Origin of the sequence: Nitratireductor sp. CH_MIT9313-5, assembly GCF_037029545.1 — a bacterium.
Taxonomy (GTDB): domain Bacteria; phylum Pseudomonadota; class Alphaproteobacteria; order Rhizobiales; family Rhizobiaceae; genus Chelativorans.
In genome coordinates this window covers 57672-172272 of record NZ_JAYMER010000011.1, presented here as the reverse complement: position 1 = coordinate 172272, position 114601 = coordinate 57672, and the positions used below count along the sequence as shown (strand labels likewise).

107 protein-coding genes and 1 other RNA gene (2 of these 108 only partly in view) are annotated in these 114601 nt (G+C 60.6%); 55 read left to right on the top strand and 53 right to left on the bottom strand.

Annotation, left to right across the window (positions count from 1 at the left end; all coding sequences use genetic code 11):
• From rbfA to WA367_RS04870, 6 genes are all read left to right on the top strand, one after another.
• Window positions 1-195, top strand: partial view of a 30S ribosome-binding factor RbfA gene (gene rbfA / locus WA367_RS04895; protein ID WP_336055676.1) — the 3' end only. 213 nt of this gene lie to the left of the window's left edge; 195 of the gene's 408 nt are visible here — the last part of the coding sequence; its start codon lies beyond the left edge, outside the window; the stop codon is at window positions 193-195.
• Window positions 195-1133 carry a tRNA pseudouridine(55) synthase TruB gene (truB, locus tag WA367_RS04890; RefSeq protein WP_336055675.1) on the top strand — a complete coding sequence of 313 codons (939 nt, stop codon included), beginning with the start codon at window positions 195-197 and terminating at the stop codon, window positions 1131-1133. The genes rbfA and truB overlap by 1 nt, the downstream gene beginning before the upstream one ends.
• Window positions 1134-1230: 97 nt before the next feature.
• Window positions 1231-2952: a sensor histidine kinase gene (locus WA367_RS04885; RefSeq protein ID WP_336055674.1), complete on the top strand. Its 1722-nt coding sequence runs from the start codon at window positions 1231-1233 to the stop codon at window positions 2950-2952.
• A gap of 131 nt (window positions 2953-3083) precedes the next feature.
• Window positions 3084-3353: a 30S ribosomal protein S15 gene (rpsO, locus tag WA367_RS04880; protein WP_036483134.1), complete on the top strand. Its 270-nt coding sequence runs from the start codon at window positions 3084-3086 to the stop codon at window positions 3351-3353.
• 266 nt (window positions 3354-3619) lie between these two features.
• Window positions 3620-5767 carry a polyribonucleotide nucleotidyltransferase gene (pnp, locus tag WA367_RS04875; RefSeq protein WP_336055673.1) on the top strand — a complete coding sequence of 716 codons (2148 nt, stop codon included), beginning with the start codon at window positions 3620-3622 and terminating at the stop codon, window positions 5765-5767.
• Between the two features lie 115 nt (window positions 5768-5882).
• Complete coding sequence (locus WA367_RS04870; RefSeq protein WP_336055672.1) at window positions 5883-6884, top strand: class I SAM-dependent methyltransferase; 1002 nt, start codon at window positions 5883-5885, stop codon at window positions 6882-6884.
• A 52-nt stretch (window positions 6885-6936) separates the two neighbouring features.
• Here the strand turns inward: WA367_RS04870 and fabI are convergent, their stop codons facing one another.
• Genes fabI through fabA form a run of 3 tightly spaced genes read right to left on the bottom strand, consistent with a single transcriptional unit; the run spans window position 6937 to window position 9555 of the window.
• Window positions 6937-7770, bottom strand: coding sequence for an enoyl-ACP reductase FabI (gene fabI, locus WA367_RS04865; protein ID WP_336055671.1), 834 nt, complete (start codon window positions 7768-7770; stop codon window positions 6937-6939).
• A gap of 6 nt (window positions 7771-7776) precedes the next feature.
• On the bottom strand, window positions 7777-8997 hold the full coding sequence (gene fabB, locus WA367_RS04860; RefSeq protein WP_336055670.1) for a beta-ketoacyl-ACP synthase I: 1221 nt from the start codon (window positions 8995-8997) through the stop codon (window positions 7777-7779).
• A 42-nt stretch (window positions 8998-9039) separates the two neighbouring features.
• Window positions 9040-9555, bottom strand: coding sequence for a 3-hydroxyacyl-[acyl-carrier-protein] dehydratase FabA (gene fabA, locus WA367_RS04855; RefSeq protein WP_336055669.1), 516 nt, complete (start codon window positions 9553-9555; stop codon window positions 9040-9042).
• 241 nt (window positions 9556-9796) lie between these two features.
• Here fabA and irrA point away from each other — a divergent pair, with 241 nt between their 5' ends.
• Window positions 9797-10228 (top strand): iron response transcriptional regulator IrrA, encoded by a 432-nt coding sequence (gene irrA, locus WA367_RS04850; protein ID WP_336055668.1) that lies wholly within the window; start codon window positions 9797-9799, stop codon window positions 10226-10228.
• A 62-nt stretch (window positions 10229-10290) separates the two neighbouring features.
• Here irrA and WA367_RS04845 read toward each other — a convergent pair whose 3' ends face one another.
• Window positions 10291-10845, bottom strand: coding sequence for an SH3 domain-containing protein (locus tag WA367_RS04845; protein ID WP_336055667.1), 555 nt, complete (start codon window positions 10843-10845; stop codon window positions 10291-10293).
• 215 nt (window positions 10846-11060) lie between these two features.
• Between WA367_RS04845 and WA367_RS04840 the strand changes: the two genes are divergently transcribed.
• A complete protein-coding gene (locus WA367_RS04840) occupies window positions 11061-12062 on the top strand; it encodes a 2-hydroxyacid dehydrogenase (RefSeq protein WP_336055666.1) in 1002 nt (333 codons plus the stop codon).
• 26 nt (window positions 12063-12088) lie between these two features.
• Here the strand turns inward: WA367_RS04840 and WA367_RS04835 are convergent, their stop codons facing one another.
• On the bottom strand, window positions 12089-13492 hold the full coding sequence (locus tag WA367_RS04835) for an aminotransferase-like domain-containing protein (RefSeq protein WP_336055665.1): 1404 nt from the start codon (window positions 13490-13492) through the stop codon (window positions 12089-12091).
• Between the two features lie 96 nt (window positions 13493-13588).
• Between WA367_RS04835 and WA367_RS04830 the strand changes: the two genes are divergently transcribed.
• Window positions 13589-14509, top strand: a complete 921-nt coding sequence (locus WA367_RS04830; RefSeq protein ID WP_336055664.1) for a DMT family transporter — start codon at window positions 13589-13591, stop codon at window positions 14507-14509.
• Here WA367_RS04830 and WA367_RS04825 read toward each other — a convergent pair.
• The 8 genes from WA367_RS04825 to WA367_RS04790 form a co-directional block, all read right to left on the bottom strand.
• Window positions 14497-15249, bottom strand: a complete 753-nt coding sequence (locus tag WA367_RS04825; protein WP_336055663.1) for a molybdopterin-synthase adenylyltransferase MoeB — start codon at window positions 15247-15249, stop codon at window positions 14497-14499. The two genes, WA367_RS04830 and WA367_RS04825, sit on opposite strands and share 13 nt — an antisense overlap.
• Window positions 15246-16421, bottom strand: a complete 1176-nt coding sequence (gene recF, locus WA367_RS04820) for a DNA replication/repair protein RecF (protein WP_336055662.1) — start codon at window positions 16419-16421, stop codon at window positions 15246-15248. Before recF ends, WA367_RS04825 begins: the two co-directional genes overlap by 4 nt.
• Window positions 16418-17536, bottom strand: coding sequence for a DNA polymerase III subunit beta (dnaN, locus tag WA367_RS04815; protein WP_336055661.1), 1119 nt, complete (start codon window positions 17534-17536; stop codon window positions 16418-16420). Before dnaN ends, recF begins: the two co-directional genes overlap by 4 nt.
• Window positions 17537-17739: 203 nt before the next feature.
• Window positions 17740-19281 carry a chromosomal replication initiator protein DnaA gene (gene dnaA, locus WA367_RS04810; RefSeq protein ID WP_442935540.1) on the bottom strand — a complete coding sequence of 514 codons (1542 nt, stop codon included), beginning with the start codon at window positions 19279-19281 and terminating at the stop codon, window positions 17740-17742.
• A 774-nt stretch (window positions 19282-20055) separates the two neighbouring features.
• Window positions 20056-20322 carry a 30S ribosomal protein S20 gene (gene rpsT / locus WA367_RS04805; RefSeq protein WP_336055659.1) on the bottom strand — a complete coding sequence of 89 codons (267 nt, stop codon included), beginning with the start codon at window positions 20320-20322 and terminating at the stop codon, window positions 20056-20058.
• Between the two features lie 143 nt (window positions 20323-20465).
• Window positions 20466-21239 (bottom strand): enoyl-CoA hydratase, encoded by a 774-nt coding sequence (locus tag WA367_RS04800; RefSeq protein WP_336055658.1) that lies wholly within the window; start codon window positions 21237-21239, stop codon window positions 20466-20468.
• 35 nt (window positions 21240-21274) lie between these two features.
• Window positions 21275-22168 (bottom strand): bifunctional DNA-formamidopyrimidine glycosylase/DNA-(apurinic or apyrimidinic site) lyase, encoded by an 894-nt coding sequence (mutM, locus tag WA367_RS04795; RefSeq protein WP_336055657.1) that lies wholly within the window; start codon window positions 22166-22168, stop codon window positions 21275-21277.
• A complete protein-coding gene (locus tag WA367_RS04790) occupies window positions 22161-23387 on the bottom strand; it encodes a phosphopentomutase (protein WP_336055656.1) in 1227 nt (408 codons plus the stop codon). Before WA367_RS04790 ends, mutM begins: the two co-directional genes overlap by 8 nt.
• Window positions 23388-23562: 175 nt before the next feature.
• On the opposite strand from WA367_RS04790, the gene WA367_RS04785 reads away from it, so the two are divergent.
• Window positions 23563-24465 (top strand): phosphate/phosphite/phosphonate ABC transporter substrate-binding protein, encoded by a 903-nt coding sequence (locus WA367_RS04785; protein ID WP_336055655.1) that lies wholly within the window; start codon window positions 23563-23565, stop codon window positions 24463-24465.
• Window positions 24466-24475: 10 nt separating this feature from the next.
• On the opposite strand, the gene WA367_RS04780 is transcribed toward WA367_RS04785, so the two are convergent.
• The 3 genes from WA367_RS04780 to WA367_RS04770 form a co-directional block, all read right to left on the bottom strand.
• Window positions 24476-25075, bottom strand: a complete 600-nt coding sequence (locus WA367_RS04780) for a TadE/TadG family type IV pilus assembly protein (protein ID WP_336055654.1) — start codon at window positions 25073-25075, stop codon at window positions 24476-24478.
• Between the two features lie 53 nt (window positions 25076-25128).
• A complete protein-coding gene (locus WA367_RS04775) occupies window positions 25129-25701 on the bottom strand; it encodes a TadE/TadG family type IV pilus assembly protein (protein ID WP_336055653.1) in 573 nt (190 codons plus the stop codon).
• A 121-nt stretch (window positions 25702-25822) separates the two neighbouring features.
• The gene (locus tag WA367_RS04770; protein WP_336055652.1) at window positions 25823-26242 is read right to left on the bottom strand and encodes a pilus assembly protein N-terminal domain-containing protein; all 420 of its coding nucleotides are present in this window, start codon (window positions 26240-26242) and stop codon (window positions 25823-25825) included.
• Between the two features lie 309 nt (window positions 26243-26551).
• Between WA367_RS04770 and WA367_RS04765 the strand changes: the two genes are divergently transcribed.
• Window positions 26552-26722: a Flp family type IVb pilin gene (locus WA367_RS04765; RefSeq protein ID WP_336055651.1), complete on the top strand. Its 171-nt coding sequence runs from the start codon at window positions 26552-26554 to the stop codon at window positions 26720-26722.
• Window positions 26723-26814: 92 nt separating this feature from the next.
• Window positions 26815-27333, top strand: coding sequence for an A24 family peptidase (locus WA367_RS04760; protein ID WP_336055650.1), 519 nt, complete (start codon window positions 26815-26817; stop codon window positions 27331-27333).
• A 75-nt stretch (window positions 27334-27408) separates the two neighbouring features.
• Here WA367_RS04760 and WA367_RS04755 read toward each other — a convergent pair whose 3' ends face one another.
• The 6 genes from WA367_RS04755 to ffs form a co-directional block, all read right to left on the bottom strand.
• Window positions 27409-27813, bottom strand: coding sequence for a Kazal-type serine protease inhibitor domain-containing protein (locus WA367_RS04755; RefSeq protein WP_336055649.1), 405 nt, complete (start codon window positions 27811-27813; stop codon window positions 27409-27411).
• A gap of 62 nt (window positions 27814-27875) precedes the next feature.
• Window positions 27876-29120 carry a lytic murein transglycosylase gene (locus WA367_RS04750; RefSeq protein WP_336055648.1) on the bottom strand — a complete coding sequence of 415 codons (1245 nt, stop codon included), beginning with the start codon at window positions 29118-29120 and terminating at the stop codon, window positions 27876-27878.
• A 15-nt stretch (window positions 29121-29135) separates the two neighbouring features.
• Window positions 29136-29744 (bottom strand): recombination mediator RecR, encoded by a 609-nt coding sequence (gene recR, locus WA367_RS04745; RefSeq protein WP_036483176.1) that lies wholly within the window; start codon window positions 29742-29744, stop codon window positions 29136-29138.
• A gap of 125 nt (window positions 29745-29869) precedes the next feature.
• Window positions 29870-30193: a YbaB/EbfC family nucleoid-associated protein gene (locus tag WA367_RS04740; RefSeq protein ID WP_336055647.1), complete on the bottom strand. Its 324-nt coding sequence runs from the start codon at window positions 30191-30193 to the stop codon at window positions 29870-29872.
• Window positions 30194-30218: 25 nt separating this feature from the next.
• The gene (locus WA367_RS04735) at window positions 30219-32039 is read right to left on the bottom strand and encodes a DNA polymerase III subunit gamma/tau (RefSeq protein ID WP_336055646.1); all 1821 of its coding nucleotides are present in this window, start codon (window positions 32037-32039) and stop codon (window positions 30219-30221) included.
• A 109-nt stretch (window positions 32040-32148) separates the two neighbouring features.
• Window positions 32149-32246, bottom strand: an RNA gene (gene ffs, locus WA367_RS04730) — signal recognition particle sRNA small type.
• A gap of 272 nt (window positions 32247-32518) precedes the next feature.
• On the opposite strand from ffs, the gene WA367_RS04725 reads away from it, so the two are divergent.
• From WA367_RS04725 to nudC, 3 genes are all read left to right on the top strand, one after another.
• A complete protein-coding gene (locus tag WA367_RS04725; protein ID WP_336055645.1) occupies window positions 32519-32848 on the top strand; it encodes a hypothetical protein in 330 nt (109 codons plus the stop codon).
• Between the two features lie 39 nt (window positions 32849-32887).
• The gene (locus tag WA367_RS04720; protein WP_336055644.1) at window positions 32888-33301 is read left to right on the top strand and encodes an HIT family protein; all 414 of its coding nucleotides are present in this window, start codon (window positions 32888-32890) and stop codon (window positions 33299-33301) included.
• A 61-nt stretch (window positions 33302-33362) separates the two neighbouring features.
• Window positions 33363-34298 carry an NAD(+) diphosphatase gene (nudC, locus tag WA367_RS04715; RefSeq protein WP_336055643.1) on the top strand — a complete coding sequence of 312 codons (936 nt, stop codon included), beginning with the start codon at window positions 33363-33365 and terminating at the stop codon, window positions 34296-34298.
• Between the two features lie 3 nt (window positions 34299-34301).
• Here nudC and WA367_RS04710 read toward each other — a convergent pair whose 3' ends face one another.
• Window positions 34302-35180, bottom strand: coding sequence for a prephenate dehydratase (locus tag WA367_RS04710; protein ID WP_336055642.1), 879 nt, complete (start codon window positions 35178-35180; stop codon window positions 34302-34304).
• A 7-nt stretch (window positions 35181-35187) separates the two neighbouring features.
• A complete protein-coding gene (locus tag WA367_RS04705; RefSeq protein WP_336055641.1) occupies window positions 35188-35922 on the bottom strand; it encodes a 3-deoxy-manno-octulosonate cytidylyltransferase in 735 nt (244 codons plus the stop codon).
• Window positions 35923-36113: 191 nt separating this feature from the next.
• Between WA367_RS04705 and WA367_RS04700 the strand changes: the two genes are divergently transcribed.
• The 7 genes from WA367_RS04700 to WA367_RS04670 all read left to right on the top strand — a co-directional run bounded on the left by WA367_RS04700 (window position 36114) and on the right by WA367_RS04670 (window position 45769).
• A complete protein-coding gene (locus WA367_RS04700; protein ID WP_336055640.1) occupies window positions 36114-36932 on the top strand; it encodes a c-type cytochrome in 819 nt (272 codons plus the stop codon).
• Window positions 36933-37059: 127 nt separating this feature from the next.
• Complete coding sequence (locus WA367_RS04695) at window positions 37060-38952, top strand: extracellular solute-binding protein (protein WP_336055639.1); 1893 nt, start codon at window positions 37060-37062, stop codon at window positions 38950-38952.
• Between the two features lie 18 nt (window positions 38953-38970).
• Window positions 38971-40848 carry an extracellular solute-binding protein gene (locus WA367_RS04690; RefSeq protein ID WP_336055638.1) on the top strand — a complete coding sequence of 626 codons (1878 nt, stop codon included), beginning with the start codon at window positions 38971-38973 and terminating at the stop codon, window positions 40846-40848.
• A gap of 51 nt (window positions 40849-40899) precedes the next feature.
• A complete protein-coding gene (locus WA367_RS04685) occupies window positions 40900-42006 on the top strand; it encodes a microcin C ABC transporter permease YejB (protein ID WP_336055637.1) in 1107 nt (368 codons plus the stop codon).
• Window positions 42006-43157, top strand: a complete 1152-nt coding sequence (locus WA367_RS04680; RefSeq protein WP_336055636.1) for an ABC transporter permease — start codon at window positions 42006-42008, stop codon at window positions 43155-43157. Before WA367_RS04685 ends, WA367_RS04680 begins: the two co-directional genes overlap by 1 nt.
• Entirely contained in the window at window positions 43154-44797 is a 1644-nt protein-coding gene (locus WA367_RS04675) for an ABC transporter ATP-binding protein (protein ID WP_442935539.1), read from the top strand. The genes WA367_RS04680 and WA367_RS04675 overlap by 4 nt, the downstream gene beginning before the upstream one ends.
• A gap of 24 nt (window positions 44798-44821) precedes the next feature.
• On the top strand, window positions 44822-45769 hold the full coding sequence (locus WA367_RS04670; RefSeq protein ID WP_336055634.1) for a 2-hydroxyacid dehydrogenase: 948 nt from the start codon (window positions 44822-44824) through the stop codon (window positions 45767-45769).
• A gap of 1528 nt (window positions 45770-47297) precedes the next feature.
• Here the strand turns inward: WA367_RS04670 and lepA are convergent.
• The 3 genes from lepA to WA367_RS04655 form a co-directional block, all read right to left on the bottom strand.
• A complete protein-coding gene (lepA, locus tag WA367_RS04665; protein WP_336055633.1) occupies window positions 47298-49106 on the bottom strand; it encodes a translation elongation factor 4 in 1809 nt (602 codons plus the stop codon).
• Window positions 49107-49189: 83 nt separating this feature from the next.
• Window positions 49190-50194 carry a cytochrome d ubiquinol oxidase subunit II gene (locus tag WA367_RS04660; protein WP_336055632.1) on the bottom strand — a complete coding sequence of 335 codons (1005 nt, stop codon included), beginning with the start codon at window positions 50192-50194 and terminating at the stop codon, window positions 49190-49192.
• Window positions 50191-51555, bottom strand: coding sequence for a cytochrome ubiquinol oxidase subunit I (locus tag WA367_RS04655; RefSeq protein WP_336055631.1), 1365 nt, complete (start codon window positions 51553-51555; stop codon window positions 50191-50193). The genes WA367_RS04660 and WA367_RS04655 overlap by 4 nt, the downstream gene beginning before the upstream one ends.
• Window positions 51556-51756: 201 nt before the next feature.
• Between WA367_RS04655 and WA367_RS04650 the strand changes: the two genes are divergently transcribed.
• Window positions 51757-54186, top strand: coding sequence for a response regulator (locus WA367_RS04650; RefSeq protein ID WP_336055630.1), 2430 nt, complete (start codon window positions 51757-51759; stop codon window positions 54184-54186).
• Here the strand turns inward: WA367_RS04650 and WA367_RS04645 are convergent.
• From WA367_RS04645 to WA367_RS04630, 4 genes are read right to left on the bottom strand one after another with little or no spacing between them, the layout of a single operon-like run.
• Complete coding sequence (locus WA367_RS04645) at window positions 54154-55392, bottom strand: cation:proton antiporter (RefSeq protein ID WP_336055629.1); 1239 nt, start codon at window positions 55390-55392, stop codon at window positions 54154-54156. The genes WA367_RS04650 and WA367_RS04645 overlap by 33 nt on opposite strands.
• The gene (locus WA367_RS04640; RefSeq protein ID WP_336056038.1) at window positions 55393-56214 is read right to left on the bottom strand and encodes a YiiX/YebB-like N1pC/P60 family cysteine hydrolase; all 822 of its coding nucleotides are present in this window, start codon (window positions 56212-56214) and stop codon (window positions 55393-55395) included.
• 32 nt (window positions 56215-56246) lie between these two features.
• Window positions 56247-57158: a CHAD domain-containing protein gene (locus WA367_RS04635; protein ID WP_336055628.1), complete on the bottom strand. Its 912-nt coding sequence runs from the start codon at window positions 57156-57158 to the stop codon at window positions 56247-56249.
• Window positions 57155-57628, bottom strand: a complete 474-nt coding sequence (locus tag WA367_RS04630; protein WP_336055627.1) for a CYTH domain-containing protein — start codon at window positions 57626-57628, stop codon at window positions 57155-57157. The genes WA367_RS04635 and WA367_RS04630 overlap by 4 nt, the downstream gene beginning before the upstream one ends.
• Before the next feature lie 141 nt (window positions 57629-57769).
• Here WA367_RS04630 and mbfA point away from each other — a divergent pair, with 141 nt between their 5' ends.
• The 3 genes from mbfA (at window position 57770) to WA367_RS04615 (ending at window position 59607) form a co-directional block, all read left to right on the top strand.
• Window positions 57770-58753, top strand: a complete 984-nt coding sequence (gene mbfA, locus WA367_RS04625) for an iron exporter MbfA (RefSeq protein WP_336055626.1) — start codon at window positions 57770-57772, stop codon at window positions 58751-58753.
• A 120-nt stretch (window positions 58754-58873) separates the two neighbouring features.
• A complete protein-coding gene (locus WA367_RS04620) occupies window positions 58874-59251 on the top strand; it encodes a type II toxin-antitoxin system RelE/ParE family toxin (RefSeq protein ID WP_336055625.1) in 378 nt (125 codons plus the stop codon).
• Window positions 59248-59607, top strand: a complete 360-nt coding sequence (locus tag WA367_RS04615; RefSeq protein WP_336055624.1) for a helix-turn-helix domain-containing protein — start codon at window positions 59248-59250, stop codon at window positions 59605-59607. The genes WA367_RS04620 and WA367_RS04615 overlap by 4 nt, the downstream gene beginning before the upstream one ends.
• An 81-nt stretch (window positions 59608-59688) precedes the next feature.
• On the opposite strand, the gene WA367_RS04610 is transcribed toward WA367_RS04615, so the two are convergent.
• Entirely contained in the window at window positions 59689-60195 is a 507-nt protein-coding gene (locus WA367_RS04610; protein ID WP_336055623.1) for a YciE/YciF ferroxidase family protein, read from the bottom strand.
• Between the two features lie 350 nt (window positions 60196-60545).
• On the opposite strand from WA367_RS04610, the gene WA367_RS04605 reads away from it, so the two are divergent.
• A complete protein-coding gene (locus tag WA367_RS04605; protein ID WP_336055622.1) occupies window positions 60546-60698 on the top strand; it encodes a hypothetical protein in 153 nt (50 codons plus the stop codon).
• A gap of 4 nt (window positions 60699-60702) precedes the next feature.
• On the opposite strand, the gene WA367_RS04600 is transcribed toward WA367_RS04605, so the two are convergent.
• The 5 genes from WA367_RS04600 to dut form a co-directional block, all read right to left on the bottom strand.
• Window positions 60703-61083 carry a DUF1850 domain-containing protein gene (locus WA367_RS04600; protein ID WP_336055621.1) on the bottom strand — a complete coding sequence of 127 codons (381 nt, stop codon included), beginning with the start codon at window positions 61081-61083 and terminating at the stop codon, window positions 60703-60705.
• A complete protein-coding gene (locus tag WA367_RS04595; RefSeq protein WP_336055620.1) occupies window positions 61080-63191 on the bottom strand; it encodes a TRAP transporter permease in 2112 nt (703 codons plus the stop codon). Before WA367_RS04595 ends, WA367_RS04600 begins: the two co-directional genes overlap by 4 nt.
• A gap of 156 nt (window positions 63192-63347) precedes the next feature.
• Entirely contained in the window at window positions 63348-64283 is a 936-nt protein-coding gene (locus tag WA367_RS04590) for a TAXI family TRAP transporter solute-binding subunit (protein ID WP_442935549.1), read from the bottom strand.
• Window positions 64284-64476: 193 nt separating this feature from the next.
• Window positions 64477-65040, bottom strand: coding sequence for a type 1 glutamine amidotransferase domain-containing protein (locus WA367_RS04585; RefSeq protein ID WP_336055618.1), 564 nt, complete (start codon window positions 65038-65040; stop codon window positions 64477-64479).
• 94 nt (window positions 65041-65134) lie between these two features.
• On the bottom strand, window positions 65135-65617 hold the full coding sequence (gene dut / locus WA367_RS04580; RefSeq protein ID WP_336055617.1) for a dUTP diphosphatase: 483 nt from the start codon (window positions 65615-65617) through the stop codon (window positions 65135-65137).
• A 182-nt stretch (window positions 65618-65799) separates the two neighbouring features.
• On the opposite strand from dut, the gene WA367_RS04575 reads away from it, so the two are divergent.
• The 8 genes from WA367_RS04575 (at window position 65800) to WA367_RS04540 (ending at window position 77122) form a co-directional block, all read left to right on the top strand.
• Entirely contained in the window at window positions 65800-67389 is a 1590-nt protein-coding gene (locus WA367_RS04575; RefSeq protein WP_336055616.1) for a peptide chain release factor 3, read from the top strand.
• Window positions 67390-67689: 300 nt separating this feature from the next.
• A complete protein-coding gene (locus WA367_RS04570) occupies window positions 67690-71586 on the top strand; it encodes an Ig-like domain-containing protein (RefSeq protein ID WP_336055615.1) in 3897 nt (1298 codons plus the stop codon).
• A 180-nt stretch (window positions 71587-71766) separates the two neighbouring features.
• On the top strand, window positions 71767-72426 hold the full coding sequence (locus tag WA367_RS04565) for a peroxiredoxin (RefSeq protein WP_336055614.1): 660 nt from the start codon (window positions 71767-71769) through the stop codon (window positions 72424-72426).
• Between the two features lie 74 nt (window positions 72427-72500).
• Window positions 72501-72815 (top strand): hypothetical protein, encoded by a 315-nt coding sequence (locus WA367_RS04560; RefSeq protein ID WP_336055613.1) that lies wholly within the window; start codon window positions 72501-72503, stop codon window positions 72813-72815.
• Between the two features lie 103 nt (window positions 72816-72918).
• Window positions 72919-73695: a bifunctional demethylmenaquinone methyltransferase/2-methoxy-6-polyprenyl-1,4-benzoquinol methylase UbiE gene (ubiE, locus tag WA367_RS04555; RefSeq protein ID WP_336055612.1), complete on the top strand. Its 777-nt coding sequence runs from the start codon at window positions 72919-72921 to the stop codon at window positions 73693-73695.
• Between the two features lie 10 nt (window positions 73696-73705).
• A complete protein-coding gene (ubiB, locus tag WA367_RS04550) occupies window positions 73706-75280 on the top strand; it encodes a 2-polyprenylphenol 6-hydroxylase (protein ID WP_336055611.1) in 1575 nt (524 codons plus the stop codon).
• Between the two features lie 88 nt (window positions 75281-75368).
• Window positions 75369-76592, top strand: a complete 1224-nt coding sequence (coaBC, locus tag WA367_RS04545; RefSeq protein ID WP_336055610.1) for a bifunctional phosphopantothenoylcysteine decarboxylase/phosphopantothenate--cysteine ligase CoaBC — start codon at window positions 75369-75371, stop codon at window positions 76590-76592.
• Complete coding sequence (locus WA367_RS04540; protein ID WP_336055609.1) at window positions 76589-77122, top strand: GNAT family N-acetyltransferase; 534 nt, start codon at window positions 76589-76591, stop codon at window positions 77120-77122. The genes coaBC and WA367_RS04540 overlap by 4 nt, the downstream gene beginning before the upstream one ends.
• A gap of 1 nt (window position 77123) precedes the next feature.
• Here WA367_RS04540 and WA367_RS04535 read toward each other — a convergent pair whose 3' ends face one another.
• The 11 genes from WA367_RS04535 to phnG all read right to left on the bottom strand — a co-directional run bounded on the left by WA367_RS04535 (window position 77124) and on the right by phnG (window position 84354).
• Window positions 77124-77477 carry a hypothetical protein gene (locus tag WA367_RS04535; protein ID WP_336055608.1) on the bottom strand — a complete coding sequence of 118 codons (354 nt, stop codon included), beginning with the start codon at window positions 77475-77477 and terminating at the stop codon, window positions 77124-77126.
• Between the two features lie 54 nt (window positions 77478-77531).
• The gene (gene bfr / locus WA367_RS04530; RefSeq protein ID WP_336055607.1) at window positions 77532-78020 is read right to left on the bottom strand and encodes a bacterioferritin; all 489 of its coding nucleotides are present in this window, start codon (window positions 78018-78020) and stop codon (window positions 77532-77534) included.
• Window positions 77986-78297 carry a (2Fe-2S)-binding protein gene (locus WA367_RS04525; protein ID WP_036483279.1) on the bottom strand — a complete coding sequence of 104 codons (312 nt, stop codon included), beginning with the start codon at window positions 78295-78297 and terminating at the stop codon, window positions 77986-77988. The genes bfr and WA367_RS04525 overlap by 35 nt, the downstream gene beginning before the upstream one ends.
• A 227-nt stretch (window positions 78298-78524) precedes the next feature.
• A complete protein-coding gene (locus tag WA367_RS04520) occupies window positions 78525-79142 on the bottom strand; it encodes a DapH/DapD/GlmU-related protein (RefSeq protein ID WP_336055606.1) in 618 nt (205 codons plus the stop codon).
• A complete protein-coding gene (gene phnL, locus WA367_RS04515; RefSeq protein ID WP_336055605.1) occupies window positions 79139-79843 on the bottom strand; it encodes a phosphonate C-P lyase system protein PhnL in 705 nt (234 codons plus the stop codon). Before phnL ends, WA367_RS04520 begins: the two co-directional genes overlap by 4 nt.
• Before the next feature lie 4 nt (window positions 79844-79847).
• Window positions 79848-80624 (bottom strand): phosphonate C-P lyase system protein PhnK, encoded by a 777-nt coding sequence (gene phnK / locus WA367_RS04510; RefSeq protein WP_336055604.1) that lies wholly within the window; start codon window positions 80622-80624, stop codon window positions 79848-79850.
• A 289-nt stretch (window positions 80625-80913) separates the two neighbouring features.
• Window positions 80914-81771, bottom strand: a complete 858-nt coding sequence (locus tag WA367_RS04505) for an alpha-D-ribose 1-methylphosphonate 5-phosphate C-P-lyase PhnJ (protein ID WP_336055603.1) — start codon at window positions 81769-81771, stop codon at window positions 80914-80916.
• Complete coding sequence (gene fosX / locus WA367_RS04500) at window positions 81768-82187, bottom strand: FosX/FosE/FosI family fosfomycin resistance hydrolase (protein WP_336055602.1); 420 nt, start codon at window positions 82185-82187, stop codon at window positions 81768-81770. Before fosX ends, WA367_RS04505 begins: the two co-directional genes overlap by 4 nt.
• A complete protein-coding gene (locus tag WA367_RS04495; protein WP_336055601.1) occupies window positions 82184-83287 on the bottom strand; it encodes a carbon-phosphorus lyase complex subunit PhnI in 1104 nt (367 codons plus the stop codon). Before WA367_RS04495 ends, fosX begins: the two co-directional genes overlap by 4 nt.
• Window positions 83288-83290: 3 nt before the next feature.
• Window positions 83291-83902 carry a phosphonate C-P lyase system protein PhnH gene (gene phnH, locus WA367_RS04490; RefSeq protein ID WP_336055600.1) on the bottom strand — a complete coding sequence of 204 codons (612 nt, stop codon included), beginning with the start codon at window positions 83900-83902 and terminating at the stop codon, window positions 83291-83293.
• Window positions 83902-84354, bottom strand: a complete 453-nt coding sequence (gene phnG / locus WA367_RS04485) for a phosphonate C-P lyase system protein PhnG (RefSeq protein WP_336056037.1) — start codon at window positions 84352-84354, stop codon at window positions 83902-83904. Before phnG ends, phnH begins: the two co-directional genes overlap by 1 nt.
• Before the next feature lie 117 nt (window positions 84355-84471).
• Here phnG and phnF point away from each other — a divergent pair, with 117 nt between their 5' ends.
• The 7 genes from phnF to WA367_RS04450 are packed head-to-tail and all read left to right on the top strand — an operon-like array spanning window position 84472 to window position 93304.
• Window positions 84472-85200: a phosphonate metabolism transcriptional regulator PhnF gene (gene phnF / locus WA367_RS04480; protein ID WP_336056036.1), complete on the top strand. Its 729-nt coding sequence runs from the start codon at window positions 84472-84474 to the stop codon at window positions 85198-85200.
• A 50-nt stretch (window positions 85201-85250) separates the two neighbouring features.
• Complete coding sequence (locus WA367_RS04475) at window positions 85251-86522, top strand: ABC transporter substrate-binding protein (RefSeq protein WP_336055599.1); 1272 nt, start codon at window positions 85251-85253, stop codon at window positions 86520-86522.
• Between the two features lie 25 nt (window positions 86523-86547).
• Window positions 86548-88233: an ABC transporter permease gene (locus WA367_RS04470; protein ID WP_336055598.1), complete on the top strand. Its 1686-nt coding sequence runs from the start codon at window positions 86548-86550 to the stop codon at window positions 88231-88233.
• Window positions 88230-88886 carry an ATP-binding cassette domain-containing protein gene (locus WA367_RS04465; RefSeq protein ID WP_442935538.1) on the top strand — a complete coding sequence of 219 codons (657 nt, stop codon included), beginning with the start codon at window positions 88230-88232 and terminating at the stop codon, window positions 88884-88886. The genes WA367_RS04470 and WA367_RS04465 overlap by 4 nt, the downstream gene beginning before the upstream one ends.
• Entirely contained in the window at window positions 88883-91339 is a 2457-nt protein-coding gene (hrpB, locus tag WA367_RS04460; protein ID WP_336055597.1) for an ATP-dependent helicase HrpB, read from the top strand. The genes WA367_RS04465 and hrpB overlap by 4 nt, the downstream gene beginning before the upstream one ends.
• Window positions 91340-91379: 40 nt before the next feature.
• A complete protein-coding gene (locus tag WA367_RS04455; protein WP_336055596.1) occupies window positions 91380-92747 on the top strand; it encodes an ActS/PrrB/RegB family redox-sensitive histidine kinase in 1368 nt (455 codons plus the stop codon).
• On the top strand, window positions 92744-93304 hold the full coding sequence (locus WA367_RS04450) for an ActR/PrrA/RegA family redox response regulator transcription factor (RefSeq protein ID WP_336055595.1): 561 nt from the start codon (window positions 92744-92746) through the stop codon (window positions 93302-93304). The genes WA367_RS04455 and WA367_RS04450 overlap by 4 nt, the downstream gene beginning before the upstream one ends.
• A gap of 7 nt (window positions 93305-93311) precedes the next feature.
• Here the strand turns inward: WA367_RS04450 and WA367_RS04445 are convergent, their stop codons facing one another.
• The 4 genes from WA367_RS04445 to lptC all read right to left on the bottom strand — a co-directional run bounded on the left by WA367_RS04445 (window position 93312) and on the right by lptC (window position 95933).
• Window positions 93312-93815, bottom strand: a complete 504-nt coding sequence (locus WA367_RS04445; protein WP_336055594.1) for an MmcB family DNA repair protein — start codon at window positions 93813-93815, stop codon at window positions 93312-93314.
• Window positions 93816-93889: 74 nt separating this feature from the next.
• Window positions 93890-94681: an LPS export ABC transporter ATP-binding protein gene (gene lptB / locus WA367_RS04440; protein WP_336055593.1), complete on the bottom strand. Its 792-nt coding sequence runs from the start codon at window positions 94679-94681 to the stop codon at window positions 93890-93892.
• Between the two features lie 14 nt (window positions 94682-94695).
• The gene (locus tag WA367_RS04435; protein ID WP_336056034.1) at window positions 94696-95217 is read right to left on the bottom strand and encodes an LptA/OstA family protein; all 522 of its coding nucleotides are present in this window, start codon (window positions 95215-95217) and stop codon (window positions 94696-94698) included.
• Window positions 95218-95249: 32 nt separating this feature from the next.
• Entirely contained in the window at window positions 95250-95933 is a 684-nt protein-coding gene (gene lptC / locus WA367_RS04430) for an LPS export ABC transporter periplasmic protein LptC (protein WP_336055592.1), read from the bottom strand.
• A gap of 222 nt (window positions 95934-96155) precedes the next feature.
• On the opposite strand from lptC, the gene sppA reads away from it, so the two are divergent.
• The 9 genes from sppA to WA367_RS04385 all read left to right on the top strand — a co-directional run bounded on the left by sppA (window position 96156) and on the right by WA367_RS04385 (window position 104693).
• Window positions 96156-97127, top strand: a complete 972-nt coding sequence (gene sppA / locus WA367_RS04425; protein WP_336055591.1) for a signal peptide peptidase SppA — start codon at window positions 96156-96158, stop codon at window positions 97125-97127.
• 57 nt (window positions 97128-97184) lie between these two features.
• Entirely contained in the window at window positions 97185-97472 is a 288-nt protein-coding gene (locus WA367_RS04420; protein ID WP_036483315.1) for an integration host factor subunit beta, read from the top strand.
• 36 nt (window positions 97473-97508) lie between these two features.
• The gene (locus WA367_RS04415) at window positions 97509-97844 is read left to right on the top strand and encodes a lipopolysaccharide assembly protein LapA domain-containing protein (protein WP_336055590.1); all 336 of its coding nucleotides are present in this window, start codon (window positions 97509-97511) and stop codon (window positions 97842-97844) included.
• 253 nt (window positions 97845-98097) lie between these two features.
• On the top strand, window positions 98098-99024 hold the full coding sequence (locus WA367_RS04410) for a class I SAM-dependent rRNA methyltransferase (protein WP_336056033.1): 927 nt from the start codon (window positions 98098-98100) through the stop codon (window positions 99022-99024).
• Entirely contained in the window at window positions 99021-99878 is an 858-nt protein-coding gene (locus WA367_RS04405) for a TrmH family RNA methyltransferase (protein WP_336055589.1), read from the top strand. Before WA367_RS04410 ends, WA367_RS04405 begins: the two co-directional genes overlap by 4 nt.
• Window positions 99875-100363 (top strand): signal peptidase II, encoded by a 489-nt coding sequence (gene lspA, locus WA367_RS04400; RefSeq protein ID WP_336055588.1) that lies wholly within the window; start codon window positions 99875-99877, stop codon window positions 100361-100363. Before WA367_RS04405 ends, lspA begins: the two co-directional genes overlap by 4 nt.
• Window positions 100249-101382: an acrylyl-CoA reductase (NADPH) gene (gene acuI / locus WA367_RS04395; RefSeq protein WP_442935537.1), complete on the top strand. Its 1134-nt coding sequence runs from the start codon at window positions 100249-100251 to the stop codon at window positions 101380-101382. Before lspA ends, acuI begins: the two co-directional genes overlap by 115 nt.
• 67 nt (window positions 101383-101449) lie before the next feature.
• Window positions 101450-103717: a PAS domain-containing hybrid sensor histidine kinase/response regulator gene (locus WA367_RS04390; protein WP_336056032.1), complete on the top strand. Its 2268-nt coding sequence runs from the start codon at window positions 101450-101452 to the stop codon at window positions 103715-103717.
• A gap of 100 nt (window positions 103718-103817) precedes the next feature.
• Window positions 103818-104693 (top strand): GNAT family N-acetyltransferase, encoded by an 876-nt coding sequence (locus tag WA367_RS04385; RefSeq protein ID WP_336055586.1) that lies wholly within the window; start codon window positions 103818-103820, stop codon window positions 104691-104693.
• Between the two features lie 27 nt (window positions 104694-104720).
• Here the strand turns inward: WA367_RS04385 and WA367_RS04380 are convergent, their stop codons facing one another.
• Window positions 104721-107006: an NADP-dependent malic enzyme gene (locus WA367_RS04380; protein ID WP_336055585.1), complete on the bottom strand. Its 2286-nt coding sequence runs from the start codon at window positions 107004-107006 to the stop codon at window positions 104721-104723.
• A gap of 88 nt (window positions 107007-107094) precedes the next feature.
• On the opposite strand from WA367_RS04380, the gene mutS reads away from it, so the two are divergent.
• From mutS to trpS, 4 genes are all read left to right on the top strand, one after another.
• A complete protein-coding gene (gene mutS, locus WA367_RS04375; RefSeq protein WP_442935536.1) occupies window positions 107095-109866 on the top strand; it encodes a DNA mismatch repair protein MutS in 2772 nt (923 codons plus the stop codon).
• Window positions 109867-109948: 82 nt separating this feature from the next.
• A complete protein-coding gene (locus WA367_RS04370) occupies window positions 109949-112759 on the top strand; it encodes a [protein-PII] uridylyltransferase (protein WP_336055584.1) in 2811 nt (936 codons plus the stop codon).
• A 25-nt stretch (window positions 112760-112784) separates the two neighbouring features.
• Window positions 112785-114353, top strand: coding sequence for a murein biosynthesis integral membrane protein MurJ (gene murJ, locus WA367_RS04365; RefSeq protein WP_336055583.1), 1569 nt, complete (start codon window positions 112785-112787; stop codon window positions 114351-114353).
• Window positions 114354-114425: 72 nt separating this feature from the next.
• Window positions 114426-114601 carry the start of a tryptophan--tRNA ligase gene (gene trpS / locus WA367_RS04360; protein WP_336055582.1) on the top strand. Its footprint extends 892 nt past the window's final position, so the window shows 176 of its 1068 coding nt (coding positions 1-176); its start codon is at window positions 114426-114428; its stop codon lies beyond the right edge, outside the window.

Here is a 114601-nt window from a genome sequence, read left to right as displayed (position 1 = left end):
GCGCTTAACCGCAATGCGCGCTTCATCCGCGGTCGTGTCACCCCTGCCCTGCGGCAGATGAAATACATGCCGGAATTTCGCTTCCGGCTGGATACGAGCTTCGACAATTTCTCCAAGATCGACCGCCTTCTGCGCTCGCCGGAAGTCGCGCGCGATCTTGATGCCGATGACAATGATGAGGGCCAGTCGAACTGATGGCACGACGCGGTAAGAAAAAAGGCCGGCCTGTTTCAGGCTGGATTGTGCTCGACAAGCCGGTGAAGTTCGGTTCCACCGACGCCGTTTCCAAGGTGAAGTGGCTTTTCCAGGCGCAGAAAGCTGGCCATGCCGGCACGCTGGATCCGCTCGCTTCGGGTATGCTGCCCATCGCGCTTGGCGAGGCTACCAAGACCGTGCCGTTCGTCATGGAAGGCGCGAAAGTCTACCGCTTCACCGTCGCATGGGGCGAAGAACGCACCACGGATGACCTTGAAGGTCCGGTCGTGAAAACCTCCGACAAACGCCCAAGCGTGGAAGAGATCGAGGCTGTTCTGCCGAAATATACCGGTCTCATCATGCAGGTCCCGCCGCAGTTTTCAGCCGTGAAGATCGGTGGTGAGCGCGCCTATGACCTTGCCCGTGAAGGCGAGGAAGTCGAGATTGCTGCGCGTGAAGTCGAGATTGGCCGCCTTGAGCTTATCAAGGCGGAGGCTGACCGTGCCGAGTTCGAGATCGATTGCGGCAAGGGCACTTATGTGCGCTCGCTTGCGCGTGACATAGGGCGCGACCTTGGCTGCTATGGCTATATTGCCGAGCTGCGCCGCACCGAGGTCTATCCGTTCGAGCCTGCGCAGATGGTTTCGCTTGAAACCCTCATCGAAGCGGAAGAAGCCGCAGAAGACGAGAATGCGCGTTTCGAAGCCATCGACCCTTACGTCATGGATACGGCTGCGGCCCTTGGCGGCCTGCCCGAGATCCAGCTCAGCGACGATGCCGCCCACCGTATTCGCATGGGCAACCCCGTCATCGTGCGCGGCCGCGATGCGCCTGTGGAGGCGCCGGAAGCCTGGGCGAGTGCACGCGGCAAGCTCGTCGCAATCGGCTTTGTCGAGGCCGGCATGTTCAAGCCGAAGAGAGTTTTTGCTGACACTTGATCGGATATCTCCTGATGCTTACCGAAAGTCGCTTGCAACCCATCGGCAAGTTTAGCATTCAGTTGGATATGAAGACGCGGTGACCAGCAGGGGCGACGTGACAACAGAGACAATCAGCCCCGAGGGACAGGCGGGTAGGGCAACGAGCAGCTTCTGGTCGCTTGGCGGCCCGAAGCCGATCGGCATTTTCCTGTTCCTTTTGATTATCGTTACCATCATCCCGGCCATCGCAATTTCCACGGTGCTGCTTCATCGAAACGACATGGCGCAGCGCGAGGTGGTCAACACCCTCGCAGAGGCCATGGCCGGATCGATTGCGGAAGCAGTCGATCGGGAACTGTCCGGGATGATGACCACGCTGCGTGTCCTGTCGACATCCCCTGCCCTTGCCGAAGAGGATTACGGGGATTTCTACGAGCGCGCGCGTTCCGCGCTTGCGGGAACCGGCACCTATCTCATCCTCCTCGACGAGGATCTTGGCCAGATCCTTAATACCCGCGTCCCTTTCGGGACCGAACTGGGCAAGACCTCACACCCGCAGAGTGCGCTTGAGGCGCTTCAGACGCGGACGGGAACGATCTCCGGAGTGTTCTTCGGCCAAACTTCGGGCAAATGGGTCTTCAACGTCATCCTGCCCTATATTCCGGAAGGCGATGAGGGCGAGAAAGTTCTGATCATGACCCGGAACGCGGAGTCTCTGACGGACTCCCTGTCCCAGCAGATGTTGCGTGGCGGCTGGAATGCCTCGCTGGTGGATGCTCAAGGCACGGTTCTGGCGTCTTCCTTCATGGCTTCCAATACCGGCCAGCCCTTCTTTCTCGAATTGCCCAAATCCACCGGCTCTCCCATGACAGTGTATCCGCGCAGCGAGGCCGAGCGCACGCCGCATGTGGCAATCGTCGACGAGTCGAACTATTCGGGCTGGCGCGTGGTCGTCTGGGCGCCAACAGCATCCATTGAAGAACCGGTCCGGCGCTCACTTCGCATGCTTTTCATCGCGAATTTCCTGACCATCGCGATCGGCTTCGGTGCAGCCTGGCTCCTTGGACGGCAGATCGCTGGCCCCGTGCGCCGGCTGGCGCGTGATGCACGCCGCCTTGGCGCAGGCGAATCCGTTGAGGCCGTGGCCTATCCGATCGCGGAAGTCGCGACGGTTTCCACGGCTCTGGCCGAGGCTGCGCGCGACCGCAAGAAGGCCGAAAACGACATTCGCCTCCTGATGCGCGAAGTCGCGCATCGCTCCAAGAACCAGCTTACCGTCGTCTCCTCCATGGCAAAGCAGACGGCGCGGAGCGCCCGCACACTCAAGGGCTTTCAGGACGCGTTTCAGAAACGCCTGTTTGGCCTCGCCCGTTCGACCGATCTTCTGATTGCAGGTGGTGCGGCGGGTGTGGAACTGCGTGAACTCCTGCTTGCGCAGATCGAGCCGTTCCGGCCGGAAAACGAAAAGCAGTTGTCGGTCTCCGGCCCGGCCTTCCGGCTTAGCAATCAGGCCGCACAGACCATCGGGCTGGCAGCGCATGAGCTTTCGACGAATGCCTCCAAATATGGCGCATTCGCTTCGCCCGAAGGCAAGCTGTCGCTGACCTGGACGATTGATGACGAGTATCTCACCATCAACTGGAAGGAACAGGGCCTGACCCTGCGCCGCCGCCCCACACGCCGCGGTTTCGGCACCGAAATCATCGAGCGGATGGTGGGTGGAACGCTGGATGCGGAGATCACCCGAAACTTCCGTCGAACCGGGCTGGAATGCATCTTCAAGATACCGCTTGAGCGGGTGCGTGCGGAAAGAACTGCCGGTGTTGGCCCCTTTTAACTGGCAATCTGGCGCATAATCGCTTATATGCGCGCCATCGTGGAGCACGTTCTCCAACGATTGAATGGCCCTTGCTGGACGACATCCCGGCTATGGGCGACCACCAATCCTCCCATTAGAAAGGAAACACGATGTCGATTACTGCCGAGCGCAAGCAGGAACTGCTCAAGGAATACGCAACCGCCGAAGGCGATACCGGTTCTCCGGAAGTCCAGGTCGCGATCCTTACCGAGCGCATTGTGAACCTGACCGAGCACTTCAAGGACCACAAGAAGGACAACCACTCCCGTCGTGGCCTCCTGAAGCTCGTCTCGCAGCGCCGCCGTCTTCTTGACTATGTCAAGAACAAGGACGAGCAGCGCTACCGTACGCTGATCGAGCGTCTCGGTCTGCGTCGCTAAAGGATGCTGCTGGCGGCTTTCCTCAAGGAGAGCCGCCAGCGCCCCTGCCTCGCATCATGCGGGGCAACCCGCCTTGCCGGATATGGTGTCCGTCAAGGCTTGACCGAACAGGTCATGGGGCAGGATTGCCGGATGCTTGTGCCGCCAGACGGGCGGCATCTTCTTCAAGCTTCCCGTTGTCTTGCCCGTGGCTCGTTCGAAACGGAAGCAACTGGCCTGACGGCCCCGCAGATGCTGCGAGGTGCGTTGGGCATTAAGGACAAGACATGTTCGAACATCACAAAGTAGAGATCGAGTGGGCAGGCCGCCCGCTTACGCTGGAAACCGGCAAAATCGCACGTCAGGCAGACGGTGCAGTGCTCGCCACCTATGGCGAGACGGTTGTTCTGGCCACGGTCGTATCTCAGAAGGAACCGAAGCCGGGCTTCGACTTCTTCCCGCTGACCGTCAACTACCAGGAAAAGACCTTCGCAGCCGGCAAGATCCCCGGCGGCTATTTCAAGCGTGAAGGCCGTCCGAGCGAGAAGGAAACGCTGGTTTCCCGCCTCATCGACCGCCCGATCCGCCCGCTCTTCGTCGAAGGCTACAAGAACGACACCCAAGTTGTCGCGACCGTACTTCAGCACGATCTGGAGAATGATCCGGACGTGGTGGCCATGGTTGCCGTTTCCGCAGCGCTCACGCTTTCCGGCGTTCCCTTCATGGGTCCGATCGGAGCAGCGCGCGTCGGATATATCAATGGCGACTATGTCATCAACCCGCATATCGACGAGATGGAAGAGTCCAAGCTCGACCTCGTCGTTGCCGGTACGCAGGATGCCGTTCTGATGGTGGAATCGGAAGCTCAGGAGCTTCCCGAAGACGTCATGCTCGGCGCTGTCATGGCCGGTCACAAGGCTTTCCAGCCGGTGATCGACGCCGTCATCAAGCTGGCCGAAGTTGCCGCCAAGGAGCCGCGCGAGTTCCTGCCGGCCGATCTTTCCGAGCTTGAAGGCGAGATGCTCAAGGTCGTCGAAAACGATCTGCGCGAAGCTTACAAGATCACCGACAAGCAGGACCGCTACGCAGCAGTCGACGCCGTAAAGGCCAAGGTCAAGGAAACCTTCCTTCCCGAGGGCGAAGAAGAGCCGAAGTGGTCTTCCGAGCAGATCGGCACCGTCTTCAAGGCGCTGCAGGCGAAGATCGTTCGCTGGAACATCCTCGACACCGGCACGCGCATCGATGGTCGCGACCTGAAGACCGTGCGTCCGATCGTTTCGGAAGTCGGCGTCCTGCCGCGCACCCACGGCTCTGCCGTCTTTACCCGTGGTGAGACGCAGGCACTCGTGGTCGCCACGCTGGGCACGGGTGAAGATGAGCAGTTCATCGACTCGCTCACCGGCACCTACAAGGAAAGCTTCCTGCTGCACTACAACTTCCCGCCCTACTCGGTCGGTGAGACGGGCCGCATGGGATCGCCTGGCCGCCGTGAGATCGGCCACGGAAAGCTTGCATGGCGCGCCATCCATCCGATGCTGCCGGCTGCGGACCAGTTCCCCTACACGATCCGCGTCGTCTCGGAGATCACCGAGTCCAACGGCTCGTCCTCCATGGCAACCGTCTGCGGCACCTCGCTTGCCCTGATGGATGCAGGTGTACCGCTGACCAAGCCGGTCGCCGGTATCGCCATGGGTCTCATCAAGGAAGATGACCGTTACGCTGTCCTTTCCGACATTCTCGGCGACGAGGATCACCTCGGCGACATGGACTTCAAGGTGGCCGGTACGGATGAGGGCATCACCTCGCTCCAGATGGACATCAAGATCCAGGGCATCACCGAAGAGATCATGCAGGTCGCACTCGACCAGGCCAAGGGCGGCCGTCTGCACATTCTCGACGAGATGTCCAAGGCCATTTCGGAAAGCCGTGGCGAGCTCGGCGAGTTCGCACCGCGCATCGAGGTCATGCAGATCCCGACCGACAAGATCCGCGACGTGATCGGCACCGGCGGCAAGGTGATCCGCGAGATCGTCGAGAAGACCGGCGCCAAGATCAATATCGAGGACGATGGCACGGTGAAGATCGCTTCTTCCAACGGCAAGGAAATCGAAGCCGCGAAGAAGTGGATCCACTCCATCACCGCAGAACCGGAAGTTGGCGAGATCTACGAAGGCACGGTCGTTAAGACCGCCGACTTCGGCGCATTCGTGAACTTCTTCGGCCCCAAGGACGGCCTGGTGCATATCTCGCAGCTCGCTCCCGAGCGCGTGCAGAAGACCACCGACGTCGTCAAGGAAGGCCAGAAGGTCTATGTCAAGCTCATGGGCTTTGACGAGCGCGGCAAGGTTCGCCTCTCCATGAAGGTCGTTGACCAGGAGACCGGCAAGGAACTCGAGAAAGAGAAGAAGGAAAACAAGGAAGACGCCGAAGGCTGATTCCTTCCTTCTGACCAATGATCACGGGCGTGGCCAAGGCTGCGCCCGTTTTCGTATTAGATCCATTTGCCGTGCTGCGGTGCCTGCGCCGCTGCGCCCTTGCGAGGAAAGCCTGATGAGCGACTCACCGCTGCCCACCCTTCACTTCCCCTTCGAACGCGGCCTTCTGGACGCGCCGGAAGGACGGGTTCTTGTTCTGGGCGCGCGGCAGGATTTTCGGCTGCCGGAGGGCTTTTCAGACGCCTTGGTGGTTCAGGGGTTCCGGCCGGACTTCATCGCACTGGAGCGGAACGGCTTTGATGTACACCCGCTGCCGGAGGGCGAAGACTATCCCGCAGCCCTCATCCTGCTTGGCCGCCACCGCGCCGAAAACGAGCAAATGCTGGCGCAAGCCTTGCTGCGCGTGAAGGCCGAAGGCCTGATCGTCGCGGCAGGCACGAAAAAGGATGGAGCTGCCAGCATGCGCAAGCGCGTGGAAGGGTTGCTGCCGATCGATGATCACGCATCAAAATTTCACGGCGTGGTTTTCTGGCTGCGCCGCCCGGCCGAAGTCTCCCCGACCCTTCTCGACCAGCTGAAGCCAGCAGAGGAAGCATCTGGCTATTTCACCGCCGCGGGTGGCTTTTCAGACGATGGCGTGGATCAGGCCTCCGCACTGCTTGCGGAACATCTGCCGGAAGCCATCGAAGGGCCTGTCGCCGACTTCGCTGCCGGCTGGGGCTATCTCTCCACCCGCCTTGCCGCCAGGCACCCCGAGATTGCCATCGACCTGTACGAGGCCCATCACGCCTCTCTGGAGGCGGCACGCCGCAACATGGAGCGGCACGCTCCACGCACACAGGCGCGCTTCTTCTGGCATGACCTCGTGCAGGAACCGGTGGAGGAGCGTTACGGTTTCATCGTGATGAACCCGCCCTTCCACTCCGGCAGCAAGGCCGTGCCGGACCTTGGCATCAACATGATCGAGGCGGCGGCGAAGGCGCTCATGAGTGGTGGCCGGCTCTACCTCGTTGCCAATCGCCCCCTGCCCTATGAGGACGCGCTCAAACGGCTTTTCCGCCAGTCGGGCGAGACCACCCGAGACAACAGTTTCAAGGTGCTCTGGGGCCGCAAATGAAAAAGCCCTGCCGGTGGGGCAGGGCTTGGTCAGACTTGGATGGGTCGGCCTATCAGTCGCCAGCCTTTTCCTTTTCTTCGGCAATCTCGCCGGACTGCTTCAGCTCGTCCAGGACCGGCATTGAGACGATGTTATAGCCGGAATCCACATAGTGGATTTCACCGGTCACGCCGGAAGACAGGTCTGAGAGCAGGTAGAGCGCCGAGCCGCCGATCTCGTCAATGTCCACCGTGCGGCGCAGCGGCGAATTGCGCTGCTGGTAGGTGAACATGTGACGCGCATCGGCAATACCGGCACCGGCGAGCGTGCGCACCGGACCGGCGGAGATGGCGTTTACGCGGATATTTCGCGGGCCGTAGTCGTTCGCGAGATAGCGCACGCTGGCTTCAAGCCCTGCCTTTGCGACACCCATGACGTTGTAGTTCGGCATGACACGCACCGAACCGGCATAAGTCAGCGTCAGAAGGCTGCCACCGTCATTCATCATGGCGGCGGCATGGCGCGAGACTTCCGTGAAGGAATAGCAGGAGATCACCATGGTGCGGATGAAGTTTTCCCGCGTGGTGTCCGCGTAAAGACCCTTCAGTTCGTTGCGGTCGGAGAAGCCGATTGCGTGAACGAGGAAGTCGAGCGAGCCCCATTCTTCCTTGAGCGTGGAAAAGACGTTCTCGATGGAGGCACTGTCTTCCACGTCGCAGGGAAGAAGCAGCTTCGATCCTGCCTTTTCGGCCAGCGGCTTCACGCGGCGGCCGAATGCCTCACCCTGATAGGTGAAGGCAAGTTCGGCGCCGTGCTCGGCCAGTTTCTTTGCGATACCCCAGGCGATGGAATGGTCATTGGCGACCCCCATGATGAGGCCGCGCTTTCCCTTCATGAAACCTTCCATCGAGCGTCAGTCCTGGTAGCGCTGGAAGACCAGCGTGGCATTGGTTCCGCCAAAACCGAAGGAGTTGGACAGAACCGTGTCGATCTTGGCGTTGTCGATACGCTCGCGCACGACCGGCATGCCCTCGAATTCCGAATCATAGTTCTGGATATGCGCGCTCTCGCCGATGAAGCCGGCTTGCATCATCAGAAGCGAATAGATCGATTCCTGCACGCCAGCGGCACCCAGCGAGTGGCCGGTGAGCGACTTTGTGGAGGCGATATGCGGCATCTTCTCGCCGAAGACTTCGCGGATCGCGCCCATTTCCTTCGAATCGCCAACCGGCGTCGAGGTGCCGTGGGTGTTGATATAGTCCACATCACCTTTCACGGTGGAAAGCGCCTGCTTCATGCAGCGAACAGCGCCCTCGCCGGATGGCGCGACCATGTCGAAACCGTCGGAGGTTGCGCCATAACCGACGACCTCGGCATAGATCTTCGCGCCGCGCGCCTTCGCGCGCTCAAGCTCTTCGAGCACGACCACACCGGCACCACCGGCGATGACGAACCCGTCGCGGTCAACATCATAGGCGCGGGAGGCGACTGCCGGCGTGTCGTTGAACTTGGAGGACATGGCCCCCATGGCGTCGAAAAGGTTCGACATGGTCCAGTCGAGATCCTCGTGACCACCGGCAAACATCACGTCCTGCTTGCCCATCTGGATCAGCTCGGCGGCATTGCCGATGCAGTGCGCAGAGGTCGAGCAGGCCGACGAGATCGAGTAGTTGACGCCGTGGATCTTGAACCAGGTCGCAAGGGTCGCGGATGCGGTCGAGGACATGGCTTTCGGCACGGCGAACGGCCCGATGCGCTTGGGCGAGCCCTTTTCGCGCACGATGTCGGCAGCATCCACGATCTGGCGCGTGGAGGGGCCGCCGGAGCCCATGACAATGCCGGTGCGCTCATTGGTGATGTCGTTCTGCTCGAGACCGGAATCCTTGATCGCCTGTTCCATGGCAACATGGTTCCAGGCGCCGCCCTTGGACAGGAAGCGCATGGCGCGACGGTCGACCACTTCGCTTGGGTCGAGCGTCGGCGCGCCCCAGACCTGGCAGCGGAAGCCGTGTTCGGCAAAATCTTCCGAAAAGGTGATGCCGGACTTGGCATCACGCAGCGACTGCGTCACTTCCTCGGCATTGTTGCCGATGGAGGACACGACACCGAGACCGGTGACAACGACACGTCTCATGTAAATCTCCTTGTGCGGCGCGAAACGGTTGAGGCCTGAAGATCAGGCCTTTTCCTGCTTCGACAGACCAACCTTCAGGTCACTGGCGCGGTGGATGATCTCGCCATCGACCTTGAGCCAGCCATCGGCAATACCAAGCACGAGGCGGCCGCGCATGACGCGCTTGAAGTCGACGCCATATTCGACAAGCTTGTTTTCCGGCGTAACCATGCCCTTGAACTTAACGTCGCCGGTGGAGATGGCCATGCCCTTTCCGGGTTCGCCAAGCCAGCCAAGGAAGAAGCCCGTCAACTGCCACATGGCATCAAGACCCAGACAGCCGGGCATGATCGGGTTGCCGGGGAAGTGGCAGGGGAAGAACCAGAGATCCGGCTTCAGGTCGAGTTCGGCACGCACGCAACCCTTCCCGAACTCGCCACCGCTCTCGCTGATCTCGGTGATACGATCGAACATCAGCATGGGCGGTGCAGGAAGCTGTGCATTGCCCGGTCCGAACAACTCACCACGGCTGCAGGCAAGCAGTTCTTCGTAATTGTAGCTGGATTTCTGTTCTGCCATTGATCCCATCTCGTTACGGCCCGGTTATCGCTCCGGGCGTTTTCAATGTCGGGAATCCTCTATCACAGTCTGTTTTGGAGAGGAAACCGTCGCTGGAGCCTATATAGAGCCCTTTTTCGCATAAGCAGCATCCAAGCTGCGCTATTGATCGGAAGCTTTGCGCGGAATATATGTGGTGCAGAAAAAAGGCGTGAAAGCGGTCGTCGCAAAGACAAGCCCGCTAGAAAGCAAAAGGTTTTCTTTGGTCGCTCAAAGTATTGCATATTCCGGCAGCACGGCAGAAGAACGGGTGCGGCAGGCTGGCTTGCGCCCGACGCGTCAGCGCGTGGCGCTTGCAGAACTTCTGTTTGCCGATGGTGACCGCCATATCTCCGCCGAGGAGCTTCACGAGGAAGCCCAGCGCGCGGATGTGCGCGTGTCGCTTGCGACCGTTTACAACACGCTGCACCAGTTCACCGAAGCGGGCATGCTGCGCATCCTGCCAGTGGAAGGGTCAAAGACCTATTTCGACACCAACACCTCCGACCATCACCACTTCTTCGTGGAGGGGGAAAACCGTCTGGTCGATATCGACGAAGGTCCGGTGGCGGTCAGCAACCTGCCCTGCCCGCCTGAAGGCATGGAAATCTCCCATGTCGACATCATGGTCAGGCTGCGCCCGAAGAAGCGCTGAACCACAACGAGCCGTACGATAAGAAAAGCCCGGTCAGTGCCGGGCTTTGTTCGTTTCAGAGCCTAATCGTCTATCGACTCGCCGGGATAGACACCCCAGATCGATGCTTGGCGCATCCAGCCCTTGTGGCCGTCGAAGCGCATGCGGCACCAGGTGCCGTTGCACAGCTCAACCTCGCCAATGGCACCCGGTTCGATCTGTGCGAGTGTGCGTGCGCCTTCCTGGGGCTCTGAGTACAGAGGCAAATCCGCCTGTTTGCCCTTGAACCAGGGAGCGGCGATTGCCGTGCGCTTGCCCGAAAGCAGTGCCTGGTTGATCCAACCTTCCGCACCTTCGGCATCGCGCACGCGGCGCCAGTTGTCATATTCCTGAACGATCTCCATCGGCAGGCCTGACTTCACATACATCCAGTCAACGGAATAGTTGCGGCCAGGTCCGACACGCATATTCACCCGGCTCGATTTCAGCGAGACGAATCGCGGCAGCGGGAGGCCACTTGGCCCCACCTTCACTGCCGACGTCGTTTCATTGGAGACCTGAGCATGAGCGGGAGCGGTGATCAGCAACGCCAGTCCCACCGCAACCAGCGAAAGACGAGAAAGCCCCAAAAGCGGCATCTGACACTCCTTAAACCCCGATACTGCACTGCGGGCGCATCCTGCCACGACGGCCTGCAGCGTTACGCACACATCTCCACCTGGTTTTTCTTTGTCTTCGCGCAGCCTGCTTGGTAGACATCAAGGCGCTCGGCCGGACCAGGCGGTGACGGCAAGACAGGAATTGTCGCCGATCTTGGTTAAAGAGGTCTCAACAGACGCGTTTCGAGGTATTCATGGCAGGCAGCAAGAAGCCCCTTGTCGTCATCACCCGCAAATTGCCCGACCAGGTCGAGACGCGGATGCGCGAATTGTTCGATGCGCGCCTGAACCTCGAAGACCGACCGATGACCCAGCCGGAGCTGGTGGCCGCCATCCGGGAGGCTGACGTGCTGGTGCCAACCATCACGGATCGCATCGACGCCGCTCTTATCGAGCAGGCCGGGCCAAATCTGCGCCTCATCGCCAATTACGGCAATGGTGTCGACAATATCGATGTCGCCGCGGCTGCTGCCAAGGGCATTACCGTCACCAATACGCCCAATGTCCTCAACGAGGACACGGCCGACATGACCATGGCCCTGATGCTGGCCGTGCCACGCCGCCTGACAGAAGGTGCCGAGATCCTGAAGGATGACGGAAAGTGGGCCGGTTGGTCGCCCACATGGATGCTGGGTCGGCGCATCTGGGGCAAGCGGCTTGGCATTGTCGGCATGGGTCGCATAGGCACCGCCGTTGCCCGCCGCGCCAAGGCTTTTGGCCTGTCCATCCACTATCACAACCGCCATCGCGTCGCGCCGATGATCGAGGACGAGTTGGAGGCGACCTATTGGGACAGTCTCGACCAGATGCTGGCCCGCATGGATATCATTTCGGTCAATTGTCCCTCGACGCCGGCAACCTTCCATCTCCTGTCGGCACGGCGCCTGGCGCTGCTTCAGCCGAGTGCCTTCATCGTGAATACCGCGCGCGGCGACATTGTTGATGAAGACGCGCTGATCGAGATGCTTGAACAGGGCAAGCTCGCCGGTGCGGGCCTCGACGTGTTTGAGCACGAGCCTGCCGTCAACAAGAAGCTCGTGAAGCTTGCGGCGCAGGGCAAGGTGGTCATTCTTCCTCACATGGGCTCGGCCACGATCGAAGGCCGCATCGACATGGGCGAGAAGGTCATCATCAATATCCGCACCCTCTTCGACGGCCACCGCCCGCCCGACCGCGTGATCCCCCGCAAGGTGTAGGCGGCAAGGCGCCATATGCCCGGCTTCTAGCGAAGTGTGTTGGCCAGAAACGCGTGGATGCGCTCATCATCGCAGCGCGAAACGTTGAAGCGCATATATCGCCCTGCATCGTCTGCGCATGAGAAGACCTGTCCCGGTGCCAGCACGATGTCGTGGGTCATGGCCTGCCTTGCAATCTCACCTGCATCAAAGCCCTCAGGCAAACGGCACCACAGAAACATGCCTCCATTTGGCGAATATGCGGGAGTGATGCCAATAGGGCGCAGCTTTAGCTCAGTCTCGCGCATTTTTTGCGCAAGGCGCAATCGCACATGGTCCAGATGCTTGCGATAGGAGCCATCTTCCAGCAGGCTCAACACAAGCTTTTGCGAAAAGGCATCGCTGCCAAAACTCGTGGCGATCTTCAGATCGACCAGACGCTCTATCCAATCGGCCCGTGCCGCTATGTAGCCACAGCGGATGCCTGCCGAGAGGGTCTTGGAGAAGCTTCCGATCTGAACCACGGATTCGAACCCGTCGAATGCGGCAAGACGTGGCGCCGGCGCGGTTTCGAAATCGGCGAATATGTCATCTTCAACGATCACCATGCCTGCCTCTTCCGCTGCCTTCAAAACACGATGAGCCTTGACGGGCGAAAGCGCTGCTCCCGTAGGATTATGCAGCGCAGAATTGGTGATGTAGAGGCGCGGCTTTTCACGGCGAAGCGTCGCTTCGAAAATATCCATGTCCGGCCCATCATCCAGATATGGCGCTCGAACAATCCGCACCCGATGTGCCTTCAGAAGGGTCTGGAAGTTGAAGTAGCAAGGGTCATCCAGAAGCACGCAGTCGCCCGGCTCGATCAGCAAGCGGCAAACAAGATCGATCGCCTGTGTGCCCGATCCCGTTAGCAGTATCTGGTCCGGGGCCGCTGTCACGCCGTTATCTGCAAAACGGGCGGCCAGTCTCTGCCGCAATGCCGCCTCTCCCATGGGAGAGCCATATTCGACCAATGCGTCGCCTTCCTCACGCGCCATTTTGCGAAGCGCTCGTGTAAGCGCCTTTTGCGGCATCCAATCCTTCGGCAACCAGCCGCAGCCGGGCATCAAGGTGCCGGACGCAGGTTCAAGTGACAGGCGGGACACCCAGAACGGGTCTATCTCCCGTTTTGCCGACTGGCGGGGCGAAAGTTGTAGCGGAGCGGCTCGTGCGCTGACGTAGAAACCAGACCCCTTGCGCGCGACTATCTCCCCATTGGCAACGAGTCGATCATAGGCTTCCACGACCGTGGCCTTCGAGACCTTCAATGCCGCTGCCGTCTGGCGGATGGAAGGCAGCCTTGCGCCTGGCAGCAGGGCCCTGCTGGCTATGCGCCTGCGCATGTTCTCCATCACGTCCCGCGTCAGCGTGCCATGCGTGGAGCCTCCGAACCGTACCGCTTCTTTCACCATTACAGTTTCCCCAAATTGTCCTGAAACATCTCTGTTTCTGAAGAACAGGGCAAGCCAGAAGCAGATGGTAGCCGTCTTGAATGGGAATCCTGAGAAATGAAAACAACCTGGCTGGGCTTCATCAACGGGCTGCTCGGAGTGGCGATATTCAGCGGCTCACTGCCTGCCACTCGGCTGGCGGTCGCAGGCTTCGATCCGCTTTTTCTCACTGCAGCACGTGCCCTCTTGGCCGGCATTCTTGCAGTCGGGATTATTGCAGCACTGCGCCCAGCGCGCCCGCACCGCAATGAAGTCAACTCGCTTGCCGTGATAGCAGCCGGAGTGGTCGTGGGTTTCCCGCTGCTGACAGCACTGGCGCTGGAGACGATAACCGCCGCGCGTTCCATCGTCTTTATCGGGCTGCTTCCAATCGCGACGGCCATATTCGGCGCCATGCGCGGTGGGGACAGACCGCACCCGATGTTCTGGCTCTTTTCGGTTCTCGGCAGTTCCCTTGTGGCGGGATACGCAGTCGCGAGTGGTGGAGGCCAGGCCTCCTCAGGCGATCTCTACATGTTGGCCGCAATCCTTATCTGCGGCCTTGGCTATGCGGAAGGCGCGCACCTTTCCCGCAGCCTTGGCGGATGGCAGGTCATATGCTGGGCTCTGATCTTGTCACTGCCATTCATGTTCGCAGGAAGCCTTTTCCTGCTTCCCGCCACATGGGACGGCATCAGTATATCATCCTGGGCGGGCCTGGCTTACGTCTCCGTCTTCTCAATGTTGGTCGGGTTCATATTCTGGTATCGCGGACTGGCTCAGGGAGGCACTGCAGCGGTGAGCCAGCTTCAACTGCTTCAGCCGTTCATGGGCTTGTGTCTTGCAGCGCTTATTCTGGGTGAAACCATCGATCCACTGATGGGTATTGTCACCTTCGGGGTCATATGTTCCGTGGCTTTGGCACGGCGATACGCAAAGAGATACCCGGATTCCCGCACGGCGGCGAAAGCCTGCATCCGCCAATCTCAAGAGCCATAGCTGATCGTCTCGAAACGTGCGGCAAGCGCGTCGTAGAGCAGCAACCGTCCAAGCAGCGGCTCACCGATGCCGGTCACGAGCTTGATGACTTCCATGGCCTGCAGCGAACCCATGACGCCGGTCAGCGCGCCTACGATACCCGCTTCCGCGCAGCTTGGGACGACACCCGCAGGCGGGGGCTCGGGAAAGAGTTCGCGATAGGAAGGGCGCCGGTTGCCCTTCTCATCCTTCTCGTAAGGCTTCAACACCGTCAGCGAGCCATCGAACCGGCCTACCGCGCTTGTCACGAGCGGCTTTTTCTCCGCCAAACACATATCGGCAAGGAGATAGCGTGTCGCGAAATTGTCGGAGCCATCGACCACGACGTCGTATTGGCGCACCAGCGCCGCGGCATTGGTTTCATCTAGCCTGAGGTCATGGGGCACAAGGCTCACATGTGGGTTGAGACGCTCAACCGCACCAGCTGCACTTTCCACCTTCTTTTCGCCAACCATGCCGGTTGCGTGCAGCACCTGGCGCTGAAGATTGGACAGGGAAACCACATCATCATCAACGACGCCGATCGTTCCGATACCGGCTGCTGCAAGATAGAGAATGACCGGAGCGCCAAGACCGCCTGCACCCAGCACCAGTACACGGGCGCGCTTCATCTTCTGCTGGCCCGCGCCGCCTATCTCCGGCAACACGATGTGGCGGGCATAGCGTTCAAGCTCATCGGGGCTCAAGCGGGCATCGCTCACGGCTCCATCTCCTTCACACTGCCACTGGATACGGTGAGGAACATCGCCTTGCCGCCGAGACTGTCAAAGAGGCTGGCCTCCGTTCCCGTCATGAATGCCTGGCAGTTGATCTCTTCAAGAATGGCAAACAGGGCAGCCCTTCGGTCGGCATCGAAATGCGCCGATATCTCGTCCAGCAGAAGCACAGGTGCCGTGCCCGACATTTCTGCCGTCAGCCTTGCATGGGCGAGAACAAGGCCCAGAAGCAGCGCCTTCTGCTCGCCGGTGGAGCAACGCTCGGCAGGCATGTCCTTCGGCTCGTGGCGCACGAGCAGTTCGGTACGATGCGGACCTTCAAGTGTTCGCCCTGCTGCCCGGTCACGCCAGCGGCCATCGGCCAGGCGGGCGCGAAAATCCTCTTCGACATCCACGGCCGGACGCTGCCCGATCTGCGCATCCACCGGCCCTTCAAGCGCCAGAAGCGCCTTGGGAAAAGCACCATCTGCAGGCAATCGGGCGATCATGGCCGTCAGAAGGCGAATCATCTCCGCACGTGCTGCCGCGATTGCCACGCCCGTTTCTGCCATCTGTGTCTCGATGGCTGCAAACCACCCATCGTCGCGCACCTCGTCGGCAAGCAGGCGGTTTCGCTGGCGCATGGCCTTTTCATAGTCGAGCGTGCGCCTTCCATGGGCGGGGTCTATGGCAAGAACCAACCGGTCCAGAAAGCGACGACGGTCGGCGGCCGGGCCGGTGAAGAGCGTGTCCATGGCGGGTGTGACCCACATGACGCGCAGATATTCCAGAAGCGCATCCGCATTGCGCGCGGCTTCGCCATTGATGCGCACGCGGCGCCCGCTTTCCCCCGGCGCCACGCCAACCGTCCCGGTGCCGATGGCACATTCGTCGAATGGCCCGTGCAGATTGGCGTGCACGCCGAAGCCGCCGGTCGCGCCCACGCGTGCGACCTCATCCAGCGTCGCGCGGCGCAGTCCGCGACCTGGCGAGAGAAAGGAGACCGCTTCCAGAAGATTGGTCTTGCCCGCGCCATTCTGCCCCGTCAGCACGACGGGACCGGGTTTGAGCGCGAGTGAAAGCGTCTGATAGTTTCTGAAATCGGTCAGCGCGAGGCGTGAGAGGTAAACCTGCTCAGGCCGCCTCGCCTGCTGATCCTGCGCGGGCTTGTTCGTCACACCCGCATCGGCATCAGGACATAAAGCGTCGCGGTGTCGGACGTGTCCTGGATGATCGTGGGTGAACCGGCATCAGCCAGCATGAACTTCGCGTCGGAGCCTGAAAGCTGGCCTGCAACATCGAGCAGGTAGCGCGCATTGAAACCGATCTCGATCGGATCGGACTCGTAACCTGCGGGAATTTCTTCCGTTGCGCTGCCCGAATCGGGATTGTTGACGGTGAGCGTCACCTGTCCTTCCGTGATGGAAAGCTTAACCGCGCGGCCACGCTCGGACGAGACGGTGGAGACACGATCGACCGCGGCCGAGAAGCTCTGGCGGTCGATGATCAGTTCCTTGTCATTGCCGGTCGGGATCACGCGCTGGTAATCCGGGAATGTACCGTCGATCAGTTTTGAAGTCAGAACGATTGCGCCGATGGTGAAGCGGATCTTGGTTTCAGACAGCTCGACCGTTACCGCCACATCGGGATCATCGACCAGCTTCTGCAATTCACCAACGGTCTTGCGCGGAATGATGATGCCGGGCATGCCCTCGCAACCGGCCGGCGCCTCGATTTCGGCACGCGCAAGGCGGTGGCCGTCGGTTGCGACCGAACGCAGCTTCAGCTTGCCGTCCACCTCCACGGCGTGGAAATAGATACCATTGAGATAGTAGCGCGTTTCCTCGGTCGAAATCGCGAACTGGGTCTTGTCGATCAGGTCACGCAGATCGGACGATTCCATGCGGAACATGTGCGAGAAGCCGCTTGCCGCGAGTTCGGGGAAATCCGCCTTGGGCAGGCACTGCAGGCGGAAGGAGGAGCGACCAGCGGCAACCGTCATGGAGTTGCCGCTCTCGTCGAGCTTCAGCATCACTTCCGAGCCGTCAGGCAGCTTGCGCACGATGTCGTGCAGCAGATGGGCAGGAACGGTCGTCGCGCCTGCCTGCTCGACATTTGCAGCCGTGGCTTCCGTAACCGAGAGGTCAAGGTCGGTGGCCTTCAGTTCGAGGCTTTGACCGTCAGCCGACAGCAACACATTGGACAGGATCGGGATCGTGTTGCGCCGCTCAACCACGCGGTAGACGTGGCTCAGGGATTTCAGAAGATTAGAGCGTTCCAGAATTACGCGCATGACCAGTCAATCTCGCCCTGTGAAAAATGCTCGGTCGGACCGGAACGGCCCGCTTGCAACGCACCCTTGAAGATGCGCCGAATTTCGCTGCAAACTGACAGGAAATAAGAACGAAAGGCAAGCCCGCGCAAGTCGCGCAGGCTTCAGCCTGTTGGTTTCTGGGGAAAAGCCAAGGTGCCGGTTCGACACCTCGGCGGGGAGCCTTAAGCCTGATCGCTGATCAGACGCTTCAGGAGTTCGATTTCCTGTGCCAGCTGCCCGTCATCGCTCGACAGGCCTTCGATCTTGCGTACGGCGTGCAGCACCGTGGTGTGATCGCGGCCACCAAAGCGCCGGCCGATTTCCGGCAGGGAGCGCGGGGTGAGTACCTTGGACAGATACATCGCCACCTGACGCGGCTTCACGATGGTGCGGGTGCGGCGGTTCGACAGAAGCTCCGTCTTCGACACATTGTAGTGCCGCGCGACGATCCGCTGAATGTCTTCGATGCGCACGCGCTTGGGCTCACCTGCTCGGCAAACCGGCCCGAGAATCTCGTCAATACGCTCCAGCGTGATGTTGGGCTCGAAGGAATGACGGAAGACGAGCTGGTTGAAGGCGCCTTCGAGCTCGCGTCCGCTGCCGGTCACGGTGCGTGCGACATGCTCGAGAACCTCTTCCGGGATATCCAGTGAGTTGTCTTCGGTTTTCGCCGAAGCAAGGCGCTGCTTGAGCATGGCAAGGCGCAGCTCATAGTCGGGTGCTGCAATTTCCAGCGAAACACCACCATTGAGGCGCGACTTCACACGTGGCTCCAGCGATTCCAGTTCGGAAGCCGGACGGTCGGCGGCCACCACGACCTGCTTGGCGCTGTCGAGCAGCATGTTCAAGAGGTGGCAGAACTCGTTCTGGATCGACTTGCCCTGCAGGAACTGCATGTCGTCGATGATCAGAAGATCAATGTCGCGCAGCTGTTCCTTCAGGGTCAGCGCATTATTGTCGCGGATCGCGGTGGCAAAGCGCCACATGAAATATTCAGCCGTCAGATAGACCACGCGAGCCTGCGGGCGGCGCTCCAGGGAAGCAGCGGCGATGGCCTGCAGAAGGTGAGTCTTTCCCAGCCCCACGGATGCATGGAGGAAGAGCGGGTTGAACCGGGCGGCGGCAGAGGCGGATTCGGCAACTGTGCGCGCGGCAGCACATGCCACGCGATTGGAGCCGCCTTCGATGAAGGATTCAAAGGTATAACGGCTGTCGAGGGGCGAGCCGAAGATGTTCGGACGGGCAGACTGTTCCGCACGAGCGACCGGTGCGGCAGGTGTGCGCTCGTTGCGGGTGTTGGGCAGATTGTTCGCGCCAAGTGCGGTCTGTGGCTGCGGCATGACCTTTCGCGTCGTTGCGGTCTTGGCATCGCTGCGCGGTGCAGTGTGGCGGGTTGCCGTGCGGACCACGACTTCCACCTTGAGCACGGACTTGTCTTCGCGCTGCCAGAGCTCGGTGATCAGGTCGAGATAGTGCCCGTTGATCCAGGAGCGGAGGAAAGCGGTCGGCACGGAAATGCGCACAAGCCCCTTGGAAGCCTCAGCCACTTTCATGCGACCGAACCAGCTTGAATAGACCTCGGTACCAAGACGCGCCTTGAGCTGTGCCCTTACACGCTCGAAAACTGCCTCTGCACCTGCCGCCCCGTTCATTCCGTCGCCCTGCTTTTCTGCATTGTTATAAGAGAATCCGCCCTCAGTTTCTCTTTCAGCGCCGCTTTGCATCCCTGTATCCCTGCTTTTTATAAAGTCCTGAGAAGGCTTTTCGCCATTCATCCCCGTGATCATGCCGCTTGCGGCATCACCCTACTTATCTCTTTCCTCGTATCGTCAACCTCTTTCCCCTGTCGTCAGGCACAAGAACAGCGCTTCCGGCCTCTACCAGAACGCGAACTCTCTCCAACTTTCGAGCGTATCCTATACGACCCCAACCCACATTCGTGAGCGCACAGCTTCTCCGTTACGCGGCCATAGGACCACGTCACAACCCTCGCCTTTTCTGGCTGTTTTTCAGGCCACGGGCCTGCGCTCTCGATGGGTAGACATTACCGAAAACCCTGTGGAAAGGGCAAGTATGCGGCTAAGCCTTTTTTGGCTGAATCTTCTCATTGCGTAGCTCGTCGAATGCAACTTTTGAGCGCCTGGCTCGGATAAGCCTTTTGGATTCAAGTACCTTTTCAAATGGTGACCGCTCGCCAGCCAATCTGCAAAAAAATCTTAAAAAAGAGGCTTGACTCTGAGGCAGCCTGAAGCGCTGTAGATGACTGTTCACATCCTGTGGATAACATTTCGTAAGCCGCTGGATTCACTTAACAATCCGCTCTGAAAGCCGGTTTTGGCGCGAGTCTTTAAGACAAGGTTCCTAGAGACTCAGGTTAATATGCCGACCAAACAAACACAAAAAGCGCCGCCACGCATGAGGCATGGCAACGGAAAGAAATTCGGCGGCAAAGAAAAACCCGGCACCAGGCCGGGTTGTTCGCGCGACTCTTGCGCCTATCAGGCGTTCAGGGCCTTTACACGCTGTGCGAGTCGGGAAACCTTCCGCGACGCGGTGTTCTTGTGCAGAACGCCCTTGGTCGCAGCACGCATCAGCTCCGGCTGTGCAGCCTTCAGAGCTTCCTGAGCTGCCGTCTTGTCACCAGCGACCAGCGCTTCCTCGACCTTGCGCACGAAGGTGCGCACGCGCGAGCGACGGTTCTTGTTAACCGCAGTACGGCGGGCAATCTTGCGAACCGCCTTCTTGGCCGAAGTCGTATTGGCCATTAGGACCTCTCTCGTTCATCTGTCGCAGCCGGTCGGCGTCTCAACCAGTCGGGCCGCATTATCGGGAAAACAAAAAGGGCAGCCAGCGGCCACCTCAGTCGGGCGGCTTATAGTTCACTCATGGGCGTACGTCAACGATTGTCTTAGCGGTTCTTGAACTGCGCGGAACGCTTTTCGCTGAATGCCGCCATACCTTCCTTCTGATCATCGAGTGCAAACATGGCATGGAAGACCCGACGCTCAAAACGAACGCCCTCGGAGAGCGTGGTCTCGTAAGCGCGGTTGACAGCTTCTTTCGTCATCATGACAGCCGGCATGGAGAATTCGGCGATCTTGCCCGCCACCTTCAACACCTCTTCCAGAAGCTCGCCCGCGGGCACGACGCGTGAGACCAGCCCACTGCGCTCTGCCTCCTCGGCATCCATCATGCGGCCGGTCAGGCACATTTCCATCGCCTTGGACTTGCCGACGAAGCGGGTGAGGCGCTGGGAACCGCCCATGCCCGGCATGACGCCGATGGTGATTTCAGGCTGACCGAAACGGGCATTGTCCGCAGCAATGATGAAGTCGCACATCATAGCAAGCTCGCAGCCACCACCCAGGGCATAGCCCGCCACCGCGGCGATGACAGGTTTGCGCACCCGCGTCAGAGCATCCCATCCGGAGAACATGTCCTCCATATAGGTCTCGATATAGGTCTTGGGCTGCATCTCCTTGATGTCAGCACCGGCGGCGAAGGCCTTCTCGGAACCGGTAATGACAATCGCGCCGATCTTGGCATTCTCGTCGAAAGCCTGCGCGGCACGGACGATCTCGTCCTGCACCTGGGCATTCAGCGCATTCAGCGCCTTTGGCCGGTTCAGCGTGATGAGACCGACGCGGCCGCGGGTCTCCACCAGGATGGTCTCATATGCCATGGAAGTCCTCTCTGATTGCTTGCGCTCATGGTTAGCTAACGCTGGCAGGAGGGGCAATAGAAAGTGGAGCGGCCATTCTGCACAACGCGTTTGACCGTGCCGGTGCATTGCGCACGCGGACAGGCGACGGCCTCTCGGTCGTAGACGCTGAAGCTGTGCTGGAAATAGCCAAGCGAGCCGTCGGTCTGCGCGTGATCGCGCAATGTGGAACCGCCGGATGCGATGGCTTCGGCGATCACCGCGCGGATGGCCTGCGCCAGGCGTGCTGCACGGGGCGTTGGTTGTCCCGCCCTTGTCACAAGCGTCGAGGCCTTCCGACGCGGAGAAAGCCCGGCACGCCACAGCGCTTCGCACACATATATATTTCCCAGGCCCGAGATGAGGCTCTGATCCATGAGTGCCGCCTTGAGCGAGGTTGACCTGTTGGCGAACATGGTTGCCAATGCCTCGGCTGACAGCGCATTTCCGGTCGGCTCCAGTCCAAGATGCGCCAGCAGGGGATGATCATGCAAATCCGCCCCGCTCGTTGAAAGCATGAACCCGAAACGCCGCGGATCATTATATACGACCCGCAACGGCTCCTGCCCTGCCGAGCGCAGGTGAAAAATCACATGATCATGCTTCTGGTCCCGCGAGCGTGCGATGTGAAACTGGCCAGGTGTCTCGGCGCCATCGCCATATTCCACGCGGAAGGAGCCTGACATGCCAAGATGGCAGATCAGGACCTGCCCGTTCTCCAGATGGATCAGAAGATATTTCGCCCGCCGGCCAAGGGCGGAGATCTTCTGTCCGGCGACCGATTGCGCCAAGCCTTCGGGAAAGGGGAAGCGCAAGTCCGGCCGCCGGAGCTCCAGGCGCTCGATCCGGGCACCTTGCATGGCAGGTTCGAGCCCGCGGCGAACCGTTTCGACTTCCGGCAGCTCAGGCATCCGGCGCCTTCAGAAACGATTGTCCGTGCGGGCCTGCAGCAAGGCCAAGATGCTCTGCCAGCGTTTCCCCGATATCGGCAAAGGTCCCACGCATACCGCGTGCTCCTGCCCCTATGCCCGGCCCGGTTCCGATAACGGGGACCTGCTCGCGCGTGTGATCGCTCCCAGGCCATGTGGGGTCGCAACCGTGGTCCGCGGTCAATATGAGGAGGTCGCCTTGCTGCAGACGCGCCAGCGCTTCCGGCAGACGCCGATCAAATGCCTCAAGCGCTGCAGCGTAGCCTGCAACATCGCGGCGATGGCCATAGAGGGAATCGAAATCGACGAAATTGGCGAAGACCAGATCGCCCGCGCGTGCATCCTCAATCGCCTTCAGCGCCGCATCAAAAAGCGCCTCATTGCCGGAAGCCTTGTACAGCTTGCCCACACCCTGATGCGCGAAGATATCGCCGATCTTGCCTACAGCGCGGACGGTGCCTCCGGCTTGCGTCACGCGATCCAGCAGTGTGGGCTCCGGCGGCGGCACCGCATAGTCACGCCTGTTGCCCGTGCGCTCGAAGTCCGCCGCGCTTTCGCCAACAAATGGGCGAGCGATAACCCGGCCGATCCGGTAGGGATCAACCAGCTCCCTCACCGTCTCGCAGAGTTCATAGAGGCGCTCCAGGCCGAAATGCTCTTCATGGGCGGCAATCTGGTAGACCGAATCGGCCGACGTGTAGCAGATTGGCTTTCCGCTTTTGATGTGCTCCTCGCCGAGGCGGGCGATGATCTCGGTGCCTGACGCATGGCAATCGCCAAGGATGCCGGGGATCTTGCCTTGCGCTATCACAGCCCGTGTCAGCTCTTGCGGAAAGGCGGGACTCGTATCGGGGAAATAACCCCATTCGAACGGCACCGGAACGCCAGCGATTTCCCAATGCCCCGAAGGCGTGTCCTTGCCGCTCGAAATCTCCTGCGCAGAGGCATAGAAGCCGGTTATCGCATCGTCTTCAAGCGGCGACTTTCCGGCAGCGATACCTGCTGCACCTTCAAGTCCCAATGCATTCATGTTCGGCAAGGACAGGGGACCAGCACGAAGGCCGTCACGGTCTGCTTTTCCTGCAGCGCAGGCAGTAGCAATATGGCCGTAGGTGTCGGCCCCCTCATCACCGAACTGGGCAGCATCCGGCGCGTGGCCAATTCCAAAAGAGTCCAGAACGAAAAGAAAGGCGCGCGCCATTGGTGTGGGTCCGGGAAAGGCTGTTTGTCTCGCGCTCTAAGTAGGCAGTGCGACCGGGATTGGCAAACCCGATCTCTTCCGCGTCAACCTGTCTGTTGCAGTCTCGCCGGTTAAGCCACCATAAAGTGTGGCGCCGGTAGTATCTGGCCTGACTTTCCATTTGGAGCACGAGAAGTTGAAACTCCCCCGTCTGCTTTCGCTCGCTGGTATGAGCGCTTCACTGGTACTGGCCACCGGTGCCACGTCAAAGCCGAAGGAAGAGGATTGGCGATCACAGGTTCCAACCTTTCGGATCGGGCTTGTGGAGCAGCATCCGCTTGCGCAGGATCGCGAGGCCATTGCGCGCATTGAGAAGGCCTATTCGGAAGCTTTGGGCCTGCAGGCGCGTGTCTATGTGGCGCCAGACTTCCAACGTCTCATGCAGGCGCAGGCGGACGGGAGAGTGCTTTACGGCATCTATTCGTCGACCGCCTATGCTGCTGCCAGCCTGTTCTGCAACTGCATCAAGGCCTTCGCTGCCCCCAAGAGCGCGAATGGCGCATCCGGCATCTCAAGCGTTCTGATCTTCCGCAAACCTGCACCGGAAAGCATCGATGAGATTGATGATTTCAAGATTGGCACCGGGCCTTCAGACAATCTGACCGCACATCTGCTGCCAGTGCGAAACATCGCACCGGACGGCCTGCCATTGTCAGGTGAGGAATCGTTTCTGGTGAAGGCAGAAAGCGCCAGCGCGTTGGAGGCGCTGTTTCTCAAGAAAGAGGTAGATGGGCTATTCGGCTGGGAAATGGCGACCGATGACAGCCAGGCCACCGGCACATTGGAACGACTCGTAGAGAAGGGTCTCGAACCGGACGCCAGCGAGGTCATCTGGCGCTCGGACAAGGTCCCCTTCGGCCCGCACGCGATGCGCAGCGATCTGCCCAAAGAGTTGTTCGAGATCGCACAGACATTCCTGATCGACCTGAAAGAGAAGGATATCGAACTCTACGAGATGCTCGAGCCGATCCGGCAGGGCGGTTTCGGTGCGATCTCACATGAGGATTATCAACCGGTCATGGACGTGCTTGACCAGTGACATCTGCTGCTCAACAGTCTCCACAATCAATGCTTGGCGACATTCTGGGACGCAGAAAATAGCGTTCGCTCATATTGATGCTGTCGAATGCTGCAACCAGTCCTGTCGACTTCCGTCCAGATGCGGACCAGGTGATGACCGGAGCATAATCAAGGGAAGAGATGGCACGAACCAGAAAGGTGTTGGGGATCAGCAAACTGTCCGGCACCGCAACTTCGGTGTCCTTGCTCAGACCCCTGGTGAAATTGCCGTCCTGCATTTTCCGCGACCACGTGACCAGAGCTTTCGGCTCTTTCTCGTCCGTAATCTTGATGCCTACGATCTCGACTTCCACATTGGACCGAGCATAGGGCTGCAGGATTGACTCCCCGATCTTCATGATCGCATCGAGGTCATTTCTGTCCACGGAACCGGCTTGAGTGACAAGATCAGCGACCTGGCTGGCAACGCGGCCGACCTTCTTGTTGGTGTCGATCGCCTGCGAGAATTCCATGGTCAGAAAATACAGCGCCAGCATAACCGGCACAATGAAGGCAAATTCGACGGCAGCGACGCCGGAGGTCTCGTGACGAAACCGTTTGACCACACCCTGCATGACGCCGAGTTTCATCCGAGCAAATCCAAGTAATCTATTCATCATTCACTCCCCACTCGATCAGAGCACTAATCGAAAGGCTCGTTTCTCCAAGTGTTGGCGGCGAAAAGCAGCGCCTTGCCATCCGGAAGGTTGGACATGCGCTTGCGCATGATGTCGGTGATGACTGGCCAGCGATAAAAGACACGCAACATTACCGGTGAAAGCGGACCGCCGGGATCAATGCGAAACTCGGAAGTGTCGAGGTCGCCGTTTGGTGTCCACTTGATCCGCACCCTGGAAGCCTCTTCGAAGCTTGCATATGCGCCAAGGTCAACTTCCAGACCCGGACAGCCTGCTGACACCAGGAACGAAATGCGGTCGCAAATGATCGTTTGAAGCTTTCCATCGACGAGGTCCGCCTGCTTCAGCTGCCCGGTCCGTACCTGGCGGGCTATATCGTCTGTCGCATTGGCCACGAGTTGTTGCGCCGCAAAAGCAATGCAGGATTCCAGTATGGCGAAAAGCAGCAGAAAGAACGGGAAGGCCAGCATTGCGAATTCGATCGCAGCCACGCCTTTCCGGTCGCGCATATAGCGGCGCAACAGACCCTTTGGCGTCACGCGCTTGATATTCTCGCTTCTGTCTTGCGTATTGCCCATTGCCCCGATCCTGCGATCTACCTCCAGGGCATCATAAGCGCGAGGCGTTTATGTGTGGTTCTGTCGGCACATCCAATTTGAAACGCTCTTTGAAGCCCCAGTTAACCAAAGCCCACGCAGCTTAGTTGCTGCCAAATTCCGCTTCGGACTGGCGTTCCGCATCGGTCTTGAAGGCGCCCTCACAATAAGGTGTGCAAGAGAGCGTCTGGATGTCAGAGCGTCTAAAGACACGAACGGAATTTGCCGCCTGCCGCGAGACAACGATCTGCTCGTCCACGATCGGTTGGCCGTTTTCGTCAAGAACGACCATGTTCGTCACTCCGAAGCCACGGCCCGTGAGCACAATCGTGTTCGCGTCCTGCACCGTAGCGTCGGCGATTTCCGGGTTGCCGATGATGACCGTATCCGCGGCTCGGGCCAGCTTGACGATTTTCGCCTGGTGCATGGTCACGCCGATGCCATTGGCAGATGCCGTACCCGCTGCAACGGCCAGCAGCGCAGCCAGTGCCGCACTCTTTATATAAGGAACAGTCTTCAACATTCGTGGCCACTCCCGCCAATACCAGGCGCGATCCGTCACCGCGCAAAAAGAACCCGACGACATGGTGCAGCAGAATGGTGAATCGGCAGTTAAACCCTGGCGATCGGGACAGGCGGAGGAAAACTAAAACTTTCCAGTCTTCACCGACGCTTCATTAACCACGGCAGCGGCATTGCTATAGGAAGGAAGTGTTAACCAGCTTTGTTAAGCCGGTTGCAAGAGCTCCCGCGTAGGTTGGCCTCATCCGATCGAGACGAAAGAAACTTCGACGGAAGTGCTGTTCAAAAAACCTGGATTAGGAGTTCTCAAATGTCCAAGCTCTTCGCACGTTTCATGAAAGACGAGTCCGGCGCAACCGCCATTGAATATGGCCTGATCGCCGCTCTGATCGCTGTTGGCATTATTACCGCTGCCACGACCCTTGGCGACAATATCTCGTCCACCTTCGACACCGTTTCCGACGAACTTACGGGCGGCTGATCGTTTAGCATTCAAAAAAAGGCGCTGCCGCAGAATGCTGGCGGCGCCTTCTTTTCATAGCAGATACCTTTCGTTCCGGAGGATGAACAGGAATGCTCCCAGCCGCGATCTTCGTCATCTTCCCTTTCTGCATGGCATTCGCTGCTGTCAGCGACATGCTTTCGATGACGATTGCCAATCGCGTCTCGGCCCTTCTCATCATTTCCTTCGCAGTCCTGGCACCGCTCACCGGCATGGAATGGGCGCAATACGGGATGCATTTCGCGACTTTTGCGGCCTTGCTGGCCACCACATTTGCGCTTTTTGCCTTTGGCGGAATGGGCGGTGGTGATGCGAAGCTGATCGCGGCAACCGGCCTCTGGTTCGGATTTTCTCCGGCTCTTGCCGAATATCTCATCTATTCATCGCTTGCAGGCGGTGGCTTGACGCTTGCAATCCTGAGCTTCCGCAAGTCCGGCCTCAGCGTGATTGCAGGCAACAATCTCTTCCTGCGCAACTTTGCTGACAGTTCCGTCGGCGTGCCTTACGGCATTGCGCTTGGATTTGGCGGCCTGATGGCGTTCGCGGGCTCACCGCTTGTCGTTTGGGCGCTCGCAAGCCTGGCGCATTGATCACCAACATCTTCTGCAAATGAAAAGGCCGCAGCTGATGCCGCGGCCTGATTTGTTCTGTAGCGCCGATCTGCCTTACCGGCATTCGCCGCGGTGCAGAATCCGGTAGTCCTGCGCACGTGCCGAACACGCATTGCCGAAAGTGCGAACGCTGTTGCCGCGACGGGCACAGACCGGTGCATATTCCCGCGTGCAGACGCGATCCGGCCGCTCTGACTGGGGCGGGCGGCGGCGGCACTCGCCGGGATGGATCGGACGCCAGCCTTCAGCGCGTGCGGTGCAGGCATTGCCGAAGGTGCGCTGCCGGTCCCCACGGACAGCACAAACCGGCTCATATTGCTGTGTGCAGACCTGCGGCCGATCCGGACGCGGCGGCGTCGGACGTACCGGCCCCTCTTCCACCACAACCGTACAGCTGGTGATGATGAATGCGGCTGCGGAAAGAACCGAAAGCCGGATTGTGTTAGAGATCAGTGACAATGCTCATTCCCTCCGAAAAAGCCCGATAATGCCGAACCGGCGGCAGGCTTGCAGGTTCCAAACTAGCGCAATCGACCCAGAAGTTCACGATCAGGAAAGCAGGTGGTTAACTCTTCCCTACGCTCCTGCCAGACACCGATTGAGCGCCTGGTCTTGAAGCCGACCAGCCCATCGGCTCCGCCGACATCGAATCCCTGCGCCTCCAGGCTACGCTGCATGGCTGCCACCTCTCCCCGCGTCATGGCGTCCACCTTGCGCCACGGCGTCTGGAAGGTGATGTCGCCATACATGATCCGGTCGGCCGCATGACCGACAAAGAGAGCGTACAGATCGCTCTCATTATAGTCCTTTAAGCGATAGAAGTTCGGCGTGACGAGGAAGGCCGGGCCGTATCGTCCGGCAGGCAACATCAGATAGGCTTCGCCATTCAGCTCGTGTGCGGGGAACGCCTTGCCGCCAACACGGTTGATGCCGAAAGACTGCCACTCCCGGATCGTCCTTCCGCGATCAGGTCCTTCCAGTGCACATGACACATTGTTGGGCAGCACCACCTCGAAACCCCAGTCACGCCCGCGCACCCACCCGTGAACCGCGAGATAATTGGCGATGGAAGCAAGCGTGTCGGCTTCAGAGTTCCAGATATCGGCACGCCCGTCGCCATCGCCATCCGCAGCAAATTTCAAATATGAGGTCGGCATGAACTGCGGCTGTCCCATCGCGCCAGCCCAGGACGATTTCATCTGGCGTGGATTGATGCCCGACTGTTGCACCATTCTAAGGGCTGCCAGCACTTCCGCGCGGAACATGTCCTTGCGGCGCGAGAGAAAGGCCTTCGTGCCCAGCACCTCGAAGGCGTCATGCGGGATCTTCGCGTTCCCAAAGCCCGATTCGCGTCCCCAGATCGCCAGAACGATGCCGCGCGGCACGCCATAGCGCTTCTCGATAGCGGCCAGGGTTGAAGCATGGCGCGAGGCCATGCTGCGTCCACCGGAAACAACACCGCCAATATGCTGGAAATAGGCTGAAGGGGCGCGAAACTCCGCCTGGTGCTGTTTGCCGTCCACCGGCGCCTGCTTTCCGGGGATCTCCAGATCAGGCAGGTCAAGCTTCAGCCGCGTGCCCGCAAATGCCGCATTGAAGGTCGCCTGCGACACACCTTGCGCGCGCGCAGCCGGCCACAGATCGTTGGCCAGCCACTGGCGATACTGATCTTCCAGTGAAGCGGAAGCCGGCACCATGCCGGCAAGAATCGCAATGAGGGCGAGAAGCCATGTCCTGAAGGACAGGCCAGGCAAGTTTTTCAGCATCCGGCACCCGTTTTGTCAGTCGAAGGCCGTGCGTGATTTCAGGGCAGCGGCCAGCGTTCCCTCGTCAAGATAGTCGAGTTCGCCGCCGACGGGAACGCCATGAGCCAGGCGCGTTACCTTTACTTCAAAATCGGAGAGCTGGTCGGTGATGTAATGCGCCGTCGTCTGGCCCTCGACCGTGGCATTCACGGCAAGAATGATCTCCGAAACACCACCTTCCGCCACACGGGAGACAAGGCTGCGAATGTTCAGGTCATCTGGACCCACGCCATCCAGCGGTGACAGCGTGCCGCCAAGCACGTGGTAGCGCACATTCATGGCCGAAGCCCGTTCGAGCGCCCAGAGGTCAGACACATCCTCCACCACGATCAGCGTCGCATCCTCACGTCGCGGATCGGTGCAGATGGTGCATGGATCACTGGTATCGACATTGCCGCAGCGCGTGCAAACCTTCACCTTCTCCGCTGCTTCCGCCATTGCGGCAGAAAGCGGGAAGAAGAGCTGTTCCTTCTTCTTGATCAGATGAAGTGCCGCCCGTCTGGCCGAACGCGGCCCAAGCCCCGGCACCTTGGCCAGAAGCTGGATCAGTCTTTCGATTTCGGGACCGGCGGTGGGTTTTGGCATGATTGGGTAGTGAATGGTGAATGGTCAACAGTGAACGGCAGAAGAAGTGAGCAGCTAACAGACAAGGGAGCGCTGCCGTTACAGCACCGCGCCCCATTCACCATTCACCAATTCCCAATGCACCACTAAAACGGCAACTTCATCCCCGGAGGGATCGGCAGTCCTGCTGTCATTTCCTGCGTCTTCTCCTGCATGGCCGCCTCGACCTTGGCCTTGGCGTCGTTATGCGCGGCGAGGATCAGGTCTTCGAGGATCTCGACATCGTCTTCCTTGAAGAGAGACGGGTCGATCTCCAGCTTCCTCATCTCGAATTTGCCAGAGAGGACAACTTTCACCGAACCGCCGGCCGCCTGGCCTTCAGCTTCCATCTGGGCGATTTCTTCCTGCATGGCCTGAAACTTGGCCTGCATTTCCTTCGCCTTGCCCATAAGACCCATCAGGTCGCGCATGGCTTATCTCCAGTTCTGCTTGAGTTCAGTCTTCATCCGCCTCGTCGGGATCGACAGGCACTTCGTCCTCGATCGCCGTTTCGGCTTCAACATCATCGTCGGTGGCATCGGGGATGCGCACATCCAGCACCTTTGCACCGGGAAAACTCTTCAGGATCGCAGCGACGGTCGGATCGGCCTTGGCGTCGGCAATCACGGATTCGCGCCTGCTCGCCTCCTGATCAAACAGCGTATCGCTGCCCTCTTCGCGCGACAAGGTCACGATCCAGCGTCGGCCCGTCCATTCCTTGAGCCGGTTGGTCAGATCACCAAGAAGCGTTTTCGGGGCATCCGGCGTCAGATTGACCTCAAGCTTGCCCGGCTCGATCGAGACCAGCCGCACGCACCGCTTGAACTGCACCTTGAATGCCATGTCGCGGTGCTTGTCGGCGAGGTTGGCAATGTCGGCCAGCGATTTCAGCGGGACGGCATCCTGCGCGGGCTCCGGCTCAGCCTGCGGTGCCGTGTGGAACTGCGGTGCCTGCTCGTCCTGCACCAGCCTCATGGTACGGCCGTCGGTGGAAGCCGTTTGATAGCTCTGACTTGCGACAGCCTGCGCGCCACCGCCACCCGTATGGGCGCCGCCGCCGCTGCCATTCGGCCTTGGGGCGGCTCCACCGCCTGACGGCTGATTTTCAAGCTGCTTCAATGCCTCGTCCAGCGTCGGCAGATGAGCGGCATGGGCAAGTCTTATCAGCACCATTTCAGCAGCCGCGACCGGACGGTTGGAGTGCTGGACCTCCTGAATGCCTTTCACCAGCATCTGCCATGCACGTGAAAGAACACGAACCGACAGGCCTTGTGAGAATTCCAGCCCGCGCGTGCGCTCATCAGGCGAAAGCGAGGCATCATTGGCCGCGTCCGGCACGAAGCGGATGCGCGTGACGAGATGGTTGAACTCCGCCAGATCGGTCAGCACCGTCGCCGGATCGGCACCGGCGTCATACTGGTTGCGGAACTCGCCAAGTGCAGCAGCCACGTCACCCTTCATCAGGTGCTCGAACAGATCGATCACGCGGGCGCGGTCGGCCAGGCCCAGCATGTCGCGCACGGTTTCAGCCGTCACCGCGCCGGAAGAGTGGGCAATTGCCTGATCCAGAATGGAAAGGGAATCGCGCACCGAGCCCTCGGCCGCGCGTGCCACCATCGCCAGCGCCTCGTCCTCGACGCTCACGCCTTCCTTGTCCGAGATCTTCTTCAGATGCTCGGTCAGAAGGCTGGAATCCACCCGGCGCAGATCGAAGCGCTGACAGCGTGAGAGTACCGTAATCGGAACCTTGCGGATCTCGGTGGTGGCGAAAATGAACTTCACATGGGGTGGCGGCTCCTCAAGCGTCTTCAGCAGGCCGTTGAAGGCCTGCGTGGAGAGCATGTGCACCTCATCGATGATGTAGACCTTGTAGCGCGCGGAAACCGGCGCATAGCGCACCTGGTCGATGATCTCGCGAATATCGTCGATGCCGGTATGCGAAGCGGCGTCCATCTCGACCACATCGACATGGCGGCCTTCCATGATGGCTTCGCAATGCTCGCCGGGGACGGTCAGATCAATGCTCGGCTGATCGATCGTATCGGTCTTGTAGTTAAGGGCGCGGGCGAGAATGCGGGCCGTCGTCGTCTTGCCCACACCACGCACACCGGTCAGCATCCAGGCCTGCGCAATGCGGCCAGTGGAGAACGCATTGGTGAGCGTTCGCACCATCGGCTCCTGGCCGATAAGCGTGGAGAAATCCTGCGGTCGGTATTTGCGCGCCAGAACCCGGTAGGCGGCAGTCTTGCCCTGTTCGCTCTGACCGGCGTCAGCCATGAAAAATGCGCGCTCCCGTGATCGGCGAAAAGGCTTCGCCGCTACTTGCCGCTCACAGTGTCCCTGTCGTGCGCGAACACGTCAAGACGGACCTCGAGCGAAATGGAAGGTGGGAGGCTGGCACGGTGACCCGTGCCGAGGCTCGTTAGGGCTGCTTCCTTCCGGACCTGACCCGGTTGGCGAGTGGCTCGTCCACCACCAACCTCCCGCGCTCCATATCGTCAATTAGAGAGCGGATTGCAAGGGGGCTGTCTACACGAGACGCGATGTCGCTTGCGACAACATGCCCACATTTTGCCACATAAACGAACCCATCATGGGCCTGCCCGGTGCGAACCAGCATTTCCCGCACCCAGGCTGAAGTTCATTTCAGGTGCTCCGACGTTTTTTTTCCAATGGAGCATGATGACAGGAGTATTGTAGAGCCTGTGCACTCAGCATTTTGTCCAGATATCCACACAAGCACGCCCGGCAACATCATGTTTCTTGCCATGGGTGGCCTTGTGATCGGCCTCGCTTTTTCCACTGCCGTCTGGCAGCTCATTACCCGCAAAGGGCAATTGCGCCTGTTGTGGCTGATCCCGATAGCCATGCTTCTGTTCGGCACGGCCGACATTCATTTCGACCTTACCTCCCCTGCTCCGCCAAGGGCCGATCCCGACGCGCTGCTCGTCGGGGTGCAACAGGCCTCGCTCCGCCTGGGGGTGTGGTTGCTTTATTCGGGGCTGCTTCTTGTCATCCTTGCCATGTCCACGCTGTGGCTCATTGAGCGATTGCGGGAGAGATCGCATAAAGGGCGGGAAACCTGATCGCTGCCAGATCATCGTAAACACAGGGGGACACCCGACATGGGCGAAGAAACCTCATTGCAGCTGGACGACCGACTCGCCCGCGACAGTCACCTCGTCTCAAGGCTGGATCTGTGCGAGCTGCGCCTCGCGAAGGACAGCCGCTGGCCGTGGCTCATACTCGTGCCGATGATCGCAGATGCGGTCGAAATTCATGATCTGAGCGAGGAAAACCAACTCACACTTGCTCGCGAAACCGCAAAGGTGGCGTGCCTTCTCAAACAGATCACCGGCTGCACCAAGATCAACAGCGGTGCGCTGGGCAATGTGGTGCGGCAACTTCACGTACATGTGGTGGCCCGCAATGAAGGAGATGCCGCGTGGCCGGGGCCGATCTGGGGGCACGGCGAGGCCGAACCTTATGATGAGGCCATCCGTCAGAAGCTGATTGGCGCTATCCGGGAGGGGTTGTGACACTTACCGCGCCTTTGCGCCTCTGATCTACCTTCCGCTTGAAGCAGGACGGAGTTGAACCTTGGATCACCGGCTGGGTCTGAATGAACCGAAAGCATCCCTAAAGCTCGCCTTTACAGGCAATCTCATCGATCCGCAGTCGGAAACGCGAAACGAGGAAAGCCTGCCGACGGCGCTTGCCGACCCTCGTATAAGGGTGCTCGTGATGAGCGGCGGTCATCTCTTCATGAAGCAGTCCACCGCGGGCGATGCTGCGTGGCTCACGCTGGATGATGCGCAAGCGCTGGCGGTTGACTTGGAACAGGTCATTTTCCTCGGAAATGACGCGGCTGGCCCGGTGATCGCTGCACCATCCGGCGCAGACCGGGACGATCCGCCGGACGGCTTCAAAGCCGTGCCGTTCCGCGCGCTCTTCGTTGAGGGTCTGGTTGATCCCGCGATACTTGGAGCCGTGGCTCAAGGTGCTTCACTGCTCGCCTGGAATGCCAATCACCGCTTCTGTGGGCGCTGCGGGTCCGAGACGGCTTCCCGTGCAGGCGGTTACCGCCGCTATTGCGAAGCTTGTGATCGCGAACATTTTCCCCGCACAGACCCTGTCGCCATCATGCTGGCGGCGCGGCAGGACCGTTGCATCCTCGGGCGCAGCCCGCATTTCGCGGAGGGCATGTATTCATGCCTGGCCGGCTTCATCGAGCCGGGAGAAACAATCGAATCGGCCGTGCGGCGCGAGACATTCGAGGAATCAGGCATCCGCTTGGGCACGGTCGAATATCTGGCGAGCCAGCCTTGGCCCTTCCCCTATTCGCTGATGATCGGCTGCATCGGCGAGGCGGTCAGCGAGACTGTCGATCCCGATACCAGCGAACTGGAAGATTGCCGGTGGTTTTCGCGCGAGGAGGTGCTGCAGATGCTTGAAGAGCGCCATCCGGACGGGCTGAAACTTCCACCGCCCGGCGCCATTGCCCGCTTCATCGTGGAGCACTGGGCGCGCGGATAAGTCCTATTCCTGCTCGTCTTCCTCGCTCTGCAGGTGGCGGAACTCCTGGCCTTCATAGACGCCCAGGATACGCACTTCGCGGGAGAAGAACCGCAGCTCTTCCAGCGCCAGCGCAACATTGCGGTCGTCGGGGTGTCCCTCGACATCGGCATAAAAGAGCGACGAGAAGAACTTTCCGCCAAGCTGGTAGCTTTCAAGCTTCGTCATGTTGACGCCATTGGTGGCAAAGCCGCCCATGGCCTTGTAGAGCGCGGCCGGAAGGTTGCGCACGCGGAAGATGAAGGTGGTGACCATGAGCTGATCATCATCCTTGCGAACCGCCCACTTCTTCTCCTTGGAAAGAACGACGAAGCGCGTGACGTTGTTTTCCGAGTCCTCGACATTCTCCGCGACGATGTCGAGACCATAGAGCTCGGCTGCGAGACGTGGTGCGAGAGCCGCGTTTGTTCGCACCTTCTCCTCGGCAACGATCCTGGCTGCTCCGGCCGTATCCCCGGCCACCACCGGCTTCCACCGGTTCTTGCGGATGATCTTGCGGCATTGTCCCAGCGCATGGATATGGCTGTAGACTTCCTTGATCTCGGAAACGTCAACGCCCGGCAGAACCATGAGCTGAAAATGGATCGGCAGGAAATACTCGCCCACGATATGCAGCTTGGAATGCGGAAGCAGGTAATGGATGTCGGCCACGCGACCGGCCAGCGTGTTCTCGATCGGGATCATGGCAAGATCGGCCTTGCCGCTCTCCACCGCGTTGAAGGCGTCCTCGAATGTGGCGCAAGGCAACGGCTCCATATCAGGGAACATGTTGCGGCAGGCAGTGTCAGAATTGGCTCCTGGCTCGCCCTGAAAGGAAATCCTGTTGGTCTTCTTCGCCGACATGCTCAACCTAGCTCCTGCCACTCAAAATTTGCCGTGCCCGCTCCAGATCATCCGGCGTGTCTACGCCGAGCGGTAGCGAACTCACGATGGAAACATCGATGCGCATGCCTGCTTCCAGCGCGCGCAACTGCTCAAGCTTTTCGCGCATTTCCAGTGGCGAGGGCTTGAGCGCAACGAAGCGCTCCAGCGCCGGGCGACGATAGGCGTAAATGCCGACATGGTGATAGGCCGGTCCCTCGCCCCAGGGTGCGGCGGCGCGGGTGAAATAGAGTGCGCGCAGCCGGTCTTGCCCGACCCGCGACCCGATGATCTTCACCACATTCGGGTTTTCGATCTCGTTGCGGTCGGTAATCGCGACGCCAAGAGTGGCGATATCCACTTCATCGTCAGCCAGAGGCGCGAGGCAGGTGCGGATATCGGCTGCGGGTATTGTCGGCAGATCACCCTGCAAATTGATGACCGTTTCGACTGCTCCATCCGGATCGAGCGCCTGCAAGGCCTCAAAAATGCGGTCGGAGCCCGATTCGTGCCGCCCTTGGGTGACGAAGGCTTCCGCGCCTTCCAACCGGGCCGCCTCGGCGATTTCAACCGTGTCGGTGGCAACCGCAACGCGCCCGCAATCCGCCTCCAGCGCGCGGGCGACCACCTGCGCAATCATGGGCTTGCCAGCAATGTCGGCCATGGGTTTTCCCGGCAGGCGGGTGGAGGCCATTCGGGCCGGGATCAATATGATATTGGACATAAAGATTATGACTGTGTGGAAAGTGGCAAAAGGTCTCAGTTGGAAACAGTCTTATATGTGTTGCAACATCAGAGCAAAAGACCTAGTTTCCGCGCGATTTTACCGGCAACGGGCCGAACGCGGGGGACACGAGAGTGGCATGAGGGCATGTCGCCTCGCCGCGGCGTCCGGAAAAGGGAGCCTCAGGGCGAATGGACTCGTTTGAACTCAACAAGATCATCGGCGGCTTTCTCGCTGTCGTTTTCGTAATCTTCTCCGTCAGCATCCTGTCCGACACGTTCTTCGCGGCGCATGCGCCGGAAACACCGGGCTATGCGATCGAGGTGCCTGAGCAGGCCGAAGGTGGTGGCGGCGACGAGCCGGCGCAGGAATCCATCCTGCCGCTCATGGCTTCTGCCGATGCCGGCGCGGGTGAAGGCATCTTCAAGCGCTGCCAGGCTTGCCACACGGTTGAGGAGGGCGGCGCCAACAAGGTTGGTCCGAACCTCTATGACATCGTGAACCGTCCGGTCGCTTCGCATGAAGGCTTCGGCTATTCCGCAGCGTTGCAGGAATATGCGCAGGGTGGTGAAGTGGTCTGGGACTACGAAAATCTCGACGCTTTCCTTCTCAGCCCCAAGGGCCTGGTTCCCGGCACCGCCATGGCATTTGCCGGCCTGAAGAAGATCGACGACCGCGCCAATCTGATTGCCTATCTGCGTGAACAGTCTGCAAGCCCCGCGCCGCTTCCCGAGCCGGAAGCAGCCGCCGAGGAAGAGACTGCACCTGCAGAAGGAGAAGCTGCAGCCGAAGGCGAGGCAAATGCCGAAGGTGAAGCTGCACCGGCCGAAGAGGCTGCGCCAGCTGAGGGCGAAGCCGCCCCTGCAGAAGATGCCGCACCTGCAGAAGGTGAAGGCGCTGCTGCCGAGGATGCCCCTGCTGCTCAGGAAGCCGCACCGGCTGAGGAAGCCCCTGCCGATGCAGGTACCGAGGCTCCTGCCGCAGAAACCGAAGCGCAACCGGCGCAGTAGGTTTCGGTTCAATCACACACTTCGAAAACCCGGCCATAAGCGCCGGGTTTTCTTTTTTCTGCCAAGCGTTTGCCATCAGGTCAGTTTGGACTACCTTCCATTGCTGAACAGCAAATGGAGGAGTGCCATGCGTCTGCTTTCCCTGCCTGCACTTGCGGCCCCGTTTTTGGGCGGCCTTCTGTCCCTTGGACTTGTGACAGGCACCGTGCAGGCGCAAAATCAAGAGGAGTGGCTGACATCCAGCTCTCTCATCGACCCGGATGCGGAGCGAGAGCCGTTCGACCGCTATTCCTATGTGAACCCGGACGCGCCGAAGGGCGGCACCCTAAATTCGGCTGTCACCGGCACATTCGACAGCTTCAATCCATTTGTGGTGCGCGGAACATCGGCCGCAGGGCTGACGACTTTCGGAGGGCTTCTTTGGGAGACGCTGATGCAGCAGTCTCTGGAGGAGCCAAGCACCAGCCACCCGCTGATTGCCGAGGCCTTCAAATATCCCGAGGACTACTCGTCAGCCACTTACCGGCTCAACCCGAAGGCACGCTGGCATGACGGGGAGCCGGTCACGGCCGATGATGTCGCCTGGTCCCTTGAGATTCTCAAGGAGATCAGCCCCATGCACAATCGCTATTTCGCGAATGTGGAGCGAGCAGAGATCATCTCGGACCACGAAGTGAAGTTCATCTTCGACCAGGCTGGCAACAAGGAACTTCCGCATATCATGGGCGACCTGCCCGTGCTGCCGAAACACTGGTGGGAAGGCACCGACAAGGATGGCAATCAGCGCGACGTGAAACAGCCAACTCTGGAGCCGCCACTGGGGAGCGGCCCATACAAGATTGCAAGTTTCGACCCCGGCTCACGCATTACCTGGGAACGGGTGAAGGACTATTGGGGCGAAGAGCTTGCGGTGAATATCGGCCGCAACAATTTCGACCGCCGCGTCTACACCTATTTCACCGACGCCAATGCCGCCTGGCTTGCCTTCCAGAAAGGTGGCCTGGAAGACATCCAGATCGAGAATTCCTCGCGTCGCTGGGTCACCGGCTATGATTTTCCGGCGGTGAACGAGGGCGACATCGTCAAGCAGGTCTTCGATGATGGTGGCGTTCAGCCCATGCAGGCCTATGTGCTCAATCTGCGCGAGGACCGGTTTCAGGATCGCCGCATACGCAAGGCACTCACGCTGGTCTATAATTTCGAGGAGATGAACCGCACGCAGTTCTTCGGCCAGAACACACGCACGACCAGCTTCTTCCACGGCTCGGAGCTCGCAGCCACAGGGCTTCCTGAAGGGCGCGAACTGGAGATCCTTCAGGAATTCAAGGACAAGCTTCCGCCGGAGCTTTTCACCGAAGAATACAAACTGCCGGTCTATGATGGCCCCCAGGCAGAGCGTCAATATCTGCGTGAAGCGGTGCAGCTGTTTGCCGAGGCCGGCTGGGTCATCCGCGACGGCAAGATGGTGAATGAGAAAACGGGCGAACCCTTCACCATGGAGTTTCTGGGTCGCGGTCCGACCGACGAAATCATCGCTGGAGGCTTCATCCAGTCCCTGCGCAAGATCGGCGTGGATGCCAGCCTGCGCATCGTTGACATCTCGCAATACATCAACCGCCGAAACGAGTTCAATTTCGACGTGGTGACCGGCATATTCGGGCAGACGCTGTCTCCGGGCAACGAGCAGCGGGAATATTGGGGTTCGGAAGCCGCCTCCATCTCCGGATCGCGCAATCTCGGCGGCATTCAGGACGAGGTCGTGGACGCTCTGATCGACAAGATCATCTTTGCAAGCGACCGCGAGGAGCTGGTTGCGACGACACGCGCATTGGACCGCGTGCTCTTGTGGAACTACTTCATGGTTCCTCAATATCACCGCCCGGTCGTTTGGGTCGCCTACTGGAACAAGTTCGGCATTCCTGAGGAGCAGCCGGAATATGCCGGCCTCGACCTGGACAGCTGGTGGATCGACCCTGAAAAGGAAGCAGCCCTTGCTGCCAAATATCGCAGCCAGCAATGATTTTGAGGAGATCGGCGGATGAATGACCGTTTCGAGCTGAACCGCCGCCATTTCCTCTCCGGTTGCGGAGCGGCGGTGGCTTCGACATTCCTGCCCGCACCAGCAATGGCCAAGCTGCCAACCGACAAGGCGCTGTTCGGCCTGTCAGCATTCGGTGAGCTCAAATATCAACCGGGCTTCACGCATTTCGAATATGCAGCCCCCGAAGCGCCAAGAGGCGGCATGTTCCGCTTCCAGCCTTCCTACTGGTTCTTCAATCAGTCCACGCTTACCTTCAACACGCTCAACAGCTTTGTCCTTGGTGGCGATGCGCCGCCGCGCATGGAGCTGTGTTTCGACAGCCTGATGGTGCGCGCTTTCGACGAGCCGGATGCTCTTTACGGGCTGGTGGCCGAGAGCGTTACCATTTCGCCCGACCGCAACAGCTACCATTTCAAGCTGCGGCCGGAGGCCCGTTTTCACGACGGCTCCCCTCTCACGGCCCAAGACCTTGCCTTCACCTATGATCTTCTGAAGGAGAAGGGCCATCCACAGCTGCGACTGCCGCTTGGAGTATTGAAGGAGGCGGTGGCGGAAGGAGATCACGCGTTCCGGCTCACCTTCGATGGCTCCCAAAACGATCGAGCGATACTCGATCTGGTGACCTACCCTATCCTTTCAAAGGCATTTTACAGCGAGCATCCCTTCGACAGTTCACAGCTCAATGCACCGCTTGGCTCCGGTCCGTACAAGGTCGGGCGGTACGATGCAGGAACTTTCATCATCTATGACCGCGTGGCCGACTATTGGGCAGGCGATCTGCCCGTCAACCGCGGCCTCTATCACTTCGATCAGATCCGCATCGACTTCTTCCGCGACCGCAATGCCGGTTTCGAGGCGTTCAAGAAGGGCGATGTGGAATGGCGCGAGGAGTTCACCTCCAAGGTCTGGGCAACCGGATATGATTTCCCGGCCATCAATGATGGGCGCGTGGTCAAGAATGAAGTTCCCGGCGAGAAGCGGCCGGACATGCAGGCCTGGGCCTTGAACCAGCGCCGGGAGCGGTTTCAGGACATGCGTGTGCGTCAGGCGGTCAGCCTCTGCTACGACTTCGCCTGGACGAATCGCAATTTCTTCTACGGCATCTATGAGCGCAGCGAGTCGCCTTTTCAGAAATCGGACTTCATGGCGGAAGGCACTCCCAGTCGGGAAGAGCTCGCATTGCTCGAACCCCTACGTGGTCAAATCCCGGAAGAAGCTTTCGGCCCGGCTGTGAAGCCACCTGAAAGCGATGGCTCCGGGCGGGACCGCAACAATCTCCAGCGTGCCGGAGCGCTCCTCGATGAAGCCGGCTGGAAGACGGATGGCACAGTGCGCCGAAACGCGAATGGTGAGCCGCTGACGCTTGAATATATCGTGCGGGACGAGGTTTTCGTTCGCGTGGAAACGCCCTTCATCGAGAATATGCGGCGCATCGGCATCGATGCCTCCATTCGCCTGCTGGACGCTTCACAATACCAGTCGCGCGTGGCGAGCTTCGACTTCGACATGGCGGGCCTGCGCCAATCCCTTGGCGGCACCCCCACAGTCGATGGCCTCAAGCAGCTCTTTCATTCCCAAAGTGCAGCCACCGACGGCACCCGCAACCTGCCGGGCACGCGCAGTGAAGCAGTGGATTCGCTGATTGATGTTGCGGGCGAGGCGCAAACGCGCGCCGATCTGGTCATTGCGCTGCGCGCTCTTGACCGGGTGGTTCGCGCGCGGCACGACTGGATCATGCAGTTCCACTCGGCGAATCACCGCCTTGCCTATTGGGACATCTACGGTTTCAAGGAGCAAAAGCCTGACTATTTTTTCCCCGTGGAAATGCTCTGGTGGTACGACGAGGAAAAGGCACGTGCGATTGGCAAGGCCTGACAGCGTCACTCCTCTCTCGATTGCAGCAGAATTTGACGGAGCATATTGCTGATGGGCGCCTATATTCTCCGCCGACTCCTCCTCATGATCCCGACCCTGATCGGCATCATGACCATCTCCTTCATCGTGGTGCAGTTTGCGCCGGGCGGGCCGGTCGAGCAGGTCATTGCACAGGTCACGGGCCAGGGTGGCGGTGCCGATGCGCGCATTTCAGGCGGCGGCAGCGACTTTGGTGCCGGACAGGAATTCGAGGCCTCCGGCGGCGGCGGCTCCAGCAAGTACCGAGGCGCGCAGGGGCTTGATCCCGAGTTCATCGCGTCTCTGGAGAAGCAGTTCGGATTTGATAAGCCGGCTCATGAGCGCTTCTTCATGATGCTGTGGAACTATGCGCGCTTCGATTTCGGCGAGAGCTATTTCCGCGACATTTCGGTGGTGGACCTGATCCTGGAAAAGATGCCGGTATCGATCTCGCTCGGCCTATGGATCACGCTCATCTCATACCTCATCTCCATTCCGCTTGGCATTCGCAAGGCGGTCAAGGACGGCTCGGCATTCGATGTGTGGACGAGTGGCATCGTCATTGTTGCCTATGCCATTCCGGGCTTTCTCTTTGCCATCCTTTTGATGGTGCTTTTTGCCGGCGGGTCGTTTTTCGACTGGTTCCCGCTGCGCGGGCTGACCTCGGAGAATTGGGAAAGCCTTTCCTGGCCGGCGCGCATCCTTGACTATTTCTGGCACCTGGCCCTGCCGCTGACGGCCATGGTGCTTTCCGCCTTCGCCACCACGACGCTTCTGACCAAGAACTCGTTCCTGGACGAAATCCGCAAGCAATATGTCATCACGGCCCGCGCCAAGGGTCTGTCGGAAAGCCAGGTGCTTTATGGTCACGTTTTCCGCAATGCGATGCTCATCATCATTGCGGGCTTTCCAGGCGCCTTCATCTCGGCCTTCTTCACCGGCTCGCTTCTGATCGAAAGCATCTTCTCGCTTGATGGTCTGGGGCTTCTGGGCTTCCGCTCGGTGATTGACCGCGACTATCCGGTGGTCTTTGCCAATCTCTACATTTTCTCGCTGATCGGCCTCGTCGTCAGCCTGATTTCCGACCTCACTTATACGCTGATTGACCCACGCATCGACTTCGACCGGAGGGATGTGTGATGTCGGAGTTCCAGGTCGAGGCAGAAGTCGAAAAGGTTCGCGATCAGGCGCAACGCGGCTGGCTTTCGCCAATCAACAAGCGCCGCTGGGAAAGCTTCAAGGCAAACCGGCGCGGCTACTGGTCGCTCTGGATCTTCCTTATCCTCTTCGTGCTGTCGCTGTTTGCGGAATTCATCGCCAATGACAAGCCGGTGCTTGCTTCCTACAAGGGCGAGATACTCGTTCCAGCACTCGTCGACTATCCGGAGGAGAAGTTTGGCGGCTTTCTGGCTGTCACCGATTACCGCGATCCTTTCATCCAGGAGGAGATCAACGCGAATGGCTGGATGATCTGGCCGCCGATCCGCTACTCCTATCGCACGGTCAATTCCGAGATTCCCGAAGCGGCCCCTGCCAAGCCGTCCTGGCTCTATGACGAGGAAACCCGCTGCCAGCGCTATTCCGGGGGTGTTGAAGACCCACGTTGCACAATGGGCAACTGGAACTGGCTCGGCACGGACGACCAGGCGCGCGATGTGCTGGCGCGTGTCATCTATGGTTTCCGCATCTCGGTACTGTTCGGCCTGATCCTGACGGCAGCCTCTGCCGTGATCGGTGTGACCGCGGGCGCGGTACAGGGCTATTTCGGCGGCTGGACCGATCTCCTGTTTCAGCGCTTCATCGAAATCTGGTCCTCCATCCCGGTCCTTTACCTCATCCTCATCATTGCTGCCGTCCTGCCGCCGGGTTTCTTCATCCTGCTTGGCATCATGCTGCTCTTCTCGTGGGTCGCCTTTGTCGGCGTGGTGCGCGCAGAGTTTCTGCGGGCGCGCAATTTCGAATATGTGAGTGCGGCGCGGGCGCTGGGTGTTCCCAACCGCACCATCATGTTCCGTCATCTCCTGCCCAATGCGATGGTGGCCACGCTCACCTTCCTGCCCTTCATCCTGAATGGCTCGATCACCACGCTGACCTCTCTCGACTTCCTGGGCTTCGGCCTGCCGCCCGGCTCGCCTTCGCTTGGTGAACTCCTGCGTCAGGGTCAGCGCAACCTGAACGCCCCCTGGCTCGGCATCACCGGCTTCCTGAGCCTGTCCATCATGCTCTCGCTGCTGATCTTCATCGGCGAAGCCGTCCGCGACGCCTTCGACCCACGGAAGACGTTCAAATGAGTGGTGCCGTGTCAGAAACTCCCCTCCTCTCCATTCGCGATCTTTCCGTCGCCTTCACCCAAGGGCCGCAGGAGACCTTGGCGGTGGACCGTGTTTCCTTCGACATCGCCAAGGGCGAGACAGTGGCGCTCGTGGGCGAATCCGGCTCAGGCAAATCCGTCACCGCGCTGTCAGTCCTGAAGCTTCTGCCTTATCCCGCAGCAAGCCATCCGACGGGCCAGATCATCTATGGCGGAAAGGATCTGCTTTCGGCTTCGGATGACGAATTGCGAAAGGCGCGCGGCAACGAGATCTCCATGATCTTTCAGGAGCCGATGACCTCGCTCAACCCGCTGCACACGATCGAAAAGCAGATCGGTGAGGTTTTGAAGCTGCATCGCGGCATGGGGGAAAATGCCGCCCGTGCGCGCACGCTGGAGCTCATGAACCAGGTCGGCATCCGCGATCCGGAAAAGCGGCTATCCTCCTATCCGCATCAGCTTTCCGGCGGACAGCGCCAGCGCGTGATGATCGCCATGGCGCTCGCAAACGAGCCGAACCTGCTGATTGCCGACGAGCCGACCACAGCGCTTGATGTAACGGTGCAGGCGCAGATTCTGGAGCTGCTTGCGCGGCTGCGCAAGGAGAACGGCATGTCCATGCTGTTCATCACCCATGATCTGGGTATCGTGCGCAAGGTTGCCGACCGTGTCTGCGTGATGACGGGCGGCAGAATAGTTGAAAGCGGCCCCACGAAGGAGATCTTCGAGAACCCGCAGCACGCCTATACCCGCCACCTTCTTGCAGCCGAGCCCAAGGGCGAGCCGCCTGCGCTCGACACGTCCGCCGAGACCGTGATCAAGGGCGATGATGTCAAGGTCTGGTTCCCGGTCAAGAAGGGGTTCCTGCGCCGCACCGTGGACCATGTGAAGGGTGTCGATGGCGTCGACATTACCGTACGCGCCGGGCAGACGCTGGGTGTGGTCGGCGAATCCGGCTCGGGCAAGACAACGCTTGGTCTGGCGCTGTCGCGCATGATCTCGTCCAAAGGCGAAATCCGCTATCGCGGCGAGAATATCGACACCCGCTCCTTCCGCGAGATGCGGCCCTTGCGGCGCGAGATGCAGATCGTCTTTCAGGATCCCTATGGCAGTCTCAGCCCGCGCATGTCGGTCGCCGAGATCATCCAGGAGGGGCTGAAGATCCACGAGCCGGGCCTTTCCGCCACCGAACGCGACCGGGTGGTGGTCGATGTGCTTCAGGAAGTGGGCCTGAAGCCCGAAACACGCTTCCGCTATCCGCATGAATTTTCCGGCGGCCAGCGCCAGCGTATCGCCATTGCCCGCGCCATGGTGCTTAAGCCCCGCTTCGTGATGCTGGACGAGCCGACCTCCGCGCTCGACATGAGCGTGCAAGCGCAGGTGGTCGATCTTCTGCGCGATCTGCAGAAGCGGCACAATCTGGCCTATCTCTTCATCAGCCACGACCTGAAGGTGGTTAAGGCGCTCGCCAATGAGGTGATTGTCATGCGCGCCGGAAAGGTGGTCGAGGCGGGGCCTGCCGAGCAGATCTTCAATCACCCCAAGACCGATTACACTCGCGCCCTGATGGCAGCCGCCTTCGATATCGAAGCCGTGCCGGGCGGTGTCGTCGCCGACTAGCTTTCCAACCGAACGAGGCCGATCATGAGCGAAGCCAAGGGCCGCGTGCTCCTCTCCATGACCAGCATGCACCCGAAACGCTGGTATGATCTTCTGTCAGCGGACCGCGAGGTGGTTCTGGAACCCGATGGCGAGGCGGATCCAAATATCGATTACGCAGTGGTGTGGAAGCAGCCGCATGGCGTTCTCAAGAAGCTGCCGAACCTGAAGGCCATCTTTTCGCTCGGTGCCGGTGTCGATCACATCCTGACCGATCCCGACCTGCCTGACGTGCCGATCGTGCGCGTGGTGGCCGACAATCTCACCCAATATATGCGCGAATATGTGGCCTGGCGGGTGCTCGATCATCACCGCATGGGTGCCACTTATCGCAGCCAGCAGAATGAGTGCGTCTGGCATGAGCCGCCGCAGCCGCCGGCAAACGAGGTCAATGTCGGCATCATGGGGCTTGGCGAGCTTGGCCGCGCTGCTGCGAATGCGCTTCTGGCACTGGGCTTTTCCGTCAATGGCTGGAGCCGGACGCAGAAGCAGGTGGAGGGTGTTGCAACCTTCCACGGGGAGGATGGGCTGACGCCTTTTCTGGCGAGCACCGACATTCTCGTCGTGCTCCTGCCGCTCACCCCCGCCACGCGCGGCATCGTGAATTACGATCTGTTGAACCGGCTGCGCAAGGATGGCCCGCTTGGCGGCCCCGCCCTCATCAATGCCGGTCGCGGCCAGCTTCAAAACGAGGCCGACATCCTGCGCGCGCTGCAGGATGGCGTTCTGAAGGAAGCAAGCCTCGACGTCTTCGAGGCCGAGCCGCTTGATCCCCGAAGTCCGCTCTGGTCGCATCCACGCGTCTTCATCACCCCCCACGCCGCCGCCAGCTCCGATCCCGCGCATCTTGCGCCACTGATGCTGGAGCAAATGGACGCCTTCGAACGCGGCGAACCGCTGCGAAACCTGGTTGACCGCGAGGCGGGGTATTAGGGAAGCGAATAGTGGGTGGTGGGGAGTGAATAGGGAATGGTGGCGCCACCTCTCCGTCATCCCGGCCGAGCGCAGCGAGAGCCGGGACCTATTGAGAGGCGCGGCCGGTTTCTGCAGAAGGTGCAGATGGTTGCGGCAGGCGCTTGAGCGACGACCGGGCCGTGCTCTTCAATCTTCTGCCAATGGGTCCCGGATAGCCTTCGGCTTCCGGGATGACGATGATTATGGTGCAGGAAGAGGTGGTTAAGATTGCGCCCCTACGCACCCCCCCTCTGTCCTGCCGGACATCTCCCCCACGGGTGGGGAGATTGGCTGGCATGGGTGTTGCGCCTACCTGGTGGCGAACGATGCAGGGCTTCCTGCTGCTGATCTCCTACACCGTGGACATGCCGCACCTGCGCGCCCCCCTCTGTCCTGCCGGACATCTCCCCCACGGGTGGGGAGATTGGCTGGCATGGATGACTCGCTTATCCTTCAATATAGGGAGCCGACATCGCCGCGAATAATCTCCCCCCTTGTGGGGGAGATGTCCGGCAGGACAGAGGGGGGCGCGCAGGTGCGGAAACCTTCAATCCGATTGCCCACACCCCATCATCACCACGCCCGCGAAACCGCGTCTGGTCATTGTCAAAGAACCGGGAAGACGGGCGGCCACAGTGACGCCAGTCTGAGTTTTATATGTGCGACCCTGAGGCCGCCCGTCCGGCCGCTGTCCCGCTGTCGGTCGGTCACTCCGGCCCCGCTTGTTGACCCCGGCTGCACCTTCTTCAGGTGGTCTTTGCCGGGCAAGCGTTGCCCTCGCGGCTTCTCCGCAGCTTTCGCATCGTCTGTCACCCGATGCTACCGGCCGCCGACCTGTCGCAGGCCCTCACATGCTTCGGGTACCGAACCCGAAGGGGAGGCTGCCGCCGCCCTCCCCGACTGCCCGGTGCGCATCCGGGTTCCCGTGAGGGCGATAGCTGGAGTGTAGTGCGGGTGGCGATGGCGGGGATAAAGAGGGTGAATAGTGAGTGGTGAATAGCGAATAGGGAGGGCCTTCATCAACGCCGTCATTGCATGGTTTGGCCATGAGATTCAGGGCTTTGCGCGGGATGGAGGGTTCTGGAGGCGGAGATGGAGTGCGTGCTGGGGCGGTCGGGTTTTATCCTCGCCGCTCCGGCATGGATCCTCGGGTCGGGCCCGAGGATGACGAGGTGGAAGGGTGACTTACAAGCAGCGTCATCCCGACCGAGCGGAGCGAGAGCCGGGACCCATTGAGAGGCGCGGCCGGTTTTCGCAGAAGGGGCTGATGGTGCTGGCGGGCGCTTGGGCGAGGACAGGGCCGCGGTCTGCGATCATCTGCCAATGGGTCCCGGATAGCCTAACGGCTTCCGGGATGACGTGGAGGTGAAAGCGCTGTTCCAGGTTCGTCATCCTATGGCTTGTCCATAGGATCTGCTGTCTGCTCAACTTGCTCAGCACAGGCGTGCTTCATTGCGGCAGATCCTCGGCACAAGGCCGAGGATGACGGGGTGGAGGGGTAAGCCCCTCAATCGCCCATCTTGAGCGCTTGAATGAAGGCTTCCTGCGGGATTTCCACCTTGCCGAACTGGCGCATGCGCTTTTTGCCTTCTTTCTGCTTTTCGAGCAGCTTGCGCTTGCGGGTGACGTCGCCGCCGTAGCACTTGGCGGTCACGTCCTTGCGCAGGGCGGAAATGGTTTCGCGGGCGATGACCTTGCCGCCGATGGCGGCCTGGATGGGGATCTTGAAGAGGTGCTGAGGGATGAGTTCCTTCAGCTTTTCGCAAAGCGTTCTGCCGCGGCGGTCGGCCTGTGAGCGGTGAACAAGCATGGAGAGCGCGTCGACCGGCTCGGCATTGACGAGGATCGACATCTTGACCAGATCACCCTCGCGATAGTCGGTGATCTGGTAGTCGAAGCTGGCATAGCCGCGCGAGATGGATTTGAGCTTGTCGTAGAAGTCGAAGACGACTTCGTTCAACGGCAGGTCATAGACCAGCATGGCGCGCGAGCCGGCATAGGAGAGATCGGCCTGGATGCCACGGCGCTCCTGACAGAGCTTGAGGATGGCGCCCAGATGCTCGTCGGGCGTGAGGATGGTGGCGCGTATCCACGGCTCCTCGATCGAGGCGATCTTCATCACATCGGGCATGTCTGCCGGATTGTGCAGCTCGATCTGCTCGCCGCTGGTCAGGTTCATCTTGTAGACGACCGAGGGGGCGGTTGCGATCAGGTCGAGATCGAATTCGCGCGACAGGCGCTCCTGGATGATCTCCAGATGCAGAAGGCCCAGGAAGCCGCAGCGGAAGCCGAAACCGAGAGCGGCGGAGGTTTCCATCTCGTAGGAGAAGGAGGCATCGTTGAGGCGCAGCTTGCCGACGGCGGCGCGCAGGTCCTCGAAATCATCCGCATTGACGGGGAAGAGGCCACAGAACACCACCGGCTGGGCGGGCTTGAAGCCCGGCAGCGCCTTGGAGGTGGGGCGCTTGTCCTCGGTGATGGTGTCACCGACGCGGGTGTCGGCAACTTCCTTGATGGAAGCGGTGATGAATCCGATCTCGCCGGGCCCGAGGCTTTCCACCATGACCATCTTGGGCGTGATGACGCCGACGCGGTCGACCTGATATTTGGCGCCGGTGCCCATCATGCGGATGGTCTGGCCCTTTTTCAGCTCGCCATCAATGATGCGGACCAGAACGATGACGCCCAGATAGGCATCGTACCAGCTGTCGACCAGCATGGCTTTCAAAGGCTCGGCACTTTCGCCCTCCTTCGGCGCGGGCAGGCGCGTGACGATGGCTTCCAGCACATCCTCGATGCCCAGCCCGGTCTTGGCAGAGATCATCAGCGCGTCGGAGGCATCGAGGCCGATAACATCCTCGATCTGTTCGCGGATGCGATCGGGCTCGGCTGCCGGCAGGTCAACCTTGTTGAGGACAGGCACGATCTCATGGTCGTTGTCGAGCGCCTGATAGACATTTGCCAGCGTCTGCGCCTCCACGCCTTGGCTGGCGTCAACGACGAGCAATGAGCCCTCGCAGGCAGCCAGCGAACGCGAGACTTCATAGGCGAAGTCGACATGGCCGGGCGTATCGATGAGGTTCAGCACATAGTGCTCGCCATCCTTCGCATCATATTCAAGGCGCACCGTGTTGGCCTTGATGGTGATGCCGCGCTCGCGCTCGATATCCATCGCGTCGAGGATCTGGTCCTTCATCTCGCGGTCTTCAAGAGACCCGGTCATCTGGATCAGACGGTCGGCGAGCGTGGACTTTCCATGGTCGATATGGGCGACGATGGAGAAGTTGCGGATGCGGGAAAGAGGCGTCTTTGTCATGTCCGCGCGTATAGAGCATTTATACGGGCGTTGGGAAGGCTCAAACGCGTTGAGCCCTGCCCGATTTTTACCGGCACTTAACCCTAGTCATAGGTCAGATCGCCCGCCTTGCCGCCGAAGACGCGGTAGGCATAGACCGTGTAGCCCAGGATGATCGGCAGAACGAAGGCGGTGCCGATGAGGATGACGGCCAGGCTCTCGGTCGCGGCAGCAGCTTCCCAGATGGTCATCTGGTCGGGTACGACATAGGGGTAGAAGGAATAGGCAAGACCGCCGAAGCCCAGTGCAAAGATGGCCGAGAGCACGATGAAGGGCTTGAGCGAATGCTCGTCCTCGTGGCCCGGCAGATGCACGCACATGCGCCACAGCCACAGGAAAAGGCCGAGTGCTGCAATGGGCAGGGGTGCCAGCCACACAATCTCCGGCAAGGTGAACCATTTCTCGAAGATGCGCGGGCTTGCAAGCGGTGTGGCGGCAGAAACGGCGGCCATGCCGGCGGCAGTGAAAACCAGCGTGCGACGCAGCCAGAACACGGCCTTTTGCTGCAGCTCCCCCTCCGCCTTGTAGATGAGCCAGGCCGATCCCATGGCCGCATAGGCGGCGGCGAGGCAGAGTGCGACGAGGGCTGCGAAGAGCATGGCGGCTATGCCCTGCTGGAGGCCCAGAACATAGATGCCGAGCATGTAGCCTTGAGCAAGTGCCGCGAGCAGCGAGCCGGCGAAGAACATACGGTCCCAGCGGTGCTTGCGGTGGATGGGCACCTTGGCTCGGAAGTCGAAGGCCACACCACGCAGGATAAGCCCGACGAGAAGCAGGAAGACGGGAATATAGAGCGCTGTCAGGATGACGCCGTGAGCGATCGGGAATGCCACCAGCAGCAGGCCGACCGCGAGCACGAGCCATGTCTCGTTGGCATCCCAGAAGGGGCCGATGGAGGCGATCATGATGTCCTTGTCATCCGTGTCGGCGGCGGCAAAAAGAATGCCGATGCCCAGATCGAAGCCGTCGAGGATGACGTAGAGCAGGATCGCAACGCCCATCAGGCCGGCGAAAATGAGGGGCAGAAGGGTTGGCCAGTCGATGCTCATGCTTCTGCCTCCACGGGCTGGTCGAGCGGGCGGTCCTTGACCGCGGGATCGGGTTCCTCGTCGCCTTCCTTGGACGCCTTCACGGCCATGTAGACCAGAACGCCCAGATAGACGAAGAGCAGGACGGCATAGAGCGCGAGATAGCCTGCGAGTGAAAGCGCTACCTGCCCGCCACTAACGGGGCCGACGGCCTCACCCGTGCGCAGCACGCCGGTGACCAGCCAGGGCTGGCGGCCGATCTCGGTCACGTACCAGCCGGCAAGCACCGCCACCCAACCGGACAGGCCCATGGGCACGAGACTGTAGGCCACCCAGTTGGGCAGGACCTTGCGGCGGAAGAGATAGAAGGCGGCAGTCCAGGAAATAAGGAGCATGGCCATGCCCACGCCCACCATGATGCGGAAGGCGTAAAAGACGGGCGCGACCGGCGGATGCTCGCCCTCGAAATCATTGAGGCCCGGTACTACGCCCGACGGGCTGTGCTTCAGGATGATCGAGGCGACATTGGGGACTGCAATCTCGAAACGGTTCTCGCGCGCATCCTCATCGGGAATGGCGAAGAGCACCAGGGGCACGTTTCCGCGCGTTTCCCAGTTGGCCTCCATGGCGGCCACCTTGGCGGGCTGGTGTTCGAGCGTGTTGAGGCCGTGCTGGTCGCCGGCGAAGATCTGCAGTGGAATGAGGATCGCGCCGAGCGCCACGCCGGTCTTCAACGCCTTCCACATGGAGGCTGAGCGGTCACCCAGGACATAGCGCAGGGCGGAGAAACCCGCGACGAGGAAGGCGGCTGTAAGGCCCGAAGCCAGAAGCATATGAACCAGACGCCACGGGAAGGACGGGTTGAAGACAATCTCGAACCAGCTTGTCGGATAGGCGACACCGTCACGCATCTCGAAACCGGCGGGGGTGTGCATCCAGGAATTGAGCGCGAGAATCCAGAACGCGGACATAGTGGTGCCGAAGGCGACGAGGAAGGTCGCCAGCGTGTGCACGCGGTTCGACACCCGGCGAAAACCGAAAAGCATGATGCCGAGGAACACTGCCTCGAGGAAGAATGCCGTCAGCACCTCATAGGCCAGGAGAGGGCCTGCGATATTGCCGACCTTTTCCATGAAGCCCGGCCAGTTCGTGCCGAACTGGAAACTCATGGTCACGCCGGAAACAACGCCCAGGGCAAAGGACAGCGCGAAGACTTTCACGAAGGTGAAATAGGCGCGCATCCAGGCATGTTCGCCGGTGCGGTTGTATTGCAGCTTGAAGTACAGCAGCACCCAGCCCAGCGAAATGGTGATCGCGGGAAACAGGATGTGGAAGGAAATATTGGCAGCGAACTGAATGCGTGACAGCAAAAGCGGGTCCATCAGGACCTCCCGAACGTGTTCGACACGCACCCATTTAGGACTCCTTGTATAACAGATCAAAGTGGCGACATGCCGCTGCGTCATAGCGACACAATTATGCCGCAAAGCCAGCCGGTTAACCGAAACTTCACGCAAGGGAAGCAATCTTGAATTGCAGGTTGACGCTGGGAGAGGTGCGTCTGCGATGCGGAGGGGGAAATATTGCTGTCTCAGCTTGCCACCCGCCTTGGCCTCAAGAGCCGTTTTGCGCCTGCAAAAAGACGGGCGGGGCTTGCCGCTGCCGATCCTTCACTGACAATTTCCCGCGCCGTGCGCGGTCTTCGCCGACGCTACATCATGGTCATGGCCGCGCTGATCGTGCCGGGCATGCTCTTCATCATATCCGCGCATATGGTCAATCAGCGCTATGCGCAGGTGACCGAGATGGCCATGGTCACGGCCAAGGCGGAAGATGTCGTCAAACGCATCAACCGTACAGCGCTGGAAATGAGCAGCGACCGGTCCAGCGAATATGTCTGGATCAAGACCGCGCTCAATGTGCAGGCGGACGAACTGGAGGAGACCTGCATGCGCGCGGAAACGCTGTGGGGGGAACTCGATCCGGAGCTTCGCCAGAAGATGACGGTCGTCACGCCTTACGGGCCGCGATCGCCGGCTGAGGTGTTGGCAGAATTCCACGGCAAGGTGGTTGAGGCGACACAGATGAAAGTGAGCGAATGGCCCGGTGCCGGACGCCGGCTTGACGGCGATGTCACCTATCTGGTGGCGCCGTCGCTGTCGCAGCTTTCTGCAAAACTCCTGAGCTTCAACAAGGCCTTGGCCGATCAGGTGAAGATCGCCATCAACATTCTCGGCCTGGTGCTGGCGGCCTTTGCCGCGGCCATATTGTTCCTGCTCTTTTTGCCCATGGAACGCTCGATACGCCATGCGCTGGCGCGGCTGAAGGGAGCACTTGAGGATGCAAAGGCCGCAGACCGGGCGAAAAGCGAGTTCCTGGCCAATATGAGCCACGAGATCCGCACGCCGATGAATGGCGTGCTTGGCATGGCCGAGCTTATGGCTAATACCGAACTCGACGCACGACAGCGCACCTATAACGATGTGGTACTGAAGTCGGGTCATGCGCTCTTGACCATCATCAACGATATTCTCGACTATTCGAAGATCGATGCGGGCCATGCGCAGCTTGAGCCGGTGCCGTTCAATCTTGCCGAAGCGGTCGAGGATGTTGCTACCCTCCTCTCCTCCCGCGCTTCGGAGAAGGATCTGGAGCTGATCGTCGATATCGCGCCTGACCAGCCCCATTGGGTGGTGGGCGATGCCGGGCGTATCCGCCAGATCCTTACCAATCTTGCCGGGAATGCGGTGAAATTTACCGAGCAGGGCCATGTGCTGATCGAGCTGATCCGTGAAGGGGACGAAACGCTGTTTCGCGTTACAGACACGGGCATCGGCATTCCAGAGGAGAAGCTTGCCAGCGTCTTCGAGAAGTTCAGCCAGGTGGATGGCTCCTCGACCCGCCGACACGAGGGTACTGGACTTGGGCTCGCCATCGCTTCTCGGCTTGTCGAGATGATGGGCGGGAGCATCAAGGCGGAGAGTACGCTGGGCAAGGGCTCCACCTTCTCATTCCGTATTCCGCTTGCTGCCCATGAGGGTGAGGAGCGCGCCGACCCCGCCCTTTCGCAGGTGGAAGGCGCGCGCATACTCATCGTCGATGACAACGAGATCAACCGCCGCATCCTGACCGACCAGACGCGAAGCTGGGGCTTTGAGAGCTGTGCGGTGGAAAATGGCGTGATGGCACAAGCCTTCATGCAGCAGGCAAGGGCGCAAGGTGTGACTGTCGACCTCGTTCTGCTCGACTATCAGATGCCACAGATGAGCGGGCTTGAGGTGCTGCGGCAGATGGGGGCCAGGGGATGGCTTGATGAGACGGCCGTTCTGCTTCTGACTTCCGTCGATGACACGCGCACGACCCGCGAGCTGCGGGCGGCCGGTGCCAGTTCGATCCTGACCAAGCCGACGCGCTCCTCGCTCTTGCGTGAAACGATCTGCGAGGTGATTTCGGGGCATCGCGGCGCGACGCCACGGCACGCACCCGTTTCGCCCGAGCAAACGCAAGCGCCGGTGGAAGCGGGCGCGGCTGCCGCCGAGGAGTTGCGACCGTCGCTGGCCCCTGCACCGATCGTTTTGCACCCCAGGCCGGTGAAGCCCTCAGAAGATCGTGCGGTGAAGCAGCGGATACTTGTGGCGGAGGACAACGAGGTAAACCAGCTCGTTTTCCGTCAAATCCTGTCGGGCTTCGGCCAGGACTTCTCTTTGGCGGAAAATGGCCGGCAGGCGCTAGAGCTTTGGAAGAAGGAACGCCCTGCGCTGATCATCATGGATGTTTCCATGCCAGAGATGAACGGGTTGGAGGCAACACGGGCGATCCGGGAGATCGAGGAAAGCGAAGGTCTTGCCCGCACGCCCATCATCGGTGTCACCGCCCATGCGCTCAAAGGTGACCGCGACAAGTGCATGGATGCGGGCATGGACGACTATCTGACCAAGCCCGTCTCGCCCGGACGGCTGGAATCGAAAATCCTCGAATGGCTACCGCGCAGCGCCGAGGCGGCCAGCGCCTGAAGCTTTGCGTCGCCGGAAGAAGATGCGGTGCGCGAAGGGCGCGGTGATGCCGTGCAGCAGAATTGACAGCGCGATGGTGACGACCGTGATGTCTGCCACCATGTCGGCGGATGCGAAGCCGGACTGTTCGACCACGAGGAGCAGATAGAGGACCGAAGCCAGTCCACGCGGGCCGAACCAGCCCATGAAGGCGACACCGCCCATCCCTATGCGGGAACCGATGGAGGCAAGGGCGACCGGCACCATGCGGATGAGCGTCAGGCTGAGGATCGCATAGACAAACACATTCAGCCCGTCGACCTGCAATGCGCGCGGCAACATGACTGCGCCGAAGAGCAGGAAGGTCACATTGGTCAGGAGCACGCCTTCGGTGCCGGCGAAACTGGATGCGCGTTCGACGAGCGGCCGGGGAAGCTGAAAACCGAAGGTGAGGCCTGCGACGAAGGCCGCCAGAAACCCGTTGCCGTGCACGAGTTCCGCCGCAAAATAGGCAAGGCCTGCCAGTGCTACCATTATGGGCGTTCTGCCGGTCGAGAAGGCTGCATCGCGACCTGCCAGGCGTGACAGAGCAAAAGCACCGAGCCACCCCACCAGAAGCCCCACCAATGGCCCGAACACGACCTGGCTTGCGAAGAAGCCGAGATGCTGCGCCAGGCCGGTTCCCTCCGCCTTGGTGGCAAAACCCAGCACGATCAGCAGAAGCGGCAGGCAGAGCCCGTCATTGAGACCGCTTTCGGCATCCAGCGCTTCACGCGGGATTTCAGGCAGGCTCTCATCATCGAAGACGGGTTGCGCCAAGGCGGCGTCTGTGGGGGTCAGCAGGATCGCGACAACGATTGCTGCGGCCAGTCCCAGCCCCGGAAAGAGCACCAGCGCAACACTTGCGCCGGCGAGAATTGTCAAAGGGATGCCAATCAGAAGCAGGCGCAGGGTGAGCATGGCTATACGACGCTCGGCCAATACGCTTGAGAAGCGAATGCTGGCGGCATCGCGAAAAAGGATAATGACGAGCGTGCCGGTGGCCAGGAACTCGATGATCGAATTGTCCGCATCAGACAGGACGGGAAGACTGAACCAGGCAAATGCCAGCCCGAGCAGCGTGAAAAGCATCGGGCCGGACAGCATCGACTTTTCCAATCGCGGCCCCGCCAGCGCATAGAGCGTGAAGGCCAGGAAGATCAGTGCCAATGCTGCGTGATGCTCCACCTATGCGCCTCCTCGTGTCGCGGCCTCTGCCGCTTCATGCTTTTCCTTTTCCGCCCAACGCAGCTGCTTGTAGTCGAAGCCGAAGACCAGCGTCGGCTTCACGATTTCGAAATAGGGAGAAAGATCGAAATCACGCGGCGTGAAAAGCGAATGGTGGCGGATATGCAGTATTTCCTCGCGTGAATAAACGGACTCTGCTGTCGCATGGCCCTTCACCTGCACGATCTCGGGCAGGATGGGATAGGCCACGGACTGGAAAGCCTGCGCGATTAGCGAGGAGCAGATGGCTCTTGTCGGATCGCCTGATCCGAGCGCAATCATGCGACGACGCCACCGTACCGGAACCGGCGGGGTGGGCAGGAAATAGCGCATCAGATCGAAGATGTTGCGCATGTCATAGCGCAGACCAAGGCGCTGGATCATGTAGTTGGCGACCGCGTTGCGGTCCTCCGGCGTCAGACCCACCGCGCGACAGATCCGGGTGTTGTAGGTGCGGTATTTCGAAAGAGGCACGGCGATGCAACCCTGACCCAGAATGACCTCTACAAGACGGGGGCGCTCGGACCCGTCTTCGGGTTCAGGCAGCATGTCGCCGACATAAAGAGCCGCATGGCTCCAGGTGGATTGGGTCAGATATTTGATCGCAGCGGAAACGCGCTGGTTGCCTTCCACCAGGATGATGTCGCCCGGTTGCAGGGTGCGGCTTAGCGTTTCCGGGTCGGAGGGCGTATAGGGCTGATAGCCGGACGATTCCGATTCCAGCCGACGTGCCAGAAACTGCCCGAAACGATCCAGCAAGCTGTCGGGACCCGGTTTTGGAATATGCGGCTGCGCGTCTTCTTCACCACCCACGTTCAATGATCCTGTTTTTCGCGCTGCATTACCCGCTCGATCTTGCGGCGCAGCTTCTTGCCTTCCTTGTCGAAAAGCTCTTCGGCATGCGCAAGCGCCTGGCGGCGCAACTGCTTTTCGCGCTGACCTATTCGCTTCTGCAAGAGCTTGGCTGCTTTGGGATCGAGCGAAAGTTCATCCGCCTTGAGGAGATGCGAAAGATTGGCGATGTCGTTCAACTCGCCCAGCACATCTCCAAGCCTTTCTGCTCTCTTGCGCCGCGAAAGCCGGCTGCCCGGCCACATTGGACCCAAAAGGCCAAGATGCATCCAGTGATATTTCACCGATTTGCGCATCTCGTGAAAATCGTGTTCGTCGCCGCGCTTGCGCGCATGCTTGAAGGCCTTGCGCGCCTTGGTGATCATGGTGCGTGCCCCGGAGGCAAGCAGTTTGGCCCCCTCATCGGCATCCGCCGGCAAGGCAAGTGCGGCGAAGGCGTGCTCAACAGTATCGATCTCTTCGAGGGCAGAAGGGATCAAGTCGCTGCGTCCGGCCTCTTCCTCAATGATCTGAACGCGACGTTGGTCCAGCGCGCGATGAGCGGTGCCAAGAACCTCGCGTTTGTCGTCATCCTTCTCGCGCTCCAGCAAGCGGTCCAGGGTTTCCACCGCAGCATCTGCATCGCGCTGACGGGAGAGCGCGCGCGCTAGATCACGCAGACGCGCATTCTGCGCATGGTAGAAGTCTTCGTCGCCCTTGCGGATCAACCGCAGGAGGCCGCGCAAGCGCTTGATGCTCTTGCGCGTCATGTGGAGCGCGCGCTGGCGCCCTTCGGGCATCTCCTTGAGCTGGCTGCGCATGGTGGCGAGTTCCTCGCCGGCGATACGACGAAGTTCGGCATCCACTGGCAGTGCAGGGTCGATCCGGTAACTCATGATGTGATGTCCGGCATTCCGTTTAGGGCAAGATTGGCGTTGTAGAAGCGGGCATCGCCCGTGACCTCGCGACCGAGCCATGGAGGAAGGTAGGCATCGGGCACCTCTTCCGTGGTTTCCAGCTCTGCGAGGATCAGTCCGGACAATGGTCCCGCAAACTCGTCGACTTCGAACCGAAGCATGTCGTGCGGCACGATGTTCCGTGTCTTTTCGATCACGTCACCAAGGGCGAACCGCGCCATGGTTTCGGCTTCCGACAAGGTAGAAGAGTATGCGAATTCTTCACGATTGCGCTCGGCGGCGCCAAGCTTCAGCGTAAGCTTTGCTTCCTCGCCATTCTTGACGCGCATGCGCAGGGAGCGATCGCTACCCGCGACGATGTAGAATTGGCGGATTGCGACCGAGTGCGTGACGAGGTGACGCCAATCCTCACTCGCCACGAGAAACTTGCGTTCGCTTTCGATCGCCATCACCGCTCCGGGACTTTGCTCGCACAGGCGCCTTGTTTTGCATCAAAGCGGCGGCAGGGCAATCTCTACCAGCAGCCGTGCTTGACGAACAAGCGCAACCACTCCTATTTTAGAATCATTCTAAAGTAAGGAATTTCGCTCATGTTCTCCCGCTTTTTCGGTGCGCAGCGCCGTGCTTTCGACAGTCTTGATGAAAGGGAAGTTCTGGCGCTGGCCATTTCCTCCGAAGAGGATGATGCGCGCATCTATCGGGCCTATGCGGAGAGTTTGCGGGACGATTTTCCGCATTCGGCGGCTGTATTCGAGGAGATGGCGCGGGAAGAAGACGGCCATCGGGCACAACTGATCGAGGCCTATCGGCAGCGCTTTGGAGAGCAGATCCTTCTCATCCGGCGCGAGCATGTGCGCGGCTTCTACCAGCGCAAGCCTGACTGGCTGGTGCGCCCGCTGGGGCTCGACAAGGTGCGGGCTGCAGCAGAAGCCATGGAAGAGCAGGCAGCACGCTTTTATCTCGAAGCGGCCAAGCGGACGCAGGATGCGGGATTGCGCAAGCTTCTCGGTGACCTGGCGGCGGCAGAACAGGGCCATGAATCGCTGGCGCGTCGTCTGAGCGAGCAGCATCTGGACGAGGAGGCTCTTGCCGAAGAAGATGCGACCGCGCACAGGCAGATGGTGCTGACCTATGTTCAGCCCGGACTGGCCGGGTTGATGGATGGATCCGTTTCCACGCTTGCTCCGATCTTTGCCGCAGCTTTTGCCACAGGCGACACGTGGCAGACTTTTCTCGTCGGCCTGGCCGCCTCGCTCGGTGCCGGCATCTCGATGGGCTTTACCGAAGTGGCGTCCGATGATGGCGTGATCTCGGGACGAGGCTCACCGATCAAGCGGGGTCTGGCGACCGGCATCATGACCACTATCGGCGGGCTGGGACATGCCCTGCCCTATCTGATCCCGCATTTCTGGACGGCGACGGCAATCGCGATAGCGGTGGTTTTCGTAGAGCTTTGGGTGATCGCCTGGATCCAGAACCGCTACATGGAGACGCCATGGGGGCGCGCGACATTCCAAGTGGTGCTGGGTGGTGCATTGGTGTTTGCCACCGGCATGTTGATCGGCAATGCGTGACAAGCAAAAGGCCGCTCCGGCAAGCGGAGCGGCTCCTCCGGGACGTTGACACCTTTGAACCGCGCGTGCACTTGAAGAAGAGGGAATATACCTATATTGGTATATAGAGGGGTGGGCTGAGTGGCGAAGCAAGAGCGACGGATAAATTGGCTATATGATTCCAAAAAGCAGCTTCTGAGCTTTCCGAAAGAGGTGCGGATTCAGGTTGGCTATGCACTTAGCGAAGCGCAGATGGGTCGGAAAGCCGACTATGCCAAACCGCTTAAGGGTTTGGGCTCCGGGGTCTTGGAAATCGTAGCCGACCATTCGACTGATACTTATCGGTCGGTTTATGCGGTGAAGCTCGGTGACGACATCTATGTTCTGCACTCGTTTCAGAAAAAATCGAAGAGCGGGATCAAGACGCCGAGGCCGGATATTGAAATAATCAAAAGCCGATTGCGCGCGATCACGCAAGAACTCGCCGGATCGAAAAAGTCGACAAGGAAAATGACATGACCAAGGATCAGCTTCCCGTGGAAATAGAGATCGGAAGTGACAATGTCTTTGCCGATCTCGGGCTTGAAGATGCGCCGGAGTTGAAGCTGAAGGCTGCCATCGTCGGCCAGATCAACTCCATCTTGCGCCATCGGCATCTGACGCAGGTTCAGGCTGCTGAACTGCTGGATCTGCCACAACCGAAGATTTCTGCGCTCAAGAACGGGAAGCTGCGCGGGTTTTCCCTTGAGAAGCTTCTTGAGATCATGGTCAAACTTGATCGGGATGTGGAGATCAGCTTCAGCAAATCAGGCAGGAAGAGCGGTTCGCGCTACTTCATCCGCAGCGAAAATGGGCGCACCCCGGTCGCTGCTTGATAGGAGGTTGCCAGGAAAATCGGGATATTGAAAAGGCCGCTCCGGCAAGCGGAGCGGCCCTTTGGCTGAAGACTGAATTTTTTACTCGGCGGCCGCCAGATTGACGCGGGTTTCGGCGAGCTTGGTCAGCTTCTCATCGGTCGCCTTCTCTTCCTTGAGCGTGCGCTCGAGAACCTGAGCGACGTCGTTGCGGCCGAGTTCCTTTGCCCAGGTGATCAGCGTTCCGTAGCGCGTGATCTCGTAGTGCTCGACAGCCTGTGCGGCAGCGATGAGGGCAGCGTCGAGAACCTGCTTGTCCTCGGTCTCGCCGATCAGTTCGTTGGCTTCCTTGATGATGCCGTCGATTGCGGGGCAATCGACACCCTTGGCTTCAACATCCAGGAGGCGGAAGGCCTCTTCCAGATTTTCGATATGGCCCTCGGTCTCCGACAGATGGGTTTCAAAACCCTGCTTGAGCTGCGGATTGGTGGCCTTGTCGATCATTTTCGGCAGCGCCTTGGAGATCTGCTTCTCGGCATAATAGATGTCGCGAAGCGTGTGGATGAACAGGTCATCCATGGTCTTGATGTCACTCGAAAACAGACCCATGGTGAAATTCCTCTTGTCCTTGCTTTTTCGTGCAGGCCGCGCGAGGCAGGGGAGTTCGCTGCGGCCTACCCACTAACAGGCTCGCGCCCGGGGCTGTTCCATCACGAATGTTAAGTAAGCGACCTTTTTCGCCCGGCTTGCTGCAAGCTGCACAGGCCGCAGATGTTGCGGCGCAACAACATGTCGCGGCCATTCAGCCCGAACGCCTTGGTTCAGCCTGATTTCCTCCCTTTTTCCGCCCATGAGAATCTGTTTTTGCAGCGCAGAAACCGCGTGGTGATTCACCTGATATTCATGGATCAGCGCTACCATTGCCGCGTGGAGGATTTTTGTTTGTAAGGCAGGGCATCATGGCCATGGCACTGGTCAAGTTCATCACGCGTTTCGTGCAGTCGCTGAAGGCTTCACTGTTGCAGCGCTATCACCCCGAGCGGCACTATATGCGCGGCCCGGGTCCGGCTTGCGCGCGTCGTCGCAGCGGCGGTCATTCCGCGCACGCGTGAGCAGTCAGTTCGCTTTTTCTTCGCTTGTGCAGGCGCGCAGCGTGAGCGGGCTTGATGCGGCACGACCGATCTCGCGGCAAGCGCCCTCCTCCATGCAGATCTGCCAGCCCTGCCCCGTGGCACCCGATGCAGCCAGCACTATTTGCGGCTGTGCGGCCAGTTCGGGCTCGTAAACCCACCAACCTTCTTCAAACCTTGCATCTGCGGGTGGCTCCATGCCTGCCCCGGAGCCTTTCACGCGCGCCTGCACGAGGTGAAGCGCGCCCTTTTCGATCAACCAGTTTTCCCGCCACTCGATCTTTTCGACCGAATGGGTCCAGGAGAGGGTGAAGGCCGTGCCGGCAAGCATCATGAGCTTGCCGGCAGCGGCAATACACAAGCTCATCGCGCGGCGTCCGCTTTCTGCGCGGCAGCACGATTGCGCAGGAAGAGCTGGCCGAGGAAGAGGGCTGCGAGTGCAAAGCCGACTTCATCGGTGATAGGCAGCGCCACGATCAGCGTGAAGGCTGCCGCGGTGGCAAGCATCCGCTCCCACACCGCCAGCGGGCGGCTGAGATATCCGATCACTGCCGCGCCCCATAGCGCGATGGCAAGCCCCGCCTTGAAGATGATGTAGGCAACGGCCGGCCAGTAGCCCCAGCTTTCGGCCAGCGGTCCGCCATCCTGCAGCATGAGGGCGGGCGTATAGACCGCCATGAAGGGGATGACGAAGCCGGCGGCCGCGATCTTGATCGCCTCCATGGAAATCTTCAAACCGCTTTCGCGCGCGATCGGTCCTGCTGCAAAGCAGGCGAGTGCTACGGGTGGTGTAAGGTCGGCCAGGATGCCGAAATAGAAGACGAACATGTGGCTGACGATCAGCGGCACGCCGAGTGCGAGAAGCGCGGGGCCGGCAATCGACGAGGTGATGATGTAGTTGGGGATCGTCGGGATGCCCATGCCAAGCACGATACAAGTGATCATGGTGAGCACGAGCGACAGGAAGAGGCTCGATTCACCCACGGAGACGATGAACTGGCCGAAGGTGTTGGCAGCACCCGTCAGCGTCATGGTGCCGATGATGATGCCGACAATGGCGCAGGCCACGCCCACCGGGAGTGCCGTCTTTGCGCCTTCGGCAAGCGAGGCGCGGCAGAGGTCGAGTGTCTGCCATCCACCCTTCACGAAGAGATTGGCAGCGATGAGGATGATGGTCGCGATCAGGAGCGCGGTGATGCCGTATTTGAAAAAGCTCGCGGCACCGAAGCCGAGCACGACCCAGAAGATGATCCGCAGCGCCTGGTTGGGAAGGCCGAGCGCAACCGAACCACCAAGCACCAGCAGCAGCGTCAGCGCGAGGCCGATCGTGCCTGCAAAAAGCGGCGTGTAGCCGGTGAAGAGCAGGTAGACCAGGACGGCTAGCGGCAGGATCAGATACCAGCGCTCCTTCACGGCCTTCATCGCAGAGGGTAGCTCTGCCTTGGGCAGACCGTGCAGGCCATATTTGCCTGCTTCCAGATGCACCATCCAGAAGGCGGAAGCGAAATAGAGGACGGCGGGGATGATGGCCGCCTTGACGACCTCGTAATATTCGATGCCGAGCGTCTCGGCCATGATGAAGGCGACGGCACCCATGACCGGTGGCATGAGCTGGCCGCCCATGGAGGAGGTGGATTCCACGCCACCGGCGAAGGCAGGGCGATAGCCGAAGCGCTTCATGAGCGGGATGGTGAACTGCCCGGTGGTTACCACATTGGCAACGCCGGAGCCGGAGATGGTGCCCATCAGCCCCGAGGAAATGACCGACACCTTGGCCGCACCGCCGCGCGCATGGCCGACCAAGCCAAGCGAGACATCGGTGAACAGCTTGATCATGCCTGCGCGCTCGAGGAAGGAGCCGAACAGGATGAACAGGAAGATATAGGTCGCCGACACATAGATCGGGATGCCGTAGATGCCTTCGGTGCCGTAGGCCATGTGGTCGATGACCTGGGAGAAGTCATAGCCGCGGTGATTGAGCGGCGCTGGCAGATATTCGCCAAACAGGCAGTAGGCAAGGAAGACGCCAGAGATGATCGGCAGCGCGGGCCCCATGAGAACATAGGCGGCGATGAATATCGTCGCGAGCGCTATCACGCCGAAGACGATGTCGCGCGACAACGGATCGCCCGCGCGCAGGAGCAGCGGCTTGTACTCCACATATTGATAGACAGCGACGGCCACACCGGCCAGCGCCAGTCCCCATGCGATGGCCTTGATGCCGGGTCCCTTGCCGCGCGAGGCTGCGACGAGCGGGAAGACAAGCAGCATGAGGAAGCCCACGTGGAAGGCGCGCACGACCTGGCTTGGCAGGCTGATGATATGCGCCGCCGTCGCGATCTGGAAAAGCGAGAAGACCACGGCAATCCACATCAGAAGCCTGCCTTCGGCCGAGCCGGGGAAATCGGCGTGATGGGGGTCTTGAAGCTCTGCCGACGGGGTCGGCTCCTGCACCTGATCCGTTGTCATGGTCATGTCTCTCTCCCGCACCCAATGCTTTTTCTTATGGGTTCACTGCGATTGTGGCCCTAGCGCCATTCCCCGGCAACGGCAATATCAATGATGGATAAAAGAAGGCCGCACCGAGGGCACCCGGTGCGGCCTGTTGTCTTTGCCAAGGATTGGGCAGCCTTAGAGGATGCCGGCTTCCTTGTAGTAGCGCTCTGCACCGGGGTGCAGCGGGATCGGCAGACCCTTCGGGCCGTTTTCGGCGGAGATCGCCTGAGCGGCTGCGTGGGCGGCGACCATGTCGTCGAGATTTTCGAAGAGCTGCTTGGTCATCTGATAGGCGGTTTCTTCCGAGACGTCCGAATGCGTCACGAGGATGTTCGTGATGGCAAGCGTCGGAACGGCTTCGGTCTGGCCTTCATAGGTGTTGGCCGGGATCTCGGCTGCAATGAAAGGCGCGCCGAGCGTTTCAGCCACACTTGCCGGCACGGAAACGAGGGTGACCGGAAGCGAGATGGCGAGGTCCTTGATGGAGGAAACGCCAAGGCCTGCGGACTGCAGCGTGGCGTCGAGCTGGCGGTTCTTGATCAGCTCAACGGACTCACCGAAAGGCAGATATTCCGTCTTGGACAGATCCTCATAGCTCATGCCCATCGTCTCGAAGATGCGGCGTGCATTGAGTTCGGTGCCGGATTTCGGCGCGCCGACGGAAAGGCCCTTCCCCTTGAGATCCTCGAAGGTCTTGATGCCGGATTCTTCCGAAGCGACGATCTGGATGTAGTTCGGATAGATGGCGGCGATGGCGCGAAGCTTGTCGAGCTTCTTTGCAAAGCCTGCTTCCTCATCACCTTCCCAGGCGGACTTGACGGAGTCGCCCAGTGCGAAGCCAAGCTCGCCACGGCCCTGCTGAAGCAAGTTGAGGTTTTCCACGGATGCCTTGGTCGACTGCACCTGGGTGCGCGCGCCTTCGATCTTCTCGCCGTAGATCTTGGCGAGCTGCGCGCCAAGCGGATAGTAAACGCCTGAGGTACCACCGGTCAGGACGTTGATGAACTCCTGTGCGCCAGCCGGAACGGCGCCAAGGCCAAGTGCCAGCGCGCCAGCGGCCAGAAGCTTCATTTTGCGTTTGAACATCGTTCTCCTCCAACAGCTTAGTGCCTGCGCCCCCTGGAGGCGCAAATGGACCGCGAATGTATCGCATCGCACCAACATGCCAAGCAATTTCTTGCGACAAGCTCACCGGCTCGACATTCACAAAACGAAAAGAGCGGCCACCGTGGTGACCGCTCTCGCACAAGACGCCCAGAAACCCTTATTCAGCGGCTTCGGACTGGCTGCCGCTGTTCTCAACCGCCTTGATGATGGCTTTGGAAAATGCCTCCAGGTCGCCTGGGTTGCGGGAGGTGATGATGTTGCCATCTTCTACCACTTCGGAATCCTCCCACTCAGCGCCTGCATTCTTCACGTCGGTTGCGATGGAATTGTAGGAGGTCATGCGACGCCCCTTGGCAACGCCAGCCTCGATCAGAAGCCAGGGGGCATGGCAGATTGCGGCGAGAGGCTTGCCGCTGTCGGCGAAGCTCTTGACCAGTTGCACCGCCTTTTCCTCTACACGCAGCAGGTCGGGGTTGATCTGGCCACCGGGAAGAACCAAAGCATCGTAATCCTTCGGGTTCACCGCATCGAGCGACTTGTCCACGGGAACCGAAGAACCCCAGTCCTTCTTGTCCCAGCCGGTGATCTCGCCGCTCTCCGGGGACACGATATGAACCTCGGCACCAGCCTCACGCAAACGGTCGCGCGGCACTTCCAACTCCGACTGCTCGAAGCCGTTGGTGGCGAGGATGGCTATGCGGGCCTGTTTGATGGAAGGCATGTCGTCGCTCCTTGCTTGGGTGGATTCACCGCACCCAACGCATGGAAGCCTGGACAGTTCGATCACGATTTCCTGTTTGCGCGCCCGCCGCCCCTCAAACCATGCCGGTGGAGCCGAAACCGGCCTGCCCGCGTGCGGTCTCGCCACCGCTTTCGCGCTCTTCCAGCCGCGCCTGCACTACCGGTGCAATGACGAGCTGGGCAATACGCAGACCACGCGTAATGGCGAAGTCCTCGTCACCGTGATTGACGAGGATGACGCCAACCTCTCCGCGATAATCGGAATCGATTGTGCCGGGCGCGTTCAGGCAGGTGATGCCATGCTTCAACGCAAGACCGGAGCGCGGGCGTACCTGACCTTCGAAACCTTCAGGCAGTTCCAGAACAAGGCCCGTGGGCACGAGAACGCGCTTGCCCGGCAAGAGGATGATCTGACGGTCTTCGGGAACGGCTGCGCGTAGATCCATGCCGGCAGCGCCAGTGCTTTCATAGGCAGGCAGCGGCAGGTCAGAAGCGTGAGGAAGACGTATGACACCAACGGTGGGGCCAATGACGGGCGTGGAAATGTTTTGTGACATGGGACGCTGACCTGTCTCGGCTGAAATGGAATGTGCCTATCGTCTGGCCTCTTTCAAGGCGCATTTCAACATGAGCGAGGCGCGCTCATCCCGTTTATGCACCGCTCGTCGCAGCAGGAAAGCGTTCGACAGGCAGCCCAAGCCTTGTTAAAAGCGCCCCGCTTTCACACGACCGGATCATCATGCCCGAGAAAATCGCCGACGCGGTGGCGCGCCGCCGCACATTCGCAATCATCTCCCACCCGGATGCGGGTAAGACGACGCTGACGGAAAAGCTTCTGCTTTTCGGCGGCGCGATCCAGCTCGCCGGTGAGGTGAAGGCGAAGAAGGACCGGGTGCAGACGCGTTCGGACTGGATGAAGATCGAGCGCGAGCGCGGCATCTCGGTCGTGACCTCGGTGATGACCTTCGAATATGGCGATCATGTCTTCAACCTGCTCGACACGCCGGGCCACGAGGACTTTGCCGACGACACCTATCGCACGCTGACGGCTGTGGACTCTGCCGTCATGGTGATCGACGCGGCCAAGGGTATCGAACCGAGAACGCTGAAGCTGTTCGAGGTCTGCCGGTTGCGTGACATTCCAATCGTCACCTTCGTCAACAAGATGGACCGCGAAAGCCGCGATCCATTCGAAATCCTCGACGAGATCGAACAGAAGCTTGCGCTCGATACCGCGCCGGTTACATGGCCGATCGGCCGGGGCAAGAGCTTTTCGGGCACGTTCAACCTTGCCGATTCCACGATCCGCCGCTCCGACGCGGATGTGGAGCCGGAGAAGGTGAACGGGCCGGAAGCGAGCCAGATCGCCGAGATGTTGCCGGAATTCGAGCGCGATGCATTTGTCGAGGAGATGATGCTGGCGCAGGAAGCCTGCCGCCCCTTCGACATGCAATCCTTCCGCGAAGGGCATCTGACGCCGGTCTATTTCGGTTCCGCCCTTCGCAATTTCGGCGTGCGCGACCTGATCGAGGCGCTAGGTGCTGTCGGTCCGCAGCCGCGCGACCAGGAAGCCGACCGCCGCACGGTGGCGGCTGACGAAGAGAAGATGACCTCCTTCGTCTTCAAGATCCAGGCGAACATGGACCCGAACCACCGCGACCGCATCGCATTTGTGCGTGTGTGTTCAGGAAAGCTTCAGCGCGGCATGAAGGCCAAGCTGGTGCGCACGGGCAAGCCGATCAGCCTTTCGGCACCTCAGTTCTTCTTCGCCAAGAGCCGCATCACGGCTGACGAAGCCTATGCAGGCGACGTGGTAGGCATTCCCAATCACGGCACACTACGCATCGGCGACACGCTGACGGAAGGCGAGGAACTTCTATTCCGCGGCGTGCCCAACTTTGCGCCGGAAATTCTGCGCCGCGTGCGCCTGGGCGACGCGATGAAGGCGAAGAAGCTGAAGGAAGCGCTTCAGCAGATGGCCGAAGAAGGCGTGGTGCAGCTCTTCACGCCTGAAGACGGCTCGCCGGCAATCGTGGGTGTGGTGGGTGCACTGCAGCTTGATGTTCTGAAAGAGCGCCTGCAGAACGAATACTCGCTGCCGGTCGATTTCGAAATGGCCCGTTTCTCGGTCTGCCGCTGGATCTCGGCGGAAGACAAGGGCGAGTTGGAACGCTTCATCAGCTCCCACCGCGCGGATATTGCGCGTGACCTCGATGAAGACCCGGTCTTCCTCGCGCCCCACGAATTCGGTCTCAACTACGAAGCCGACCGCTGGAAGCAGATCACCTTCAAGGCGGTGAAGGACTATCAGGCGCTGGAAGCGGCCTGAGCGGCTTGAATCACTGACCAGCTAATTGCCTATATCCACCATTCGGTGACAGCCTGACCGCTCCTGCCTGCATCTGTCGGCAAGAGATGTTGCGCGTGGGCACGATGTGACGCAGGGGCAATGTGGCGCATCAACCATGGCGTGCCATGACGGTAAACGGACATGCGGGCTTCACGTTTTCAAGAAGCTCACCCGGCCCGATAAAAACGCGCTCCCATTTCGAGCGCTCGGGGGCAGCTAGCGTTCAATTTAACAGCGCGGACATTTTTCAAGCGCTGCAGATATTTCAGGAGCATTTCCATGCCCATCAAGCTCGAAGTTTTAAGCCCCGGCCATGTCGAGGCGGTACAGGTTACCTTGAACGGCCCGCATACGCAGTTCGATGTTTCCGAAGTCCGTACCATTCGACTGCATCTTCAGCCGCAATCGCATTTCCAGTTCTTCCGCAACGGCGATGACCTGCTTCTGCAGATGCATGACGGTGCGGAAAGCATACTTCTGATCGATTACTTCGAGGATGAGGACGACATTCCCGAGCTTCAGTTCCTTGCTGGAGATCAATCCTGTTTCCTGCCGATCAGTTTCGTCAACTATGACTATCAGGGTTTGTTGATACCCGAGATCGGCCAGGCCGCCTGCAGCAATGAGGGCTTTGCCGTGCCACCGCTTCTCCTGCTGGGCCTGTTGGGTGCGGGAGTTGCTGCGGCCGCTGTGATTGGCGACGACGATGACGGTGGCGGCAGCGGCGGGGGTGGCACGAACCCGCCACCTGACGAGGCGCCGGAAGCGCCTGTCGTCAGTGCGATCACGGAAGATCTGGGAAGTGATCCTAGCGATGGCATCACCAACGACAACACGCTCTTCTTCAGCGGCACCGGTGTGCCCGGAGCAATCGTGGTGGTTTATCTCGATGGTGAGGAAATCGGGTCGACTGTCGCCGCCCAGGATGGAAGCTGGAGCTATGACCACACCGGAGTACCACTCGCGGATGGCGTTCATCAGGTAACCGCTGCGCAGAAGCTCGGGGCGGATGGTGAACTTTCGGAATTGTCGGACGCGTTCCGCGTTGAGATCGATACGAATGATGGCGGGGTGAACCCGCTACCGTCGCCTCCTCCAGTGATTACCCATATCACCGAGGATAACGGGCACGACCCCAGTGACGGCGTCACCAATGACAACACGCTTTTCTTCAGCGGCACCGGAAAGCCGCACGCCACCGTCACGCTGTTTCTCGATGGTGAGGTGATCGGCACCGCACTGGTCGGCGAAGATGGCACATGGCAGGTCGACCACACTGACCAACCGCTCCCCGATGGCCGCTACGTCATGACTGCCACGCAGGAAGACCGTGCGGGCAATCCCGTTTCCGCCCCGTCCGACCCCTTCGATGTCGTGATCGACACGAACAATGGAGGCAGCGAGGAGACGCCGGCGCCCATCGTCACCGGCATTACCGATGATAATGGCGAGAGCGACAGTGACGGTATCACCGACGACAACACGTTGGAGTTTCACGGCATCGGCGAGGCGAATGCGCTGGTTTTCGTTTATCTCAACGGCGTCGAGATCGGTTCTATCGTTGCAGGGGAAGACGGCCTTTGGACATTGGACCACACAGGCGTGACGCTGGCCGACGGCGAATATGCCGTCACCGCGAGACAGGTTGATGCGGCCGGCAACGACATCTCGCCTCCCTCGGAAGTGTTCGAGGTCGTAATCGATACCAATATGGGGGGAACGGTTCCCACACCTGCCCCAGTCATCACCGGCATCACCGAGGATGACGGGCACGATCCGAATGACGGCATCACCAAGGATGATCGCCTGTTCATCCACGGCACGGGCGAGCCGGGCGCAATCGTCACGATCTTCATGGATGGGGTCGAGATCGGTTCGCTGCAGGTCGACGCGCAAGGCGAATGGAATTTCGACTACACCAATACCGCAATCCCTGAAGGCACCTATGACCTGACTGCCTCGCAGCGCGATCTTGCCGGCAATGACGAGTCTGAAACTTCCGATCCTTTCACCATTACCATTGATACCAATGGAGGCGGTACGCGCCCGACACAGCCGCCGATGGTGACGGGTATTACGGATGATTCAGGTGTGCCGGACGACGGCGTGACGAATGACAATACGCTGTTTTTCCATGGCACTGCAGAACCGAACGCACTGGTGTTCGTCTATCTGAACGGTCGGCAGATCGGCTCGGATATCGCAGATGCCGATGGCAACTGGACCTATGACCACACCGAGGTGGTTCTGCGCGACGGACCGCATGTGGTAACCGCAACACAGCAGGATGCTGCTGGCAATGATGTGTCGGACGAATCGGAGCCGTTCGACATCTATATCGATTCCGGCGCGACGGGCCCGGTGCCTCCGCCGGTCATTACCCATATCGACATTGATAGCGGTCACTCCGACAGCGACGGAGTTACCATGCATGGCGAGGTGGATATTCATGGGGTGGGAAGGCCCAATGCGATCATCTATGTGCGCATAGATGGTCAGGAGGTCGGCTCGGTGGCAGCAGATGCGAATGGAGCATGGGTGTTCCCCAAGGAGCAGGTCTCGCTCGGCGAGGGTCCGCATGTCATCGAAGCGCAGCAGCAGGACCTTGCGGGAAATGACCTTTCCCCTCTCTCGGACCCGTTTGACGTTGTCGTCGACACCAACAATGGTGGGGCTGATCCGACGCAGCCGCCGGTGGTAACCGCGATCACGGAGGATTCGGGAGACCCGGATGGTGTCACAAATGACAACACGCTCGTCTTCCACGGGACGAGCGAGCCGTTCGCGCTTGTGATGCTCTACATTGATGGCACATTCGTGGGTACCGGCATCGCCGATGAGAATGGCGAGTGGGACGTCAATCACACGCAAACGGCGCTGGCAGATGGAACCTACGCAGTAACCGCCACGCAGCAGGATCAGGCCGGCAATGCGGAATCCGGCCATTCGGACGTGTTCGAAGTGGTCATCGACACCAATGAGAACGGCACCGTTCCCACGCCTCCGCCGGTCATTACCGGCATAACGGAGGACAGCGGCAACCCTGATGGCGTCACGAACGACAACCGGTTGATATTCCACGGAACCAGCGAGCCGAACGCAACGATTGAACTTTTCCTCAACGGCGTTTCCATCGGAACTGAAAAAGCCCGAGCGGACGGCACATGGGATTTCAGTCACGAGGGCGTTGCGCTGGCGGACGGCGCCTATGAGGTGACCGCCACACAGCGTGACCTTGCGAACAATGATCCCTCAGCGGAATCAGCACCATTCGATCTTCTGATCGATACCAATAATGGCGGCAACACCCCGACCCAGCCGCCAATCGTGGATGGGATCAGACCGGATGACGGGCGCGACCCGAATGACGGGATCACGGGGCAGAATGTCATAACCGTTTACGGTCGTTCAGACGAACCGGATGGTGCGGTTGTCACCGTGACCATTGAGGATTTGAGCGGGAATGTGGTGGCTACCCTGACGGCAGTCGTTCAGGGTGGCACCTGGGAAACCGAGGCGACGCAACCGCTCGCTGACGGGGACTATGATGTGAGCGCGACGCAACGTGATCTTGCCGACAACCCGGAATCCGTTCCGTCGGCATCCATGCCGATCATTATCGACACGAACGAGAATGGGACGGTGCCAACTGCCCCGCCTGTCGTTGTTGGAATACGTGACGATACTGGCGCGGAGGATGGTTACACCAGTGACGACACACTGTTCTTCTACGGTACCGGCGAACGCTTCGCATTGGTGACCGTCTATCTGGACGGAACGGCGATCGGATCCGAAATCGCTGATGCAAATGGCGATTGGGTTTACGACCATACCCATGTCGCCCTGCCGGAAGCTACCTATCAGGTAACCGCAACGCAGCAGGATGCTGCCCATAATCCACCGTCCGGGCCCTCCGATGCATTCGAGTTGACAATCGACAAGTCGCCGATCGGGCCGCCGACACGTGCGATGGATGCGGGGCTTGATGTGGCTCTGTTTGCCGAAGAGCCGCTGGAAATCCAGCTGGACGATGACGGTGGTGACATCGAATTTCCGCTTGAGGAGGTGCAGAAGGAACCCGCAGCCGCGGATGACAGCGGCTACGAGTTTTACCATGCCGGCAATGACAGTTCCGCAAGCGAGGTGCTGGAGATTTCAAGGTTGAGCGAAATCTGATGCCGATCGGGCGGGTGCTTGTCGGGCACCCGCCCTTGTCACTTCAACACGTGCCGCGGCCTCGGACAGCCCGCGCGTAGAAAAATTTTCCGCGAATGCCTTGAAACACAAAGCTCCCGACCTGACCTGCAATTGGGTGATCCTGTAAGTTGAGGTCACATTGCTTCAGGGAGAGTAATCATGGGTCTTCGCATCAACGATACCGCGCCGGATTTCACGGCACAGACGACCGCAGGCACGATCAATTTTCATGAGTGGATCGGCGACGGCTGGGCAGTGCTGTTCAGCCATCCGAAGAATTTCACCCCCGTCTGCACCACCGAGCTCGGCACCATGGCCGGCCTCGCGGGCGAGTTCGAGAAGCGCAATGTGAAGATCATCGGCATCTCGGTCGATCCGGTCGAGGACCACAAGCGCTGGAAGGACGATATTCGCACTGCAACCGGCCATTCCGTCGATTATCCGCTCATCGGCGACAATGATCTCAAGGTAGCCAAGCTCTACGACATGTTGCCTGCTGATGCGGGCGAAAGCTCTGAGGGGCGCACGCCGGCCGACAATGCGACCGTGCGGTCGGTCTATGTCATCGGGCCCGACAAGAAGATCAAGCTTGTGCTGACCTATCCGATGACGACGGGTCGCAATTTCGACGAGATCCTGCGCGCCATCGACTCCATGCAGCTGACAGCCAAGCATCAGGTGGCAACACCTGCCAACTGGAAGCAGGGCGAGGATGTGATCATCACGCCAGCCGTTTCCAACGAGGATGCGACAAAGCGCTTCGGCTCCTATGAGACGATCCTGCCTTATCTGCGCAAGACGAAGCAGCCTGAGGCGTAAGGCCGCAAGTTTCGGGCCCATACCCGACACATTCAACGGCAAGACTCCGTTTCGTTTTGAACGGAGTCTTTTTCATGCATAAGTTTTCCATCACACTTCTTACCCTGGCCGGTCTGGGTCTCTCCACGGTCAGTGCCCTTTCCTGGGACCAGATGGCCGGTAGGCTGAAGGAACAGTGCCTTTCTTCCCCCACCGTCCGCGATGCCATTCACAATCCGCGGATCTGGGTCGATACGCGCGGCTCGCAGAATTTCAGCTACGCCATTGTCGGCGGTGACTCCAAGCACTCGCGCGACGAGATCGGGTTCATCTGCATCTACGACAAGGCCAAGGAAAAGATGGAGATCAGCGGCGAGCTGCATGAGGACGATCTCGACCGAATTTTCTAAAGCAATGGACTGCTGAGCAGTCTCGCCCTACATCGCTCCAATGGCATGGCGCGACCAATCTTCTTGCGATATGGTCGCGCCGAATTTTTCAAGAAGGCGAGCGATGTCAGAGCAACGGACCACCGCTGATGGCGGCATGGAAACGGCCTACGGCTTCAAGCAGGTCGGACAGGGTGAGAAACAGCCTCTCGTGAACGAGGTGTTCCACCGCGTTGCCGACCGTTATGACCTGATGAACGATCTGATGTCTGCCGGGCTGCACCGTCTTTGGAAAGACGGCATGGTGTCCTGGCTGAACCCGTCCAAGCGGCCGGGGTTCAAGTCGCTGGATGTTGCTGGCGGCACGGGCGACATTGCCTTTCGCATTGTCGAGGCCTCCAACCGCAATGCCGATGTCACGGTGCTCGACATCAATGGCTCCATGCTGAAGGTGGGCGAGGAGCGTGCGCAGAAGCGCGGCATTTCCGAGAACCTCACCTTTGTTGAAGCCAATGCGGAAGAACTTCCCTTCGAGGACAACAGCTTCGACGCATATACGATCGCCTTTGGCATTCGCAATGTGCCGCGCATCGATGTGGCGCTGTCGGAAGCCTATCGCGTCTTGAAGCCCGGCGGGCGCTTTCTCTGCCTTGAGTTTTCGGAAGTGGACATGCCTCTTCTCGACCGCGTCTATGACGAGTGGTCATTCCGCGCCATCCCGCCCATCGGCAAGATGGTGACGGGTGACGACGAGCCTTACCGCTATCTCGTGGAATCGATCCGCAAATTTCCGAACCAGAAGGACTTCGCGGCCATGATCACCCGCGCGGGCTTCTCCCGCGTAACATGGCGCGACTATTCCGGCGGCATTGCAGCACTGCATTCCGGCTGGAAGATCTGACGGGCAATCAATGAGCACTGTTGGGGCATATTTCCGACTGGTCCGTGCGGGCTGGATTCTTGTTCGCGAAGGCGTGATCGCAGCCCTGCCGGGCGAGCAGTTTCAGGGCATGCCGCTGTTCATGTGGAAGGCGGCGCGGCTGTTTTCCCGCAGGCGTTCCGGCGAGCAGGATCGTACCGAACGGCTGGCCAAGGCGGTGGACCGGCTTGGGCCGTCCTATGTGAAGCTTGGGCAGTTCCTGGCCACGCGTCCGGATGTTGTCGGCCATGACATGGCCATTGATCTGGCCGGCCTGCAGGACCGCATGTCGACCTTTCCGGAAGCCCTGGCCCGCAAGGAGATTGAGGAGTCTCTCGGCAAACGGATTGAGGACCTTTACGTGCGGTTTGATCCGCCGGTGGCGGCTGCATCCATTGCGCAGGTGCACCCTGCCGAGGTGATCCGCAATGGCGAGCGGCAGAAGGTCGCCGTCAAGGTCATTCGGCCCGGCGTGCGTCGGCGCTTCAACAACGATCTGGAAAGCTATTTCCTGGCAGCCAAGCTGCAGGAAAGGCTGGTTCCCTCCTCCCGCCGCCTGAAGCCGGTGGAGGTGACGCGCACGCTGGCGCAGACGACCCGCATCGAGATGGATCTGCGGCTGGAAGCGGCTGCCATTTCGGAAATTCACGAAAACACCAAGGATGATCCGGGTTTCCGCGTGCCATGGGTCGATTGGGAGCGCACGGGGCGCGACGTCATCACGCTGGAATGGATCGATGGCATCAAGATGTCGGACACGGAAGCCCTGCGCGCGGCCGGTCACGATCTGGAGAAGCTTGCGGAAGTGCTGATCCAGTCCTTCCTGCGCCACACGCTGCGCGACGGCTTCTTCCATGCCGACATGCATCCGGGCAACCTGTTCGTGGAAGCCGATGGCACGATTGTGGGTGTCGATTTCGGCATTGTCGGGCGCATCGGCAAGCGCGAGCGCCGGTTCTTGGCCGAGATACTCTATGGCTTCATCACGCGCGATTTCCGCCGGGTGGCGGAAGTGCATTTCGAGGCGGGCTATGTGCCCGGCCATCACGATGTGGCAGCCTTCGCGCAGGCGCTCAGGGCGATTGGCGAACCCATCCACGGCCAGCCGGCGGAGACCATCTCCATGGCAAGGCTGCTTACCCTGCTGTTTGAAGTGACCGAGCTCTTCGACATGCAGACGCGGCCCGAACTTCTGCTTTTGCAGAAGACGATGGTCGTGGTGGAAGGTGTTTCGCGCAATCTCAACCCGCATTTCAACATGTGGAAGGCTGCCGAACCCGTGGTGGGCGACTGGATACGCTCCAATCTCGGTCCGCGCGGTGTGGCGACCGATGCGCGGGAAGGGCTTCATGCACTTGTCTCTCTCGCGCGTCAGGCACCCGAGCTTGCAGCGCGCACCGAGCGTCTTTCGCGCGAACTGGACCGCATGGCGGTGGATGGCATAAGGCTCGACGAGGAGACAGCGCTGGCGATCGGCAATGCCGAGGCTAAGCTGAACCGCTCGGGCCGCTTTGCGCTGTGGGTCATTGCGCTGTCGCTGATCGGAATACTGATCCAGATATCCTGACGCGCCTGCCGCTTTGCATGGCTTGAGGATTTCGTTCATACCCTTTTGGGACACTGCCGAGGTTTTCACGCAAAGCGGATTTCGTGACATGGTGTTGAACGGGAAGCGCATTCTTCTGATCATTGGCGGCGGTATCGCGGCCTATAAATGCCTTGATCTCATCCGCCAGCTGCGTGAGCGCGGCGCCACCGTGCGCTGCGTAATGACGAAAGCCGCACAGGAATTCGTCACGCCGCTCTCGGTCGGAGCCCTGTCGGCGGAGAAGGTTTTCACGGATCTTTTTGACCGTGAGGACGAGCATGATGTCGGCCATATCCGGCTGGCGCGGGAAAGCGACCTGATCGTGGTCGCACCGGCCACGGCCGACATGATGGCAAAGCTTGCGCATGGCCATGCCAGCGATCTTGCCGGTGCCGTACTCCTGGCAACCAAGACCAAGGTTCTGTTCGCGCCTGCCATGAACCCGCAGATGTGGGCGCATCCGGCCACCAGGCGCAATCTGGCAGTCTTGAAGGGTGACGGCATTCATTTCGTCGGCCCCAATCGCGGTGAGATGGCCGAAAGCGGCGAAGCGGGCGACGGGCGGATGGCCGAGCCGCTGGAGATTGTCGCGGCTGCGGAGGCGCTTCTTGATGATCGACCGAAGCCTCTTTCCGGCAAGCGCATCATCGTGACTTCCGGCCCGACCCATGAGCCGATCGATCCGGTGCGCTATATCGCCAACCGCTCATCCGGGCGCCAGGGCCATGCGATTGCGGCTGCCTTGGCAGAACTGGGAGCGGATGTGCAGCTTGTTTCGGGACCGGTGAATATTCCCGACCCGGACGGCGCGCATGTCACCCGTGTCGAGAGCGCACGCGAGATGAAGGCGGCGGTGGAAGAATTGCTGCCCGCCGATGCGGGCATCTTCGTGGCCGCCGTTGCCGATTGGCGCACGGCGACGGAGACGGGCGAAAAGATCAAGAAGCAGGCAGGTGCGGATGTGCCGCATCTGGAACTGGTCGAAAATCCCGACATTCTGGCCGGCATCGGCCATCACGAGAAACGCCCTCACCTCGTGGTCGGCTTTGCGGCCGAAACGCAGAATGTGGTCGAAAATGCGCGCAAGAAGCTTTCCAAGAAGGGCGCGGATTTCATCATTGCCAATGATGTCTCCCATGACAGCGGCGTGGGTGCGAGCGGCGTGATGGGCGGTACGCGCAATCGCGTGATCGTGGTTGGCAGTGATGGTGAGGAAGCCTGGCCTGAAATGAGCAAGGAAGAGGTTGCGGAAAAGATTGCAGCACTTGTTGCCGAGAGGTTGAAGGCATGAGTGCCGCGCCGCGCCTTGAGACCGAGCGGTTGGTCCTGCGTGCGCATCGTACTGAAGACTTCGCTGCCCTTTACGCGCTGTGGACCGATCCGACCGCAAGCCAATATGTCACGCAGCCGCATTCGGAAGAGGATGGCTGGAAGAAACTTCTGATTAAGGCCGGGTGCTGGGAACTGCTTGGCTTCGGCTACTGGATGGTGGAAGACAAGGCGACGGGCAAGCTTCTGGGTGAAGTCGGCTTTCACGACATGCGTCGCGACATTACTCCAAGCCTTGGCGGCACCATGGAAGCCGGCTGGACCTTTGCCGGCCATGCGCAGGGCAAGGGCCATGCGCGCGAGGCAGTGCGGGCGATGCTCGACTGGTGCGACGAGACACACCGTGAAGCGCTTGTCACATGCATCATCGACCCCGAGAACACGCGCTCAATCACACTCGCGCAGAGCTTCGGCTTCCGGGAAATCGCGCGTACCAGCTACAAGCAGAAGCCGGTCATCATGTATCAGCTCGCGCGGGCGGGCGCGCTATAGCTCAGTCCGTGCGGACCAGATGAATGATCTGCGCCGGGCTTGAAATCCAGAAGCCATCCGACCCTTCAGGCAGCGGCTCGATTTCGTCGCAGCGCACAATACCGGCATCAGAAAGATGCGCGGTCGCGGCAGCCGTGTCATTGGTGATGACTTCAAGCCAGATCTCGGCCTGGCTCATGCCGGACACCTTGTCGATCCAGAGCCTGTTCGGCCCAAGGCGGAAGACGATATCGGGCCGCAGCGTCTCGATTTCTTCCAGTGCCAGCGTCTGGCGATAAAAAGAGACCACCGCATCGAACTGATGCGGCGGCACTTTCATGGCCAGGTTGATCCCGCCTTCAAATTTCGGCTTCATCGGGTTCTCCTCCATGCGTGGAGGGTTCAGTTTAAAGCCTGAAGCAGGAAGAGCCTATTCCTTGCTCTCGTCGGCAGACCCGGCATTGAGCAGGCCGTATTTTTCCTCGCCGAGCTTGTCGAGGAGGTCGAGCTGGGTTTCGAGGAAATCGATATGGCCTTCCTCGTCGGCCAACAGTTCCTCGAACAGCTTCATGGTGACGTAATCGCCAGCGTCGTGGCAGATATCGCGGGACTTCTTGTAGGAGGTGCGCGCCTCGTGCTCGCCGGCGAGATCCGCTTCCAGCACTTCGCGGACATTCTGGCCGATGCGCAATGGCGCGACGGACTGGAGGTTCGGGTGACCTTCAAGGAATATGATGCGCTCGACCAGCCTGTCGGCGTGGTGCATTTCCTCGATGGACTCCTCGCGCTCCTTGTTGGCGAGCTTGGTAAAACCCCAATCTTCCAGAAGGCGGTAATGCAGCCAATACTGGTTGACCGCACCCAGTTCCAGGAAGAGGGCCTCGTTAAGCCGCTCGATAACGCTTGGCTCGCCTTTCATTGAATCTGCTCCCGAATTTTTCGCGCAGCGCGCGGACACGATCCAGATAGGTCACGACCTCCGCCTCGTCGATGGCGGCGTCGCGGTGGTAATCTTCGGTCACCCGAATGATCGTTTCGACCACATTCGGGAAGCAGCCGCAACAGCGTCCGCGCTTGGCCATGGCATGATAGACCTTGGCAGGAACGATGAGCTGCCACGGATCCTCGTCGAGCATGGCGCGGATCTGCGCCTCGACTTCCTTCTGCGTAATGAAATTGCACTGGCAGACGAGCATGTGACCAAAAATCCCGGAGCATTTCAGCGTCGGTTTGTCACGGCCTTCAGGGCATGGGAGAGCCAGCTTGAAACGCGCAACGAACGCGCGCGTTCAGGCACGGCGTTCATCCATGGAAAGGGTTAAAGGCCCTGACATTTCGAACGCGTCCTTGTGAGACGGCGGGATAAAAGCGCCTGATGCTCATATATGTCAAGTTAAACCTGACTGCCACGTTCAGGCTTTCATCAGCCGTCTTCGTATTTCTCCGGAAACTCTTCCGCTGTCAGCGCGCGAAAGTCGTCGAGTGAAGCGCGCAGCTTCTCATGCGACCAGTCCCACCAGGCCAGTTCCTCGAAGCGGTCGGCAGTTTTCACATCGAAGCGTCGGCGGATCGGCTTGGCCGGCACGCCGCCGACAATGGTGTATGGCTCGACATCGCGGCGGACCACGGCGCCTGCGCCGATGACGGCACCATTGCCGATCTTCACGCCGGGCAGGATTATTGCGCCGTGGCCAAGCCAGGTGTCATGGCCGATCCTGACCGCGTTTTCGCGCCGCCATTCGAAGAAACCTTCCTCGTTCTGCGCGTCATCCCAATAATCACCGGCGCGGTAGGTGAAGTGGTGAAGGGTCGCGCGCCAGGTCGGGTGGTTGGTGGCGTTGATGCGGCAAGCGGCTGCGATATTGGAGAACTTGGCGATCTGCGCGCACCAGACCAGACAGTCCTGCACGATATAGGAATAGTCGCCGACACTGCTCTCGTTGACGCGCGTCCGTTCGCCGATTTCGGTAAAGCGGCCAAGCGTGGAGCCGGTGACATCTGCGGTTTCGTGCACCAGCGGCGTTTCCGAAAGCTTCGTCATGCGGCCCTCGCGGGGGCGAAGCCGGTCACGTCGATGATATCGTCGGCGACCATGTCGCGCACTTCCTGATCGTGGAAGATGCCAAGCAGTGCGGTGCCTGCCTGCTTCTTCTCCTCGATCATCTCCACCACGACCTCGCGATTGGCGTGGTCGAGCGAGGCGGTCGGCTCGTCCAGAAGCAGGATCGGGTGGGAGGTGATGAAGCCACGGGCAATGTTCACGCGTTGCTGCTCGCCGCCAGAGAATGTGGCCGGCGGCAATTGCCACAGGCGCTCCGGCAGATTGAGCCGGGCGAGCATGGTAGAAGCCTTTTCGCGGGCGGCATCGGGTGCAAGGCCTTCGGCTATCGCCGGTTCTGCCACGATATCAACCGCAGAGACGCGCGGCACCACGCGCAGGAACTGGCTGACATAGCCAATTGTCCTGTTGCGGATGGCGATGATCGTGCGCGGATCGGCGGTGACGAGGTCGATCAGTTCGTGCCCGTGCTGGACGATGATCTGCCCACTGTCGGCGGCATAGTTGCCATAGGCCATCTTGAGGATCGAACTCTTGCCCGCGCCCGATGGACCGCCGAGCACGGCACATTCGCCTGCGCGAACCGCGAAGGATGCATTCTCGACCACGGGCAGACATATGCCGCCCTGCAGATGCATGGTGAAGCTCTTGGACAGTTCCGAGACGACGAGTGGCGTTGTCATGGGGTCACACCTGCAGGATCGAGGAAACGAGAAGCTGGGTATAGGGCGCCTGCGGGTCGTCCAGCAGGCGGTCGGTGAGGCCGCTTTCAACGACGTGTCCATCCTTCATCACCATCATGCGGTGGGAGAGAAGGCGTGCGACGGCGAGGTCGTGGGTGACGACAATCGCGGCAAGACCCATATCCTGAACGAGACCGCGCAGGAGATCGAGCAGGCGTGCCTGCACCGAGACATCCAGTCCGCCGGTCGGCTCGTCCATGAACACGAGACGCGGCCCGGTGACAAGGTTTCGCGCGATCTGCAGGCGCTGGCGCATGCCGCCGGAGAAGGCGCGCGGCTGGTCGTCAACACGGTCAGCCGCAATCTCCACACGGCCGAGCCAGTCGGTTGCCGTCTCGCGGATCTGACCATAATGCCGGTCGCCCAGCGCCATCAGCCGCTCGCCGACATTGGCGCCGGCGGAGACCGTCATGCGCAGGCCGTCGGCCGGGTTCTGATGCACGAAGCCCCAGTCGGTGCGCATGAGGAAACGGCGCTCCGCCTCGCTCATGCGGTAAAGGTCGCGGGTCGTGTCGTCGCGCATGCGGTAGGAGACGATGCCGGATGTGGGCAGCAGGCGCGTCGAGAGGCAGTTGAGCAGAGTCGTCTTGCCGGAGCCGGATTCGCCGACGATTGCCAGCACTTCGCCGGGATAGAGGTCAAAGGAGACGTCGTTGCAGCCGATGCGGTTTCCGTAGAATTTGGAGACCGAGCGGGCGGTGAGCAGGGGTTGGTCGGTCATTGTGCGGATCCTGTGATGCTTCCGGGGAGGTGGGCGCACGACACGCCCCCCTCTGTCCTGCCGGACATCTCCCCCACGGGTGGGGAGATTGGCCGGGATTGATGTCTCGCCTCCCTCGGAACAGATGGTGCAGTCCTCACAGCGGTTAATCTCCCCTCTTGTGGGGGGTGAGTAGCGGTTGGCCGCAGGCCAGGACAAAGCCAATGATTTGGCTTTGTCAGCGCACGAACGCGTGGAGCGCAAGCGGAGCGCGCCCGGCAGGGCAGAGGGGGGTGGTTATGCGCGGACATCAATCACCCTCCCCTTCCCGATGCGCTTCGCAGTGGTCCGTGTCGGAGCAGACGAACATGCGTCCGCCCTTGTCATCGAGCACCACCTCGTCAAGATAGACGCCAGTGGAGCCACAGAGCGCGCAGGGGTCTTCGAATTTCTGGACTTCAAAGGGGTGATCCTCGAAGTCGAGGCTGACGACATCCGTATGCGGCGGGATGGCGTAGATGCGTTTTTCGCGGCCTGCGCCGAAAAGCTGGAGCGCTTCGCTGCGGTGCATTTTCGGATTGTCGAATTTTGGCGTGGGCGACGGGTCCATCACGTAGCGGCCATGAACCTTGACCGGATAGGCATAGGTGGTGGCGATGTGGCCGTGCTGGGCGATATCCTCGTAGAGCTTCACATGCATGAGGCCGTATTCTTCCAGCGCATGCATCTTGCGCGTCTCGGTCTCGCGGGGCTCCAGAAAGCGCAAGGGTTCCGGTATCGGCACCTGATAGACCAGCACCTGACCCTCGCGCAGCGGTTCTTCCGGAATGCGGTGACGGGTCTGGATGATGCTGGCGTCGCGTGTACGGGTCGTGACGGACACATTGGCGATCTTCTGGAAAAAGGCGCGGATGGAAACGGCATTGGTGGTGTCGTCAGCGCCCTGGTCGATGACCTTCAGCACATCATCAGGACCGATGACGGCGGCGGTGACCTGAACGCCGCCGGTGCCCCATCCATAGGGCATTGGCATTTCGCGACTGGCGAAAGGCACCTGATAGCCGGGTATGGCAATGGCCTTGAGGATCGCGCGGCGGATCATCCGCTTGGTCTGTTCATCCAGATAGGCGAAGTTGTATCGGGCGATATTCTCGACATGCGCGTTCATTTCGCGGCCTCCTTGCCAAGGGCATAACGTTGCAGACGCTTGGACAATGTGCCGGTGTGGAGCTCGAACAGGTGGTTGTCGTGATCGAAGAAGTAGATCGACCGCCCCTCGCCATCGACGCGCGGCCGAGGTGGACGTACATCCAGCCCCAGTGCAGTCACCCGCTTAAGACAGTCGTCAAAGTCGGACTCAGCGATCTTGAACGCGACGTGATTGTAGGTACGGCTGGGCAGGGCGTCGCCTTTCATGATGGCAACCCAGATGTCCCCGATGAGGAAGAATTTCTCCTGCGATACCGAGAACGTTTCGCCGCCGCTGGAATAGACCTCCCTGGCGTTCAGGACCTTGGTCAGTATCTCGGTCATTCGATCGAGATCGGAGACCACGAAAGTGATATGAGACAGGCCTTCAATCATTCCGCAGCCTCCCGGCTAGCCTCGCCCTCGCGGCGCTCGTCAAATTCGCGGCGCATCTGGCGCACGAGGCCGAGTTCGGCCTGGAAATCGACATAGTGGGGCAGTTTCAGATGCTCGACGAAGCCAGTGGCCTGCACATTGTCGGAATGCGAGATTACGAATTCCTCGTCCTGTGCGGGCGCGGTGATGTCTTCGCCAAGTTCGCTGGCGCGTAATGCGCGGTCGCAGAGTGCCATGGCCATGGCCTTGCGCTCCGACTGGCCGAAAACGAGGCCATAACCGCGGGTGAATTGCGGGGGCACCTTCATTGATCCTTTGAACTGGTTGACCATCTGACACTCGGTGACGCGGATGCGGCCAAGCGGGACGGAGAAGTCCAACTCCGGCACATCAAGCTCGATCTCGACCTCGCCAATGCGGATTTCACCGGCAAAGGGATGGCTGCGCGCATAGCCGCGCTGGGTGGAATAGCCGAGCGCCAGCAGGAAGCCTTCATCACCACGCGAGAGCGCCTGAAGGCGAGCATCGCGTTCCATGGGAAATTCAGGGGGCGTGCGGGTTATGTCGGCGGGCTCGTGATTGTCACCGAGGGCGTCGTCGCTCTCAATAAGCCCTTCGCCTGCAAGGATATCGGTCACGCGGGGCATGTCTGCAGTGTCATCCTCGCGTCGTTCCGGCTCGGCAGGCGCATCCTCGCCGGCAAGTGCGGGGTCAAGCAGACGATGCGTGTAATCGAAGGTCGGCCCCAGCAACTGGCCGCCGGGCAGGTCCTTGTAGGTCGCGGAGATGCGGCGTTCCACCTGCATGGCGGCGGTGTCGATGGGGCGGGAATAGCCAAAGCGCGGCAGCGTCGTGCGATAGGCACGCAGCAGGAAGATTGCCTCGATCATGTCGCCGCGGGCCTGCCGCACCGCAAGTGCTGCAAGACCCGTATCGTAGAGCGAGCCTTCGGCCATGACGCGATCGACAGCAAGCGAGAGCTGGCCCGCGATCTGCTCAAGTGTCAGTGCGGGAACCGCGCGGTCGCCGCGTCTTCGGTCTGCAAGCAGGCGGTGCGCGTTGTCGATGGCGGCCTCACCGCCCTTGACGGCAACATACATGGCTCAGCCCTCCTTCGTGGTGATGCGGGTTGTGCGCGGCAGGCAGGCGATGCCGGCACGGGAGACGAGAACGAGATCCACGCCGCGGGGATAGCGCTCATTGTTCTGCGCCCATTGCTGCAGGAAGTGGCGCGGCATGGATGTGGGCGCGAGCTCTGCCTGGTCGCGGATGCCGGGCCCGGAAAGGCGAAGCGCTCCGCCGTGGCTGAGATTGTCGACCTGCAGGATGATCGTGGCGGAGCGATCCGGATAGGATTGGGAGCCTTGAGCGAAATTCTCCAGCGCGATCAGTTCCGATGGCTGGCTGACAAGGGCGAAATGGGCGGCACTCGGCTGGTCGACGACGGGTGCACCGATGTGGAAGCCGAGCCAGGTGGTCACGGCCTTTTCCGCGCCTAGTGCAGGATCAAGCCATATCGGCGTATCCGCGTCGCAAAGCGTGAGAGCAACCGCGCCTGCTTCGGGCGAAAGCGGGGCGGGCGGGCGCGGCAGGGCGAGATCGCGGAAAATGGTGCCCGGTTGCGCCATCGCATCCATGAGCCCGCGAAAATTTGCTTGCGCCTGCATTACGGCGTCATGAAAGCCGCCTTCGATTGCCATTTCTTCCATGCGCATCAGTCTTCCCCTCTCGTCATGGTGAAGAAGTCCACCCTGGTTGCAGCCGTTTCCTCGCGTTGGCGCCTGTCTTCTGCCTCCTGCTCGCGGCGCAGCGGCTGAAGAATCTCGCTATCGATGCGGCTTGCATGTTCGGGACGCTGGCGCAGGGCATCCAGTAGTGCGCATAGACGCACCTTTTCCTGCTCGCGGCCCAGCGCATAGGCGTGGCCAATCTCCCCGGTCGGCAGCTTCACGCTGGCGCGCGTGACGGTCGCATCGCCAAAATTGAAGGGCGAACCACCGCCGCCGATGCGCCCGCGCAATGCGACGAGGCCGGTTTCCGGTCCGCGCAGATTTTGTCCTTCTGCAGGGAGTTTCTCCCGATTGAACAATTCGCTGAGGCGCTTACCCGGAGCGCGAGCGAGGATGCCCATCGCCTCCTGCCGTGAAAGTGCTGCCGTCATCTCCATCACCTCATATTTGTATATTGCTCTATACAACTGGATGTCTTATGTTCTTCTCCTAGTCTCGATCCGTGACGGGTGTGTGACAGACCGGAGAAAAATGCAGTGAGCAATGCAGGCGTGATGGAGCGGCGCAGCGGGGTCGCGCTCTGGCGGCAGATTGCGGATCGCATTCGCCATGAGCTTCGTGAGGGACTGGCCAATCAAGAAGACAGGCTGCCGCCGGAAATGGAGCTTGCGGTTCGGTTCGGCGTCAACCGACATACGGTGCGGGCAGCCATCCGCTCGCTGATCGACGAGGGTATCCTGCGCGCTGAACAGGGTCGCGGCACCTTCGTGCAAAGTCGGCCGAAACTGGCTTATCCCATCCGCCGTCGCACGCGATTTTCCGAGGGCCTCTCCGGGCAGGCGCGCAAGGCGCGGGGCATATTGTTAGCGCATGATTACTTACCGGCGGCGAAGAGCGTGGCAGAGCAACTTGGCCTGAACGCTGGCGCACAAATCCTGCGGCTGGAGACACTGTCCTTTGCCGATGGCTGGCCAGTTTCACGGGCCATCAGCCATTTTGATGCCGCGCGCTTCGAGGGGCTGGAAAGGCATTTCGAGGAGACGGGAAGCATAACCGCTTCTTTCAAACGAATGGGGCTTGAGGATTATACGCGGCGCGAAACCTCCATCACCGCGCAACATGCCGAGACGGCCGATCTTGAGCATTTGAAGCTTTCGCCGGGTGCAATTGTGCTTATCACGCAGGCGGTGAATGTGGATGGCGAGGGCAAGCCCGTGCAATATTCGCTGACGCGGTTTGCCGCCGACCGGGTCGAACTGCAGGTGGACGGCCGCGAGATCTGACCTTCCTCTCACGGTGAATTGAGCGCTTCGCGAGCAGGTTGCGCGTTGCCATGGCACTCGCCCTCGTGCTCAATCAGCCGCGAAATGATCCGGAGGTTTACGTGCTGAAGAAACTGACCATTGCCCTGTCGCTGTCCATTGCAGGCAGCTTCGCACATGCCCACAGCCCCGACCCCGCAAAATGGGAGAGCGTGGAAGCTGAGGCGCGCGGGCAGACGGTCTATTTCAACGCATGGGGCGGGGCGGAAAACATCAACTCCTACCTTGAATGGGTTGGCGAGGAACTGCGCGACTGCTGCGACATCAAGCTTGTGCATGTGAAGCTTGATGACACGGCGAATGCGGTGGCGAAGGTTGTTGCCGAACGCGCCGCGGGGCGCGATGAAGGTGGCTCGGTCGATCTCATCTGGATCAATGGGGAGAATTTCGCCTCCATGAAGGAGCGCGGCCTGCTTCTGGAAAAAGGCTGGGCTGAGAAACTGCCGAACTGGGCCTATGTGGATGTGGAAAACAAGCCGACGGTTCTGAACGACTTCACCACCCCCGTTGAGGGACAGGCAGCCCCCTGGGGCATGGCGAAACTGGTGTTCTTCCATGACAGCGCGCGCATCCAGGAAAATGCGCTTCCGTCCAGCGCAGAAGAACTTCTGGAATGGGCGCAGGCCAATCCGGGACGTTTCTCCTATCCCTCTCCTCCGGACTTCATTGGCAGTTCGTTCCTCAAGCAAGTGCTGATCGAGACGGTCGGTGATGCAGCCGTGCTGCAACAGCCTGCCGATGAGGCTGATTTTGAAACCGTGAGCGCGCCGCTGTTCGACTATCTTGACCAGCTCCATCGCGTGGCGTGGCGCGAGGGCCGCGCCTTTCCGCAGAACTATCCGGCCATGAAGCAGCTTCTGGCCGATGGCGAACTCGAGATCATATTCGCCTTCAACCCGTCGGAGGCCTCCAACGCCATTGCCAATTTCGAGCTGCCGGACACGGTGCGTTCATTCACCTTCGAGGAAGGCACACTTGGCAACACGCATTTCGTGGCGATCCCCTACAATGCCTCAGCCAAGGCGGGCGCGCTGGTGACGGCGAATTTCCTCATGTCGCCGGAGGCGCAGTTGCGCAAGCAGGACCCGGAAGTGTGGGGCGATCCGACTGTTCTTGGCATGGACAAGTTGCCCGAGCCGCTCCAGACCGGGTTTGGCGCGCTTGATCTTGGTATCGCCACGCTTGCGCCGGAGGAGCTTGGGCCGGTTTTGGAAGAGCCGCATCCAAGCTGGATGGAGCGCGTGGAGGAAGCCTGGAAACGGCGCTATACGGTTGGCAACTGAAAGCACCTTGCACAACGCAAACAGCATGTTTCGGCTGACCTATCTCGGGCCTGCGCTCGCGGTTCTGCTTCTGGCAGGGCCCGTTGGCTTCGGGCTGGCCGGCACGGTTCTGCCTGCATTCGGGATTTCTCCCGGCTTTGGTGGGGGCAGCTTTGGCCTGCATTACTTCCGGGAGCTGTTCGCCCAGCCAGCGCTCTTCTGCTCAATAACGCTTTCGCTCACCTCGGGCCTCGCTTCTGCCGTTCTTTCGCTCCTGATCGTTATGCTCTTCACTGCGGCATTTGCGGGCACGGCGACTTTCCGGCGCATGCAGCATCTGCTGGGACCGCTGCTGTCGCTGCCCCATGCGGCCGCAGCGCTTGCCATCGCCTTCCTGGTTGCACCATCGGGCATGATCATGCGGCTGATCTCACCGGAACTGACGGGCTGGGAGCGGCCACCGGACCTGCTCATCGTTCACGACCCGCTTGCGCTTTCCATGATTGGTGCGCTGGTTGCCAAGGAAGTGCCCTTTCTGCTTCTCATGACCCTTGCCGCGCTGCCCCAGGCACCTGTCGAGAGGGTTCGCCAACTGACAGGCGCGCTGGGCTATGGGCGGGTTGCGGGCTTCATTCACGGCGCGTGGCCGGGCATCTATCGCCAGATACGGCTGCCGGTCTTCGCCGTGATCGCCTTTGCATCATCAAATGTGGAAGTCGCGCTCATTCTGGGACCGACCCAGCCCCAAACCCTTGCCGCGCGGCTGGTGACATGGATGAGCGATCCCGACCTCTCCCAGCGATATCTGGCCTCCGCTGGAGCATTGCTGCAGCTTGGCGTGACCGGCCTTGCCTTTGCGATCTGGCTAGGGCTGGAGCGGCTGTGTGCAGCGCTGCGCAACAAGGCGGCCTGCGGGGGGCTGCGCATGCGCCGCGATCGCGCGGTGCAGGTTGTTTCGCTGACTGCCATGATCCTTGCCGCTGGCGCGATCTTTGCGGGGCTTGCAGCACTCGCCGTCTGGTCGTTCGCCGGTCTTTGGCAGTTCCCGGACTTTCTGCCGGGCAGCTTCACGCTCAGAAACTGGATGAAGGCGCTGCCACGGGTGGTGGAGCCTCTTGGAACCACGCTGACAATTGGCGTTGCGAGTGCGTTCATCGCGGCCATTCTGTCCGTCCTTTGCTTCGTTCATGAGGACCGTACCGGAAAACGCGCGGGACGTGGTGGACAGGCGCTGATTTATCTGCCGCTGATCGTGCCGCAGGTGACTTTCATCTTCGGACTGCAGTTCCTGCTCGTTGCAAGCGGTTGGCTTGCAACGCTGCCCGCACTGCTTTTTGCCCATCTCGTTTTCGTCATGCCCTATGCGTATCTGTGCCTGAAGGACCCGTGGCGCAGTTTCGACCGGCGCTATGAGCAGGTGGCGGCGGGGCTTGGCAAATCGCCGATGACAACGCTTTTCAGGATACGCCTGCCCATGATGCTGCGCCCGCTTCTGGTGCTTTTCGCAATCGGGTTTTCGGTGTCGGTGGGGCTTTACCTGCCGACCGTGCTGATTGGCGCGGGGCGGCTGACCACCATTACCAGTGAGGCCGTTGCGCTTGCTTCAGGAGGCAATCGGCGCATCATCGGCGTCTATGCCTTTTTCCAGATGCTGTTGCCGGTCGCGGGCTTTGCCATTGCCACACTCGTGCCGGCGCTGATATTCCGGCGCTTTCGCGGGATGCAGGTGTGACGGATATCGTGACGGACAAGGCCGGGCTTCTTCTGCAGGATGTCGTCATCCGCCATGGGGAACGTGTTCTCGTGGCGCTGACGCAGCATGTGGCGCCGGGAGAGGTTCTGACGGTCATGGGACCGTCGGGCGCAGGCAAGTCCACGCTCCTTGGTTTTATCGGCGGCTTTCTAGACCCGGTTTTCGACGCGGAAGGCCGTGTGATCGTGGATGGCGATGACATCACAGATGCTGCGCCCGAGACACGCCATGCCGGGCTTTTATTCCAGGACCCGCTGCTCTTTCCGCATATGAGTGTTGCGGGCAATCTGATGTTTGCACTTCCCGCCGACATTCGCGGGCACATGCCCCGCATGGCGCTGGTGAATGAGGCGCTGCGCGGGGTCGACCTGGAGGGGCTTGGCGAGCGCGATCCCGAAACGCTTTCCGGCGGGCAGAAGGCGCGCGTTGCGCTGGCGCGGGTGCTGCTTTCACGACCGCGCATGCTGCTTCTGGACGAGCCCTTTTCCAAGCTCGATCAGGCGCTGCGGGGGCAGATGCGCGAACTGGTTTTCGCCAAGGCGCGGGAAAGCCGGCTGCCAGTTCTGCTGGTCACGCACGATCCGGCTGATGCGCAAGCAGCCGGCGGCACGACGATCACGATTGAACCATGACGCCTCACCTTCCCGAACTTCCCGTCTCCGAAATATTGCCGCGCCTGCGCGATGCGCTTGCTAGCGGCAATCGCGCGGTCCTTGTAGCGCCACCGGGGGCAGGCAAGACGACACTCGTCCCTCTTCACCTGATGCAGGATGAATGGGCGCAGGGTGGGCGAATTCTGCTGCTTGAACCGCGCCGGATTGCGGCACGCGCAGCGGCACGACGCATGGCTGCTCTTCTGGGCGAGGAGCCGGGACAGACCATCGGCTATGCGATGCGCATGGAGCGCAAGGTCTCTAAAGACACGCGGGTGCTTGTCGTCACCGAAGGCGTGCTGGCGCGCATGATCATTGACGATCCGGCGCTTGAGGGCATTTCGGGCGTCATCTTTGACGAGTTTCACGAGCGGTCGCTTGATGGCGACTTTGCGCTGGCGCTGGCGCTCGATGCGCAGGAGGCCTTGCGGCCGGATCTGCGGCTGGCGGTCATGTCGGCCACGCTGGATGGCGCGCGGGTGGCAAGCCTGCTCGACGGCGCGGAGATACTCGAAAGCGAAGGGCGCAGCTTTCCGGTCGATATCCGCTATCGCGAACGGGCAGCGGGCACGGACATCGAGGATGCAATGGCTCAGGCCATTCGCGACATGCTGGCGGAGGAAGAGGGAAGCATACTCGCCTTTCTGCCCGGCCAGCGCGAGATTGCGCGGACCATGGAGCGGCTTGAGGGGCGGGTGGGCGCGAATGTCGATCTTGTGCCGCTGCATGGCGGACTTGAAGGCCGCGCTCAGGATGCGGCCATAAGGCCCGCACCCGAAGGACGGCGGAAGGTAGTGTTGACCACCGCGATTGCGGAAACCTCGGTCACCATTGACGGGGTGCGGGTGGTGATCGATTCCGGCCTTTCGCGGCTGCCGAAATTCGAACCGGCAACCGGGCTCACGCGGCTGGAGACGGTGCGGGTATCGCGTGCTTCCGCCGACCAGCGGGCGGGGCGTGCGGGACGAACGGCACCGGGTATCGCGCTTCGTCTTTGGCGGCAGGAGCAGACCACCGCCCTTCCCGCCTTCACGCGGCCGGAGATACTGGAAGCCGATCTTTCCGGGCTCTTGCTTGATTGCGCTGCTTTCGGCGTGAGTGATCCGCGAAGCCTCGCGTTTCTCGATCCACCGCCGGAGCCGGCGCTTGCGGAAGCGCGGAGCCTGCTTGAAGCGCTCGATGCGCTTGAGCCCGATGGGCGCTTGAATGCTCAAGGTACTGCCATGCGCAAGCTCGCTTTGCCGGTGCGACTGGCGCATATGGTGGCCAAGGCTGCCGAATGCGGTGAGGCTCTGGCGGCTGCGGAACTCGCCGTTCTTCTGTCCGAACGTGGTCTTGGAGGGAACAGCGTCGATCTTGACCAACGGCTTGCCAATTTCAGGCGTGAAAGTTCGCCTCGCGCGAAGGCTGCACGGCAGCTCGCGCAAGGGCTCGCTCGGCAGGCAGGCGGGAGCATGGGCAATGGCGCTTCAAGTGCTGGCGCGCTGCTTCTGCATGCATGGCCGGATCGCGTGGCCAAGGCGCGCGGCGAGGCCGGACGCTATGTGCTTGCCAATGGCCGCGGCGGGCAGATGGAGGCGAGCGAAGCGCTGGCCCGCGAACCCTATCTGGTGGTCGCCGATCTTCAGGGGCGGGCGCAGAATGCCCGGATCGCGGCTGCTGCGCGCGTGGATGAACAGGAGATCGAGACAGCACTTGGTGATCGGATCGAGACCCGGCGCACGGTGAGTTTCGACAGGGAGCGCAGAGCACTGCGGCAGACGGAAAGCAGGCGGCTTGGTTCCGTTGTCTTCGCGACCCGGAACCTGCCGCCACCTAGCGGGGCGGACGCGGATGAGGGCCTGCTGGAGGCCATAAGGGCGCATGGGCTGGATCTCCTGCCCTGGACGAAGGAAACAGCCGCATTGCGTGCGCGCCTTGCCTTTCTCCATCATGCGGAAGGCGAGCCATGGCCTGCCATGGATGACGAGACGCTTCTCGCGATGCTGGAAGATTGGCTGGGACCATTCCTGAAAGGCGACGCGGAGATGAGCAAGATCTCGGCGCGGCAGATCGAGGACGGTCTGCGCAGCCTCGTGCCCTTCGACCGCCAGCGGCGTCTGGATGCGCTTGCGCCCACCCATTTCACCGCGCCGACGGGCAGCCGCGTGCCCATTCGCTACGAGGCGGAGGATGCGGTGCTTTCCATTCGCGTGCAGGAGCTGTTCGGGCTTGGCGAGCACCCGACCATCGGTGGGGGAACGCGGCTGACGCTTGAACTTCTGTCGCCTGCACACCGTCCCATCCAGAAGACGCGCGACCTGCCCGGCTTCTGGGCCGGTTCATGGGCAGATGTCAGATCGGATATGCGCGGGCGCTATCCAAAGCATGTTTGGCCGGAGGACCCGGCAAGCGCTGCGGCAACAAGACGCGCCAAGCCACGTGCGAAATAAGGCTTGGTCTTGCGCGCATGTCAGCGCATAAACGCAATCCATGATTTACGATGCCGAACTGCACAACACGCGCCATATCCAGTCGCTGCGGCTGAATACGCTTATCCGATTGCGGTGGCTCGCGGTTGTCGGGCAAAGCATGGCGACGCTGGTCGTTGCCTTCTATTTCGAGTTTCCAGTTCCGGTTCTACCCTGCTTCATCCTGATCGGGGCTGCGGCGTTCCTCAACACCTATCTGGGTTATACCTATCCGGCGACGCACAGGCTTCTGCCACGCGATGCGGCTTGGATCCTGATTTTCGACGTGCTGCAGCTTGGCGGCCTTCTCTTCCTCACCGGCGGGCTGACGAACCCCTTCTCGGTACTGCTAGCAGTGCCGGTGGTCATCTCGGCCACCACATTGCCCCGTTCCTGGACGGAGCTTCTGGGCATGCTGGTCGTGGGCATCGCGACCGCTCTGGCCTTCTTCCACCTGCCGCTGCCGTGGTTTCCAGGCACGGAACTGCGCATGCCCTTCATCTATATTGCCGGTGTCTGGGTTGCGGTGGTCTCGTCCATCGCCTTTTCCGGCGTTTATGCCTACAGGGTGGCGGAAGAGGCGCGGCTGCTCGCCAATGCGCTGACGGCAACCGAACTGGTTCTGCAGCGCGAGCAGCATATTTCGGCTCTGGACGGGTTGGCTGCTGCTGCAGCGCATGAGCTTGGTACGCCGCTTGCCACGATTGCGCTTGTCTCGCGCGAGATGGAAAAGGCGTTGGGGGACAATCCCGACCTCAAGGATGATGTCGCACTGTTGCGTTCGCAGTCGGAGCGCTGCCGCGAGATCCTGAAACAACTCACGAGCCTGTCTACCGAAAGCGGCGACCATCTGGTGCGCATGACCTTCACCGCGCTGATCGAAGAGACGGTAGAGCCGCATCGTGATTTTGGCATCAGGATTGAAATGGAGCAGGGTGAGTGCGAGGGACGCGAACCGGTTGTCCGACGCAATCCCGGCGTGCATTACGGCTTGGGCAACCTGGTCGAGAACGCGGTCGACTTTGCACGCGAGACGGTAATGCTGCGCTGGTGGTGGAATGAGCGACAGGTTGGACTGACGATCACCGATGACGGGAAGGGATTTCCGCCGGAGATCCTGGAGCGGATCGGCGATCCCTATGTCACCAAACGCGCCAGCGGGCATGGCGGCGGACTGGGTTTGGGCCTATTTATCGCCAAGACCCTTCTTGAGCGTTCCGGCGCGACGATAGTCTTCGCCAATTCCACGGAAGAAGGCAAAGGTGCTAGGGTCGATATCAGCTGGTCGCGTGAAGCGTTCTTCATGAGTCACGGGGGGCTTCCATGGTCGTCCGGTGCGGAGAGCAATCCGCATCCTATAGAGATGGACGGGAAAGCGAGCGAAATATGAGTGAAGTGGAAAACGAGAACGCCATTCCGGGTGACGATCATACGCTTTTGATCGTCGATGACGACAAGCCGTTTCTGACGCGTGTTGCCCGCGCCATGGAAGGCCGTGGCTTTGTGGTGGATACCGCCGATTCCGTGGCGGAAGCGATTGCCAAGGTGAACAGCGCTCCGCCCGCCTTTGCCGTGGTGGATATGCGTCTTGGTGACGGCAATGGTCTGGATGTGGTGTCCGCGCTGCGCGAAAAGCGGGAAGACGCGCGTTCCATCATCCTCACGGGCTATGGCAATATCGCCACCGCCGTAACGGCCGTGAAGCTTGGCGCCATCGATTATCTGTCGAAGCCTGCCGATGCCGATGACATTTTCAACGTGCTGACGCGCAAGCCCGACGAAAAGGCCGAACTGCCGGAGAACCCGATGTCGGCCGACCGTGTGCGCTGGGAGCATATCCAGCGGGTCTACGAGATGTGCGACCGAAATGTCTCGGAAACCGCACGTCGGCTCAACATGCACCGGCGCACGCTACAGCGCATTCTCGCCAAGCGCGCTCCGCGATAGTCTTTAGTCAGCCTTCCGCTTCACCATCAAGTGCGGGAATACTCACGCCGGCCATCTCCGCTGCGGTGATCCGGGATGCGCCGGTGCGCGCAAGCCGCAGCATGAGCGCCTTGCGAGTGGCCGCCGGCAGCTTGTGCTCGGGCGCATCGCGCAGGATTTCCGCGCCATAACCATCTGAAAGCATGAAGCCGCAATCTTCGGGGAATATCTCCTGCGGCACTTCCGGATGCGAGGCGAAGAAGAGCCGGTCGCAGTGCAGGCGATATTCGGGCCATTTGCGGTCCACCTGAAAATCCTCGATCGATGATTTGATCTCGACGATCCAGATCTCGCCCTTTCGGGTAAGGCCCACGAGGTCGGCGCGCCTGCCCGTGGCGAGCGTCACTTCCGGTATGGAGACGGTGCCAAGCTGCACGAAAAGGCGCTGCACGCCACGACGGATGATGAGCGCGCGTTCGGACTGGCGACCATCGGCAAGCGGGTTGGTGGCATGAGGGCTGATAATTGGCATGGATGCAAAAATGGCAGGCTTTGGCTGAAGATGAAAGCTTCAGCCCCGCCCCTTGTCTCAAGCTCGTGACAGGATCAGATCGTGAAGCCTTCGCCGAGATAGAGGCGGCGGACATCGGCATTGGCCACGATGTCCTGCGGCTGGCCGTGGGTGAGCACCTGACCGGCATGGATGATATAGGCGCGGTCGATGAGACCGAGCGTCTCGCGCACATTGTGATCGGTAATCAGCACACCGATGCCGCGTGCCGTCAGATGGCGCACGAGCTGCTGGATATCCGTTACCGCGATGGGGTCGATACCGGCGAAGGGCTCGTCGAGCAGCATGAAGTTGGGCTTAGAGGCCAGTGCGCGGGCGATCTCGAGGCGGCGACGCTCGCCACCGGAGAGCGCGACGGAAGGCGACTTGCGCAGATGGCTGATGGAGAACTCTTCCAGAAGCGCATCCAGCGTCTTTTCACGCTCCTTGCGGCTTTTCTCGACCACTTCGAGAATGGCGCGGATGTTTTGCTCCACGGTCAAGCCACGGAAGATCGAAGCTTCCTGCGGGAGATAGCCGATGCCAAGCCGCGCGCGGCGATACATGGGCATGGAGGTGACGTCATAGCCATCGATCTGGATCGTGCCCTGATCGACGGGGACAAGGCCAGTGACCATGTAGAAGCAGGTGGTCTTGCCCGCACCGTTCGGACCCAGCAGGCCGACGGCCTCACCTGCGCGCACGCCGAGCGAGACACCGGAGACGACCTGACGGCTCTTGTAGGACTTCGTCAGCCCGCGCGCGATGAGCGTGCCCTTGTATTTGCGCAGGGCCTCCTCGGATGGCGGCGGCGTCGCGTCATTCTGCGGCAGGAGACGTTTGAGCATCAGGCGGAAAATCTTCAGCGATTGCGGGATTCGGGCGTCAGCAACATTTTCACCCGGCCACCGGCGCCGGAGCCGCCGCAGCTGTCAAGCCGAGCCTGGCCATTGCGCATCTGAACGGTGAGCTTGCAGCCGGTGATGACATTGTCGCCTTCCGACAGCACAACCTCGTCGCCGGACATTACCAGCACCTCGGTGTCCATGTCGAAAGTGCCCCGATCGCCGGTAGCGACCTGCGTCTCGGACTTCACATAGATACCGCCTTCGACTTCAAGTCGGTCGATATCGGCGCTGCCGGTCGTGGCGGAGCCGCCATCGGATTTGTAGAAGACCTTCATGCGACCGGCCTTCATGACCGTTTCGCCCTGCACGACCGACACATTGCCGGTGAAGGTGGCAAGGCTCTGGTTTTCATCCACCTCGAAGCGATCGCTCTCGATCTGGATTGGCTGATCGCCGGAGAGTTTCAGGCCCGTCATGCGCTCGGTCTGCGCAAGAGCCGAAGTGCCCGCGGCAGACAGGACCAAGAGAGCCGCCATTGCGATGCGTGCTGTTGCGTTTGCCACTGACTTCACTCTCCCCCTCGCCGAACCTTTTGCGGATCCACTATTACGCGAACCCTGTCCTCGAAGACCAGCACTTTTCCGCCATCGTCGGCGCTGAAGCGGTCGGCGCGGATCGAGAGGCCTTCCATGTTGATTTCAACTGGCTTGTCGCTTTTCAGCGAACCTTTCGCCACATCCACATCTGCAGACTGGAGGCGGGCGGAAATACCGTTGGTCGTCTCAAGCTCAATCGTCTGGTTGAGGGTCAAGGCATTGCCGCTGCGGTCGAAGCGGCCTTCGCTTGCGGTTATGACGGCTTGATCGCCATCCTCGAAGGGGACCGTCGCAGTAATCTCTTCCAGATCGATTGCGGCCGTCTCGCTGCCGATTTGCTGGCGCGCGCGTGCTGCCGTCATAGTATAGGGCAGATTGTTGCGGGTGAAGCCTTCCAGCGTCGGGTTGGACATCACCAGCTTGCCATCCTTGATCGTCGCCGAGCCAAGATCCACATCCCCGCCGGCCACCGATGACAGCATGCTGTAGCCTACGAAAAGCAGGACGCAGCCACTTGCGACGGCCGGGAGGAACCATTTGAGCATGCGAACACGCCGGGAATGGGTCTGCGCGCGCACGAAATCCTGCGCGCCGCGATCGGCACGGCGAATGGCATCGCTGCGCATATGCTCGGTTCTGGCGTGGCCAGCGCTCATTCACACAATCTCCTGGCGCGTTCGCTGAAAATGGATTGCGGGCGCCGTTTCCGCCGTTCAGTGCCGGGGTCGTCGGGAATTGACAGTTCAATATGGCCATTCTTGGATTGAGGGCAAGGCATTGGGCAGCCACTAAAGGTTTTGGCAGTAGCCCGGCGCGACCAACTCGTCTAAAAGACGCCTCTTCGAAGTTCCGCCACCGGCACAAGAGAGGCATATGGCATGGCATCCTTGAGCGCAGACGAGCTGATCGACCGCAGACGCATTCGCAGGAAACTGACCTTCTGGCGCGCGGCAACGATCATCATCCTGATCATCAGCCTGTTCGTGCTGGTGCGCTGGATGCTCGGCGACCGCGTGGCTGCCACACCGCACATCGCGCAGATCCGCATCGAAGGCACGATCACCGAAGACGAGAAACTGCTGGATCGGCTGGAGGACATTCGCCGCTCCAAGGCCGTACGCGGTGTGATCGTGACGGTGGATTCTCCCGGCGGCACCACCGCTGGCGGCGAAGCCATCTATGAGGAAATCCGCCTGATTGCGCAGGAAAAGCCTGTTGTGGCGCAGGTGGGCACCCTTGCGGCGTCTGCTGGCTACATGATTGCGAGTGCTGCCGATCACATCGTCGCGCGACAGTCCTCCATTGTCGGCTCCATCGGCGTGCTCGTGCAGCTACCCAATCTGACCGGACTGATGGAAAAGCTCGGGATCGGCGTTGAAGAAGTGAAATCGAGCCCGCTCAAGGCCGAGCCTTCTCCCTTTAACGAGACGACGGACGAAGAGCGCGCCATGATGCGCGCCATGATCATGGACAGCTATGACTGGTTCGTGGATCTGGTGACGGAGCGTCGCCCGCTGTCGCGCGAGGAAGTGCTGACGCTGGCCGATGGATCGGTCTTCACCGGCCGCCAGGCCGCGCAAGCCAAGCTGGTAGATGCTTTGGGCGGCGAGCGTGAAGCCAAGCAGTGGCTGGTCGAGAAAGGACTCGACGAGAACCTGCAGGTGGTGGAGTGGAGGCCGCGCAGTGACGATGTCTCGCTCTTCATGCCGGAGATCGCTTCGCGCTGGCTGGCGCGGGTTCTGGGTTACTCCACCGAGGAGCAGCTTATCCGCGCATTGGGAGCCGAGCGCATCTTTCTTGACGGTCTCGTGTCGGTCTGGCAACCTGACGCCTCCCGTGCACTGGACTGAAAAATACAGCAAAACCATTCAGATAGTGGGCCACTCAAGCGGCGGAAAACTGAAAACATGATCAAGTCCGAGCTGGTACAGACAATCGCCAACAGGAATCCGCATCTGTTTCTGCGCGATGTCGAGAACATCGTGAATGCCATTTTCGACGAGATCGGAGAGGCACTGGCCGAAGGCAATCGCGTCGAACTGCGCGGCTTCGGCGCATTTTCGGTGAAGAACCGGCCCGCCCGCACCGGACGCAACCCGCGCACGGGTGAATCCGTTTATGTTGAAGAGAAGTGGGTTCCCTTCTTCAAAACCGGCAAGGAACTGCGCGAGCGGCTGAACGGCGGCAGCGAATAAGCCTCGGCAGAAGTTCAAAGGACCAAGAAAGAGGCCATGGCCAAACGTATTCTGACAGTGGTGGTGCTCGTACCGCTTGCGATCATCCTCATCGCGCTTGCCGTGGCAAATCGCGCTCCGACCGCCTTTACCTTCGATCCTTTCAACCCCGGCAATCCGGCGCTGACCATCAGCCTGCCGCTCTTTGCATTGCTCTTTCTGGCGCTGATCATCGGCATGTTCATCGGTTCGATGGCTACCTGGTTCCGCCAGGGGCGCTATCGGCGCATCGCGCGCCAGCGTAACGCCGAGGTGGAGAAGCTGAAGAAGCAGACACCGCCGACCGAGCAGAAGGCCGACACCAAAGGCGCGTTGGTTCACCGCGCGGCCTGATAGCCGTCCGCCCATCGATCCTGCCGTTCTGGCGATGCAATGTTTGCCGCGCGACTTTGTTGCGCGGGAAGCCTTGGCTGTGGCAGATGGGAGTGGACACTTTCACCGGATCTGACCGGAGCCAAGCTTGAAGCCCAATCCGAAAAATGCAGGCGCGAAGCGCAAGCGTGACGGCAAGAAGCCTGCGCGGGCTCAGTTGCCGCGCGAGCGGACCCCGCGCAAGGAACAGTCCCATGAAACCCCGCGCCAGAATGTGGAGCGCATACCGCGTCGCGACGGCCCGCTGCCGGATGAGAAGCTGCCGCTGATCCTCGAGGTTCTGCCTAACGAGAATTACGCGCTACTGGATTCGGGCGACGGTCAGAAACTCGAACAATATGGCCCCTATCGCATTGTCCGCCCGGAGAACCAGGCACTCTGGCGCCCGGCCCTGCCCGACATCGAATGGGAAAAAGCGGACGCTGTCTTTACCGGCGACACGGATGAGGAAGGCATGGGGCGCTGGCGTTTTCCGCGCACGCCGCTCGGCGAGACCTGGCCGATGCGTCATGACGGCATCGACTATGTCGGCCGCTTCACCTCATTCCGTCACGTTGGCGTCTTTCCAGAACAGGCGACCCATTGGAGCCATATGGCCAAGCTGGTCGAGGATGCGCGGCGGCCGGTAAAGGTGCTCAATCTTTTTGGATATACCGGCCTCGCCTCGCTTGTCGCCGCGCGCGCGGGCGCACAGGTGACGCATGTGGATGCGTCCAAGAAGGCAATTGGCTGGGCGCGGGAGAACCAGGAAATGGCCGGCCTTTCGGACCGACCCATCCGCTGGATCTGCGAAGACGCCATGAAGTTTGCCGAGCGCGAGGCGCGCCGTGGCAACGGCTATGACATCATCCTGCTTGACCCGCCCGCCTATGGCCGGGGGCCGAAGGGCGAGGTCTGGCAATTGTTCGACCATCTGCCGAAACTGGTTGAGACCTGCCGCAGCATCCTCTCGCCGAACGCGCTCGCAATGGTGCTGACCGCCTATTCCATCCGCGCCTCCTTCTTCGCGATGCATGCGGTGATGCGCGACAGCTTCATCGGCATGGGCGGGCGCGTGGAATCGGGTGAGCTGGTCATTCGGGAGAAGGCCGCTGACCGCGCGCTTTCGACCTCGCTTTTCTCCAGATGGGTGGCGAAATGAGCTCTTCCCGCGAGACACGCGCGCCCGGCCAGGTGAAGGAGGTTACCAGCCTCTCAAACCCTATCGTCAAAGACATCAAGGCACTGGCGCTGAAGAAATTCCGCGACCGCGAGCGCAGCTTCATGGCCGAGGGGCTGAAGCTGGTGCTTGATGCGATGAACAATGGCTGGACCATCCGCACACTTGTCTATGCAAAGGCCGGACGGGGCAATGCAGCGGTCGAAAAGGCTGCAGCTCGCACCGTGGCCTCCGGCGGGCTGGTTCTGGAAGTCAGCGAGAAGGTCCTGTCGTCGATCACGCGCCGCGACAATCCACAAATGGTGGTTGGCGTCTTCGAGCAGCGCTATCACCGGCTGGACGATGTTACGTCGGCAAGGGGTGACGTGTGGGTGGCGCTTGACCGTGTGCGCGACCCGGGAAATCTCGGCACGATCATTCGTACGGTCGATGCCGTTGGCGCGAAGGGCGTGATCCTTGTCGGCGACTGTACTGACCCCTTCTCGCTGGAGACGGTGCGCGCGACCATGGGCTCGCTCTTCAGTGTGCCGCTGGTGCGCACGGATGAAGAGCGCTTCCTTAAATGGCGGGAAAATTATCCGGGCATGATGGCAGGCACGCATCTGAAAGGATCGGTCGACTATCGCAGCATCGATTATTCCGACAAGCCGATGCTTCTCCTGATGGGCAACGAGCAGAAAGGACTGCCGGACAGTCTGGCGGAGCGCTGCGACAGGCTTGTGCGCATTCCCCAGGCCGGACGCGCGGATTCGCTCAATCTCGCCGTGGCGACGGGAGTGATGTTATACGAGATTCGGCGCGATGCGCTGCCGATCGAGAGCCAGGAGACGAAATGACCCGCCGCCAGATCGCCTTTGCGAGCCTGCTTGCGCTGATCGCGCTGCTGATCGACCAGTGGGTCAAACAGCTCGTGCAGACGAATTTGCCACTGCATGAGCGCGTGGACCTGATGCCCTATCTCTCGCTCTATCACTCGCACAATACGGGTGTTGCATTCTCGATGCTTTCGGGCGTTGGGGGCACGTGGTTGAGTATCCTGACGCTCGTTGTTCTGGGCTTCATCCTCTATCTCGCGCTCAAGACGCATGCGCATCAGAGGCTGGCGCAGTTCGGCTTCGCGTTGATTGTCGGTGGGGCGCTCGGCAACCTGGTTGACCGCACGACGCTTGGCTATGTGGTGGACTATATCTACTTCCATACGCCATCATGGTCATTCGCCGTTTTCAATCTTGCCGACGCCTTCATCACCATCGGCGCGGGACTTGTCATACTCGAGGAGATCATCGGCTGGCTTCGCGGAGGACACGAACCGGCCGAATAGAAGCGGAGGGACCCATGAGCACCAGCTTCAAGGCCGTTCTCATCACCAGGGATGATGACGGCGCGCAGCAGGTTCGCCTGTGCGAGATGAGCGAGGCGGATCTCATGGATGGCGATGTAACCATCGCCGTTGCCGCATCCAGCCTCAATTACAAGGACGGGCTTGCCATTAGCGGCAAGGCGCCGGTCGTGCGCCGGTTTCCCATGGTTCCCGGAATTGACCTCGCCGGCACGGTGTTGAGCTCGGCTCATCCCGCATGGCGGGAAGGCGACCGGGTGATCCTCAACGGTTTTGGAGTGGGTGAGACGCATTATGGCGGGCTTGCCGAACGTGCGCGGGTGAATGGCGACTGGCTGGTGCCGCTTCCCGACGGATTTACGGAAGTCCAGGCAATGGCGCTTTGCACTGCTGGCTATACCGCCATGCTGTGCGTGATGGCGCTGGAGCGCCACGGAATATCACCCGACCGCGGGCCGGTCGTGGTATCGGGCGCGGCCGGTGGCGTCGGGTCGGTTGCTGTCGGTCTTCTGGCAGAGCTCGGCTATGAGGTTATTGCCTCAACCGGTCGCGCGGAAACGCATGACTATTTGCGTGATCTGGGGGCGATGGAGATTATCGCACGCGATGAGCTTTCCGGTGAAGGCAAGCCGCTTGCGAAAGAGCGCTGGGCGGGCGGCATTGATGTTGCGGGCGGCCACACGCTGGCCAACATGCTCTCCGCAACGCGCTATGGCGGGGCCGTGGCCGCCTGCGGACTGGCCGAAAGCATGGCGCTTCCCGCCTCGGTTGCCCCCTTCATTCTGCGCGGCGTCTCACTGCTTGGCGTCGATTCGGTGATGGCGCCCGTTTCGCTGCGGCTGGAAGCCTGGCGCAGGCTGGAAAACCTGATCGACCGGGACAAGCTGGCGGCGGTTTCGACGACTATCCCGCTTGGCATGGCCATTGAATCGGCGCCTGAAATCGTTGCAGGCAATGTGCGCGGGCGACTGGTGGTCGAGACAAGGTTAAGCGACAGCTAAGACACTCGCTCAAATACCTCAACCGATCCAAAATCTTCTCTAATCGCCGGGCGTTATCGTGCCTGCCATGACAAGGGCGGGTGTAATTCAACGACTGGAGCGAGCCTGGGCACAGGCCAGCAAAGCGGCGGGACAGCCGCTTACCAAGCCGCTCATCTATGGTGAGCAGCAGCACTCTTCCTTTTCGGCAAAGGCATTGGTCTTCATCGCCTTCAGCAATCTTGCCCTTGCCGGGCTTGCCTATCTGACAGAAGCATCGCCCGCCGTTATTGGTGGGCTCCTGCTGGTAACCTTCCTGGCGGTCGGCTTTTCCTTCACCAAGAATCGCGGCCAAGGCATTGCGGCGGAAGAGCGCCGCGCCATGCAGCAGAATGCGGTGCAGATGGAAGAGCTCGCCGACCGCATGTGGGAGATGCGCGAAAGCGAGCAGCGTTTCTACGGCCTTCTGGAAGGTCTTGGCGACCTTGTCGTTCACCGCGACCGTGACGGGCGCATACTCTATGCCAACAAGGTTCTGGGCGACCTTTTGGGCATGGAGATCGAGAAGGCAATCGGCAAGACACTTAGCCAGCTTGGCATCGAGATACCGGTCGTGCCTGAAGCAGCTTTCGCCGATGGCGACAGCATCAGTTCCACCGATGTTTCAGTACGTACGGGTCGGGGCCTTCGCTGGTTTGCCTGGACCGAGCTTTCCATGCGCGATGGCGACAGCGGTGAAGCATCGCATTGGGCGATTGCACGTGATATCACGGCGCGCAAACTCGCCGAAACGGCGCTCGTGAATGCGCGCGAGCGCGCAGAACATGCAAGCCAGGCGAAGTCACGCTTCCTTGCAACGGTCAGCCACGAAATCCGCACGCCGATGAACGGCATCATGGGAATGGCAACGCTGCTGGCCGATACGCCGCTCACGCAGGAGCAGCGGACCTATGTAGGAGCCATATCCACCTCGTCCGGCGCGCTTCTTGCCCTGATCGAGGATCTTCTGGACTACTCCAAGATCGAGGCAGGCAAGCTGGAGCTCGAGGCACAGAAGATGGATGTGCGCGAGCTGGTGGAAAGCATTGTCGAGCTGATGGCAACGCGTGCCTTTGCCAAGGATATCGGCCTTGGCTGCCATATATCGCCTCTGGTGCCGGAATTCGTGAATGCCGATCCGGGTCGGCTGCGGCAGGTGCTTTTGAACCTGCTTGGCAATGCGATCAAGTTCACCGAGACAGGCGGCGTGCTGTTGACCGTGATCCCCTCGCAGAAGGATGGCAAGCCTGCCCTCTCCTTCCGCATCGAGGACACGGGTCCCGGCTTCGAGCAGAGTGCGCTTGAACGCATCTTCAAGGAGTTCGAACAGGCCGACAGTGGCTCCACACGCCGGCACGGCGGAGCAGGACTTGGCCTTGCGATCACTCGTCGCCTCGTGGAAGCGATGAAGGGGCGCATCGTTGCGGAGAGTTCACCCGGAGAAGGTGCAACCTTCACGGTGACCCTGCCGCTTGAGGGCGAAGCCGATGAAGAGGCGAAAAGTGCGGCCAGGTCACTTGCCGGCTATCATGTGGGCATATTCGCCCGCCACGAGATGGAGGCTGAAGCCCTGTCGCGCAGCGTGCGCGCCCATGGCGGACGCTCCAGCATCATCGATCCGACCGCCATCTCCACGGCGCGTCGCGAGGAAGGCCTGGACGCATTGATCGTGGATGCTTCCCTTGAACGCGAGGACAGGTCGTGCCTGCGCAAATTGCGCGAGCGGGGCTGGGTGGCCAGGCGCAACATCACGCTCATCGCGCCAGCCGAGCGCGGACGGCTGGCAAGCTTCCGGGCCAATGGTTATGGCGCGTTTCTTGCCCGCCCGGCGCGTACACGTACCATGCTGCGCATGCTTTTGAGCGAGACGCCCAACCGGCCAAGCGAAGTGCCTGCGCCAAAGGAAAGCCGCAAAACGAGGCGCGGAGTCCATACCGGCCTTCATGTTCTGGTGGCCGAGGATAACGAGATCAACGCGCTGCTGGCTCGCTCCGCCCTCACACGCGCCGGTCACCGGGTGGAAGTTGTCACCAATGGACGTGCAGCACTCGAAGCGCTGACCAAGCAATCGCGCCCCTATGACATCGTGTTGATGGATCTGCACATGCCGGTTCTGGACGGGCTGGACGCGATTGCCGGTGTCAGGCGCTTCGAGGAAGAGACGGGCATGGCACCAATCCCCATCCTCGTTCTTTCGGCAGACAGTCAGGAACAAACCCGCCAGGGCGTGCTGGCCCATGGTGCCAGCGGATTCGTCTCAAAGCCGCTTGATCCCGACAAGCTGCTTCTCACGCTCGAAACGCATATGGCAGCATAGGCTGCCCACAAATGAACATGAGCCGGCCAGCCTCTTGTCATGCTACTGTCGCAGCCCGATATTATTTCCGCCCCATCGAGATGCGGCGGAGAATCAAGAGATGCAAGGCCTGATCCTGAGAAACGCAGTGAAGCCTGACGCTCAATTGGCGGTCGCGTTGACGGCCAAGAGCAGCCGTGACGTGCTTGGCCAGATCGGCTCACTGATGGTGCGCCTTGCTGCCAGCGACGAAGAACTGCGCGCCGCCCAGAAGCTGCGCTACGATATTTTCTACCGGGAAATGGGCGCGTCTCATGCAGACCCCTCCGCGATGGAAGAGCGGGATTCGGATCGTTTCGACGCGGTTTGCGACCATCTTCTGGTGATCGACAGCACCCTGCCCGGCTCCACCTGCGACCAGATTGTCGGCACCTACCGCATGCTGCCTCAGGACATGGCCGGAACTGCCGGCGGATTTTATTCCGAGGACGAGTTCGAGCTCGGAGCGCTTGTGGCGCGTCACACGGGCCGCCGCTTCCTCGAACTTGGCCGTTCATGCGTTTTGCCGGCTTATCGCTCCAAGCGCACGATCGAACTCTTGTGGCAGGGTATCTGGGCCTATTGCCGTAGGCACGATATTGACGTGATGACCGGCTGCGCATCATTCCCCGGTACGGTGCCTGCCGCTCATGCCGAAGCACTATCCTTCCTGCATCACTTTGCACGGGCCGAAGGCGCGTGGGCGGTGCGCGCGCATGAGCAACGTTTCTCCACCATGGATCTCATGCCCGCGGAAGCGGTAAACATGAAGGCTGCTCTTGCCGCGCTGCCGCCGCTCATAAAAGGCTATCTGCGCCTTGGCGCAAAATTTGGAGAAGGCTGCGTGGTCGACCGTGATTTCGGAACCACCGATGTTCTTGTCGTGCTGCCGGTGGAAGCGATCTCGCAGCGTTATCTTTCGCATTTCGGCGCAGAGGCCGAGCGCTTCGCCGCCTGAGACAAGCGGCGAAGCCTTGAGCTCACGTCATTGGCCGGCGCTATAGGCTGCGATGGCGGCCATGTTCACGATGTCGGAATCCTTCGCGTTCAGCGACACGATCTGTACCGGCTTGTTGAGGCCGACCAGAAGCGGGCCGATGACGGTGGAGCCGCCGAGCTCCTGCAGCATCTTGGTGGAGATGGATGCGGAGTGGAAGGCGGGCATGACCAGCACATTGGCCGGGCCTGACAGGCGGCAGAATGGATATTCGCGCATCAGGCTTGCATTGAGCGCGACATCTGCGGCCATCTCGCCATCATATTCGAAGTCCACGCGGCGCTTGTCGAGGATCTTAACCGCCTCCTGAACCCGCTCGGAACGCTCACCCGCCGGATGACCGAAGGTTGAATAGGCAAGCATCGCGACACGCGGCTCGTAGCCCATGCGCCGTGCCTGGCCTGCGGCCTCCTCGGCGATATCGGCAAGTTCCTCGGCGTTGGGCATGTCATGCACGGCCGTATCAGCAACCAGCACGGTCCGGCCGCGGCAGAGCGCCAGCGACACGCCGATGACGGGGTGACCCGGACGCGCATCGATGCAGCGGCGTACATCATCAAGCACGGTGGAGTAGTTGCGGGTCACGCCGGTCACCATGCCGTCCGCGTCGCCCAGTGCCACCATGGTGGCGGCGAAATGGTTGCGGTCATTGTTGATGAGGCGCTGGCAGTCGCGGAAAAGGTATCCCTTCCGCTGCAAGCGCTCATAAAGATAGTCGGCGTAGATCGCATTGCGGCGTGACAGCCGCGCATTGATGATCTCGATGCCGGGCTTGGACAGATCAACGCCGGCATTATGCGCCATTTCGCGAATGCGCTCTTCACGGCCAAGCAGGATGGCCGTGCCGAGCCGCTGGTTCACATAGGCGACGGCGGCGCGCATCACCTGTTCCTCCTCGCCCTCGGCGAAGACGATGCGCTTGGGCTGGCGGCGCACACGGTCATAGATGCGCTGCAGGGTCGAGACGATCGGGTCGCGGCGGGCGGACAGCTCGTGCGCGTATTTCTCCAGATCCACAATGGGGCGGCGTGCGACGCCCGTGTCCATTGCCGCCTTTGCCACGGCCACGGGGATGGCCGAGATAAGGCGCGGATCGAAGGGCACGGGGATGATGTAGTCCGGCCCGTATTTCGGCCGGTTGCCGCGATAGGCAGCGGCCACGTCGTCCGGCACATCCTGGCGCGCCAATTCGGCCAGCGCCTGGGCCGCGGCGACCTTCATCTCGTCATTGATGGTGGTTGCCCGTACGTCGAGCGCGCCGCGGAAGATATAGGGGAAGCCCAGGACGTTGTTGACCTGGTTGGGATAATCCGACCGCCCGGTGGCCATGATGGCATCGGTTCGGATTTCCGAGACCTCTTCCGGAGTGATTTCCGGATCGGGATTGGCCATGGCGAAGATGATCGGGTTCTTGGCCATGGACTGGACCATCCTGGGCGTCAGTGCGCCCTTGGCGGACAGGCCGAAGAAGACATCGGCACCTTCAACGGCTTCGGCCAATGTGCGCTTGTCCGTCTCCACCGCATGGGCCGACTTCCACTGGTTCATGCCCTCTTCGCGGCCCTTGTAGACAACGCCTTTCGTATCGCAGAGGAGCACGTTTTCAGGCGTGAAGCCGAGGGACTTGGCGAGCTCGATACAGGCAATGCCGGCTGCGCCCGCGCCGTTGCAGACAAGCCGTGTCGATTTCATGTCGCGGCCGGTCAGATGCAGCGCGTTGATGAGGCCCGCGACGGCGATGATTGCGGTTCCGTGCTGGTCGTCGTGGAAGACGGGAATGTCCATCAATTCGCGCAGGCGCTGCTCGATGATGAAGCATTCGGGCGCCTTGATGTCTTCCAGATTGATGCCGCCGAAGGAGGGGCCGAGCAGGCGCACGCAATTGATGAATTCGTCGGCGTCTTCCGTGTCGACCTCAAGGTCGATGGAATCGACATCGGCGAAGCGCTTGAAGAGAACTGCCTTGCCTTCCATCACCGGCTTGGAGGCCAGCGCGCCGAGATTGCCAAGGCCAAGAATGGCCGTGCCGTTGGAAATGACAGCGACCGTGTTGCCGCGTGTCGTATAGTCAAAGGCGCGAGCGGGGTCTTCGGCGATGGCCTTTACCGGCACGGCAACACCCGGTGAATAAGCCAGCGACAGATCGCGCTGGGTTGCCATCGGCTTTGTCGGCGTGATCTCCAGCTTGCCGGGCCGGCCCATGGCGTGGAAATCCAGTGCCTCCTGCGGGCTGACGGACGGGCCCTGTTCTTCCGACTTGTTGTTTTTCGCCATGATAGATGCTCTCTCCCCGGGGTATCCTGCGGCTTTCTGTGGAGTTTTGCCGAAGCCTCGTGAATAAGGCTACACTCGGCCGCCGTAAATGCTCAAGAAAGACGCAAGACCTTTAAATGCCGAGGGGCGCGAGTTGAACGACGAGACGCCATTCCGCAAGGCAGGTGCGAAGCCCGTGACAAACACTTCGACTGCCGGCGCGACGCCGATGATGCAGCAGTTCATCGAGATCAAGGCAGCGAATGCCGATTCGCTGCTGTTTTATCGCATGGGCGATTTCTACGAGCTGTTCTTCGAGGATGCCGAGATCGCCAGTCGTGCGCTTGGCATCACGCTGACCAAGCGCGGCAAGCACAATGGTGACGACATCCCCATGTGCGGCGTGCCCGTTCACGCCGCTGACGATTATCTCCAGCGCCTGATCGGACTCGGACATCGGGTGGCCGTCTGCGAGCAGATGGAGGACCCGGCGGAAGCGAAAAAGCGCGGCTCCAAGGCGGTGGTGAAGCGCGACGTGATCCGGCTGGTCACGCCCGGCACCATTACCGAGGAAAAGCTGCTTGATCCCGCGCAAGCCAATTATCTGATGGCGCTTGGCCGCGTGAAAGGTGATGAAGACGCGCTGGCGCTCGCCTGGATCGACATTTCAACCGGCGTCTTCCGCGTGACATCCACCAATCCGGAACGGGCGCTTGCCGACATTCTGCGTGTCGATCCGCGCGAGCTGGTGGTCGCCGAGCCCGTGTTTCACGACGAGAAACTGCGTCCCGTGTTCGACGTGCTTGGCCGGGTGGTCAATCCGCAGCCTGCGACCTTTTTCGATTCCTCCAGTGCCGAAAGCCGCCTCTCGCGCTTTTACGGCGTGGCCACGCTCGATGGTTTCGGCCAGTTTTCGCGCGCCGAGCTTTCCGCCATTTCCGGCGCGGTGGCCTATGTCGAGAAGACGCAGGTTTCCGAACGACCACCGCTGGGTGCGCCCGAACGCGACGAGGAAGGCAAAAGCCTCTTCATCGACCCGGCCACAAGGGCCAATCTGGAGCTGGCACGCACGCTTTCGGGCAATCGCGACGGCAGCCTACTGAAAGCCATGGATCGCACGGTGACGGGTGCGGGCGGTCGGCTTCTTGCCGAACGGCTGATGTCGCCGCTTACAGATCCGAAGGAAATTTCCGCGCGCCATGATGCGGTCGCTTTCCTCTTGCGTGAAAGTGCGCTTCGCGGCGCATTGCGGGATAATCTGAAGGGCGTACCCGATATTGCGCGGGCTTTGTCGCGCCTGGCCTTGAACCGAGGTGGCCCGCGTGATCTCGGCGCATTGGCAACAGGCCTTTCCGCAGCGTTCGAGATCGCGCGACTTGCCAAGGGGCGCGAGCTGCCGGCGGAGCTGGCAAAAGCCTTCGCGGCTCTCGGGCGGCTTCCGGCCAATCTGGCGGGACATCTGGAGCGGGCGCTTGCCGACGAGCTGCCGCTTCTCAAGCGCGATGGCGGTTTCGTGCGGGCGGGCTATCACGACGAGCTCGACGAGATGCGCGCACTGCGCGACGAATCGCGGCGTGTGATCGCGGGTATGGAGCGTGACCTTGCGGCCGAAACCTGCATCCGCTCGCTGAAGATCCGGCACAACAATGTGCTGGGCTACTATATCGAGGTGACGGCGCAGAATGCGGGAGCGCTGACCGAGACGCCGGAAGCGAAGGCACGGTTCATCCACCGCCAGACCATGGCCAATGCCATGCGCTTCACCACGACGGAGCTGGCGGAGCTTGAGACGCGGATTGCCAATGCAGCAGATCGCGCGAATGCCATCGAGCAAGGCATATTCGACCAGCTTGTCGCGGAGGTCGTGGGCGAAAGCGACGCCCTTCGATCTGGCGCGCAGGCACTGGCGGAACTTGATGTCTATGCGGGCCTCGCGACGCTTGCGGAAGCGGAAAACTATTGTCGCCCCATAGTGGATGACAGCCTCGACTTCTGCATCAAGGGCGGTCGCCATCCGGTGGTGGAACAGGCGTTGCGCAAACAGGTAGCCGATCCCTTCGTTGCCAATGACTGCGACCTGTCGCCCTTCAATGGCGAGAAGAATGGCGCGATCTGGCTTCTGACCGGGCCGAATATGGGCGGTAAATCGACCTTCCTGCGCCAGAACGCGCTTATCGCCGTCATGGCGCAGATGGGGTCTTTCGTGCCGGCACGTGAGGCGCGGCTTGGGGTCGTGGACCGGCTTTTCAGCCGCGTTGGTGCCTCGGACGATCTGGCGCGCGGGCGCTCCACCTTCATGGTCGAGATGGTGGAAACGGCGGCTATCCTCAATCAGGCCAGCGAGCGCTCGCTCGTCATACTCGACGAGATCGGGCGAGGCACCTCGACCTTTGACGGGTTGTCTATTGCCTGGGCGGCGGTTGAATATCTGCACGAGAAGAACCGGTGCCGGGCGCTGTTTGCCACGCATTTTCACGAGATGACCGCACTTTCTGAAAAACTTGCGCGTCTGACGAATGTCACCATGCGGGTGAAGGAGTTCGAGGGTGACGTCATCTTCCTGCACGAGGTGGCGCGCGGTGCCGCGGACCGGTCCTACGGTGTGCAGGTGGCGCGGCTTGCCGGCCTGCCTGCTGCCGTCGTCGAGCGCGCAAGAGAGGTTTTGGGCGAACTCGAGCAGGGCGAGACTACCGGCAAGGCCGCAAGGCTTGTCGATGATCTGCCACTCTTCAACGTGCAGGCACGGGCAACACCCGCGAAGCCTGCGGGCGCCGACAAGCTGTTGCAAGCGCTGTCGGGCATCAATCCCGACGAAATGACGCCGCGAGAGGCTCTGGACGCGCTTTACCGGCTGAAGGCCGAGGTCGAGACAAAAGCCTGAAACGTGCCATTTCACGTAGGCTGCAAAACACGCTATAGACGCCGCAGATTGGTGCCGACGCACCTGAACTGCAGAGGCGCGAATGGCCCGGATACCGCTCAAGCTCGACCAGATCATCGATAGCGCAAAACTGCGTGACGACCTGCAGGAACTGGCGAAGGCGGGCGCAGACCGGCCCGAGACGCGTGCGGAAGTTCTCAAGCTTCTGAAGCAGACACTTGCGACAGGCCGTGAACGCGCCGAGGCCATGCTTTCCGAAGATGGAGGCGGAACAGCCTGCGCCACGCGGCTTTCCCACCTGATGGACCAGATCGTCTGCGCGCTTTTCGATTTCGCGGCGACTCATGTCTACCCGGCGGAGAACCGATCCACGGCGGAGTGGATGGCCGTCATCGCGGTTGGTGGCTATGGCCGCGGCACGCTGGCGCCGGGCTCGGATGTCGATCTGCTTTTCCTGTTGCCCTACAAGCAGACACCATGGGGCGAGCAGGTCGCCGAATACATGCTCTACATGTTCTGGGACATGGGGCTGAAGGTCGGCCATGCCACACGCAATGTGGATGAGTGCATCCGCCTGTCGCGCACCGACATCACGATCCGCACCGCGGTTCTGGAATCACGCTTCATCTGCGGGGATGCGGGGCTTAACGACCAGCTTCTCACCCGCTTCGACGAAGAGGTGGTGAAGGATACGGGTGCCGAATTCATCCAGGGCAAGCTTGCCGAGCGCGACACGCGCCACCAGAAGGCCGGCGAAAGCCGCTATCTGGTGGAGCCGAACATCAAGGACGGCAAAGGCGGGCTGCGCGACCTGCACACGCTGTTCTGGATCGGCAAATATTATTACCGCGTGCGCGAGGCCGAGGAACTGGTCAACAAGGGCGTGTTCACGCGGCGGGAATATCTGCAGTTCCGCAAAGCGGAAGACTTCTTCTGGGCGGTGCGCTGCCACCTGCACTTCCTGACTGGCAAGGCCGAGGAACGGCTGATCTTCGACGTGCAGCGCGATATCGCCGAACGGCTTGGCTATACCAGCCATCCCGGGCTTTCGGCTGTCGAGCGTTTCATGAAGCACTACTTCCTGAACGCCAAGGCGGTGGGTGACCTGACGCGCATCTTCTGTGCGGCACTGGAAGAAGAGCAGGCCAAGCATGTGCCGGGCTTCAACCGCATCTTTCCGACCTTCACGCGGCGCAAGCGCAAGCTGCCGGGCACCAGCGACTTCATCATCGACAATCACCGGATCAATGTCGCCCATGAAGGGGTCTTCGAGCAGGACCCGGTCAATCTGGTACGGCTGTTCTGGTTCGCCGACCGACACGGGCTTGAATATCACCCGGAGGCGCTGAAGCTTCTGACACGCTCGCTGAAGCTCATCGACCGCAATCTGCGGCGTGACGAAGAAGCCAATGCGCTGTTCATGGACATCCTCACCTCGACGCGTGATCCGGAGCTTAATCTGCGCCGGATGAACGAGGCGGGTGTGCTGGGCAAGCTCATCCCCGAGTTCAACAAGATCGTGGCGATGATGCAGTTCAACATGTACCACCATTATACGGTGGACGAGCATCTCTTGCGCTGCATCGGCGTACTCGCCGAGATCGATCACGGGGACGGACAGAAGAACCATCCGCTCGCAAGCGAGATTTTCCCAAGCCTCAGACAGTGGCGGCGAGTGCTCTATACGGCACTGCTTCTGCACGACATTGCCAAGGGGCGGCCTGAGGACCATTCGGTCGCCGGTGCGCGCATTGCCAAGCGGCTCTGCCCGCATATGGGGCTCGACAAGACGGAGACAGAGCTTGTCACCTGGCTGGTGCAGGAGCACCTGACCATGTCGATGATTGCACAGACGCGCGATCTCAATGACCGGAAGACCATTCAGGACTTCGCGGATATCGTGCAATCGGTCGACCGGCTGAAGCTGCTTCTGGTGTTGACGGTCTGCGACATCCGCGGCGTGGGTCCAGGCGTGTGGAATGGCTGGAAAGGCCAGCTTCTGCGCACGCTTTATTATGAAACCGAACTACTCCTGACCGGCGGTTTCTCTGAAGCTTCCCGCGCTACCCGTGCCGACCAGGCGCGTGAGGAGCTGGTGCAGGCTCTTTCCGAAGCCGGGTGGCAGGAAAGACAGGCGCAGGATTATGTGAAGCTGCATTACCAGCACTACCTATTGGCCGTGGATCTGGAAAACCGTGTGCGGCATGCCGAGTTCATCCGCAAGGTGGATGAAGAGGCCAAGCCGCTGGCAACCATGGTCAAGCCACACACCTTCGAGGCGGTGACGGAGATAACAGTGCTGGCACCCGACCACCCTCACCTTCTCTCGGTGATCACGGGGGCCTGCTCGGCTGCGCAGGCCAATATCGTGGACGCACAGATCTTCACCACCACAGACGGGCGCGCACTCGACACGATCCTGATCAATCGCGAATTCGAATATGACGATGACGAGCGGCGGCGGGCGCAGCGCGTTGGCCAGCTCATCGAAGATGTTCTGGCTGGCAGGACCTATCTGCCGGAAGTGATTGAGAAACGCGGCAAGACGAAGCGTGCTGCAAAAGCCTTCCGCATCGAGCCGCGGGCCGAAGTGAAGAACACGCTGTCCAACCGGTTCTCGGTCATCGAGGTGGAGTGTCTGGACAGGCCGGGCCTGCTGTCCGAAGTAACCGGGGCCATCTCGTCGCTCTCGCTCGACATCGCGTCTGCGCATATCACGACCTTCGGCGAGAAGGTGATCGATACATTTTATGTTACCGACCTGACCGGCCAGAAGATCGTCAATCCGGACCGTCTTGACGCCATTCGCACCACGCTTGTCGACACGCTTGCAAACGGCTTTCAGCGCAGAAGCAGCCGTTCATCCAATTCAGCCACGACTACAGCTCAATAATCCCCCTCCACGGAAAACCCACCAGATGAGCCTCATCAAGAAATTTGCCAGTGTCGGCAGCGCCACCATGGCCAGTCGCGTTCTCGGTTTCGTGCGCGAAGCACTGATCGCGGCAGCACTTGGCGCGGGGCCGGTGACCGATGCGTTTTATGCCGCATTTCGCTTTCCCAACCTGTTCCGCAGGCTCTTTGCGGAAGGCGCGTTCAACACGGCCTTCATCCCGCTCTTTGCCAAGGAGATGGAAGGCGGAGGTGTGAAGGCGGCGCAGAAGTTCGGCGAGGATGTTCTTGCGGTCCTGATCACGGTGCTTCTGCTTCTGTCGGCGCTCGCCATGATCTTCATGCCGTTCCTGGTTGCCACGGTGGTTGCGCCCGGTTTTGCCGACACGCCGGAGAAGTTCGACCTGACGGTTATCATGACGCAGATCATGTTCCCCTATCTCTTCTGCATGTCGCTGGTTGCGATGATGTCGGGCATCATGAACTCGATGCGGAAGTTCTTCCTCGCCGCATTGGTGCCTGTGCTTTTGAACGTCATCCTGATTGCGGTTCTTGCCACGGCACTTCTGGCCGATTTCGCCCCTCGGGAAGCCGGGCTCTGGCTTGCATGGGGCGTCTTCTTCTCCGGTTTTGCGCAGCTTGGCATTCTCGCAATTGCGGTGCGCGCGCATGGCTTTGGCATGCGGCTGCATTTCCCGCGCATGACGCCTTCAGTGAAGCGGCTTTTGGTGCTGATGGGACCGGCATTGCTGACCGGTGGCATCATGCAGATCAATCTTCTGGTCGGGCAGATCATCGCTTCGCAACAGGACAAGGCGATCTCCTTCCTGAACTTTGCCGACCGCATCAACCAGTTGCCGCTTGGTGTCATCGGTATTGCCGTGGGCGTCGTGCTTCTGCCCGAGCTTGCCCGTGCGCTGAAAGCGGGCGACACGAAGGATGCGCAGCATCTGCAAAACCGCTCACTTGAATTCGCGCTGGGGCTGACCGTGCCCGCGGCGGTGGGGCTGATCGTCATGCCCGCGGCGATTGTCTCGCTCCTGTTCGAGCGCGGTGCCTTCACGCCTGAAGACACACAGATGACGGCCCTTGCGCTGGCCGCATTTGCCACGGGCCTTCCCGCCTATGTGCTGATCAAGGTCTTTCAGCCGGGCTTTTTTGCCCGCGAGGACATGAAAACGCCGATGTGGTACTCGCTGGCAACAGTCGTGGCGAATATCGCCCTGAGTCTCGCGCTCTTTCCCCTATTTGGCCACGTGGCGATCGCGCTGGCGACCTCGCTGTCGGCCTGGCTCAATGTGGTTCTGCTGGGCGCCACGCTGTGGCGACGCGATTATTTCCGCCCTTCTCCGGCTACATTGCGGCGTGTGGCGATGATCCTGCTTGCCAGTCTTGCCATGGGCCTGGTGACGTGGCTGCTGCAGAGCTGGGCCACCCCCATCATGGAAGGCGGAAACCTTCTCCTTCGTATCCTGACCGTCCTAGCCATCATTGCAGTTGCGGGCGCTGTCTATGTCAGCCTGGCAGTTGCGAGCGGCGGCATCGACAAGAGCGAGCTTGCCGGGCTCATGCGCCGCAGAAAGCGCAGCACTTGATCGAAATGGGCACCTCGTCCATAAGCCACAGCAACTGCCGCAAGGCATAAAGCAAGCATTCAGAGGCTTTTCATGAGCGGTTTCAAAGAGCTCGTTTTCTCCGGCATGCAGCCGACGGGCAATCTGCATCTGGGCAATTATCTGGGCGCGCTGCAGCGCTTCATCGGGCTGCAAGACAGCTATGAGTGCATTTATTGCGTGGTGGATCAGCACTCCATTACAGCCCAGCTCGTCCATGAAGATCTGAC

Coding starts and splice junctions, on each gene's coding strand:
- truB (WP_336055675.1), top strand. CDS start 195: ATGGCACGACGCGGTAAGAAAAAAGGCCGGCCTGTTTCAGGCTGGATT.
- rpsO (WP_036483134.1), top strand. CDS start 3,084: ATGTCGATTACTGCCGAGCGCAAGCAGGAACTGCTCAAGGAATACGCA.
- pnp (WP_336055673.1), top strand. CDS start 3,620: ATGTTCGAACATCACAAAGTAGAGATCGAGTGGGCAGGCCGCCCGCTT.
- WA367_RS04870 (WP_336055672.1), top strand. CDS start 5,883: ATGAGCGACTCACCGCTGCCCACCCTTCACTTCCCCTTCGAACGCGGC.
- fabI (WP_336055671.1), bottom strand. CDS start 7,770: ATGGAAGGTTTCATGAAGGGAAAGCGCGGCCTCATCATGGGGGTCGCC.
- fabB (WP_336055670.1), bottom strand. CDS start 8,997: ATGAGACGTGTCGTTGTCACCGGTCTCGGTGTCGTGTCCTCCATCGGC.
- fabA (WP_336055669.1), bottom strand. CDS start 9,555: ATGGCAGAACAGAAATCCAGCTACAATTACGAAGAACTGCTTGCCTGC.
- WA367_RS04845 (WP_336055667.1), bottom strand. CDS start 10,845: ATGCCGCTTTTGGGGCTTTCTCGTCTTTCGCTGGTTGCGGTGGGACTG.
- WA367_RS04840 (WP_336055666.1), top strand. CDS start 11,061: ATGGCAGGCAGCAAGAAGCCCCTTGTCGTCATCACCCGCAAATTGCCC.
- WA367_RS04835 (WP_336055665.1), bottom strand. CDS start 13,492: ATGGTGAAAGAAGCGGTACGGTTCGGAGGCTCCACGCATGGCACGCTG.
- WA367_RS04830 (WP_336055664.1), top strand. CDS start 13,589: ATGAAAACAACCTGGCTGGGCTTCATCAACGGGCTGCTCGGAGTGGCG.
- dnaN (WP_336055661.1), bottom strand. CDS start 17,536: ATGCGCGTAATTCTGGAACGCTCTAATCTTCTGAAATCCCTGAGCCAC.
- dnaA (WP_442935540.1), bottom strand. CDS start 19,281: ATGCAAAGCGGCGCTGAAAGAGAAACTGAGGGCGGATTCTCTTATAAC.
- rpsT (WP_336055659.1), bottom strand. CDS start 20,322: ATGGCCAATACGACTTCGGCCAAGAAGGCGGTTCGCAAGATTGCCCGC.
- WA367_RS04800 (WP_336055658.1), bottom strand. CDS start 21,239: ATGGCATATGAGACCATCCTGGTGGAGACCCGCGGCCGCGTCGGTCTC.
- mutM (WP_336055657.1), bottom strand. CDS start 22,168: ATGCCTGAGCTGCCGGAAGTCGAAACGGTTCGCCGCGGGCTCGAACCT.
- WA367_RS04790 (WP_336055656.1), bottom strand. CDS start 23,387: ATGGCGCGCGCCTTTCTTTTCGTTCTGGACTCTTTTGGAATTGGCCAC.
- WA367_RS04780 (WP_336055654.1), bottom strand. CDS start 25,075: ATGAAACTCGGCGTCATGCAGGGTGTGGTCAAACGGTTTCGTCACGAG.
- WA367_RS04775 (WP_336055653.1), bottom strand. CDS start 25,701: ATGGGCAATACGCAAGACAGAAGCGAGAATATCAAGCGCGTGACGCCA.
- WA367_RS04770 (WP_336055652.1), bottom strand. CDS start 26,242: ATGTTGAAGACTGTTCCTTATATAAAGAGTGCGGCACTGGCTGCGCTG.
- WA367_RS04765 (WP_336055651.1), top strand. CDS start 26,552: ATGTCCAAGCTCTTCGCACGTTTCATGAAAGACGAGTCCGGCGCAACC.
- WA367_RS04760 (WP_336055650.1), top strand. CDS start 26,815: ATGCTCCCAGCCGCGATCTTCGTCATCTTCCCTTTCTGCATGGCATTC.
- WA367_RS04750 (WP_336055648.1), bottom strand. CDS start 29,120: ATGCTGAAAAACTTGCCTGGCCTGTCCTTCAGGACATGGCTTCTCGCC.
- recR (WP_036483176.1), bottom strand. CDS start 29,744: ATGCCAAAACCCACCGCCGGTCCCGAAATCGAAAGACTGATCCAGCTT.
- WA367_RS04740 (WP_336055647.1), bottom strand. CDS start 30,193: ATGCGCGACCTGATGGGTCTTATGGGCAAGGCGAAGGAAATGCAGGCC.
- WA367_RS04735 (WP_336055646.1), bottom strand. CDS start 32,039: ATGGCTGACGCCGGTCAGAGCGAACAGGGCAAGACTGCCGCCTACCGG.
- WA367_RS04725 (WP_336055645.1), top strand. CDS start 32,519: ATGTTTCTTGCCATGGGTGGCCTTGTGATCGGCCTCGCTTTTTCCACT.
- WA367_RS04720 (WP_336055644.1), top strand. CDS start 32,888: ATGGGCGAAGAAACCTCATTGCAGCTGGACGACCGACTCGCCCGCGAC.
- WA367_RS04710 (WP_336055642.1), bottom strand. CDS start 35,180: ATGTCGGCGAAGAAGACCAACAGGATTTCCTTTCAGGGCGAGCCAGGA.
- WA367_RS04705 (WP_336055641.1), bottom strand. CDS start 35,922: ATGTCCAATATCATATTGATCCCGGCCCGAATGGCCTCCACCCGCCTG.
- WA367_RS04700 (WP_336055640.1), top strand. CDS start 36,114: ATGGACTCGTTTGAACTCAACAAGATCATCGGCGGCTTTCTCGCTGTC.
- WA367_RS04695 (WP_336055639.1), top strand. CDS start 37,060: ATGCGTCTGCTTTCCCTGCCTGCACTTGCGGCCCCGTTTTTGGGCGGC.
- WA367_RS04690 (WP_336055638.1), top strand. CDS start 38,971: ATGAATGACCGTTTCGAGCTGAACCGCCGCCATTTCCTCTCCGGTTGC.
- WA367_RS04685 (WP_336055637.1), top strand. CDS start 40,900: ATGGGCGCCTATATTCTCCGCCGACTCCTCCTCATGATCCCGACCCTG.
- WA367_RS04680 (WP_336055636.1), top strand. CDS start 42,006: ATGTCGGAGTTCCAGGTCGAGGCAGAAGTCGAAAAGGTTCGCGATCAG.
- WA367_RS04675 (WP_442935539.1), top strand. CDS start 43,154: ATGAGTGGTGCCGTGTCAGAAACTCCCCTCCTCTCCATTCGCGATCTT.
- WA367_RS04670 (WP_336055634.1), top strand. CDS start 44,822: ATGAGCGAAGCCAAGGGCCGCGTGCTCCTCTCCATGACCAGCATGCAC.
- lepA (WP_336055633.1), bottom strand. CDS start 49,106: ATGACAAAGACGCCTCTTTCCCGCATCCGCAACTTCTCCATCGTCGCC.
- WA367_RS04660 (WP_336055632.1), bottom strand. CDS start 50,194: ATGAGCATCGACTGGCCAACCCTTCTGCCCCTCATTTTCGCCGGCCTG.
- WA367_RS04655 (WP_336055631.1), bottom strand. CDS start 51,555: ATGGACCCGCTTTTGCTGTCACGCATTCAGTTCGCTGCCAATATTTCC.
- WA367_RS04635 (WP_336055628.1), bottom strand. CDS start 57,158: ATGAGTTACCGGATCGACCCTGCACTGCCAGTGGATGCCGAACTTCGT.
- WA367_RS04630 (WP_336055627.1), bottom strand. CDS start 57,628: ATGGCGATCGAAAGCGAACGCAAGTTTCTCGTGGCGAGTGAGGATTGG.
- mbfA (WP_336055626.1), top strand. CDS start 57,770: ATGTTCTCCCGCTTTTTCGGTGCGCAGCGCCGTGCTTTCGACAGTCTT.
- WA367_RS04615 (WP_336055624.1), top strand. CDS start 59,248: ATGACCAAGGATCAGCTTCCCGTGGAAATAGAGATCGGAAGTGACAAT.
- WA367_RS04610 (WP_336055623.1), bottom strand. CDS start 60,195: ATGGGTCTGTTTTCGAGTGACATCAAGACCATGGATGACCTGTTCATC.
- WA367_RS04605 (WP_336055622.1), top strand. CDS start 60,546: ATGGCCATGGCACTGGTCAAGTTCATCACGCGTTTCGTGCAGTCGCTG.
- WA367_RS04600 (WP_336055621.1), bottom strand. CDS start 61,083: ATGAGCTTGTGTATTGCCGCTGCCGGCAAGCTCATGATGCTTGCCGGC.
- WA367_RS04595 (WP_336055620.1), bottom strand. CDS start 63,191: ATGACCATGACAACGGATCAGGTGCAGGAGCCGACCCCGTCGGCAGAG.
- WA367_RS04590 (WP_442935549.1), bottom strand. CDS start 64,283: ATGAAGCTTCTGGCCGCTGGCGCGCTGGCACTTGGCCTTGGCGCCGTT.
- WA367_RS04585 (WP_336055618.1), bottom strand. CDS start 65,040: ATGCCTTCCATCAAACAGGCCCGCATAGCCATCCTCGCCACCAACGGC.
- dut (WP_336055617.1), bottom strand. CDS start 65,617: ATGTCACAAAACATTTCCACGCCCGTCATTGGCCCCACCGTTGGTGTC.
- WA367_RS04575 (WP_336055616.1), top strand. CDS start 65,800: ATGCCCGAGAAAATCGCCGACGCGGTGGCGCGCCGCCGCACATTCGCA.
- WA367_RS04570 (WP_336055615.1), top strand. CDS start 67,690: ATGCCCATCAAGCTCGAAGTTTTAAGCCCCGGCCATGTCGAGGCGGTA.
- WA367_RS04565 (WP_336055614.1), top strand. CDS start 71,767: ATGGGTCTTCGCATCAACGATACCGCGCCGGATTTCACGGCACAGACG.
- WA367_RS04560 (WP_336055613.1), top strand. CDS start 72,501: ATGCATAAGTTTTCCATCACACTTCTTACCCTGGCCGGTCTGGGTCTC.
- ubiE (WP_336055612.1), top strand. CDS start 72,919: ATGTCAGAGCAACGGACCACCGCTGATGGCGGCATGGAAACGGCCTAC.
- ubiB (WP_336055611.1), top strand. CDS start 73,706: ATGAGCACTGTTGGGGCATATTTCCGACTGGTCCGTGCGGGCTGGATT.
- coaBC (WP_336055610.1), top strand. CDS start 75,369: ATGGTGTTGAACGGGAAGCGCATTCTTCTGATCATTGGCGGCGGTATC.
- WA367_RS04540 (WP_336055609.1), top strand. CDS start 76,589: ATGAGTGCCGCGCCGCGCCTTGAGACCGAGCGGTTGGTCCTGCGTGCG.
- WA367_RS04535 (WP_336055608.1), bottom strand. CDS start 77,477: ATGAAGCCGAAATTTGAAGGCGGGATCAACCTGGCCATGAAAGTGCCG.
- bfr (WP_336055607.1), bottom strand. CDS start 78,020: ATGAAAGGCGAGCCAAGCGTTATCGAGCGGCTTAACGAGGCCCTCTTC.
- WA367_RS04525 (WP_036483279.1), bottom strand. CDS start 78,297: ATGCTCGTCTGCCAGTGCAATTTCATTACGCAGAAGGAAGTCGAGGCG.
- WA367_RS04520 (WP_336055606.1), bottom strand. CDS start 79,142: ATGACGAAGCTTTCGGAAACGCCGCTGGTGCACGAAACCGCAGATGTC.
- phnL (WP_336055605.1), bottom strand. CDS start 79,843: ATGACAACGCCACTCGTCGTCTCGGAACTGTCCAAGAGCTTCACCATG.
- phnK (WP_336055604.1), bottom strand. CDS start 80,624: ATGACCGACCAACCCCTGCTCACCGCCCGCTCGGTCTCCAAATTCTAC.
- WA367_RS04505 (WP_336055603.1), bottom strand. CDS start 81,771: ATGAACGCGCATGTCGAGAATATCGCCCGATACAACTTCGCCTATCTG.
- fosX (WP_336055602.1), bottom strand. CDS start 82,187: ATGATTGAAGGCCTGTCTCATATCACTTTCGTGGTCTCCGATCTCGAT.
- WA367_RS04495 (WP_336055601.1), bottom strand. CDS start 83,287: ATGTATGTTGCCGTCAAGGGCGGTGAGGCCGCCATCGACAACGCGCAC.
- phnH (WP_336055600.1), bottom strand. CDS start 83,902: ATGCGCATGGAAGAAATGGCAATCGAAGGCGGCTTTCATGACGCCGTA.
- phnG (WP_336056037.1), bottom strand. CDS start 84,354: ATGGAGATGACGGCAGCACTTTCACGGCAGGAGGCGATGGGCATCCTC.
- phnF (WP_336056036.1), top strand. CDS start 84,472: ATGGAGCGGCGCAGCGGGGTCGCGCTCTGGCGGCAGATTGCGGATCGC.
- WA367_RS04475 (WP_336055599.1), top strand. CDS start 85,251: ATGGCACTCGCCCTCGTGCTCAATCAGCCGCGAAATGATCCGGAGGTT.
- WA367_RS04470 (WP_336055598.1), top strand. CDS start 86,548: ATGTTTCGGCTGACCTATCTCGGGCCTGCGCTCGCGGTTCTGCTTCTG.
- hrpB (WP_336055597.1), top strand. CDS start 88,883: ATGACGCCTCACCTTCCCGAACTTCCCGTCTCCGAAATATTGCCGCGC.
- WA367_RS04455 (WP_336055596.1), top strand. CDS start 91,380: ATGATTTACGATGCCGAACTGCACAACACGCGCCATATCCAGTCGCTG.
- WA367_RS04450 (WP_336055595.1), top strand. CDS start 92,744: ATGAGTGAAGTGGAAAACGAGAACGCCATTCCGGGTGACGATCATACG.
- WA367_RS04445 (WP_336055594.1), bottom strand. CDS start 93,815: ATGCCAATTATCAGCCCTCATGCCACCAACCCGCTTGCCGATGGTCGC.
- lptB (WP_336055593.1), bottom strand. CDS start 94,681: ATGCTCAAACGTCTCCTGCCGCAGAATGACGCGACGCCGCCGCCATCC.
- WA367_RS04435 (WP_336056034.1), bottom strand. CDS start 95,217: ATGGCGGCTCTCTTGGTCCTGTCTGCCGCGGGCACTTCGGCTCTTGCG.
- lptC (WP_336055592.1), bottom strand. CDS start 95,933: ATGAGCGCTGGCCACGCCAGAACCGAGCATATGCGCAGCGATGCCATT.
- sppA (WP_336055591.1), top strand. CDS start 96,156: ATGGCATCCTTGAGCGCAGACGAGCTGATCGACCGCAGACGCATTCGC.
- WA367_RS04420 (WP_036483315.1), top strand. CDS start 97,185: ATGATCAAGTCCGAGCTGGTACAGACAATCGCCAACAGGAATCCGCAT.
- WA367_RS04415 (WP_336055590.1), top strand. CDS start 97,509: ATGGCCAAACGTATTCTGACAGTGGTGGTGCTCGTACCGCTTGCGATC.
- WA367_RS04405 (WP_336055589.1), top strand. CDS start 99,021: ATGAGCTCTTCCCGCGAGACACGCGCGCCCGGCCAGGTGAAGGAGGTT.
- lspA (WP_336055588.1), top strand. CDS start 99,875: ATGACCCGCCGCCAGATCGCCTTTGCGAGCCTGCTTGCGCTGATCGCG.
- acuI (WP_442935537.1), top strand. CDS start 100,249: ATGGTCATTCGCCGTTTTCAATCTTGCCGACGCCTTCATCACCATCGG.
- WA367_RS04390 (WP_336056032.1), top strand. CDS start 101,450: ATGACAAGGGCGGGTGTAATTCAACGACTGGAGCGAGCCTGGGCACAG.
- WA367_RS04385 (WP_336055586.1), top strand. CDS start 103,818: ATGCAAGGCCTGATCCTGAGAAACGCAGTGAAGCCTGACGCTCAATTG.
- WA367_RS04380 (WP_336055585.1), bottom strand. CDS start 107,006: ATGGCGAAAAACAACAAGTCGGAAGAACAGGGCCCGTCCGTCAGCCCG.
- mutS (WP_442935536.1), top strand. CDS start 107,095: ATGCTCAAGAAAGACGCAAGACCTTTAAATGCCGAGGGGCGCGAGTTG.
- WA367_RS04370 (WP_336055584.1), top strand. CDS start 109,949: ATGGCCCGGATACCGCTCAAGCTCGACCAGATCATCGATAGCGCAAAA.
- murJ (WP_336055583.1), top strand. CDS start 112,785: ATGAGCCTCATCAAGAAATTTGCCAGTGTCGGCAGCGCCACCATGGCC.